The 88,027-nt window shown below is 33.4% G+C and carries 78 protein-coding genes and 1 tRNA gene (1 of these 79 running past the window's edge); 37 read left to right on the top strand and 42 right to left on the bottom strand.

Annotated features, from left to right (window positions below):
* The 5 genes from AC1RRN_RS15360 to AC1RRN_RS15340 form a co-directional block, all read left to right on the top strand.
* Nucleotides 1-284: hypothetical protein (locus AC1RRN_RS15360; RefSeq protein ID WP_492968134.1), on the top strand; the 284-nt coding region annotated here is incomplete at its 5' end.
* Nucleotides 285-311: 27 nt separating this feature from the next.
* Nucleotides 312-602 (top strand): hypothetical protein, encoded by a 291-nt coding sequence (locus AC1RRN_RS15355; protein WP_492968133.1) that lies wholly within the window; start codon nucleotides 312-314, stop codon nucleotides 600-602.
* A gap of 18 nt (nucleotides 603-620) precedes the next feature.
* Nucleotides 621-914 (top strand): hypothetical protein, encoded by a 294-nt coding sequence (locus AC1RRN_RS15350; protein ID WP_492968132.1) that lies wholly within the window; start codon nucleotides 621-623, stop codon nucleotides 912-914.
* Between the two features lie 14 nt (nucleotides 915-928).
* Entirely contained in the window at nucleotides 929-1,222 is a 294-nt protein-coding gene (locus AC1RRN_RS15345) for a PepSY-like domain-containing protein (RefSeq protein ID WP_492968131.1), read from the top strand.
* A 127-nt stretch (nucleotides 1,223-1,349) separates the two neighbouring features.
* On the top strand, nucleotides 1,350-2,705 hold the full coding sequence (locus AC1RRN_RS15340; RefSeq protein WP_492968130.1) for a sigma-54-dependent transcriptional regulator: 1,356 nt from the start codon (nucleotides 1,350-1,352) through the stop codon (nucleotides 2,703-2,705).
* A 28-nt stretch (nucleotides 2,706-2,733) separates the two neighbouring features.
* Here AC1RRN_RS15340 and AC1RRN_RS15335 read toward each other — a convergent pair whose 3' ends face one another.
* Nucleotides 2,734-5,169: an ATP-binding response regulator gene (locus AC1RRN_RS15335; RefSeq protein ID WP_492968129.1), complete on the bottom strand. Its 2,436-nt coding sequence runs from the start codon at nucleotides 5,167-5,169 to the stop codon at nucleotides 2,734-2,736.
* 174 nt (nucleotides 5,170-5,343) lie between these two features.
* Nucleotides 5,344-7,245, bottom strand: coding sequence for a S9 family peptidase (locus AC1RRN_RS15330; RefSeq protein ID WP_492968128.1), 1,902 nt, complete (start codon nucleotides 7,243-7,245; stop codon nucleotides 5,344-5,346).
* Nucleotides 7,246-7,514: 269 nt separating this feature from the next.
* Between AC1RRN_RS15330 and AC1RRN_RS15325 the strand changes: the two genes are divergently transcribed.
* The 7 genes from AC1RRN_RS15325 to AC1RRN_RS15295 all read left to right on the top strand — a co-directional run bounded on the left by AC1RRN_RS15325 (nucleotide 7,515) and on the right by AC1RRN_RS15295 (nucleotide 15,281).
* The gene (locus tag AC1RRN_RS15325; RefSeq protein WP_492968262.1) at nucleotides 7,515-8,627 is read left to right on the top strand and encodes an NAD(P)/FAD-dependent oxidoreductase; all 1,113 of its coding nucleotides are present in this window, start codon (nucleotides 7,515-7,517) and stop codon (nucleotides 8,625-8,627) included.
* Nucleotides 8,627-9,400 (top strand): monofunctional biosynthetic peptidoglycan transglycosylase, encoded by a 774-nt coding sequence (mtgA, locus tag AC1RRN_RS15320; protein WP_492968127.1) that lies wholly within the window; start codon nucleotides 8,627-8,629, stop codon nucleotides 9,398-9,400. Before AC1RRN_RS15325 ends, mtgA begins: the two co-directional genes overlap by 1 nt.
* Nucleotides 9,390-10,346, top strand: coding sequence for a lipid A deacylase LpxR family protein (locus tag AC1RRN_RS15315; RefSeq protein WP_492968126.1), 957 nt, complete (start codon nucleotides 9,390-9,392; stop codon nucleotides 10,344-10,346). The genes mtgA and AC1RRN_RS15315 overlap by 11 nt, the downstream gene beginning before the upstream one ends.
* Nucleotides 10,347-10,624: 278 nt before the next feature.
* Nucleotides 10,625-10,969 (top strand): superinfection immunity protein, encoded by a 345-nt coding sequence (locus tag AC1RRN_RS15310; protein ID WP_492968125.1) that lies wholly within the window; start codon nucleotides 10,625-10,627, stop codon nucleotides 10,967-10,969.
* Between the two features lie 171 nt (nucleotides 10,970-11,140).
* A complete protein-coding gene (locus tag AC1RRN_RS15305) occupies nucleotides 11,141-12,583 on the top strand; it encodes a DUF2971 domain-containing protein (RefSeq protein WP_492968124.1) in 1,443 nt (480 codons plus the stop codon).
* Nucleotides 12,584-12,763: 180 nt separating this feature from the next.
* Nucleotides 12,764-13,567 carry a DUF2971 domain-containing protein gene (locus AC1RRN_RS15300; RefSeq protein ID WP_492968123.1) on the top strand — a complete coding sequence of 268 codons (804 nt, stop codon included), beginning with the start codon at nucleotides 12,764-12,766 and terminating at the stop codon, nucleotides 13,565-13,567.
* A gap of 895 nt (nucleotides 13,568-14,462) precedes the next feature.
* Complete coding sequence (locus AC1RRN_RS15295; RefSeq protein ID WP_492968122.1) at nucleotides 14,463-15,281, top strand: DUF5694 domain-containing protein; 819 nt, start codon at nucleotides 14,463-14,465, stop codon at nucleotides 15,279-15,281.
* Nucleotides 15,282-15,319: 38 nt separating this feature from the next.
* Here AC1RRN_RS15295 and AC1RRN_RS15290 read toward each other — a convergent pair whose 3' ends face one another.
* Both AC1RRN_RS15290 and AC1RRN_RS15285 read right to left on the bottom strand, forming a co-directional pair.
* On the bottom strand, nucleotides 15,320-15,775 hold the full coding sequence (locus AC1RRN_RS15290) for a hypothetical protein (RefSeq protein WP_492968121.1): 456 nt from the start codon (nucleotides 15,773-15,775) through the stop codon (nucleotides 15,320-15,322).
* Between the two features lie 75 nt (nucleotides 15,776-15,850).
* Nucleotides 15,851-15,924: transfer RNA gene (locus AC1RRN_RS15285), tRNA-Ala, on the bottom strand.
* Between the two features lie 105 nt (nucleotides 15,925-16,029).
* On the opposite strand from AC1RRN_RS15285, the gene AC1RRN_RS15280 reads away from it, so the two are divergent.
* From AC1RRN_RS15280 to AC1RRN_RS15270, 3 genes are all read left to right on the top strand, one after another.
* Entirely contained in the window at nucleotides 16,030-16,794 is a 765-nt protein-coding gene (locus AC1RRN_RS15280) for an enoyl-CoA hydratase/isomerase family protein (protein ID WP_492968120.1), read from the top strand.
* 374 nt (nucleotides 16,795-17,168) lie between these two features.
* Entirely contained in the window at nucleotides 17,169-17,618 is a 450-nt protein-coding gene (locus AC1RRN_RS15275) for a 6-pyruvoyl trahydropterin synthase family protein (protein ID WP_492968119.1), read from the top strand.
* A gap of 60 nt (nucleotides 17,619-17,678) precedes the next feature.
* On the top strand, nucleotides 17,679-18,422 hold the full coding sequence (locus AC1RRN_RS15270; protein ID WP_192186869.1) for a UDP-2,3-diacylglucosamine diphosphatase: 744 nt from the start codon (nucleotides 17,679-17,681) through the stop codon (nucleotides 18,420-18,422).
* A 6-nt stretch (nucleotides 18,423-18,428) separates the two neighbouring features.
* Here the strand turns inward: AC1RRN_RS15270 and AC1RRN_RS15265 are convergent, their stop codons facing one another.
* The 9 genes from AC1RRN_RS15265 to AC1RRN_RS15225 all read right to left on the bottom strand — a co-directional run bounded on the left by AC1RRN_RS15265 (nucleotide 18,429) and on the right by AC1RRN_RS15225 (nucleotide 26,766).
* The gene (locus AC1RRN_RS15265) at nucleotides 18,429-19,637 is read right to left on the bottom strand and encodes a cytochrome c3 family protein (RefSeq protein WP_492968118.1); all 1,209 of its coding nucleotides are present in this window, start codon (nucleotides 19,635-19,637) and stop codon (nucleotides 18,429-18,431) included.
* An 83-nt stretch (nucleotides 19,638-19,720) separates the two neighbouring features.
* The gene (locus AC1RRN_RS15260; RefSeq protein ID WP_492968117.1) at nucleotides 19,721-20,077 is read right to left on the bottom strand and encodes a hypothetical protein; all 357 of its coding nucleotides are present in this window, start codon (nucleotides 20,075-20,077) and stop codon (nucleotides 19,721-19,723) included.
* Nucleotides 20,078-20,234: 157 nt separating this feature from the next.
* A complete protein-coding gene (locus AC1RRN_RS15255; protein WP_492968116.1) occupies nucleotides 20,235-21,155 on the bottom strand; it encodes an alpha/beta fold hydrolase in 921 nt (306 codons plus the stop codon).
* Nucleotides 21,155-22,435: an MFS transporter gene (locus tag AC1RRN_RS15250; RefSeq protein ID WP_492968115.1), complete on the bottom strand. Its 1,281-nt coding sequence runs from the start codon at nucleotides 22,433-22,435 to the stop codon at nucleotides 21,155-21,157. The genes AC1RRN_RS15255 and AC1RRN_RS15250 overlap by 1 nt, the downstream gene beginning before the upstream one ends.
* Nucleotides 22,425-24,125, bottom strand: a complete 1,701-nt coding sequence (recJ, locus tag AC1RRN_RS15245; protein WP_492968114.1) for a single-stranded-DNA-specific exonuclease RecJ — start codon at nucleotides 24,123-24,125, stop codon at nucleotides 22,425-22,427. The genes AC1RRN_RS15250 and recJ overlap by 11 nt, the downstream gene beginning before the upstream one ends.
* Before the next feature lie 142 nt (nucleotides 24,126-24,267).
* Nucleotides 24,268-24,612 carry a HopJ type III effector protein gene (locus tag AC1RRN_RS15240; protein ID WP_492968113.1) on the bottom strand — a complete coding sequence of 115 codons (345 nt, stop codon included), beginning with the start codon at nucleotides 24,610-24,612 and terminating at the stop codon, nucleotides 24,268-24,270.
* A 19-nt stretch (nucleotides 24,613-24,631) separates the two neighbouring features.
* A complete protein-coding gene (locus AC1RRN_RS15235; RefSeq protein WP_492968112.1) occupies nucleotides 24,632-24,940 on the bottom strand; it encodes a hypothetical protein in 309 nt (102 codons plus the stop codon).
* A 32-nt stretch (nucleotides 24,941-24,972) separates the two neighbouring features.
* Nucleotides 24,973-25,692 (bottom strand): 16S rRNA (cytidine(1402)-2'-O)-methyltransferase, encoded by a 720-nt coding sequence (gene rsmI, locus AC1RRN_RS15230; RefSeq protein ID WP_492968111.1) that lies wholly within the window; start codon nucleotides 25,690-25,692, stop codon nucleotides 24,973-24,975.
* A 36-nt stretch (nucleotides 25,693-25,728) separates the two neighbouring features.
* Entirely contained in the window at nucleotides 25,729-26,766 is a 1,038-nt protein-coding gene (locus AC1RRN_RS15225; RefSeq protein ID WP_492968110.1) for a DUF8457 domain-containing protein, read from the bottom strand.
* 236 nt (nucleotides 26,767-27,002) lie between these two features.
* On the opposite strand from AC1RRN_RS15225, the gene AC1RRN_RS15220 reads away from it, so the two are divergent.
* Both AC1RRN_RS15220 and AC1RRN_RS15215 read left to right on the top strand, forming a co-directional pair.
* Complete coding sequence (locus AC1RRN_RS15220; RefSeq protein WP_492968261.1) at nucleotides 27,003-27,593, top strand: thymidine kinase; 591 nt, start codon at nucleotides 27,003-27,005, stop codon at nucleotides 27,591-27,593.
* Nucleotides 27,594-27,621: 28 nt separating this feature from the next.
* Nucleotides 27,622-28,068: a DUF8479 domain-containing protein gene (locus AC1RRN_RS15215; protein WP_492968109.1), complete on the top strand. Its 447-nt coding sequence runs from the start codon at nucleotides 27,622-27,624 to the stop codon at nucleotides 28,066-28,068.
* Between the two features lie 363 nt (nucleotides 28,069-28,431).
* Here AC1RRN_RS15215 and rpoN read toward each other — a convergent pair whose 3' ends face one another.
* The 4 genes from rpoN to AC1RRN_RS15195 form a co-directional block, all read right to left on the bottom strand.
* A complete protein-coding gene (gene rpoN, locus AC1RRN_RS15210; RefSeq protein ID WP_492968108.1) occupies nucleotides 28,432-29,892 on the bottom strand; it encodes an RNA polymerase factor sigma-54 in 1,461 nt (486 codons plus the stop codon).
* Between the two features lie 90 nt (nucleotides 29,893-29,982).
* Complete coding sequence (locus AC1RRN_RS15205; protein WP_492968107.1) at nucleotides 29,983-30,378, bottom strand: GxxExxY protein; 396 nt, start codon at nucleotides 30,376-30,378, stop codon at nucleotides 29,983-29,985.
* A gap of 191 nt (nucleotides 30,379-30,569) precedes the next feature.
* On the bottom strand, nucleotides 30,570-32,015 hold the full coding sequence (gene asnS, locus AC1RRN_RS15200) for an asparagine--tRNA ligase (RefSeq protein ID WP_492968106.1): 1,446 nt from the start codon (nucleotides 32,013-32,015) through the stop codon (nucleotides 30,570-30,572).
* A gap of 305 nt (nucleotides 32,016-32,320) precedes the next feature.
* A complete protein-coding gene (locus AC1RRN_RS15195) occupies nucleotides 32,321-34,705 on the bottom strand; it encodes an efflux RND transporter permease subunit (RefSeq protein WP_492968105.1) in 2,385 nt (794 codons plus the stop codon).
* Nucleotides 34,706-34,884: 179 nt separating this feature from the next.
* Here AC1RRN_RS15195 and AC1RRN_RS15190 point away from each other — a divergent pair, with 179 nt between their 5' ends.
* From AC1RRN_RS15190 to AC1RRN_RS15170, 5 genes are all read left to right on the top strand, one after another.
* Complete coding sequence (locus AC1RRN_RS15190; protein ID WP_492968104.1) at nucleotides 34,885-35,214, top strand: DMT family transporter; 330 nt, start codon at nucleotides 34,885-34,887, stop codon at nucleotides 35,212-35,214.
* 9 nt (nucleotides 35,215-35,223) lie between these two features.
* Nucleotides 35,224-35,922 (top strand): hypothetical protein, encoded by a 699-nt coding sequence (locus tag AC1RRN_RS15185; protein ID WP_492968103.1) that lies wholly within the window; start codon nucleotides 35,224-35,226, stop codon nucleotides 35,920-35,922.
* 26 nt (nucleotides 35,923-35,948) lie between these two features.
* Nucleotides 35,949-36,710, top strand: a complete 762-nt coding sequence (locus AC1RRN_RS15180; protein WP_492968102.1) for a sensor histidine kinase — start codon at nucleotides 35,949-35,951, stop codon at nucleotides 36,708-36,710.
* Nucleotides 36,673-37,392 (top strand): LytR/AlgR family response regulator transcription factor, encoded by a 720-nt coding sequence (locus AC1RRN_RS15175; RefSeq protein WP_492968101.1) that lies wholly within the window; start codon nucleotides 36,673-36,675, stop codon nucleotides 37,390-37,392. Before AC1RRN_RS15180 ends, AC1RRN_RS15175 begins: the two co-directional genes overlap by 38 nt.
* 114 nt (nucleotides 37,393-37,506) lie before the next feature.
* A complete protein-coding gene (locus AC1RRN_RS15170) occupies nucleotides 37,507-39,777 on the top strand; it encodes a cation:proton antiporter (RefSeq protein ID WP_492968100.1) in 2,271 nt (756 codons plus the stop codon).
* A 257-nt stretch (nucleotides 39,778-40,034) separates the two neighbouring features.
* Here AC1RRN_RS15170 and AC1RRN_RS15165 read toward each other — a convergent pair whose 3' ends face one another.
* The 3 genes from AC1RRN_RS15165 to pyrH all read right to left on the bottom strand — a co-directional run bounded on the left by AC1RRN_RS15165 (nucleotide 40,035) and on the right by pyrH (nucleotide 44,057).
* The gene (locus AC1RRN_RS15165; protein WP_492968099.1) at nucleotides 40,035-42,527 is read right to left on the bottom strand and encodes a DUF5686 family protein; all 2,493 of its coding nucleotides are present in this window, start codon (nucleotides 42,525-42,527) and stop codon (nucleotides 40,035-40,037) included.
* 118 nt (nucleotides 42,528-42,645) lie between these two features.
* Entirely contained in the window at nucleotides 42,646-43,209 is a 564-nt protein-coding gene (gene frr / locus AC1RRN_RS15160; RefSeq protein WP_492968098.1) for a ribosome recycling factor, read from the bottom strand.
* A 140-nt stretch (nucleotides 43,210-43,349) separates the two neighbouring features.
* Complete coding sequence (pyrH, locus tag AC1RRN_RS15155; protein ID WP_026983543.1) at nucleotides 43,350-44,057, bottom strand: UMP kinase; 708 nt, start codon at nucleotides 44,055-44,057, stop codon at nucleotides 43,350-43,352.
* 190 nt (nucleotides 44,058-44,247) lie between these two features.
* On the opposite strand from pyrH, the gene AC1RRN_RS15150 reads away from it, so the two are divergent.
* Nucleotides 44,248-44,865: a thioredoxin family protein gene (locus AC1RRN_RS15150; RefSeq protein WP_492968097.1), complete on the top strand. Its 618-nt coding sequence runs from the start codon at nucleotides 44,248-44,250 to the stop codon at nucleotides 44,863-44,865.
* Nucleotides 44,866-45,236: 371 nt separating this feature from the next.
* On the opposite strand, the gene truB is transcribed toward AC1RRN_RS15150, so the two are convergent.
* From truB to AC1RRN_RS15115, 7 genes are all read right to left on the bottom strand, one after another.
* Entirely contained in the window at nucleotides 45,237-45,932 is a 696-nt protein-coding gene (gene truB, locus AC1RRN_RS15145; RefSeq protein ID WP_492968096.1) for a tRNA pseudouridine(55) synthase TruB, read from the bottom strand.
* Nucleotides 45,932-46,729 (bottom strand): undecaprenyl-diphosphate phosphatase, encoded by a 798-nt coding sequence (locus AC1RRN_RS15140; RefSeq protein WP_492968095.1) that lies wholly within the window; start codon nucleotides 46,727-46,729, stop codon nucleotides 45,932-45,934. The genes truB and AC1RRN_RS15140 overlap by 1 nt, the downstream gene beginning before the upstream one ends.
* A 79-nt stretch (nucleotides 46,730-46,808) precedes the next feature.
* Complete coding sequence (locus AC1RRN_RS15135; RefSeq protein ID WP_492968094.1) at nucleotides 46,809-47,066, bottom strand: DUF3098 domain-containing protein; 258 nt, start codon at nucleotides 47,064-47,066, stop codon at nucleotides 46,809-46,811.
* Nucleotides 47,067-47,138: 72 nt separating this feature from the next.
* Nucleotides 47,139-48,014, bottom strand: a complete 876-nt coding sequence (locus AC1RRN_RS15130; protein WP_492968093.1) for a cell division protein FtsX — start codon at nucleotides 48,012-48,014, stop codon at nucleotides 47,139-47,141.
* A 290-nt stretch (nucleotides 48,015-48,304) separates the two neighbouring features.
* Entirely contained in the window at nucleotides 48,305-48,898 is a 594-nt protein-coding gene (locus tag AC1RRN_RS15125) for a molybdopterin-binding protein (protein ID WP_492968092.1), read from the bottom strand.
* 12 nt (nucleotides 48,899-48,910) lie between these two features.
* Nucleotides 48,911-51,466, bottom strand: coding sequence for a TonB-dependent receptor (locus AC1RRN_RS15120; RefSeq protein ID WP_492968091.1), 2,556 nt, complete (start codon nucleotides 51,464-51,466; stop codon nucleotides 48,911-48,913).
* A 97-nt stretch (nucleotides 51,467-51,563) separates the two neighbouring features.
* On the bottom strand, nucleotides 51,564-51,911 hold the full coding sequence (locus AC1RRN_RS15115; RefSeq protein ID WP_492968090.1) for a winged helix-turn-helix domain-containing protein: 348 nt from the start codon (nucleotides 51,909-51,911) through the stop codon (nucleotides 51,564-51,566).
* Nucleotides 51,912-52,232: 321 nt separating this feature from the next.
* On the opposite strand from AC1RRN_RS15115, the gene AC1RRN_RS15110 reads away from it, so the two are divergent.
* A complete protein-coding gene (locus tag AC1RRN_RS15110; RefSeq protein WP_492968089.1) occupies nucleotides 52,233-55,319 on the top strand; it encodes a leucine--tRNA ligase in 3,087 nt (1,028 codons plus the stop codon).
* A 246-nt stretch (nucleotides 55,320-55,565) separates the two neighbouring features.
* Nucleotides 55,566-56,252: a zinc metallopeptidase gene (locus AC1RRN_RS15105; RefSeq protein WP_089353218.1), complete on the top strand. Its 687-nt coding sequence runs from the start codon at nucleotides 55,566-55,568 to the stop codon at nucleotides 56,250-56,252.
* 402 nt (nucleotides 56,253-56,654) lie between these two features.
* Here the strand turns inward: AC1RRN_RS15105 and AC1RRN_RS15100 are convergent, their stop codons facing one another.
* The 3 genes from AC1RRN_RS15100 to AC1RRN_RS15090 all read right to left on the bottom strand — a co-directional run bounded on the left by AC1RRN_RS15100 (nucleotide 56,655) and on the right by AC1RRN_RS15090 (nucleotide 58,840).
* The gene (locus AC1RRN_RS15100; protein ID WP_041518480.1) at nucleotides 56,655-57,125 is read right to left on the bottom strand and encodes an Lrp/AsnC family transcriptional regulator; all 471 of its coding nucleotides are present in this window, start codon (nucleotides 57,123-57,125) and stop codon (nucleotides 56,655-56,657) included.
* A 282-nt stretch (nucleotides 57,126-57,407) separates the two neighbouring features.
* The gene (locus AC1RRN_RS15095; protein ID WP_492968088.1) at nucleotides 57,408-58,157 is read right to left on the bottom strand and encodes a uroporphyrinogen-III synthase; all 750 of its coding nucleotides are present in this window, start codon (nucleotides 58,155-58,157) and stop codon (nucleotides 57,408-57,410) included.
* 14 nt (nucleotides 58,158-58,171) lie between these two features.
* The gene (locus AC1RRN_RS15090) at nucleotides 58,172-58,840 is read right to left on the bottom strand and encodes a DUF4271 domain-containing protein (protein WP_492968087.1); all 669 of its coding nucleotides are present in this window, start codon (nucleotides 58,838-58,840) and stop codon (nucleotides 58,172-58,174) included.
* Between the two features lie 105 nt (nucleotides 58,841-58,945).
* Here AC1RRN_RS15090 and AC1RRN_RS15085 point away from each other — a divergent pair, with 105 nt between their 5' ends.
* From AC1RRN_RS15085 to AC1RRN_RS15075, 3 genes are read left to right on the top strand one after another with little or no spacing between them, the layout of a single operon-like run.
* Nucleotides 58,946-59,671, top strand: coding sequence for a polyprenol monophosphomannose synthase (locus tag AC1RRN_RS15085; RefSeq protein ID WP_492968086.1), 726 nt, complete (start codon nucleotides 58,946-58,948; stop codon nucleotides 59,669-59,671).
* A 10-nt stretch (nucleotides 59,672-59,681) separates the two neighbouring features.
* The gene (locus tag AC1RRN_RS15080; RefSeq protein WP_492968085.1) at nucleotides 59,682-61,022 is read left to right on the top strand and encodes a dihydroorotase; all 1,341 of its coding nucleotides are present in this window, start codon (nucleotides 59,682-59,684) and stop codon (nucleotides 61,020-61,022) included.
* Nucleotides 61,023-61,031: 9 nt separating this feature from the next.
* A complete protein-coding gene (locus AC1RRN_RS15075; protein ID WP_492968084.1) occupies nucleotides 61,032-61,514 on the top strand; it encodes a DUF4296 domain-containing protein in 483 nt (160 codons plus the stop codon).
* 4 nt (nucleotides 61,515-61,518) lie between these two features.
* Here AC1RRN_RS15075 and AC1RRN_RS15070 read toward each other — a convergent pair whose 3' ends face one another.
* Nucleotides 61,519-62,520, bottom strand: coding sequence for an NAD-dependent epimerase/dehydratase family protein (locus tag AC1RRN_RS15070; RefSeq protein WP_492968083.1), 1,002 nt, complete (start codon nucleotides 62,518-62,520; stop codon nucleotides 61,519-61,521).
* 157 nt (nucleotides 62,521-62,677) lie between these two features.
* Nucleotides 62,678-63,913 carry a hypothetical protein gene (locus AC1RRN_RS15065; RefSeq protein WP_492968082.1) on the bottom strand — a complete coding sequence of 412 codons (1,236 nt, stop codon included), beginning with the start codon at nucleotides 63,911-63,913 and terminating at the stop codon, nucleotides 62,678-62,680.
* Nucleotides 63,914-64,150: 237 nt separating this feature from the next.
* On the opposite strand from AC1RRN_RS15065, the gene tyrS reads away from it, so the two are divergent.
* Both tyrS and AC1RRN_RS15055 read left to right on the top strand, forming a co-directional pair.
* Nucleotides 64,151-65,446, top strand: a complete 1,296-nt coding sequence (gene tyrS / locus AC1RRN_RS15060; protein ID WP_492968081.1) for a tyrosine--tRNA ligase — start codon at nucleotides 64,151-64,153, stop codon at nucleotides 65,444-65,446.
* Between the two features lie 123 nt (nucleotides 65,447-65,569).
* Nucleotides 65,570-66,142, top strand: a complete 573-nt coding sequence (locus AC1RRN_RS15055; RefSeq protein ID WP_492968080.1) for a uracil-DNA glycosylase family protein — start codon at nucleotides 65,570-65,572, stop codon at nucleotides 66,140-66,142.
* A 27-nt stretch (nucleotides 66,143-66,169) separates the two neighbouring features.
* Here AC1RRN_RS15055 and AC1RRN_RS15050 read toward each other — a convergent pair whose 3' ends face one another.
* The 4 genes from AC1RRN_RS15050 to AC1RRN_RS15035 all read right to left on the bottom strand — a co-directional run bounded on the left by AC1RRN_RS15050 (nucleotide 66,170) and on the right by AC1RRN_RS15035 (nucleotide 71,970).
* Nucleotides 66,170-67,150 (bottom strand): LuxE/PaaK family acyltransferase, encoded by a 981-nt coding sequence (locus AC1RRN_RS15050; protein ID WP_492968079.1) that lies wholly within the window; start codon nucleotides 67,148-67,150, stop codon nucleotides 66,170-66,172.
* Nucleotides 67,151-67,312: 162 nt separating this feature from the next.
* Entirely contained in the window at nucleotides 67,313-67,651 is a 339-nt protein-coding gene (locus AC1RRN_RS15045) for a T9SS type A sorting domain-containing protein (protein ID WP_492968078.1), read from the bottom strand.
* A 107-nt stretch (nucleotides 67,652-67,758) separates the two neighbouring features.
* The gene (locus tag AC1RRN_RS15040; protein ID WP_492968077.1) at nucleotides 67,759-68,955 is read right to left on the bottom strand and encodes a beta-helix domain-containing protein; all 1,197 of its coding nucleotides are present in this window, start codon (nucleotides 68,953-68,955) and stop codon (nucleotides 67,759-67,761) included.
* Between the two features lie 198 nt (nucleotides 68,956-69,153).
* Nucleotides 69,154-71,970, bottom strand: coding sequence for a TonB-dependent receptor (locus AC1RRN_RS15035; RefSeq protein ID WP_492968076.1), 2,817 nt, complete (start codon nucleotides 71,968-71,970; stop codon nucleotides 69,154-69,156).
* A gap of 232 nt (nucleotides 71,971-72,202) precedes the next feature.
* On the opposite strand from AC1RRN_RS15035, the gene AC1RRN_RS15030 reads away from it, so the two are divergent.
* The 3 genes from AC1RRN_RS15030 (at nucleotide 72,203) to AC1RRN_RS15020 (ending at nucleotide 75,700) form a co-directional block, all read left to right on the top strand.
* Nucleotides 72,203-72,886: a response regulator transcription factor gene (locus AC1RRN_RS15030; RefSeq protein WP_026983516.1), complete on the top strand. Its 684-nt coding sequence runs from the start codon at nucleotides 72,203-72,205 to the stop codon at nucleotides 72,884-72,886.
* Nucleotides 72,887-73,153: 267 nt separating this feature from the next.
* Complete coding sequence (locus tag AC1RRN_RS15025) at nucleotides 73,154-74,233, top strand: sensor histidine kinase (RefSeq protein WP_492968075.1); 1,080 nt, start codon at nucleotides 73,154-73,156, stop codon at nucleotides 74,231-74,233.
* Between the two features lie 174 nt (nucleotides 74,234-74,407).
* Nucleotides 74,408-75,700: a porin gene (locus AC1RRN_RS15020; protein WP_492968074.1), complete on the top strand. Its 1,293-nt coding sequence runs from the start codon at nucleotides 74,408-74,410 to the stop codon at nucleotides 75,698-75,700.
* 2 nt (nucleotides 75,701-75,702) lie between these two features.
* On the opposite strand, the gene AC1RRN_RS15015 is transcribed toward AC1RRN_RS15020, so the two are convergent.
* The 4 genes from AC1RRN_RS15015 to AC1RRN_RS15000 all read right to left on the bottom strand — a co-directional run bounded on the left by AC1RRN_RS15015 (nucleotide 75,703) and on the right by AC1RRN_RS15000 (nucleotide 81,635).
* Entirely contained in the window at nucleotides 75,703-76,773 is a 1,071-nt protein-coding gene (locus tag AC1RRN_RS15015; RefSeq protein WP_492968073.1) for a glycosyltransferase, read from the bottom strand.
* A gap of 223 nt (nucleotides 76,774-76,996) precedes the next feature.
* The gene (locus AC1RRN_RS15010; RefSeq protein ID WP_492968072.1) at nucleotides 76,997-77,599 is read right to left on the bottom strand and encodes a hypothetical protein; all 603 of its coding nucleotides are present in this window, start codon (nucleotides 77,597-77,599) and stop codon (nucleotides 76,997-76,999) included.
* Nucleotides 77,600-77,663: 64 nt separating this feature from the next.
* Nucleotides 77,664-81,095, bottom strand: a complete 3,432-nt coding sequence (locus tag AC1RRN_RS15005; RefSeq protein ID WP_492968071.1) for a DUF8818 domain-containing protein — start codon at nucleotides 81,093-81,095, stop codon at nucleotides 77,664-77,666.
* A gap of 312 nt (nucleotides 81,096-81,407) precedes the next feature.
* Nucleotides 81,408-81,635 (bottom strand): DUF5808 domain-containing protein, encoded by a 228-nt coding sequence (locus AC1RRN_RS15000; protein ID WP_492968070.1) that lies wholly within the window; start codon nucleotides 81,633-81,635, stop codon nucleotides 81,408-81,410.
* Between the two features lie 367 nt (nucleotides 81,636-82,002).
* Here AC1RRN_RS15000 and AC1RRN_RS14995 point away from each other — a divergent pair, with 367 nt between their 5' ends.
* The 3 genes from AC1RRN_RS14995 (at nucleotide 82,003) to AC1RRN_RS14985 (ending at nucleotide 85,729) form a co-directional block, all read left to right on the top strand.
* On the top strand, nucleotides 82,003-82,332 hold the full coding sequence (locus AC1RRN_RS14995; protein WP_492968069.1) for a helix-turn-helix domain-containing protein: 330 nt from the start codon (nucleotides 82,003-82,005) through the stop codon (nucleotides 82,330-82,332).
* 43 nt (nucleotides 82,333-82,375) lie between these two features.
* Nucleotides 82,376-83,431, top strand: coding sequence for a helix-turn-helix domain-containing protein (locus AC1RRN_RS14990; protein ID WP_492968068.1), 1,056 nt, complete (start codon nucleotides 82,376-82,378; stop codon nucleotides 83,429-83,431).
* A 309-nt stretch (nucleotides 83,432-83,740) separates the two neighbouring features.
* A complete protein-coding gene (locus AC1RRN_RS14985; protein ID WP_492968067.1) occupies nucleotides 83,741-85,729 on the top strand; it encodes a TonB-dependent receptor domain-containing protein in 1,989 nt (662 codons plus the stop codon).
* 82 nt (nucleotides 85,730-85,811) lie between these two features.
* Here AC1RRN_RS14985 and AC1RRN_RS14980 read toward each other — a convergent pair whose 3' ends face one another.
* Both AC1RRN_RS14980 and AC1RRN_RS14975 read right to left on the bottom strand, forming a co-directional pair.
* Nucleotides 85,812-87,071, bottom strand: coding sequence for an aspartate kinase (locus AC1RRN_RS14980; protein ID WP_492968066.1), 1,260 nt, complete (start codon nucleotides 87,069-87,071; stop codon nucleotides 85,812-85,814).
* Between the two features lie 56 nt (nucleotides 87,072-87,127).
* Nucleotides 87,128-87,601, bottom strand: a complete 474-nt coding sequence (locus tag AC1RRN_RS14975) for a GNAT family N-acetyltransferase (protein ID WP_492968065.1) — start codon at nucleotides 87,599-87,601, stop codon at nucleotides 87,128-87,130.
* A 261-nt stretch (nucleotides 87,602-87,862) separates the two neighbouring features.
* Between AC1RRN_RS14975 and fbp the strand changes: the two genes are divergently transcribed.
* A protein-coding gene (fbp, locus tag AC1RRN_RS14970) for a class 1 fructose-bisphosphatase (protein ID WP_492968064.1) crosses the window boundary here: on the top strand, nucleotides 87,863-88,027 show its beginning. Its footprint extends 840 nt past the window's final position; the window shows 165 of its 1,005 coding nt (coding positions 1-165); the start codon lies at nucleotides 87,863-87,865; the stop codon falls past the right edge of the window.

Genomic DNA, 88,027 nt, shown 5'->3' with positions numbered 1-88,027 from the left:
GTTTATCAGCCGCAATCGTTTTGGGAGGTTTAACATCATTTGCTTCAACTTCTCCAATTTCAAATACAATCGTAAAAACTATTTCAATTCAGGACGAATATACTGAAATCAAAGTAGAAGAAGTACCAGCTGCAGTAACAGGTGCGCTTAAAAAAGCTTACCCGGATGCAATTCTTTCTAAAGCATATAAAAATGCTGCTTCTCAATATAAATTAGAAGTTACAGTAGGAGACAAAGTAGGTTCTCTTTATGCAAATGCAGACGGATCTTGGGTTAAAAAATAATCAAATAACTACTAAAAAACTATCATTATGAAAAAGTTAATCTTATCGGCAGCAATCCTGTTAGGAGGGCTGTCAATGCAGGCAGGAGTTATTGATATGAAAAATACAATAACAGAATCAGTAAAAATTCAGGACGAGTATAAAGAAGTTGATGCTGTTCCGGCAGCTATTAAAACAGCTTTAGATAATGCCTATCCGGGTGTTAAACTTGATAAAGCATATGTAAACGACAAAAAAGAGTATAAAATCGAGATTACTGTAAGAGGTGAAAAATCGACTGTTTACACTGACGAAAAAGGAAACGTCCTTAAAAAGTAACCATAAAATCCCCATAATATGAAAAAGTTAATCTTATCGGCAGCTATCCTTTTAGGAGGTCTGTCAATGAATGCAGCAACTTCGGTTGTAACAAATTCAATGATTTCAATAAACATTCAGGATGAATATACTGAAGTTGCGGCAGATGCCGTACCGGCAGCTGTCAAATCTACAATTGAAAAATCGTTTGTAGGTTCGAAACTGGAAAAAGCATGGAAAAATGCTAAGGATGAATACAAACTTGAAATTTCTAAAGAAGGTAAGAAATATACTTTTTTTACAGATGCTTCAGGAAACATCATTAAAAAATAATTAAAAAGAACATTATGAAAAAGTTAATCTTATCAGCAGCACTAATTTTGGGAGGTTTATCAATACATGCAACAACTACAGAAGCTGAAGCTGTAAAGATTGCTGTCAATGTTCAGGATGAATACAAGGAAGTTGCTTCAGATGCAGTTCCGGCTGCTGTGAAAACAGCTTTAGAAAAAGCGTATCCTGGCGCAAAGCTAGTGAAAGCTTATACAAATGAAAAAAAAGAGTATAAACTCGAAATATCAGTTGGTGACCAAAAGGCTACTGTTTTCTCAGATGTCAATGGCAATTGGTTAAAAATATAATTAGGTGAATTAGATTTATGTTTTTGGTAAAAAAGAGATTGCGACGTGCAATCTCTTTTTTTTTGCATAATTTTATGAAAATACAACTTTAATAGTATTATTTTAGCAAAAAAGACCCTAAAAACAGATGTCAAAGATATTACTGATAGAAGATGATATTTCGTTTTGCAAATTATTAGAGAAATTTCTAATAAAAAAAGCATACGATGTAACCGTTGCTTTCTCGGCAGAAGAAGCCCGATTGGCAATGAAAAAAGAATCTTTTGATTTGATTCTGACAGATCTGCGTTTGCCAGATTCTGACGGCATTGGACTTATGTCTGAATTTAAAACTTCAAATCCAGAAATCCCTGTGGTTCTTATGACAGGATATTCAGATGTCAATACAGCGGTGAAAGCCATTAAAAATGGTGCAGCCGATTATATTTCTAAACCTTTTAATCCTGATGAGGTTTTACTGGTTATTACAAATGCTTTAAAAAATTCTGAAGCAGAAGAAATTCCATCAAAAGAAAAAAAAGCACCAAAAAAGAAAGAAAATATTTCTGCTGAAAATGAATTTGTCAGAGGTATTTCTGTTGCTTCCAAAAAATTATTAGATCATATTCAATTGGTTAGTCCAACGGATATGTCCGTATTAATTATTGGTGAAAGCGGAACAGGAAAAGAAATCATTGCTAAAAGTATTCATCAGCAAAGTACTCGTAAAAACAATAATTTTATTGCGGTAGATTGTGGAGCTATTCCAAAAGAATTGGCAGCAAGTGAATTTTTTGGACATTTAAAAGGATCTTTCACAGGAGCCATCAGTGATAAAATGGGTTATTTTGAAGCCGCTAACGGTGGAACTTTGTTTTTAGATGAAATAGGAAATCTTTCATATGAAAATCAAATTCAGCTATTGAGAGCACTTCAGGAACGAAAAATTAAACCTGTTGGTAGCAATAAGGAAATTAACGTCGATATCCGAATCATAACCGCTACAAATGAAGATTTACGTGAGGCAGTAAAAAACGGCGATTTTAGAGAAGATTTATACCATAGAATTAATGAGTTCTCTATTCTTTCTCCTTCGTTAAAAGAAAGAGAAGAAGATTTAATGGTTTTTGCTGATTACTTTCTTGAAAAAGCCAATCAACAATTGAATAAAGAGATTATTGGTTTTTCTCCAGAAGTCGTGACTATTTTTCAAAAATACAATTGGCCGGGAAATTTACGTGAATTACAAAATTGTGTAAAACGCGCTACACTTCTTACCAGAGGAAGCTATATTGAAAGCGATGTTTTGCCAGCCGAGTTTTTTCAGGTTCAGAAGTCGAATCTGCAAAACCCAAATGAGACTTTTTCATTGTCTGAAAATGAAAAAGAAACTATTATTCATGCGCTTTCAAGAACTCAAAATAACAAATCGGAAGCGGCAAAATTGTTGAAAATCACCAGAAAAACACTTTATAATAAATTAAAGCAATATAATATCGATTAAGCTTTGTTGCTTATGAGTTTGCCACAAATTAAACAATTTCTTTTTCCAGCGCATTGAAAAGTGAATCGGTTTTGGATTCTAAAACTTTATAAATGTCTTTCAAATCAGAGATTTCAAAATCATTTTTATCTAAAACTTTTAAAATTCCACCAATTTCATAAGCTTCAATTTGATTGAACATTGGTGAGATTCGATGCGCAATAGCATTTATTTCTGAGATATTTTCTTCTGCAATGGCAGTTTCTAAGAAAGTCAAATTTTCATTAGTGCTTTCTATAAATGATTTTAAAACTTCTTTCAAAGCATCATCGTCATTCCCTAAAAATTCTTTTAACGTTTCTAACGAATATGATTTAACCGCTATTTTTTGTTCGTTATCCTTAATCTCAACTGCGGGCAAATCATCATTTTCTAAAATAAGATGTATGGTCTCCAGTAATATTTTAGGTGAATATGGTTTTTTAACCACAGTTGTAAAACCAGCTTTAGCATAAACAGAAGCATCTAAATCAGTTCTTCCGGTTAAGGCAATTACAGGTTGATTTTTGTAAACAGCAGTATTTTTCAGTTTTTGAAGGAACATAAAACCATCCATTTCCGGCATTTGAATATCGGTAATGATAAAATCAAAATTGGTTTTCTGAATTGCTTCCAAAGCTTTCATTGCACTGTTGAAAGACAAAACCTGATGGTTTTCCTGCCTTAAAACACCGCTCGTTAAATTAAGAAGATTGATATCGTCATCAATCACAATAAAAGTCTGTGCTTTAGTATTGCGAACGATTGGCTTTTTAATCTCAGCCACTGAATTTGTACTCGTGTCAAATAATAATGGCAGCTGAATTTCAAAGGTACTTCCTTTTCCAAACGTACTTTCAAGCTGTAAAGTTCCGCCTAAAATCGAAATTATTTTCTGGCAGATTGATAATCCCAAACCAGTTCCGCCGTATTTTTTTTCGATGCCTTCATTGGCTTGTGCAAATTCTTCAAAAACCAATTTTTGATTTCCCTTTTCAATTCCAATTCCACTATCTTCAATTGCAATTGTGAAAAATTGATCATTTTCACTCAGGAAAGCGCTAATTCGAATGAAACCTTCTTCCGTAAACTTATAGGCATTTCCGATAATATTACTTAGAATCTGTTTCAATCGAAACGGGTCTCCAACAATTTTTGTGTGCAGTTTTTCATCGACATTAATAATAAGTTCAATGTTTTTTTGCTCGTAAACGGTCTGGATACTTTTAGCAACCTCGTCAATAATTTCGGGTAATGAAAACGGAACTTTTTCAATGGTAATCTTCCCGGCTTCAATCTTCGAAAAATCGAGTAAATCCTGAACTAATTGCGTAATATATTCAGATGAATTTTTAATATTTTTAATGAAATACGATTGTTTCGTGTTAACATCAGAATTGCCCAAAAGTTCAGAATATCCCACAATCGTACTCAAAGGAGTTTTCAAATCGTGACTTACCGTCGAAATCAATTGCTCGCGGCTTTTTAATAAATTCTTGGTTTTGAAATTCGCAATCTCAAGCTGTTTTTTATAGACTTGCGATTTCGAATAATCGCTCACAATTAAAATGGAGAAAAACAAAGTCAAAACCAAGCCAATAATGGCAGATGCTGTAACAATCTCATTGACTTTTTTAAGGGATTTTTCTTTTAAGGAATTGTTTTTTATGGAGTTGATGATAATCTCACGCTCAATAATTCGAAGCACTTTTCGGAGTTGTTCTGAAATTGCAATTTCATTTTTGAGTAGTTTGTTTTCCTGAAAATTTAAAGATTCTTTTTTCTTTTCGGCTCTTTGTTTTACAGAACTCAAGAGTTTTTTTGAGTTGGCCAAAATAGAATCAGAAGCTTTTTTGCTCAAAGTATTCGTACTGTCATCCGGAATATTCTGATTCAGATAATCAACATATTTTTGAAGAACATTCTTTTGATAACTGCCTAATTGATTGGGGTTTTTTGTAAAATCCTGAAGTTCTAATTTTCGGAGTTTAAACTCCATTTTAGTAATTTCATCAATAGCAGAATTTACCGAAACTTCATCATCAGCTTTGTTTTTTATGGTTTTTAGCTGCTGAATGTTTTTGGTTTTTTCAGACAAATAATAATTGACACTGTCTAGTAATGTTTTTTGATATTGTGTAGTAACAATTTGTTTTAAAGTGTCGATTCTGGAACGCAAAGAATCGGTTTCAATAAGATAACTTTTAAAGTCACTTTCAGAGTTGGTCTGAATCGTTTTTCGTGCTAAACTCTCTGTTTTATAGACATTCGAAAATAATTTGCTGACTCTTAAAATCTTGGTTTTTTCGAAGGCAATTTTATCTTCCAGTTTGTTATAAACTACGTTTTCAGAATATAAAAACCATCCAACTGTCACAACCAAAGCGAGTAGTGCGACATAGCTAAAAAGCACTTTGATCGCTGTGTAACTTTTTTTACTCTCCATAGATTTTATTGTTGGATTTGGAAGTTTTAAATTCGAATTCCCTGCAATTTATTCAAAAAAAACTGTTTTAAAAAGAGAAATTAAGTAGAATCTGTTACATAATTCAAAGGTCTAGAATAAAATAGCCGCAGATTATGTAATAATCTGCGGCTATTAAATATTTTTAAGAGTAACTTATAGTGTTTCGTTCAGCCATTTAAAAAATTCACCTTGCCAAACCTGAGCATTTTGCGGATGCAATACCCAGTGGTTTTCATCAGGAAAATAAACAAATCGGCTTTTGATTCCTCTTAACTGAGCAGCTTGGAAAGCTTCTTGTCCTTGTCCAATCGGTACACGGAAATCCTTTCCTCCCTGAAAAATCAAAATTGGTCGATTCCAGTTTTGAACTAAAGTTGCCGGGTTAAAAGTAGTATATGATTTTTGCGCAACAGCATTGTCTTTTTCCCAATAAGCGCCACCAAAATCCCAGTTGTTAAAGAAAACTTCTTCAGTTGTTCCCAACATACTTACGGTGTTGAAAACGCCATCGTGTGCGATAAAAGTTTTGAAACGGTTGTTGTGAATTCCAGCCAAATAAAATACTGAATATCCTCCGTAACTTGCTCCAACGCAACCTAAACGGCTTTTGTCAACGTAGCTTTCTTTGGCAACATCATCAATTGCAGAAAGGTAATCGTCCATAACTTGTCCGCCCCAGTCTTTACTAATTTTCTCATTCCATTCCACACCATGTCCTGGCATACCACGACGGTTTGGCGCTACAACAACATAACCTTTCGCAGCCATTAAAGAAAAATTCCAACGGAAAGAATAGGATTGTGTCAACGCACTTTGTGGTCCGCCCTGGCAAAACAATAAAGTTGGGTATTTTTTTGAAGCATCAAAATTTGGAGGTAAAATTACCCAAACCAACATTTTTTTACCATCAGTGGTCGTAACATAACGTTTCTCCGTTTTGCTTAACGCTAATGTTTTGTACGTATCTGTATTTACATTTGAAAGTTGTTTCCAGCTGTTTTTCTTCAAATTAAAAGAATAAATTTCTGGTGCGTGATTCATATCATTTCTGGTTACGATGATGTCATCTCCAGCAAAACCTACTAAATCATTTACGTCAAAATCTCCATTTGTAATCTGGCGAACCTGAATTGCAATTCTGGTCAATCCCGGAAAGTTTACTACAAAAAGTTGTTTTGTACCGTCAACTGGCGCTACAAAATAAACGTTTTTACCATCTTTACTCCAGATAAAATTATCTACAGTTCCGTCCCAATTGGCTGTTAGGTTTGTTTTGATTCCCTTAAACTCGACAATAATATCATTTTTGTCTGCTTCGTAACCATCACGTTTCATTTGTAACCAAGTCAAATTTCCTGTTGGAGAAAATTGCGGAGCCGTATCGTAACCTAAATTATCTTCGGTTCTGTTGCTTGTTTTTTGAGTCTCTAAATTGTACTCATAAATATTGGTGTTTGTAGAAATTGCATAATCAGTTCCTGCTTTTTTCTTGCAAACATATAAAATGCTTTTTCCGTCAGGTGACCAGATATAATCTTCGTCGCCACCAAAAGGTTTTTGCGGAGAATCAAAATTTTCACCTTTTAAAATGTCAATTCCGGCAGCTCCTTCCTTGTTTTCTTTATAAAAAACGTGGTTGAATTTCCCTTCGTTCCAAGTGTCCCAATGACGGTAATCCAAACCATCATAAATTTGAGCATCTGATTTGGTAAGGCTTGGGTAAAAATCTTTTCCTAAAACTTTTTCCAGTTTAACTTCTTCATTGTACACTAAAAATTTTCCGTCAGGCGAAACATTTTTGTCGGCCAAAACCGCTTTAGTGTCTTTAATTTCAGTTGCAATTCCGCCATTTACTGGCAGGATGTAAAATTTTGAAGATGATTTGTTTTCTTCTACTGAAGGAGTAGAAACTTTAAAAACAACATTTTTTTCATCTTTTGAAAGTCCAAGTGCAGTCACTCTTCCTAATTTCCATAACAATTCTGGTGACATCACATTCTGTCCGATAGCGTTTAAACTCATCATTATTAAGGTTGTAAATAATACTTTTTTCATAATAAAATTCTAATATTCGTGGGGCTAAAAGTACAAATATATTTTAGCAACTAAATGTTAAAAGAATCACACCATATAAGTAATATTAGATAATTCAAATTCATTTTTGAACATTAAATTTTTTGAAATTAACCATTAAGAGATTAAGAAAAATTAAGCACTACTTCTTAATATAACTTAATCTCTTAATGGTAAAAAAATATATTCAAATGATCTTATATTACTTATATGGTGAAACAAAAATCATTATTTTTATAAAAAAATGGCAAATGGAATTAAGTTATTGGGAACTTAAAAACTGGTTCACGAATGTTGATTATACCATTGTTGGAAGCGGTATTGTAGGCCTACACGCCGCATTGCGCTTACGCGAAAGATTTCCGGCGGCTAAAATTTTGGTTTTAGAAAAAGGAATGCTGCCACAAGGCGCGAGTACCAAAAATGCCGGTTTTGCCTGTTTTGGAAGTCTTTCTGAAATTTTGGAAGATCTCAAAACACATTCGGAAGAAGATGTAATTGCATTAATTGAAAAACGCTGGCAAGGTTTGCAATTGCTCCGAAAAAGATTAGGAGATGCAGCAATAGATTTTAAACCTCATGGCGGATATGAATTATTTTTGAAAGAAGATGAAAGAGGTTTTAATGAATGTGTCGCGCGATTGCCTTTTATCAATGAAATATTAAAACCACTTTTTAAAGCTGATGTTTTTACCAAAGAAGTAGACCGATTTGGTTTTGAAAATATTCAGGAATATTTAATTTTTAATCCGTTTGAAGCGCAGATTGATACCGGAAATATGATGCAGGAATTGTTGAAACAAGCCGTTGCTGCTGATATTTTGATTTTGAATCAGCAAACGGTAACAGGATATGCTGATTTAGGAAATCAGGTTGAAATTGCGCTAAACGATTTCAGTTTTACCTCAAAAAAAATATTATTTGCAACAAATGGCTTTGCTAATACGTTAACAAAAGGAGCGGTGCAGCCGGCGAGAGCACAGGTTTTAATTACAGAGCCAATTTCGAATTTAGACATTCGTGGCACTTTTCATTTAGATCGTGGCTATTATTATTTCAGAAATATTGGTGACCGAATCTTACTTGGCGGAGGCCGAAACTTAGATTTTGAAACAGAAAATACAACCGAATTTGGCCAAACGAAAATTGTGCAAAATAAATTGGAAGAGTTGCTGAAAAATGTAATTTTACCAAATCAGGATTTCCAGATTGCCCATCGTTGGAGTGGGATTATGGGAGTAGGAAACAGTAAAAAACCTGTAGTGTCGCAATTGTCTGAAAACGTGTTTTGTGGAGTGCGTTTAGGCGGAATGGGCGTCGCAATAGGAAGTTTAATAGGAACAGAATTAGCAGATTTAATATAATGGCAGCAACCAAGAAACCAGCACCAAAAAAAACAACCGCAAGCAAACCAAAACCAGCTGCGAAAAAGAAAACCAATCGTTCTTTTGGCGAAAAAGTAAAATGGTTTTTTATTAAACTGTTTTTATGGTTTTTCGGACTTTCGATCGGATCGGTTATAATTTTTAAATATGTGCCGGTACCTTTTACGCCTTTAATGGTGATTCGTGCGATCGAAAATAAATTAGGAGGAAAAGAAGTTTACTTTGATCACGATTGGGAGCCAATTGAGAAAATTTCGATGAATCTTCAAAAAGCGGTTATCGCGAGTGAAGACGGTACTTTTTTATATCACAATGGTTTCGATTTCAAGGCGCTTCAAAAAGCATATAAAAGCAACGAACGCGGACGCCGAATTCGTGGTGGAAGCACCATTTCGCAACAAACGGCCAAAAACGTTTTTTTATGGCAGGGAAAAAGTTATTTCCGTAAAGGTTTAGAAGCTTATTTTACCGTTTTAATCGAAATAATCTGGGGGAAACAACGCATCATGGAAGTTTACCTGAATAGTATTGAAATGGGCGATGGCGTTTATGGCGCTTATGCTGCTACAGAACATTGGTACCGTCGTGATGCTTCGAGTTTAACTGCCATGCAGGCAGCTGGAATTGCAGCAATTTTGCCAAACCCACGAAAATTTAAAGCTACAGGATCTTCAAGTTATATCAATCGTCGCAAAGAGCGAATTGTTCGCGAAATGCGTGCTGTTGGAAAAATAAATTATAATGCGAAATAAAAAGATTGTTTTTGTATTCCTGGTTCTTACCACAGCGCTATCTTTTGGGCAGGGAAAAACAAAAGAATTTGGTTTTATTTCCGATAATGATTTATATACGTCGTCTAAAAACGATATGTATTATACAAACGGTTTAGAACTGTTTTTCCGATACCTGTCGAAGAACGAAAACGAAAAAATCAATAAAAAAATTACTGAATTCCGTTTAGGACAATATATTTATAATCCGAGATATATTAATGAAACGGCTGTCGATATTAACGATCGCCCATTTACCGGTTATCTTTTTGCCGAAGCCGGACGCAGTTTTTTCTACCAAAGCGAATCGGTTTTAAAGACCGATTTTCAGTTGGGTTTTATGGGGCCAAATGCTTTTGGTCGTGAAACACAGGAAAGTTTTCATCACGTAATTGGATATAAAAAAGTATACGGCTGGGAAAATCAGCTTGATAATGCATTTGCCGTACAGGCGCATGTGATGTATTCTAAGAAATTATTTCCCAGCAAACACAACGATTTTGTAGATCTTCATTTTCAGTCAGAAGCGAATTTGGGGACTATTTTTGATGGCGTTTCCACTGGTTTTTTGGCCCGAATTGGGTTTAAGAAATTACTTCCTGTTTATGATTCTAATTTGCATGACGCTTCGGTAAGTTCTCAACCGCAATTTGATGTTAGGGAATTTTACTTTTATGCGATGCCAAGCGTCAATTACCAATTTTATGACGCGACTATCGAAGGCAGTATGTTTAGCGATACAAGTCCGGTTACTTTTGAGTTGGAACCGCTTCGTTTCAACGCCGAGGCTGGTTTAAAATACCGCCACAACAATTTCAATATTTCTTATTCTTTTCTTTATCGTGGACGCGAATTGAAAGATCCTGAAACGAATACCAATGCGGGTTATTTTTATGGGTCGATTCGATTGGGGTTTTTGATTAAGTAGGGGGTGTTTGCCACGAAGGCGCTAAGGCACTAAGTTTTTTTTAACCGCAAAGTTCGCAAAGGTTTTACGCAAAGAGCGCAAAGTTTGTTTGCCGGTGAGGTCGCAAAGCTGTATAGTTCTGCCGCAATTTTGTCATTCCGACGAAGGAGAACCCGAGCGATAGCAAATTGTCGAAGCAATCCCCGCAAAAAGCTCCATAAAGTTGCCACAATATTGTCATCCTGACGAAGGAAGGATCACACTAGAAACTCGACAAAGTTTTACAATTTAATCAAATTATGAAAAAGAATTATTCTTTTACTCTCATCGCCTTAATCGCTTCAAGTTTCATCCACGCACAAACAGAAAGTAATCTTCCATTTGAAAATCGAGAACTGACGATTGAAAAAGTAATGGCAGGAATAGTCATGTTATTTGTTTATTTTATACCAACGATTATTTCATGGAATAAAAAAAACAGCAAATATTTATTAGTATTTAACCTTCTTACCGCATGGACAGTGCTTTGCTGGTTTATTTCTTTTGTTTGGGCGTTACAAATAAATACAAAACATGCAAGAATTTTGGCTGAAGAGAAGAAAGCCAGGAAGAAAGATGAAAAACTTAAATCTTCTACAACTTAAGTTAAACTTCAGATTGTTTTCAGGTAAAAGTACGCAGTCAAGTGGATTGATAAAAGGTTACTTTTGTTTTAGCAATGATTTTTTAAAACCTAAAAAAGACTACAAAAAACATATCAAGAATGAATAATCTTTACTGACTATGGGTAATGCAAAAAAAACATCAACATCAAAATGATTTTATATAAATATCGAACAGACTCCAGCTTTACTGAACAAATTATAACGAAAGGTCAAGTTTATCTAGCCACTGCAACTGAATTGAATGATCCTTTTGAATGTTCATTGCAAGAGATTGGTAAAGAATGGATTGAAAAGAAAGTTGCAGAATTGCAAGGAGCGGGAGTAATGGGTTTCATAATGGAAGCCAATCGATCAATTAAAGAACGTCGTGAATATTTTGGTTTGACCATTTCAGAAACAAAAAAAATGCTGCAATCGATAAAAAAGATGGACAATGTTAGAGATATTTATTTATTGCGTTCGAAAGTAATGAAGAAATATACTGGACATAAACCTGCAGATGTCGAAGGTCTCTTCGCCGGAATTGACTCACAACTTCTTTCAGTAGGAATTTTTAGCATGTCAACTAATTCAAAACACCCTTTAATGTGGTCTCACTATGCTGGAGATCACAATGGGATTTGCCTTGGATTCTTGAAAACGCCTGAATCAAGACTTTCTAATCCAGAAAACTTATTGCCAGTAATCTACTCTGATAAAATGCCGACACTGGAAGGTGACGGTTTTCAAACAATTATGAGCTTTAGCGTTGATAATAATGGAAGAATGTATACTTCGAGTTACAAGTTAGCATTTAATGACAAAACTCTTCAAAATGCAATTTCTACAAAATCGATGGACTGGAAATATGAGGAAGAATGGAGATACGTTGAGCCTTTCGGAGGTGTGTTTGACTTGCCTGCACCTCTTCATGAAATTATATTTGGGTTAAATTGTCGCGATTCAAGAATATACCATTACATCAAATTAGCTGAAGAGAATATACCCTATCCTATACAGATATTTAAAATGAGAAGGAAACCAAACTCTACCGAAATAACAAGAGAGCTGTTTGAAAAACCGGTAACAATTCCTAAAGTATTAAAATCACCAATCGAAAAGTTGAATCGAGATAAAGATGGCATAACATTGGATGAGTTCAAAAGCAAAATGGATCGCCTAATTAAACAAGAAAAATATGGAGAGGTTTTGTATTTTGTTAATGAAAATTTAATGCTTACCCCTAATTCACCCGATTTATTACATTTAAAAGGAGTCGCTCACGGCTTTGCTCAAGAACATGATTTAGCTCTAGAATGTTTTTCAAAACTCAATCAAGATTTTCCAGAAGATGCGCAGTGTTGGTATCAAACTGCTTGCGCTTTGACTGCTTTGGATCGACATGAAGATGCTGTGGGAGCTCTTAGAACTGCTTTTAAACTTGATAAAGAAAACGCCAGTATATGTTTTAATTTGGCCATTGAGTTAATTAGAACTGACAGTGATGAGACTGAAGTACTAAGATTTTTACATCTGGCACATGATTTAGGACATAGACGGGCAAATTCGATTATCAGGCAGCTCAAGAATGAAGGAATTGACAGTTTACTATAAGTGAAGATTGTAATACCCATAGCACACTCTACAAGCAATTTGGGTTTTAGGCTTAATTTGAAATTGGTTTTGTTTTTGGGATAATTTGGCAAATCCTAAGAATGGGCTTAATTTAGCCTCAAGCCTGTTGAAGCCCCAGAACGATGTGTGAAATTACCCTAAACGAAATCTAAAGAATTTATGAAGCCAGAAAATTATCCCGATATTATTTACAAATATAGATCTTGGTCAAATGAGTTTCATAAAAATATTCTAACCAAAGGCGAATTATATTTATCAGCACCGAAAAATTTTAATGATCCTTTTGATTTTGGAATTAGTAAAAATTTTTTGTTGCTAGATACGCCTGAAAAAATTGCGCGTTATGTTGACGAAGGAATTGAAAAACATAAATCTTGGCTTTTAAAAAACGGACGAAATTTAGAGAGCGAAAGAGCTTTTCAATTGAAAAGACTGCAAAATCTCGAACAATATCAGCAAGAATATGAAACTATTGAGTTTGATGCAAATAATAATCACTATGGAGTTTTGTCCCTATCTTCAAGATGGGATTCAATTTTAATGTGGTCTCATTATGGAGATTTTCATAAAGGTTTTAATGTTGGTTACAAAGAAGATATGATGAGAGAGTCGGGTTTATTTGGAAAGGGCGGTCCAGTGATTTATTCAGATACTTACCCTCAAATTGAAGCTTTAAGCGAACACACAAAAGAGATTTCTGTTTTACAAACTCACTATAAATCTAAAGAATGGGAATATGAAAAAGAATACCGATTAACAAAACTATTCTATCCTAAACCTGCTAGTGAAACAGATCGAATCATTAATATTCCTTTTGAATTTATAGAAGAGATAAATTTAGGTATGAACATTCCAGATAATGATAAAAAAGAAATCGTTGAAATCGCTAAAGAGAAAAATATAAAAATCTTTCAAACAAAAAAAATTTCATTCAAGTTTGAATTGAACAAGTTTCAAATATAACTACAAACAACAGTTACCAAAACAGATTTGGATATTTGGTTCAATCGAAATGTGGGATTTATTTTGAATATTTAGTTAATCTGAAACAATCTTAACTTAGAATTGCATGTTTCAATTAAGTCAGTATTATATTCGGTACTAGATTATCCGATAGCGCACATTTACAATCCATACCCACAAAGAAAATCCACAATCTAAAGAAATCCCGAAATTTTAAGTTTCGGGATTTCTTATTTTAGGACTTAAGTCAGGTCGTTTAGGTTCAATCATGAAGTGTTTAGGTTCTTTCATGAAATTTTTACGTTATGAACCTAAAATTTTAGGTACAATAGGGTAAAACTTTAGGTTCTAAACCTAAACGTTTACGTTCGTGACGTCAAATTTTAGGTTGCGAACGTATAAAATGAGGCCTGGTAGGGTAAAAATATCATGATAGAACCTAAACGATGGGGTTGCGAGCCTCAAAGTAAATCTACAACCCAACTCAAACCTCTTATAAAAACAAAACTTCTAATCTAGCCCCGATGGGAGCGGTATCCTTTTTCTTCCGCCCATAGCGGAAGAAAAAGATTTAGCGGACAGCGGGACGGGTCGTCTGTTGAAAGAAAATCTTCTGCTCCTGAATAAAAAAATTGTCAACGGAAACCTCTTTCTGGAATAAAAATGAATTCCGGAATAGAATATCTGTTTTGTTGGAGTAAACTTTTTCAGAAAATAATTGAAAACCAAAATGATTTCGTCGGAATATTTATTTGACATCATTACGGGAAGCCGTAAGTAAAGTTTGGTTTTTACTAATATATTTACCCACTAAGCATAAACAACGCAATTTTTGGGTTAGCCCTAATTTACTGGTAATTCGGGAGAACGACAACGATAAAAAATAAACTAAAAAATGACTTTCATTAAAACAATTTCTACATTTTTACTTTCGCTTTTATTAGTAACTACAAGTTTTGGACAAGCTGCTAAGCAAAAAACTAAAATCTTATTAATTGGCACAATTCACTTTGAAACACCTCATTTAGATGCGCATGAATTAAAGACAGACGATTTTTTAGCTCCAAAAAGACAGCAGGAACTGGAAGAACTGACTGAAACTTTAAAACGAACAAATGCTGATAAAGTGATGATTGAAAAACCATTTAATAAACAACAGCAAATTGATAGTTTGTATAGTGCATATTCACAAAATAAGTATAAGTTAACAGTTTCTGAACGAGAGCAAATTGGCTTTAGATTAGCTAAAAAATTAAATTTAAAACAGATCAATTGTGTTGATGTTTTGTATCTAATGAAACATGATAGTTTAGTTTCTGTAACGGCTAAAGAAAAAAATCAGTTGTATATATTAAAGGATTTAGGTATTACTGCGAATAACTTTATGGCTGAAATAGATGGTGTGGTAAAACGAAATTCAATAACCGAAATACTAAAATATCTAAATACAAAAGAACTTTTGCAGAAAAATTTATCCTTGTACTTAAAATATTATGCAAAAATTGGAGCAGGAGAAAATTATATTGGTGCAGAATCAGTTTCTGATTGGTATTTGAGGAATTTAGCGATTTACGCTAATGTAATTACTCAAGTAAATGCAAATGACAAATACGTTATATTACTATTTGGACAAGGACATATTCCGATATTAAAACACTTATTACAAAATAATGACGATTTTGAAGTCGTTGAAGTAAATAGTGTGCTAAAATAAACTGCGAATACTATTTATAGAAAATTCGATATTAAATTTTAATCCTCTGAAGAATCTAATTCTTTGGTGAAATACCAATTTTTTAGAATCACTATAAAATTTGAAATTATAGCAATAAACATAATTTTGATTATAAAAATGGTAATAGATTCAGAGACACCATCCATGATATCAGGGATTTTGTTGTCGTATTTTCTCCCGCCGGAATTTTGCAAGATGAAAATTAATGCCCAAAAACTAAAGAAGAAAAGAACGAAATATAGTAACATCGATGTATTCTTGTAGAGATAATGAAAAATCGCGGAGAATATAAAACTCGCAACTGCGAAATAAAATAAACTCATAATCACAAGACTATTGAAGAAAAAAACACTAGTTATGGCGTAATTTTCTAAAGTTACAATTAAAAAATAGGCTGTAGCAATTAGAACAGTGAGAGTAGTTGCCTGAAGTATAGTAAGAAAGCTTTTAATATTTTCTTTGTCGTCTTCCATTTTAATAACGAGTCTTTGTAAACATTGTATTGAAATAAAAAAACCGTATCACAATAAAGTAATACGGTTTTTTTGTGGAGAATACCGGATTCGAACCGGTCACCCCTTGCCTGCCAGGCAAGTACTCTAGCCAAATGAGCTAATCCCCCAAAGCGTTAGCAAATAAAGTCAATTAATTGGCAAAAAACAAATTTCAAAAGGCTTCCCGTGAAATTATTTTTCAAAACCGTAACTTTACGTTCAAAACTATTTTTATGAGTGCAGAAAATCAAAACGGTTCTTTATATACAACTTTTCAAAATGCCGTTGCGACGGTACAATTTGGGCATCCGGCGAGCAATTCTTTTCCACGTGAATTGTTGAATCGGTTAACATTGGAAATTAATGATTTAAGCCGAAATGAAGCGGTTTCGGTTATTGTTTTACAAAGCGAAGGCTCGAAAGCATTTTGTTCAGGCGCTTCGTTTGATGAACTTTTGCAAGTGAAAAATGAAGAACAGGGAACGGAGTTTTTCTCTGGTTTTGCGCATTTGCTAAACGCCATGCGAAACTGCTCTAAAATAATCGTCGGCCGTGTTCAGGGAAAAGCGGTTGGCGGTGGTGTCGGCATTATTGCAACTTGCGATTATGTTTTGGCTACGACTGAAAGCGCCATTAAATTATCAGAATTGGCGATTGGAATTGGCCCTTTTGTGATCGAACCGGCTGTTTCGCGTAAAATTGGTAAAACGGCTATGACGGAAATGACTTTGGCAGCAACAGATTGGAAATCGGCAAACTGGGCTTTGGAAAAAGGACTTTATGCGTCGCTTCACAACACTGATGAATTGGATGCTGCGGTGGAAAATTTTGCTCAAAAACTAAGTTCTTATAATCCGGAAGCTTTATTCGAAATGAAGAAAATCATTTGGGAAGGCACAGAACAATGGGAATCGATATTAATTGAACGTGCTGCCATTACGGGGAAATTGGTTTTATCTGATTTCGCGAAAGAGGCTTTGAGGCAATTTAAGAAGTAAAACATTGAGGATAATTTTTAAACACATAGAAACATAGTTTTGATTGTGTTCAAAAAGGCATTTCACTTCTAATACACATAGCTATGTGTGAAAGCGAGCTTTTTAATTGTCTTTCAAAGCATAAAAATCTATGTTTCTATGTGTTTAAATAAACTCACCAATCAATAATATTATTATTCCTTTAGTTGTTCAGGTTGATGTAGCAGAGAAAATTAAGAACGCTCCGGATGGCGGTTATCAGATTGGAGTAATCATTGGATCGTTTATTCCTTTCGTGATTTTAATCGGAATTGCATATTGGATGTATAACCGTGCCAAAAAAAGAGATGAAAACGGTTATTAATTTGTAAATTTGCAACCTAAAATTCAAATCGATGAGTAATATCAGAATTACAAAACAATTTAACTTCGAAACCGGGCACGCTTTATACGGTTACGACGGAAAATGTAAAAACGTTCACGGGCACAGTTATAAATTATCGGTAACGGTTATTGGTTCACCAATCACGGATCGATCGAATGTGAAATTCGGAATGGTAATTGATTTTTCGGATCTAAAGAAAATTGTAAAAGAAGAAATCGTCGATCAGTTTGATCATGCCACTGTTTTTAACGAAACTACGCCGCATATCGAATTGGCAAATGAATTGAAAAACCGCGGACATCACGTCATTTTAGTAGATTATCAGCCAACCAGCGAAAATATGGTAGTTGATTTTGCAGAGAGAATTGTCGCGAGACTTCCAAAAGGAATTGCTCTTTTTTCGCTAAAACTTCAGGAAACAGAATCGTCGTTTGCAGAATGGTATGCTTCTGACAATTAGTCGAAAGTTTAAAGTCAAAAGTCTCCACAATCCGGAAATCTAAGAAATCTAAAAATCTAAATGAAAAAAATATATTTTGCTTCTGATCAGCATTTTGGTGCTCCAACTCCAGAATTGAGTTTGCCTCGTGAAAAGAAATTTGTCGCCTGGCTGGATGAGGTAAAGGAAGATGCAGAAGCTATTTTTTTATTGGGAGATTTATTTGATTTTTGGTTCGAATACAAAACGGTCGTGCCGAAAGGCTTTGTGCGTATTTTAGGCAAACTGGCTGAAATTCGCGATAGCGGTATTCCGATTTATTTCTTCGTTGGAAACCATGATTTATGGATGAATGATTATTTTGAAACCGAATTGAATATTCCGGTTTATCATGATAATAAGGAATTTACTTTTAACGGAAAAACCTTTTTAATTGGCCACGGCGACGGAAAAGGTCCTGGTGATAAAGGGTATAAACGAATGAAAAAGGTATTTACAAATCCGTTTTCAAAATGGCTTTTTCGTTGGTTACATCCAGATGTTGGCGTGAGTTTAGCGCAATATTTATCGGTTAAAAACAAACTGATTTCAGGCGACGAAGATGTAAAATTTTTAGGAGAAGAAAACGAATGGCTGGTTTTGTACGCCAAACGTAAACTCGAAACCAAACACTACAATTACTTTATTTTCGGACACCGTCATTTACCCATGATTATTCCGGTTGGAGAAGATTCCAAATACGTAAATCTTGGCGACTGGATTGGTTATTTTACTTACGGTGTTTTTGATGGCGAAACTTTCGAACTTAAAAAATTCGAAAAATAAATATTTTTATTTGGCCGGATAAATAGCAATTTTGTGCGTTCTCAAAATATAATTCGACAATTGTTTACTATCAGAAAGCTGAAATTTAATCGCACCTGATGATTTTTTCGGCATATGACATTCTACGCAATTGCTTGCCAGTAAACTTCCTGACATTGTTTTAAGCGTTTTGTCAGAATGTTTTATACCTGTTTGATGACAACTCATGCAAATTTTAGAATAAGAAGCTAAATTTTTAGAAGCATTTTCGTGTGGATTATGACACGTAATACAATCCATTTTTTCACTGTTGATGAAACATTTGCTTTGCGCCATCAAACGAAATTGATTTCCGTGAACGTCAAACGTAGCAGTGTCAGTTATACTTTTTGTACTTCTATAAAATTCTGAAAGATTATCTCCGGGTTTAAAATCAAAACGCGATTTTATTTTCATTCCGTCATTTCCACCATGGCAAAGGGCGCAGGCATCTAATTTTTGTTGTCTGCTTAAACTTTTAATACTGGTGATGCTGTTCGCTACTTTTACGTTTGGATTTTTAAGATGGAATTCGGCGTGCTTTTTTGCCGGGCCGTGACAACGTTCGCAATCAATTCCGTAAACTATAGTTTTAGGATCAATTATATCTTCAACATCCATTGACATTAAATTTCTTTCGGCAGAATTTTGCTGAACACTTCGACTGCTGGCGTTTGAAGCATGACAAGAATAACAATCTTTAAGAACCATTCGGTCAAAATAAGGTTTGTCAGCAGGAAATCCCGGACTTGTGGCCCAGCCTTTTATGGAATGGTAATATGAAATTGGTAATTCGTAAGTATTGCCATCTCGCCAATAAACGGAAGTTTGGGCGTGTTTGGTTCCAAATACAATATCAAAAGGATGCGCTTCGACTTCTTTTCCGTTTTTATACAAAACCTGATAGAGACTATCGTTGCGTTTTTCTATAGCTAATTTGGTGTTTTTATCGTAGATGAAAGTATGATTTCCTTTGTCGAATTCACCCAAAACATTTTCTAAGAGGGCAGGAGCAGTTGCTTTAAAGTGAGAGCTTTTTAAAGCCATATCGTATTGGGTCTGATGGCATTGAATACAACTTTCGGATCCTGCATAATCAGTTCCGCGGGGATCAATATATTCATCAGATTTGTTCGTGCAGTTTGATAATAAAACCGCTAAAACCGTAATGGCAAAAAGAATTTGTAATTTTTTCATTGCCGTAAATATACTTTTTTTTGAAGAAAATCAAAATATATTTCAATTATGAAAAAATGTTGTTAAAATATTTAGAATGCTTCTTAATTCATTCCAACTCCATAAACATATTCATCTAATTCAATTCGGAATAAGGAACCTTCAACTAAATCTTTAATCGATTTTAATTCTTTTATTGAAACGGCTAAATCAATTTGTGCGCAAGGCGTTTTGAGTAAAAATTTATGACAGGAGTTTTTTAGTTCGCAAGCTTCACAACAAGCATTTTCGATAATGCTGTCTTCGATCAAATCACAAAAGTAATTCAGTTCCTGAACCGTAAAATAAAAACCGGTTTCTTTAAAAACCAATTGTACTTTGTCTGTAATGGTTTCGTTTTCCTTTTTCCAGTAAAAGGCAATTCCAAAATTGTTGTGGTATAATTGTTCTATTTCTCTCATTGCAATCCTTTATTTCAACAAATATAAATATTATTTATATTAATTCTAAATAGAAAACTCATAAAATTGCAAAAAAATGTTCAGCCTGAGGAATATAAGGCGATTTAAAAATTTGATATTGGATTTTGTTATATCAAAGAATCTATATAATGAAATTTTACTTATACCAATTTTGAATTTTAGAGAGAAATTGAGCCTGTTGATCTACGAATAAGTAGTGTGAGCAATTTTCCAATAAAGCAAAATGATTTTCGCCAGCGATACCTTTAATAGATTTGATTTGGGCCGATGAAAATACACCATCTTCTTTTCCGTAAATTGCATAAATCGGAATTCCGTTCTTTTTTATTTTATTTAAAGACGGTCTGCTGTCAATATTGTTTTGCTTTTCATTTTTGTAGAAAAGCAATGGTGCATTTTGATTTCTGATATTTGTTTTGAAGAAATCACTCGCTTCATAATCACTGTATAGTTTTTTTGAAGCTTCAGTTGGATTTGGCATTTTGAAATAATTATTTTCACTTGCCAAATTAAAACAAGCTTTTCGATATTCGGCAGAATTTTTATTTAGCTTTTCAATTGCATTTATTTTCTCCAATTGAGTTGCATCTTTTTGTGCTGTTGCAATTTTTGTAACCGAATTTAAAATATGATTGTAAGTTTCCTGTTGTGAAAATAAAGCTCCGGCCAAGATGAGGTTACTCACGTTTTGAGGATATTTGTCTGCATAAAGTGTGGCAACCAAACCACCAAAACTGTGTGCCAGAAGCGTGGCTTTTTTTAGATTGTATTTTGCATAAATACCATTCAAATCCTGAAAAGCTTCTTCATAAGTAAATTTCGCATCAGGATCTGCAGATCTTCCTTCGCCTCTTCGGTCATAAATGATCACATAAAATCCTAAATCAGCTAATTTTTGAGCGGTTGTGCTTTCAAATAAGGTTGAATTGCCACTTGGGCCTCCATGAATAAAAATTAGGGCTTTCTCTTTTTTGTTTCCATACGTTTTGATGTAAAGATTTTGTCCGTTTGCGAAAAGGGATAATGTAAAAAAGAAAGCCAATAATAATTTTTTCATTATTCCATATTTTGATGATCTTCCATATCTTTTCGAAGATCTAAATTTCTAAAAGTAGGTGAAGATGCTCCAAATCCTAAAACGGTTAAAAGCGTCATACTTCCTCCAAAAACTACTGAAGTTACAGTTCCCATTAATTTGGCTGTTAAACCGCTCTCAAAAGCGCCTAATTCGTTTGATGATCCCACAAACATGGAATTTACCGCAGCAACACGCCCGCGCATATGATCCGGAGTTTTTAATTGTAAAATCGTTTGACGAATTACTACTGAAATTCCGTCAGCAACTCCGCTTAAAAACAGCGCCACAACAGATAACCAGAAAATGGTCGAAACTCCAAAAACAATAATACAAAGTCCGAAAATGAAAATCGCAATCAAAAGTTTCATTCCGGCTTTTTTATACAGGGGAACGTAAGCAGAAATCAACATCGTAATAAAAGCACCAATTGCCGGAGCCGCTCTTAAAACACCAAAACCTTCAGGTCCGACTTTTAAAATATCCTGTGCAAAAACCGGTAATAAAGCCACGGCGCCACCAAAAAGAACGGCAACCATGTCAAGAGAAAGAACTCCTAAAATAGTTTTATTATTGAAAACAAATTTGATTCCTTCTTTCAAACTTTCCATAACCGGTTCACCAATCTTCGGATTCAAAATTGGTTTTTTCTCGATTTGAGTTAAAGCAATTAAGGCAGAAACAGAAAAACCAACCACAAGACACATAGACCAGTGAACTCCTATCCAATTAATTGAAAACCCGGCAACTGCTGGTCCTAAAACGGCACCAATTTGCCAAACCGAACTACTCCAGGTCGCAGCATTTGGATATGCTTTTTTAGGTACAATTAAAGATAATAGCGAGAAAATAGTTGGTCCTAAAAAGGCACGAACCAATCCGCCCAGAAATACTAAAAAGTAAATCGAATATAAAATAAGATGAGGTGATGCATCGCCTACAACTTTTGGCCATGTCAGTAAAAATAATCCAAAACTAATGATTGTAAAGCCTAAAATACACCATACCAACATTCCTTTTTTCTCTCTTTGGTCGACAATATGTCCGGCAAATAAAGCCATTGAAACAGCCGGAATTACTTCCATCAAACCAATTATTCCAAGTGAAAGCGGATTCTTGGTCAAGCTGTAAACTTCCCATTCAATAACAATAAACTGCATCGACCAGGCAAAAACCATGGCAAAACGCAATAATAAAAACATATTAAATTCTCTAAAACGCAATGCCTGATACGGGTCGTTTTTCTTTTCTTTATTTTTCATTTGTTCTGATATCTTTTAGCATAAGTTGAGTAGACACATTGCCGTTCCACTCATTTTCAGCAATAGTGTAAGCTAGCTGAAAAGTATTTTGATTTTTTGTAATGTCTAATTTTTTTCCGAGTCCGAAGCCAATGGCAGCAATTCCTTCCGAGTTATGTTGTTTCGCGAAAAGTCTCAAATGTTCGTCTTCAGAACCCAGCGTTTTGGCATAACCAGTATCTTTTATATCCGAAGTCATAAAAACAGGTGTCATATTCTGTGGACCAAAAGGTTCGAATTGTTTTAAAATCCGGATGAGTTTTGGCGTAATGTCTGAAAAATTAATTTCGGCATCAATTTCGATTTCCGGAGTTCGCATTTCTGGTAAAATGGTCTGTTCTACTTGTCTTTCAAAAGCATCTTTAAATGTCTTGTAATTCTCTGCTTTCAAAGTCATTCCGGCAGCGTACATGTGACCCCCAAATTGTTCCAAATGTTGAGCGCAGGCATCCAATGCATTATAAACATCAAAGCCTTTTACAGATCGGGCAGAAGCCGCATATTTGTCACCGCTTTTAGTAAAAACTAAAGTCGGACGATAATAGGTTTCGATCAATCTTGAGGCGACAATTCCGATAACACCTTTGTGCCAGTCTTCCTGAAAGACAACGGTTGAAAATCGTTCTTGTTCCTGATTTTCTATAATTTGCTGAAAAGCTTCTTTGGTGATTTTTTTATCTAAATCTTTTCGGTCAGCGTTGTATTGTTCGATTTCTGAAGCAAATTGTTGTGCCTGATCAAAATCAAATTCAGTTAATAATTCAACCGCATGATTGCCGTGTTTGATTCTTCCTGCCGCATTAATTCGTGGTGAAATAATAAAAACAACATCAGTAATGTCTAAAACTTTCTTTTTTACCTGATGCACTAAAGCTTTAATTCCGGGTCTCGGATCGCTGTTGATTACCTGCAATCCAAAATACGCCAAAACTCTGTTTTCACCTGTAATCGGAACAATATCTGCCGCAATCGCCGTAGCAACTAAATCCAAATACGGAACCAAATCTTCTATCGTTTCATTTCGATTTTGACCCAAAGCCTGAATCAATTTAAAACCAACACCACAACCACACAATTCATCGTAAGGATAGGAGCAGTCTTCTCTTTTCGGATCTAAAATCGCGACCGCATCCGGTAACGTATTTCCGGGTCTGTGGTGATCACAAATGATAAAGTCAATGTTTTTTTCTTTCGCGTAGGCGATATGATCGATGGATTTTATTCCACAGTCGAGTGCAATAATTAAAGAGAATCCGTTGTCATCGGCGAAGTCAATTCCTTTAAAGGAAATTCCGTAACCTTCGTCATAACGATCCGGAATATAAGTGGCAATATTGGGATAATGAGATTTTAAATAAGAAGAAACCAAAGAAACTGCCGTTGTTCCGTCAACATCGTAATCGCCAAAAATCAGAATATTTTCCTGATTTTCAATCGCCGATTCGATTCGGGAAACCGCTTTATCCATGTCTTTCATCAGATAAGGATCGTGAAGATGTTCTAATGAAGGACGAAAGAAATTTTTGGCATCTTCAAAAGTTTCAATGCCACGCTGAATCAAAAGTGTTGCTACAAAATCTTCTACATTTAAGGCCTGCGCCAAATGTTTGATTTTATCTTCAGAAGGTTTTGGTTTTAATGTCCAACGCATGGGTTGATTTTAGATTTTAGATTATTGATTTTAGATTGTTGATTTCTGAAATCGTTTAATCAGTAATGTGATTTTTTTAATCTGTGAAAGAAATATTCGGTTTTAACTTTGTCAAAGTTTTTAAGAATTCTGAAATCTAAAATTATTTCGCTTCCAAAGCATTTCCTTCAAACTGAATTCCATCCCAGCCTAAGTTGATGAAATTTCTAATATTTTGATGGTTTGTTCCGTTTGGATCTTTTAAAACTTCTTCAAAATAAAAAGCTCCAAAACACGCTAAAGTTTCTTCTTTGCTTAAGTTTTGCAATTTGGCGAAAGAAAATAATTTACAAGAACCTGAATTTTCTCCGGCAGCATTATGCTGTGTTCCGTTTTGAAAAGCTGTTGGGGTAAAATTGTAGTTTTCCTCGATTACAGCGATAGTTTCCGGGAATGTTACTTCGTTTGGAGTTTGTTTTACTTTTTCTAAAAAGGCTTGAATTGTCATTGTTTTTAATCTTTATATTTTATACTTGAAGTTTAAGTTCAATTTTGTTCTCTAAATTTTTCCACATTTTTAAAAGTGTTTTTGTTTCACTTTGAGTTTCAAAAAACATCTCTTTTCCTGATTCAGTTAGAAAGTATTTCTTTCCTGTTTTTAAAATTAGTTTTTTGTTTTTTAACCAAGTTAAAGAGTTTTGCATTTCTTTTTCCAGTGGAATGGAATGATTTATTCCATCTGCAGTTTGAGAAATTGAATTGAAATCAGCTGGAGAATCTTGGGATGAAATGGCTAAAGCTAAAAAAATCCATGAAATAGTTTCTGCGTTTTTCATATTCAGTTGAGCAACTATAATTGCAGTATTGTTTATTCTTCTTCGTCCTTAGAATACTTACTTTTCTTAGCTTCTTTTTCTATTGTTTTCCCCGCAACCACCACTACAATTTCGCCGCGTGGCGCTGTTTTTTCAAAATGGGTTAAAACTTCTCTTGCAGTTCCGCGTACATTTTCTTCATGCATTTTTGATAATTCTCTCGAAACACAAACTTGTCTGTCTTCTCCAAAATATTGAATAAACTCAGCTAATGTTTTAACGAGTTTATGTGGAGAAACGTATAAAATCATCGTTCGGGTTTCTTCGGCTAAAACCAAAAATCGGGTCTGACGTCCTTTTTTATCAGGCAGAAAACCTTCAAAAACAAATTTATCATTTGGTAATCCGCTGTTTACTAAAGCGGGAACAAAAGCCGTTGCGCCAGGTAAACATTCTACTTCAATTTTATTTTCGACACAGGCACGCGTCAATAAAAATCCTGGGTCAGAAATTGCAGGAGTTCCAGCATCTGAAATTAAAGCGATAGTTTCACCGGCTTTCAAACGCGCAATTAAATTTTCGGTTGTTTTGTGTTCGTTGTGCATGTGATGGCTGTGCATGTGCGTACCAATTTCAAAATGCTTCAACAGTTTTCCACTCGTTCTGGTGTCTTCGGCCAAAATCAAATCGACTTCTTTAAGAATCCGAATGGCACGAAAAGTCATGTCTTCAAGATTGCCGATTGGCGTTGGAACGATATATAATTTTGACATAATTTTTTATTAGTGAAATGTAAAAAGTGAAAAGAATTAAGCGAATTTCTTCTCTATAATTCCCAGAAAACGCTCTGCGTAATCGTCTTTTCCTTCCCAATTATTATAATCTGGTTTTACCATGTTTTCGATAAATTCCTGCGCTTCTCCGTAAGTATCAAAAGTAAGTAACTGATTTAAAACACGGCTGTAGTCTTCAGCGCTGTTTCCGAAAAGGTTTTTTGTAAAAGCAATTCGGTCATTCAAATCAATATGGAAACCTTTTGCCAGTTTTTCATTTAACGTAACTGCTTTTGGTTCAGCCGGAGTTTCCAGAACCTCTGTTTCAATTTTTGTTTCCTGAAATTCATTAAGTGACGGAAAAGGAGTTGAAGGAACAGCTTCAAAACTATCTACTTTTACAAATTGAGCATCGGCATAATTTATTCCGAAATCTTCAAATGCAAGCGGAATTGGGTTTGATTTTGATGAAGTTTCAGCTTTTGGCTCTTCTTTTCTCTCTTCAATTATTTCTTCTGGTTTTTCTAATTCAAAAGCGGGTTTAAAATCTGGGATTGGGTTTAAATCGTTGGTGGTCTTAAACGAATGATCTCTACTATTGGCTTCGATTGTTTTTTTAGCTTCAGAAACAGCTTCTTCAATTTGTGCAATAATTGGATCTTTAACACTTTTAGCAGGTTCCGGAATAGTTTCAATAATTGGATCCGGAATTACTTCTTCAGGAACTTCAGCAACGATTTCTTCAACTACTTCCTCTGTTTTAATTTCCTCAACAATTTCTGGTTTAGAAACTATTTCAACTGGAGTTTCTTCTGCTTCAATTGGTGCTTCAACTTTAACTTCATTCGGAATTATTTCTTCTTTTTCGAAAATAGTTTCGATTTCAGAAGTGATTTCGCTGTGGCTGATGGTTGGTTTTGCACCATCGAAGTTTTCATCTATAAACTTTAAAACCGCCAGTTTCTCGTATAATTTCTGCGTTTCAAGATACAATTGATTGATATCGGATTTGTTTTTAAGTTTTAAAATTCGATGTGCAATGCTGATTAAATCGGCTTCCAATTTTTTTTTCATAGCTGTAGAAATTATAGTGAATAGGGGTATTTTATATGTTTTGTAATTGAATGTCTTTATTACGGAAAGAAATCAACAAGATATTTTTTTATTTCTGTTAATAAGCGATTGTGAATCTCCGATTTGATAAAAATTTTCTACTTTTGAAAAAGTGTAAAACAGCAATTTTTCACGTCGATTTATTACCAGTACAAAGTAATAAAAACTATTCATTTTTAAAGGTAGAAAAATACAAAATGTTTCTCGAAAATACAGTAAATCACAAAGAACAATTTGGTTGGATTGAAGTTATTTGTGGATCAATGTTTTCGGGTAAAACCGAGGAGTTAATCCGCAGATTAAAACGTGCCCAATTTGCCAAACAAAGAGTCGAAATCTTTAAACCTTCTATTGATACCCGCTATCATGACGAAATGGTGGTATCGCACGATGCCAACGAAATTCGCTCAACTCCGGTTCCGGCCGCTGCCAATATCGCTATTTTAGCGCAAGGATGCGACGTTATCGGAATTGATGAAGCACAGTTTTTTGATGATGAAATCGTTACTGTTTGTAATGATCTTGCCAATCAGGGAATTCGTGTGATAGTTGCGGGACTTGATATGGATTTTAAAGGAAATCCTTTCGGACCCATGCCGGCACTTATGGCGACAGCCGAATATGTAACGAAAGTTCACGCTGTTTGTACCCGAACAGGAAATCTTGCCAATTATAGTTTCCGTAAAACAGATAATGATAAACTGGTTATGTTGGGAGAAACAGAAGAATACGAACCGTTGAGCCGCGCTGCTTATTATAATGCAATGAAAAAAAGTCAGGAGAAATAGAATTTAATGCTTTAAGTCACAATTAACAATGCAGGACAAGAAAAATAGAAGAAAACAAAATATCTTAGTAATAAGTGTAATTGGAATTGCAGTGGCTTTAGCTGTTTATTTTCAGTTTTTTCTTTCTGAAAGCAGAGGAGAAGTAAAGACTGAAATAACAGAACTTGTTGCAAAATATAATAAAAGTTGCCCACTGAAAATTCAGGAAGGGATTCGATTAGATAGTGTCAGTTTACCTAATTTGCCGGAAGAAAAAGCGGTTCAATACAATTTAACATTGCTTAATGTAGAAAAAGAAACGGCAGAAATTGATGTAATACAGACGGAAATCGAAAAAAGTTTGATAAGTACTGCTAAAGCAAATCCGGGACTTCAGGTTTTTAGAGATAATGATTATGCTTTGATTTATAGTTACAAAGACAAAAAGAATGTTTTTTTGTTTGATGTAAAAATATTACCGGATCAATATAAATAATAAAGAATTCGTTTATAATAGTTAAACCCGACAGATTTTAAAATCTATCGGGTTTTTGTTTTAAAAAGGCATTGTTCATTCCGTAGGAATGTTTGATCGGTAGATATTTAAATTGGTTTGTGAATATACGTTCCGTAGGAACGTTTGATTATGTTCAAAACATTCATACCCCAAAACAGATGTCCCTACAGGACACATTCGAAAATCGTAATATTTTTTTCTACCGATCAAATATTCCTACGGAATAATAAATTATATCATTTGGGAATAATAAAAAACCCGACAAATTTTTAAAATTTGTCGGGTTTTTCTATGCTTAATTTTTCTTAATCTCTTAATGGTGAAAAAAATAAATTTAAATGCTTAAATCTTCTTCCTCATTCTTGCAACCGGAATGTCAAGCTGTTCGCGGTACTTTGCAATAGTTCTTCTTGCGATCGGATACCCTTTTTCTTTTAAAATGTCCGCCAATTGATCGTCTGGCAAAGGTTTCTTTTTGTCTTCTTCTTCAATTGTATTTTTAAGGATCTTTTTGATTTCTAAAGTCGAAACATCTTCTCCCTGATCATTTTTCATGGCTTCAGAGAAAAATTCTTTAATAAGTTTTGTTCCGTATGGTGTTTCTACATATTTACTGTTGGCAACACGCGAAATTGTCGAAATATCCAAACCAACCATATCGGCAATGTCTTTTAAGATCATTGGTTTTAGTTTGGTTTCGTCGCCATCTAAAAAGTATTCTTCCTGATAATGCATAATCGCATTCATCGTAACAAAAAGTGTTTCCTGACGTTGTCTGATCGCATCGATAAACCATTTAGCCGAATCCAGTTTTTGTTTGATAAACTGAACTGCATCTTTTTGTGCCGATGATTTATCACGAGAATCTTTATACGTCTGCATCATTTCCTGATAATCTTTAGAAACGTGCAACGACGGGGCATTTCTTCCGTTTAAAGTCAATTCCAGTTCGCCGTCAACAATTCTGATCGCGAAATCAGGAACTACATTCTCCGTTACTTTATTGTTTCCAGTGTAAGATCCACCTGGTTTTGGATTTAATCTTTCGATTTCGTGAATGGCTTTTTTAAGCTGTTCGTTCGAAACGGCATACTTTTGCAATAATTTATCGTAATGTTTTTTAGTAAAAGCATCAAACTGATTTTCGATAATATCGATAGCTAAATCAACATATTCTGTTGGCGTTTTGTGCTTTAACTGCAACAACAAACATTCTTGTAAATCACGTGCACCAACTCCCGAAGGTTCAAGTTCGTGAATGACATGAAGCATTTTTTCGACCATTGCTTCGTCGGTATAAATACCTTGCGTAAAAGCCATGTCGTCAACCATATCAGCAACGCTTCTGCGGATGTAACCCATATCATCAATACTTCCAACAAGGAATTCAGCGATTTCGCGTTCTTCATCATTCAGAATAAAAGTATTCAGCTGATTGATTAAATCCTGATGAAAACTAATTGGCGAAGCAAAAGGCGTTTCGCGTTCTTCGTCTTCACTATAATTGTTAACCTGAGTTTTGTAATCCGGAGTATCGTCGTCGCTTAGATATTCGTCAATGTTAATGTCGTCTGCTTCGATTCTGTCTGATTCTGCATCATCATAATCGTCGTAGTCTTCATTGGCGAATTCATCGGCTTCGTATTCGTCTTCTTTACCAGCTTCCAAAGCTGGATTTTCGTTCATTTCTTCTAATAAACGTTGCTCAAAAGCTTGCGTAGGCAATTGAATTAACTTCATCAGCTGTATTTGCTGTGGAGATAATTTTTGTGATAATTTTAAATTTAAAAATTGCTTTAGCATAATAAGGCACTAATTTTTTTAGCCACTAAGACGCGAAGGCGCAAAGTTTTTTATTTTTTAATTGCCTCTAAGGCTTATATTTGAAATCTTTTAAAATACTCTTTTCGTATTTATAAATCTTCTAATACCACTTTTGATTAATGGTACATTGAAATTAATTAAAAAACCTAAATCTTTATTTAGCAATTTTAATTGACTTATAATTTGTGCTTCCCAAACCGGATTTATTTGTTCAACTGCTTTTATTTCTATAATTATAGAATCTTCAATCAGCAAATCTAATCTTAATCCTTCTTCAAATTCAATTCCATCATAAAAAATCGGAATATCAACTTGCCGTTTCACATCAAGACCGGCTTTTGTAATTTCATGAGCCAAACAAACTTCATAAACTCTTTCTAATAATCCCGGTCCAAGTTGTTTATGAACTTTAAACGCCGAGTTTACAATTATTTTTCCAATTTCTTCTGTTCTTTCAGAGAGCATAATATTTTGTATTTGCCACGAAGACGCTAAGGCGCAAAGATTATTTTTTTAAGGCTGAAGTCCTCAAAAAAAATAAAATAATACTTTTTGAATTTGTGTCTTCGTGGTATTATTTTAATTTTTTTGAGTCTTTAAGCAGTGCTTAAAAATAAAACTTAGTGTCTTTGTGCCTTCGTGGCAAATTCCGTTTCCTAGAATTCTGCGTTTCCTGGAGTTCTTGGGAAAGGAATTACGTCTCTAATGTTTGTCATTCCAGTTACAAACAATACCAAACGCTCAAATCCTAAACCGAAACCTGCGTGCGTTGCAGAACCAAATCTTCTGGTGTCTAAATACCAGTATAATTCTTCTTCGTCGATATCTAAGGCTTTCATTTTTTCTACCAAAACATCGTAACGCTCTTCTCTTTCAGAACCACCAACGATTTCTCCAATTCCAGGGAAAAGGATATCCATGGCACGAACCGTTTCTCTTCCAGGTTCTGTGTTATCGTTCAAACGCATATAAAACGCTTTGATGTTTGCTGGGTAATCGTATAAAATTACCGGACATTTAAAGTGTTTTTCCACTAAATAACGCTCGTGTTCAGATTGTAAATCAGCTCCCCATTCTTCGATGATGTAACTGAATTTTTTCTTTTTATTTGGAGTTGAATCTCTTAAAATGTCAATTGCTTCCGTATAAGAAACACGTTTGAAGTTGTTCTCCAGAACGAAATTTAATTTCTCTAACAAAGCCATTTCGCTTCTTTCTGCCTGAGGTTTTGATTTTTCTTCTTCTAAAAGTCTTCCTTCTAAAAACTTCAAATCATCTTTACAGTTGTCTAAAGCATATTTAATAACGTACTGAATAAAATCTTCAGCCAAATCCATATTGTCATCAAGGTCGTTGAACGCAACTTCCGGCTCGATCATCCAAAACTCTGCAAGGTGACGAGAAGTGTTTGAATTCTCTGCTCTAAAAGTTGGTCCAAAAGTATAAATCTGACCCAAAGCCATGGCGAAAGTTTCTCCTTCTAATTGTCCGGAAACCGTTAAGTTTGTTTCTTTTCCGAAGAAATCTTCTTTATAATTTACTTTTCCGTCTTCTGTTCTTGGTGTATTGTCGAAAGGTAAAGCCGTAACTTTAAACATTTCTCCGGCACCTTCAGCATCAGAACCAGTAATGATTGGCGTATTTACATACACAAACCCTTTTTGTTGAAAATAGTTGTGAACCGCAAATGACAATACTGAACGTACACGCATAATTGCTCCAAAAGCATTAGTACGAACACGTAAATGTGCATTTTCTCTTAAGAATTCTAAAGAGTGTTTTTTAGGCTGCATTGGGAATTTCTCCGCATCAGAATCTCCAAGAATCTCAAGCGTTTTAACCTGAATTTCATATTTCTGACCAGCTCCTTTACTTTCAACTAAAGTTCCGGTTACAGAAACCGCAGCTCCGGTTGTGATTCTTTTTAAAGTTTCTTCCGCTGTATTTTCAAAATCAACAACACATTGTATATTATTAATGGTAGAACCGTCATTAAGCGCGATGAACTGATTATTTCTAAAAGTTCTCACCCATCCTTTTGCATTTACTTCCTGTAGCGTCGTCGTACTGTTTAATAAGTCTTTAACTTTTGTGTGTTTCATTTTAATTTTAGATTTTAGATTGCTGATTTTAGATTAAATAAAATCAGTATTTTTTATATCGAATTGCAAATATAAACGATAATAATTAATTTTTGAAGCTATTTCCCGCTCTCCGCTGTATCTTTTTCTTGCTAAAGAAGCAAGAAAAAGGATGCCGCTTCGATCGGGGCTAGGGGTTCAGTTTTCAAAAGTCCTGTTTTGTCATTTCGACGAAGGAGAAATCACATCCCGAGAGCAGCGATCGTACTGGATCGGCTAGTGTGATTTCTCCTTCGTCGAAATGACAAGATTGTATTTAATCAGTTCTAATTAGTGAAATTAGTGTTCCCTTCCAATCCTTCCAAATCCTCTTTCTTAGCTTTCTTCTTCTCAAAAGTCAAAACCAAAGCCGGTAAAACCAATAAATTAGCAAACATCGCAAATGCCAATGTACATGAAATTAATCCACCAAGCGCAATTGTTCCGCTAAAACTAGAAAGTGTGAAAGTAGCGAATCCTAAAATTAAAACTACTGACGTATAAAAAGTACTGATTCCGGTTTCTCTCAAGGCACTGAAAACAGATTTTTTTACTTTGCCGTTACTTTGAATTAAATCATGTTTGTATTTCGCCATAAACTGAATTGCATTATCTACCGAGATTCCGAAAGCAATACTGAATACTAAAATCGTTGAAGGCTTTAATGGAATTCCAAAATAACCCATTAATCCGGATGTAATGCAAAGCGGTAAAACATTCGTAATTACCGATGCAAAAACCATTTTGAACGATCGGAACAAATACAGCATCAAAATTGCAATTACTAAAATCGCAAAAATCAAGGATTCAATTAAATTGTCAACCAGGTAAGATGTTCCTTTCTGGAAAACCAATGCTTTTCCGGTAACGGTAACTTCATAACGATCTTTAGGGAAAATTTCATCAATTTTTGAATGTAATTTTTTCTCGACTTTCGCCATTTCATCGGTACCAATATCTTTCATGAAAGTCGTGATTCGGGCATATTGTCCTGTCGAATCAACATAAGCTTTCATTAAATTTTCTTTGCTGTTTTTCGTTGCGTTTTTAGCATATCCCAAAATAAACGTCTGTTCCTGCGAAGTTGGCAATTGGTAATATTCCGGATTTCCGTTATAGAAAGCCTGTTTCGAATATTTAACTAAATTCACAATAGAAACTGGTTTTGCCAATTCCGGCATTTCTGCAATTGTATTTTGCAATTCGTCCATTTTACGAATGGTCGACGCCTTCATAACACCTTTTTTGTGTTTGGTGTCAATCATGATTTCAAGCGGCATCACACCGTTGAATTCTTTTTCGTAGAATAAAATATCTTTAAAGAAAGAAGCACTTTTTGGCATTTCACCAATCAAACTTCCTGACACTTTCATTTGTGCAACTCCAATGACACTGAAAACTAAAAGCAAACCGTAAATGGTGTAAATTATTTTTCGTTTGTTTTTTACCACATTTTCTACAAAATCTAACAATGTAGAAATGTAAGTTTTAGTTAAGTGATATAAATGTTTTTCTTTTGGAAGTGACATGAAACTGTATACAATTGGCACAATTAAAAGTGTCAGTAAATAAACAGAAATTACGTTGATAGAAGTCACCAAACCAAATTCAAAAAGCAAATCGTTTCCGGTAATCATAAAAGTTGCAAAACCTATCGCAGTCGTTAAATTCGTCATTAAAGTCGAAACTCCAATTTTCGAAATAATACGCTGTAAAGCCTTTGCCTGATTGTTATGAAGTTTAATTTCCTGCTGGTATTTGTTGATCAGGAAAATACAATTCGTAATTCCGATTACGATAATTAATGGCGGAATAATAGCCGTTAAAATCGTGATTTTATAATGAAATAATCCAAGCGTTCCAAACGACCAGATTACGCCGACAATCAAAATACAAATTGAAATAAATGTTGCTCTGAACGAACGGAAAAAGAAAAAGAAAATTAGGGAAACCGTAAATAAAGCGGCTCCAATAAACAATCCAATTTCGCCTTTCATATCCGCCGCATTAATTGTTCTGATGTAAGGCATTCCCGAAACTTTCAAATCAATTCCGGTTGTTTTTTCGAATTTATCGATTTTCGGAACCAGGTTTTCAAGAATAAAAGTCTTTCTCTCAGCTGTATTTACAAGTGCTTTATTGATATAAATTGCAGAACGAATACTGCCGCTTTCTTTATTAAACAGCAATCCTTCGTAAAAAGGAAGATTGTGAAACAAATCGTATTGTACCTTTTTTAAATATTCCGGATCTACCGTTTTGCTTTGGTCGATAAAAGGCGAAAGAACAAATTTTTCATTCACCGTATCTTTTTCTAATTTTTTTAAATCATTTAAAGAAACAACCAAATCAACTTCTTTAGAATTTTTCAATCCCGTCATCAATTCATTCCAGGCAGCGTAATTTTTTGGTGTAAAAAACTTTGGATCCTGAAAACCAATAACAACAAGGTTTCCTTCTTCTCCAAATTTGTCTAAGAATTTTTGATAATCTTTGTTTGCAATGTGATTTTTAGGAAGCAAGTTGGCTTCAGTATACGTCATAGCAAGGTTTTTCCATTGAAAACCAAGGAAAATTGTCAGGGCCGCAACCAAAATTAATATTATTATTCTGTTTTTAAGAATAATTCGGGCTACTTTTTCCCAAAAACCAACGTGAATAGCGTTTTTCATAAAATCTTTAAAATGGATGCAAATGTAGTGAAAAGTGCTCGAAATCATAAACAATCGATTGTATTTTACTTAATGTTAACACAAATTTGCAAGTTGTTGCTTTATGATAAATTGCTCCATTTTGCTGTTTAATCATTAGCTTTTCTCATATTTGTATTAAATTTAAAAATGAAAAGAAAATGAATTGGATTTTATTAATTATTGCAGGACTTTTTGAAGTTGGATTTGCGTCATGTTTAGGCAAAGCCAAAGAAACAACTGGAATAATGTCAACGTATTGGATGGCAGGATTTTTTGTATGTCTTTCGATCAGTATGATTTTACTTTATAAAGCCACACAAGAATTACCAATTGGAACTGCCTACGCCGTTTGGACCGGAATTGGAGCTGTCGGAACTGTTTTAGTTGGAATATTTATTTTTAAAGAACCAGCAACTTTCTGGAGAATATTTTTTCTTTCAACATTAATTGCTTCAATTATTGGATTGAAGTTTGTTTCTAGTCATTAAAAAATAATATTGAAATTGGTAGAAAAATTTATTTTGATTTTAAATGCAACTAGAAGATTTGGAAGTCTTTCTTCGGGTATAGAGTTTGGTAATATTTATAATTATTTGCTTAACGATAATACAAAAGTAACTCTTGTTGAAGACGATTTTAGTTCAAGTTTAATCATTGGTTTTAAGGAAGCTTTTAAAGTTGATATAATCGAATACACAGTTAATCTTAAAAAGATTGATAACGAATTATTGATGCGTTTTTTAAAGATGAATTTTAGAGGAGATTATATAAGCGAAAAAACGGATAATTTTGATTTGTTACATGAAATTCTGGATTACTTGAATGTTGAATTTCGTGAAGCTGCGATTTCAGAAACAATTGAAGATAAGATTATATTTCATTTTAAGAAATCTTTATCTGAACTGGATAAGTTCTTTGAGGATGAAAGAAAATCGTTATCATTTTTTAAAAGTAATGAATTCTCAGTAGAAAATCTGTGTAATAATCCGATTAAGCTGAAATGGATTAATTTAGATTTTATTCAAAATTATGGATTCAATAATTCTTTTAGATTACTTGAATTTTTGTCATCAACACAGATTTTTCAAGAATACAAGAAGAAATTTTATCAAAAGAATAAAGATTATGAACTAGTTTTGTTCGTGTCTGAAGGCGAATTTTGTTGTAGTTTAAAAAAAATCGTGTTTTCTAGTTAGTTATTTTTATTTAAAGATTAAATCGTATGCAAGAAAACAACACCATCACTTTTATTTTTTTAGCCATAATTTTATTGTTGGTTGTCATCATTTGCTTTATGGTGTACCAATTAATGCAAGCCAAAAAATCGAAAGATGATGCCGAAGAAAGTTTTTATGCGCTTGAAAGAAAGGTCAATGATTTACAGTTAGAGACTTTAGAGTCAAAACTGAATCCGCATTTGTTTAAGAATATTTTGAATTCGATTCAGTCGCACGCCTATCAAACGTATTTTGCTTTAGATAAATTGGCGAATGTTCTGGATTATATTTTATATGAAAGCAAAAAGAAATTCGTCACTGCCAAAGAAGAAATTGATTTTGCACTGAATTTAATCGAAATCAATAAAATTAAAATCAGTCCGCTTTTCGAATTAAAGATCAAAACCAACATTAACAAAGAAGACAAACTGTACGAACAACCCTTACTGGCGCCGTTAATTTCGATTGACTTAATTGAAAATGCCTTTAAACATGCTGATTTGCAAAGTGCAGATGCTTTTATTTCGGTTGTTTTTGAGTTCAAAGACAATGCTTTTTTTATGACGGTTTCGAATAAAATCTCCAATAAAAAAGTATTGAAAAAGGAGCGAAGCGGTTTCGGTCACGCAACTTTAGAACATCGTCTCAAAATTATTTATAAGAATAATTTTAAACTGGATCGGTTCGTAGAAAATGATATTTATATTGCTCATCTAAAAATAGATTTACTTGAATACAAAACTGAAATGCTTGCTGCTGGACGATGAGTTACCTGGATTGACGTATTTAAAAATGCTTTGCGAACAAATTCCCGAAGTTGAAATTGTAAAAACGTTTAATAATCCGGAAAAACTTCTGGCCGAAATTCCGAATCTCGATTTTGATTTATTAATATCAGATATCGAAATGCCTGGAATGGATGGTTTGCATTTGGCCGAAATGCTAGATAATAAATTAGTGATTTTCTGCACAGCCTATAAAGAATATGCAGCCGATGCTTTTAATATCGATGCGGTAGATTATATTACAAAACCGGTAAAATTAGAACGTTTGCAAAAAGCAATCTCAAAAGCTTTGGAACGTTTTCATAAACCAGATACAGCAAAACAATTTATTCAACTGAATACCGACAAAGGAAAAACGTTGCTTTATTTTAATCAGATTCAGTACATCAAAACGGCAGTTAGTGATAGTCGTGATAAAACGGTTTTACTTTCTGATGGTAGTTTTCTGAATTTAAAAAATGTAAAATTTGATACACTTTTAAAGGAATTACCGGAATCGGATTTTTGCAGAATAAATAAAAAAGAAATCGTGGCAGTAAAGGCGATAAAATTCTTTAATCATAACGAAATCGTACTGCATCATTTAGAAGAAAATCATAAAAATACAACCCTGATTTTGAGTGAAACCTATCGTTCTGACTTTTTGAAAAAGGTAAAAATCTAACTTATTACAAAGTTTTTCGGACTTGTTACATAGATTGAAAATTAGCTGTAAATTTACTTTTTCACTACGCTTTCAGTGTTGATATTTGCGGCATTAAATCAAAAAAAACGAGTTATGAATAACATTAAAAACTCTTTATTTTATGTAACCATTATCGGGGGCTTTGGCGCTCTGATCTATTGGGTAATTTCAAAAGGTGCTGCATTAGAAGTTGGACGAGAAATTGTTCACAAAAAAATAGAAAGCAATCATTGGAATGATTTTCTGCATTCTATGGTTGAAAACTTACAACATCCATTGGCCATTTTATTAGCGCAAATTGTGACTATTATTTTAGTAGCGCGTTTGTTTGGATGGATTTTCAGAAAAATTGGACAACCTTCTGTAATTGGAGAAATGATTGCCGGAATTGTTTTAGGACCTTCTTTAGTCGGAATGTATTTTCCTGAATTTTCAGCAGCTTTATTCCCAAAAGAATCTTTAGGAAACTTACAATTTTTAAGTCAGATTGGTTTGATACTTTTCATGTTTGTTATCGGAATGGAACTCGATTTGAAAGTTCTTAAAAATAAAGCGCATGAATCGGTTGTAATTAGTCACGCCAGTATTGTAATTCCGTTTGCTTTAGGATTAACATTTGCTTATTTTATATATGGAACATTTGCTCCCGTTGGAGTTGAATTTTCTTCCTTCGGATTGTTTATGGGAATCGCCATGAGTATTACTGCTTTTCCGGTTTTGGCCAGAATTGTTCAGGAAAGAGGCATGCAAAAAACGAAACTCGGAACTATTGCCATAACCTGCGCCGCTGCCGATGATATTACGGCCTGGTGTATTTTAGCTGTTGTAATTGCGATTGTAAAGGCAGGTTCGTTCACGAGTGCTTTATATGTTATTGGTTTAGCTATTTTGTATGTAATTGTTATGTTGAAAATCGTTCGCCCGTTCCTGAAACGTGTAGGAGATCTAAATTCAACACGTGAAAGTCTGAACAAACCCGTTGTGGCTATTTTCTTTTTGACACTTTTATTTTCTGCTTATGCTTCTGAATTAATCGGAATTCATGCTTTATTTGGCGCTTTCTTAGCCGGAGCAATTATGCCGGAAAACAATAAATTCAGAAATATTTTTATTGAAAAAGTAGAAGATGTTTCGATCATCGTTTTATTACCATTGTTCTTTGTATTTACAGGTTTACGTACACAAATTGGCTTATTAAATGATCCTTATTTATGGAAAGTGACTGCTGTAATTATTGCGGTGGCTGTAACCGGAAAATTCTTTGGAAGTGCTTTGGCTGCAAAATTTGTGGGGCAAAACTGGAAAGACAGTTTAGCCATTGGAGCATTAATGAATACACGTGGTTTAATGGAATTAGTAGTTCTAAATATCGGTTACGATTTAGGAGTACTTTCTACTGAAATCTTTACTATGATGGTCATTATGGCTTTAGTAACCACTTTTATGACAGGTCCGGCATTAGATTTTATTGGTTTTATTTTTAAAGATAAAATTACCGCTATTCCTCAGGAAATTGGTAACAAAAGTAAGTACAAGATTTTGCTTTCGTTTGCAACTCCTGAAAAAGGGAAAAAACTATTGCAGATTGCTAACAGTTTAGTGAAAAAACAAGGTGACAATTCTATTGTAACAGCGATGCATTTGTCTTTAAGTACTGAAATACATTCATTTGATGTTAAAGATCATGAACGTAAAATGTTAGTTCCGGTGATTGAAGAATCGCAGCGTTTGAACCAAAACATGGTAAGTGTTTTTAAAGTAACCAATGATATTGATACTGATATTATTGATACAGCAAATCAAGGCGAATACGATCTATTATTAGTTGGTTTGGGACAATCTATTTTTGATGGAACTTTGCTTGGAAAGATTCTTGGTTTTACGACGCGAATTGTAAATCCGGATCGTTTGATTGATAAATTTACAGGGAAAGAAGGTTTGTTCGAAAATTCTCCTTTTGATGAAAGAACACGCCATATTATTGCCAAAAGTAAAATGCCGGTCGGAATTTTTATTGATAAAGATTTAGAAGAAGTCAATCAGATTTTCATGCCAATTTTTGCTCAGGAAGATGCTTTTTTAATTGAATATGCTAAAAAATTAATCAATAATAATGGCTCTCAAATTACAGTTTTAGACGCCAGCGGAGAAGTAAAAAGCACACGTGATATTCAGGAAAGCATTCGTTCGATCGAACAGATTGCGCCCAATCATATTATGATCATGCATGACAGAACGATTAAAAAAGAATTTTTAGAAACTCAAGACTTAATGATTATTAGTTTGGATAGCTGGAAAAAACTGATCGAATCTCAAAGTATCTGGTTAAATAATACGCCTTCTGTTTTGATTTTGAAACCATAAGGTTTTAAAATTCCAAAATAAAAAATCCCAAATTCCAATTTACAACAATTGGAATTTGGGATTTTTTTATTTGATCTAGTCGCATTTTTGTCATCCTGACGAAGGAAGGATCACACTAGAAACTCCGCAAAGAACGGACACAATACTTTGACGATTACCGAGTGTGATCCTTCCTTCGTCAGGATGACAAACTAGACTTGTGATGTGGACCCGAGCGCTAGGGAATAGGTGAAGCAATTTAAATATTGGAATTTAATTTACAATCCCAAATCAAGTACATAAGAAATCTTAACTGCAATATTATCTTCAAATTTCAGTAACTGATTTGGTCCATAACGGTAAAATCCTCCTAAACCAAAACCTTTAAAGATTCGGTTTAATTCAATTCCTGATTCAAAAAAGCCTTTGTCTAAGGTTTTGTATTCCGGACCAACATGTTGTTCTGGTTTTTCCATATTTCCCCAAGCCATTCTTGTTACTAATACCAAAGAAGGACGTACTTTTTTCATGATTTTAATTCGGTCAAAACCGTGCTTAACTTGAAAAAACACATATTGACTGGAGAAAAATTCATTAAAATACATGGTTTCAAAACTGTTTCTTCCGGCAAAAGTAATACGTTGCATAACAGTTTCTTTAGTCAGGTTATTTGGCATTGTGTTGTACAAATGTGTAATAGGTACATCTCCCATCGCAACACCACCTTGCAAAAGCAAACTTGTTTTTTGTCCGTTCAGGTATTTTTTTTCATACTCTGTTTTGAAATCTATTTTGCTGAAAGTAAAATCATTTTCTAAAACATTTGGAAGCGATTGCGTGTATTGAAAAGTAAATCTCGGAAATCTTTTGTCAGATTCTGTTCTTCCGGTTGGTGTTTGCATGAAATCGCTAAATGGTGCCCAAACGATAGACGCCATTGCTGTTGTCATGATATAACTTGAGTATAATTGTCCATTTAAATTATACAAATAGTCAAATTTTGGCTCGACATAGGTTCTTGATAATTCAAAAACAGCTTCCGTTTTTGGGATAATTTTTGTCTGTACATTCGCTTTCCAACTAATGTATTTGTAAAAAGTACTAATATTGATGGGGCGTGGATCGTAAATTTTGAAAACACGTTTGTCAACAGCGAAAACCGTACTTGCAATCTCCCGCACATCGTCAGTATAAGAACCGTTTAACCAGGTATTGGTAGATTTATCCAATAAAACTCCGGAACCTAAACTGTATTTAAAAATACCATCTTTTGTTCCGTATGCGGTGTAACCTTCAATTCTGAAATTTTTAGAAAATCGATCATTTGTAATTCCGCCAACACCTAAACGGAATCCTTCGTAATTATTGTAACTGATGATTTTTTTTAAATCCAAATCAATCGGACCAATCGGCAAATAACCGTTTATGATTTTTCGTCCAAGACCTAAACGTTTTTCAATTCTTTTACTTATTGAAATACTATCTAATAATTGATACGTTTTTTGGCTTTTTAGGTCTAAACTTTCTTTTCTGTACGTGTTCCAGAATTCTTCTGGTTTTTTGCTGGCATCGTCTTTAATTTCCATATAAAGCGATGGTGTCTTTATTAATGGATTTGTATTGTAATGAATGTCGAAATTATTACTTTCAGAAAGCAAGTACGTAAAATCTGAAGCCGATTTTTTTCTTGGTTCAAAATTATCTTCTACATCTCCGTCAAACTGAATTGTTCCGCCTAAGATTTTGATGTCATCGTCATTTTTTCCTTTTACAATTTTAAAAGTGGTGTTGCTCTGAAACCAAATTTTTTCATTTGGAACATATTCAAATTCGTGAATGCCACTAATGTCTAAAACACCTTTTATTCGCATAACGGCTTTTGCAACAGCATAATTTTCCTGATCTATGTACAAAACCCCTTCAAGGCCATTTGATTTCCTTTTTTTCTTGTTTTTAAAGTAAATCATGTAGGTGTTTCTTCCTTTTATCGGAACTGTATCAAGCAGTTTGTAGTTGTAATCTGCAAATGCATTTTCTGCAATCGGGCTCTGATGTTTAGTTTCGAACAATTCATATTTAGAATCGTAAACTGAGATAGACTGTAAATTAAATGCAATAATTTCGTAAACAGGTTGTTTAAAACCTGCCATTTTGGTGCCGAGAATAGTTTCTTTGAGCTTGTTATTTCCAAACTGATATTGTGAAACTTTTTCAGTCTGAAATAAATGTTGCTTGCTGATAATTTCTTTAAACTTATAATCAGAAGAATCAATATTGATTTCTTTCTTATTAAAGTCTTTATAAGCTGCAGAAGAATCAATTCTTCCGTCAATAGAATCAGGATTAGCAGTAACTATAAGTTTGTTATACGTTTTGTATTCAAAACTACTGAGTTTCTTTTGAGGATTATTCAGATTTTTATTCGCAATAACTTTCTTAATTATAGTTAAAGCCGGATTTTCATTAGAAACAACAACTTCTTTTAAATCATCTGTTTTTTGTGAAAGCGAAATCGAATAAAATTTTTTATTGCCTGTTAAAGCAATTATTTTAGTTTGAAACCCAATGTAAGAAACCACAAAAGTGTTGGTTTTTGAACTGGTTCTTAGATCAAATTTTCCGTCAACATCTGTAATCGTATTGTTGTTGTCTGAAGTGATTGTGGCAAACGGAAGAGGTTTTCTGTTGGAGTCAGTTACAATTCCGTTTATTTGAAATTGCGCCTGAATGGTAAGCGTAAAAAACAAAGTCAATAAACAAAATAGCTTCATACAGAGGATTATAGTTTCAAAAACGAAAACATTGTAGTTTTGGTATGCAAAAATAAGAATAAAAAAATCCGTCTGGTATAATTTAACCAAACGGATTTTTAATTTATGTCAAATAAAATTACACCTTCATGATTTCAGCTTCTTTCGCAGCCAATAATTCATCGATTTTTTTGATGTAAGTATTCGTTAAATTTTGAACTTCTTCTTCAGCAGATTTGCAAACGTCTTCTGAAGTTCCTTCTTTTTCTAATTTTTTAATGTCAGTATTAGCATCTTTACGTACGTTACGAACACCAATTTTTGCATCTTCGGCTTCTCCTTTAGCTTGTTTCGCCAATTCTCTACGACGATCTTCTGTCAAAGGTGGAACACTAATAATGATCATGTCTCCGTTATTCATTGGGTTAAAACCAATATTGGCAATCATAATCGCTTTTTCAATAACATGAAGCATATTTTTTTCGAACGGTTGCAAAGTAATTGTTCTTGCATCCGGAACGCTAATTTTAGATACTTGCGAAAGTGGTGTTGCAGATCCGTAATAATCTACAAAAACACTTCCTAACATCGCAGGAGAAGCTTTTCCTGCACGAATGTTTAGGAATTCTTTTTCTAAATGCGCAATCGAACCATTCATTGATTCTTCAGTACTTTCTAATATAAAATCTATTTCTTCGCTCATTTTTTTCTCGATTTTTAGATGATTGGATTTTTAGATCAATAAAAATGAAATCGCCTAAATTTACTTACTAATATAATTTTATTTTTTTAATTGCTTTAAAGATTATCAGGATTTTATAAAAATCTAAAAATCTAAGAAGCCTAAATATTAACTACAGTTCCGATGTTTTCACCTTCACAGATTTTCAATAAGTTTCCAATTTTGTTCATATCAAAAACAACGATTGGTAATTTATTTTCCTGGCTTAATGTGAAAGCTGTGGTATCCATAACATTTAATCCTTTTTTAAGAACATCGTCAAACGAAATGAAATCAAATTTCACTGCCGAAGCATTTTTCTCAGGATCGCAATCGTAAACACCATCAACACGAGTTCCTTTCAGGATAACATCAGCATTGATTTCGATTCCTCTTAAAACAGCAGCAGTATCAGTTGTGAAATATGGATTTCCGGTTCCGGCTCCAAAAATTACGATTCTTCCTTTTTCAAGGTGACGGTCAGCTCTTCTTTTAATGTATGGTTCTGCAATAGATTCCATTTTCAAAGCTGTTTGCAAGCGCGTTTTCATTCCTTTGTCTTCAAGTGCACCTTGTAAAGCCATTCCGTTAATTACGGTTGCAAGCATTCCCATATAATCGCCTTGTACTCTGTCCATACCGGCACTTGCACCAGCAACGCCTCTAAAAATATTTCCTCCTCCAATAACAATAGCAATTTCTACTCCTTTACTGTGAATCTGCTTAATTTCTTCAGCATATTCGGCTAATCTTTTAGGGTCAATTCCGTATTGTAAATCACCCATTAAGGCTTCGCCGCTAAGTTTTAGAAGAATTCTTTTATATTTCATGTTTGTGTTGCGTTAATTTGTGCAAATATAGACATATTCTGATTTTTAAAAATAATGTTTACAAAAAATTAATTGCTCTTTTATATTTAAATTCCGAAAGACTTTTATGTTTTATTTTGATTGATCTGACAAAAGTCATTTGGTTGTCTTTTTAAATTGCTTAAATTTATAAAACCAAAACGAAAGAACCATGAAAAGTATTGTAGCTAAAGCATTATTCAACAGTCATTCCTATCCCGAATATCGAAAATTAGTAACAGATTTATTATCAGAAGGAAAATCAACAGGCGATGAGCAATCTGAAAGTTTGACGCATTATACGAGTTTAAACGAAGCCCGTATGAATCGATTGGAAAAAACAATTAAAATTTCTGAAGAAACAATTGAGAAACTGCAAAACTTAGACAATCATTTTATCTGGCTAGTAATCTCTGAAGGATGGTGTGGCGATGCGGCACAGATACTTCCAATATTAAATAAGATGGCTTTAGCATCTGATAAAAAAGTGGACCTTAAAATTGTGTTACGAGATCAAAATGATGAGTTAATGAGTAATTATCTAACAAATGGCGGAAGAGCAATTCCAAAGGTTATTGTAATTTGTAAAGAAGCCGGTATTGTTCGTGCAGATTGGGGACCAAGACCCAAAGGCGCTACAGAATTAATGGCCAATTATAAAAGAGACTTTGGTGTAATTGATGAAAAAATCAAAACCGATTTACAATTATGGTATTTGGCTGATAAAGGAATTTCTGTTCAGGAAGAATTAGTTCAAATTATGGAAAATATAAAATACAACAGATTGTAAGTTCTTATATTAAATAATCGTTGAAACTCCTTGTTTTTAGGGTAATTTGTTGAAAACAAGAATTTTAGTAATAAATAATTCGTTAAAATATTTTTTGAGATTAAAATATTTTGTACCTTGTTGTCATAATCCCACTTCTATTATTATCTTTTGATTTACTCTTTTTATTGGTGTCTATTTAATGTTTAACAATTAAAAAACACTATCATGAGAAAGTTATTCGACAGGTTTTACGATTTTATTTCGGGTTTATTGTTTGGCGGGAAAAATATACCTCACTATTAATCCTAAAAAAACAAGTACGGAAAACAAAATTATTTTAGAAGCTGGCACATTACTATTGCCTCATTTTGTAATGTGCTATTTTGTTATTATTCCAATTTAAGACTTTCCTCAAACAAAGTAATATCAATCGCATTTTTTACATCGTAATCACCAATTTTGGTTCGGCGTAAAACAGTTAAATGCGAACCGGAATTCATGGCTTTTCCAAAATCAAAAGCTAATGAACGAATGTATGTTCCTTTGCTGCAAACTACTCTGAAATCAATTTCCGGCAATGCAATTCTGGTAATTTCAAATTCGTGAATCGTTGTTTTTCTGCTGGCAATTTCTACCGTTTCTCCAGCGCGCGCGTGTTCGTATAAGCGAACGCCATCTTTTTTAATAGCCGAAAAAATTGGCGGCTTCTGGTCGATTTCACCTAAAAACTGTTTTACAGTTTCATGAATTAAAGATTCATCAATATGAGAAGTTGGAAAAGTCTGATCAATTTCAGTCTCTAAATCATATGATGGAGTAGTAGCTCCAATGTAAAAAGTTCCCGTATATTCTTTGGCCTGACCCTGAAGTTCAGAAATTCTTTTGGTAAATTTTCCTGTACAAATCAATAATAATCCAGACGCTAAAGGATCTAAAGTTCCTGCATGTCCAATTTTAAACTTTTTCGGAAGCCCAACTTTATTGATTAAAAGGTATTTTAATTTATTGACAGCTTGAAACGAACTCCATTTTAAAGGTTTGTCTATCAGTAAAACTTGTCCGTCTAAATATTCTTCAGTTGTCATTATAGTATGGTAAGCGGGTGAATGAAAAAGTGGATAATCAATAAAATGATTCCGGCAATGATTCGGTAATAACCAAAAACTTTAAAACCGTTTTTAGTCAAAAATCCAATGAAGGTTTTAATAGCTAAAAGCGCTACAATAAAAGCTACAACGTTTCCTATAACTAATAGGTTAATCTGGTCATGAGATAATTCAAATCCTGCTTTATAATAATCGTAACATTTTTTTACGGTTGCACCCAACATCGTTGGAACAGCTAAAAAGAAGGAGAATTCAGCGGCAGTTGTTCTTGATAATTTTTGAGACATTCCACCCACGATACTTGCTCCACTTCTTGAAACTCCCGGAATCATAGCAATACACTGAAATAATCCGATTTTGAAAGCTTGTAAATACGTAATTTCCTGAGAAGTTTCTGCCGTATTCGGATTGTTGAACCATTCGTCAACTTTCAATAAAATCAAACCTCCTATTAAAAGTGAAATAGCAACTGTAACCGGATTTTCTAATAAACCATCGATAAAATCACTCAATAATAATCCTAAAACTACGGCCGGAATAAAAGCAACCAAAAGTTTAAAGTAAAAATCAAGTGTTTGAAAGAAACGTTTGAAATATAAAACAACAACTGAAAGTATAGCGCCGAGCTGAATAACAATCGTAAAAAGTTTTGTAAAATCTTCGTGTGCAATCCCGAAAAAAGAAGAGGCAATAATCATATGACCCGTTGAAGAAACAGGTAAAAATTCTGTAATTCCTTCAATAATGGCAAGAACGATAGCTTGTAATGTATTCATGGAGAATTTTAGATTTTAGACTTTAGATTTTAGATTGTTGTCCTACGTTCAGAATGACAATCAAAATCCAGAAAATCTATTATTTTGATTTTTTGAAGATAGAATAAATCGTGATTCCAAAACCGATTAAAACAGTTGTTGGAGCTAAACGAATACGTCTGAAGCTAAAAACATCTTCATTAAAAACATTCGGATTATCACTTCCTCCACCAGACATTAAGATGAATCCAAGCGCGATAACGCCAATTCCAATCAATAAGATTTTGTAATTGATACCGTCAAAAAGGAATTCTTGTTTTTGAGGGTGTTGTTCTTCTTTATTGCTAATATTTTTCATTGTTATTTTTTGTCAGCCTGAGCGAAGTCGAAGGCATTTTTAAATCTAATATCTAAAGTCTACAATCTAAAATTAATAAAGATCGTCTGTTCTTAAATTCAGGAAACGTTGTGTTGCAAAATGCGTACTTACCCAGGTAATTAAAACTCCTAACCCGAAAACGGCTAATAATACCAATGCGATTAAGACTTTGTCTTCTAAAATGCCTAATCCCGGGAAATTGGTTTCGACATAAAGCAATAATGCAATTAGAGCTATAATTGCCAATCCAGCGCCTAACATTCCTAATTTTACGCTGCGCATTACAAAAGGTTTACGAATAAACGACTTTGTTGCGCCAACCATTTGCATGGTTTTAATGATAAAACGGTTAGAGTGAATCGATAAACGTAATGAGCTGTTAATTAATAAAACGGCGATTATTGCGAGAAAAGCACTGATAATCAAAATCCACATACTTACCTTTTTGATGTTATCGTTTACCAGATTTACCAATTGTTTATCGTAAACAATATCTTCAATCATCGTATTTTGACGCAAGCTGCTTTCAATTTTAGAAATACTGTCTCTCTCAACATAATCAGCTTTTAGGTGAATGTCGTAGGAATTCAATAATGGGTTTTCGCCCAAAAAGGTTAAGAAATCTTCTCCGATAATATCAGTATGCTCTTTTGCTGCTTTTTCTTTAGAAACGTAAGCATAAGATTTTGCGAAAGGCGCTCTTTTCAATTCGGTATTGAATGCTTTGATAACACTATCATTAGCTTCGTTTTTAAAGAAAACTGTCATGGCGATTTTTTCTTTAAAATCATTAGCCAGTTTTTTAGAATTGATAATGAATAATCCCAGTACTCCTAAAAGGAATAAAACCAAGAAAACACTTAATACAACCGAAAAATAAGAGGAAATTAACCTGCGCTTTTGAAATTTATCAAAGTTGGAACTCATAGTATGCTTAAATTATGTGGTAAAAATAATAAAGTATTTCTTTATTTAAAGTTAATAACGATCAAAGTTTTAACTTTTGTACCATAAATATACGATTAGATATTGAATAAAAAGTTGATTTAACTGCAAAGTGCGCGAAGTTTTACGCAAAGTTTTCAAGGCTGCATCTATTTAATCACGCAAAGTCGCGAAGTCGCAAAGAATATAAAAACTTTGCGACTTCACGACTTTGCGTGAGATAAGTTAGCTTCATTAGTGTGATTATTAGAAACTTAAAATCTTAAAGAAATCTATTTTACTCTGTAAACTTCAATGCTTTTAAGCCAATAAACATGTCGTGGTCCGGTTTTGATATCATTTTTGCAAATCAGAACCATTTCGCCATTTTTAACCGATTTTCCATTTTCTTCAAAAAGTATAAAAGTGTTTTCTCCTGTTGGATTATTGAAAATTTCTGCCCATGAAAAAGTAGCTTTATAATCGTCAGAGGCTCTGGCAACGATATAAAAATTGCGGTCTTTATGATCTTTTTGTTTGATTCTGGCCTTCTCTAAAATATCTTTTAATAAAATACCTTTTGAAATTTTATCGTCTTTTTTGACATCGCCATTTTGACCAATTATTTTGAAATTAGAGATTGTTGCAATCTTCATCTTTCTTAAAGAATCAACATTTAACCGAAGCGGAAATTCAACTTCGCCTTTTATTTCAATTTCATGATTGACTAATTTTAAACTATCAGCGGGACTTAATTTTTTGTGTTCACTTTCTTTTTCTGTTGTCACAACTTTTTCAATCGCAGTTTTGTCTTCTTTTTTAGAAGAATTACACATTGTGCAGGAAAATGTAATTAAGAGAATGAGAATATAATTTTGTGTTTTCATTTTATGATAATTTTAGATTTTTGTTTCCCAAACTAAAGATAAATAATATAGGCCGCCAATTGACGGGCCTCCAAGAATTGAATTATAGGTTTTATTTAAAACATTAGTTGCTCCTAATTTAGCTGAAATTCCTTTTTTGAAATTGTAATTTGCCTGCGCATCCATTGACCAATAAGCCGGAACTGTTCCGCTCACTAAAAAAGAAACATAATCAAAATTGTTTTGATAACGCGCCGTTACGCTTGCGCCAAGATTTTTCCAGATATTATTGGCTATTAAAGTTCCGTTAATATTAAATTCTGGTGTATTGAAACCATCTTCCAAACCATCTTTATCGTCTGTTCGGTCAAGTTTGGTGTATGTTAGATTTGTCAAAGCTGAAAAAGTTTGATTAAATCGATATTTTAAACCTAAACTTCCTCCGTAATTGTAAATTTTACTTTTGGAATTTGTCCATAAACGGTAACGATTTTGTGTGTTTTTAGAATATAAAGCAGTCGGAATTAAATTAGGATCGTTTGTATTCGGAATACTGGCTTCAACTTGTGCAATGAAATTTTTATATGAGTTGTAGTAAAAATCGGCATCAATAAAAAGATTGTTGTTTAAAGCCATTCCTCTAAAACCAAACTCAAAAGACTTTACAAATTCAGGTTCTAAATAAGTATACGGATTTTTCTGAATGATATTTTTATTCTTTTCAATGGCCTGCGCCTGTGTTAAACCATTTGTATTAACATCAGTATTTACCTGCGCCTGAAATTTATCTATTGAAGCTTTGGTAAATGAATTTTCGAAAATCCCGTCTGACATGATTCGCAAACCGCCAACACGTTTTACGCCACCTGAATTAACATTCGAAAACCCTTCAAAAATACTCGGAAAACGATATCCGGTTTGATACGAAGTTCTAAAACTGATCGTTTCCTTTGGAGAATAAACTGCTGTAAATTGAGGTGTGAATTTAGCATCAAAATAATCGGCTTTATCAACTCTTAAAGTCGCGCCTAAAGTTAATTTCTCCTGAAATAAATTTTTAGTTAATTGTGTAAAACCACCTGTTTTTTGATAGGTTAAATTTTTAGAATCACTTTTTGGATTAATAAAATAGTTTCCGTCAGGAACAATTATGTAATTTCTATAATCGAATCCGCTTAATAATTTGGCTTCTATTTTTTCGAAGAAAGAAGCAAAAGCTTTGTCCCAATTAATCAAACCTTCACCATGAACTAAAGTCAATTTTACGCGAAGTGCCGCACCAATATCCCAATTATTGATGTCGATTAATTCGTTTTTCTTGTTTTCATAAGCTTCGGTTCCAGGTTGAAAACGACCTTGATCAGATGAAGTTCTTGCTATTCTGTGCGCATCAGCAACCGACGCGCCACCAGTAATAGCATTTTTATAAGCTGTTGAATAGTCTGCAAACCATTTATCGTCAGATTTAAAAGCGCGATCCATGTTTTCGGCCAATGAACGCATGTTGTAAGAATCTCCGGTGTTTTCAGTTGTCGCATACGCTTTTACCTGAAAAATAGGCGTGTGGTAATCAACGGCAAATTGATTTAAAGTATAATTGTCTAATCGAAATCTATTCGAACGCTGATAAATTGTGTTGATTAATGCAGTTTTATAAGTTGCTGATAATTCATGTCCTTGTTTCGGGCGGAAATAAAAACCAACATCAGCTTTATAATTTTTGATTTCATAATCAGAAATATCAGTTTCACGATATCCTGTTCTGGCAACAACGTAATTTTTTCCATTCAAATTCAATGTCTTTCGGTTCGCCGATTCATTTCCGTAACCGTTAACTTCATCATAAGCCGGATTATCCGCACCAAATAAATTGGTAGAAGCATTGGCAAGTGGTGCCAAATCCGTTCGGTCATCAGCAACCCAATCTGTTCCGCCAGTTGATGAAGCATTTATTTTGAAAGCAAATTTTTCACTGAATGCTTTGGCAAATCTCAGATTAAATTGTGAATATACTTTCGGTGAAAACCGATCAATATTACCAACATGATTTACGCCGGTTAATTGCTGAATGCTGATGCCTTGATATTCAAATGGATTTTTAGTTTGAATATTTGCCAACCCATTTATAGCGTTCATTCCATATAAAGCCGCTGCAGTTCCCGGAATAATTTCGATTTTATCAATGTCAAGATCATTTGCGCCGAGTGCATTTGCAATTGGTGCGCCCAAATGTGGTGCCTGATTATCAATTCCGTCCACTAATTGCGCAAATCTAACGTTGGTTGAATTGGCAAAACCTCGGGTATTAATCACTTTAAAACCTAAACTTGGCGTAATAATCTGAACACCTTTTACATTTTCAAGCGCTTCATAAATAGTTGGCGATCCCATTTTTTTGGCTTCCGCCGATTTTAATTGCTCCATACTTATAGGAGAACGCATGATGTTTTCAGAGCGTCTGGAAGCCGTAATAACAACTTCACTTAGCTCTTCTTTTTTAATGCTGTCTTGAACTGTTTTTGATTTTTCTGTTTGAGAAAAGCTTTTCAAACTTATAAAAAGGAAAATCAGATATAATTTTTGGTTCATATTCTTGGTTTAGTTTTCAGTATGTTTTAAAATGAATACTGATGGTTAAAAAAAATGGTTTTGGTTATTCTGTTTTTTTAAAATGAAAAAATGTGTTTTAAAATTTTAGATTTTGAGTTTCTTTTAAAGCAAATTCTTTAATACGTTTTTCGATTTCGTAAAAAACGCTAATCGCTTTTTCTCCCGCTTCGGTTAGTTTTGCACCGCCGCCGCCTTTTCCTCCAAGCAGTTTTTCTACTAAAGGACTTTCCGCACGCTGATTCATTTCTTCTACCAATTGCCAGGCTTGACGATAAGCCATTTTCATTTCTTTGGCAGCATTGGTTATAGAGCCTGTTTTTTGAATATTTTCAAGCAGCCAAATTTTTCCAATTCCAAGAAAGGCTCCTTCAGTTTCTTCAATCCAAACCCGAACTTCAATTTTGTATTTTTTGCTGTCAGCCATTTTGATTTTTTTAACGCTATTCAAAAATAGGCATTATTATTCTTTATTTTAAGCTGGACTGAAGTCCAGCCCTACAATATGGGTCGTTCTTCCGGAACTTTATTGCTTTGCAATTGTTTTAGCAAAAAATGATATTATCCTAAATATATCAAAATACAAAATTACGTATTTTTACTTAATTAAAAATACGTATTTTGTTATTTTATTTGTTTGTCAACGAAATAGCTTTGGTACAAACGACAATAAATGTAAATTTGCGCCAATAATTAATTTAGTGAAAAGCCTTAGAACCTTAGTAACTTAGAATCTTAGTAACTTAGAATGAAATACAATCCAAACGAAATCGAAGAAAAATGGCAAAAATATTGGGCTGAAAACCAAACTTTTGCTGCAAGTAATAATTCTGAAAAACCAAAGCATTATGTGTTAGACATGTTTCCTTATCCATCAGGAGCAGGATTACACGTTGGGCATCCGCTGGGGTATATTGCTTCAGATGTTTATTCTCGTTTCAAAAGACATCAGGGTTTCAATGTTTTGCACCCAATGGGATATGACAGTTTTGGATTGCCTGCAGAGCAATATGCGATTCAGACAGGACAGCGTCCTGAAGATACAACGCGCGTAAATATTGACGGTGGGGTTGATAAAGAAGGAAAACAAATTGCCGGATACAGAAAACAATTAGATAAAATCGGGTTTTCATTTGATTGGAGCCGTGAAGTTCGTACTTCAAATCCGGATTATTACAAACATACACAATGGATTTTTATCCAATTATTCAATTCCTGGTATTGCAGAAAAGAAGGAAAAGCTTTTGATATTACTGAACTTGTAAAAGTTTTTGAAGCAGAAGGAAATAAATTGGTAGAAGCCGTTTGCGACGATAATGTTGTGATTTTTAACGCAGCAGAATGGAATTCTTATTCTGATGATCAAAAAGAAAAAATCCTTTTACAATACAGAATGACGTATTTGGCAGAAACAGAAGTAAACTGGTGTCCTGGTTTAGGAACTGTTTTGGCAAATGATGAAATCGTAAACGGAGTTTCGGAACGTGGAGGCTTTCCTGTTATAAGAAAAAAAATGACACAATGGAGTATGCGAATTTCTGCTTATGCCGAACGCTTACTTCAAGGTCTAAATGATATTGATTGGAGTGAGTCAATCAAAGAATCTCAAAGAAACTGGATTGGAAAATCTGTTGGTGCAATGGTTTCTTTCAACGTTAAAAATCATAATGAAGTAATTGATGTATTTACAACCCGTCCTGACACTATTTTTGGGGTAACTTTTATGACTTTGGCACCGGAACATGATTTGGTGGCTAAAATTGTAACGGCAGATCAAAAAAATGCTGTTGAAGCCTATATCGAAAAAACGGCAAAACGTTCTGAGCGTGAGCGTATGGCCGATGTAAAAACCATTTCGGGAGTATTTACCGGAGCTTATGCGGAACATCCTTTTACGAAAGAACCAATTCCGGTTTGGATTGGCGATTATGTTTTGGCAGGTTACGGAACGGGCGCGGTAATGGCGGTTCCTTGCGGCGACGAAAGAGATTACGCTTTTACTAATTTCTTTAAAGGAACTGAAGGAATGCCGGAAATCAAAAATATTTTCGCAAATGTTGATATTTCTGAAGCCGCGTATGGATCAAAAGATAACGTTGAAATCGCAAATTCTGATTTCTTAAACGGATTAAATTATAAAGAAGCAACTCAGGTAGCCATTACGGCTTTAGAGAAAATAGGACAAGGAAGCGGAAAAACAAATTACCGTTTGCGTGATGCTGTTTTTTCTCGTCAGCGCTATTGGGGAGAACCTTTCCCGGTATATTATGTGAATGGTTTGCCAAAGATGATTGACGCACAACATTTGCCAATCATTTTGCCTGAAGTAGAAAAATATTTACCAACTGAAGATGGTTTGCCTCCATTAGGGAACGCAACAATCTGGGCGTGGGATACTAAAAATAATGAAGTTGTCAATACTGATTTAGTTGATAATTTCGAAATATTTCCTCTTGAATTGAACACTATGCCAGGTTGGGCAGGAAGTTCTTGGTATTGGATGCGTTATATGGATGCACACAATGAAAATGAATTTGCAAGCAAAGAAGCTTTGGCTTATTGGGAAAGCGTTGATTTGTACATTGGAGGAAGCGAACACGCAACCGGACACTTATTGTATTCTCGTTTCTGGAATAAATTCTTAAAAGACAAAGGTTTTGCTCCAACAGAAGAACCATTCAAAAAACTGATTAATCAGGGAATGATTTTGGGGACTAGTGCTTTTGTTTATAGAATTAAATTATCAAATTTTGTAGAGAGCGTTGCGAATCAAATTTTAGGAAGAGAATTTAGTTCGGCCGAAATTGATAAAATTGAGAATTTCATTAAAAAGTATGATAATAAAATATACGTTTCTAAGCCATATTTAGAAAATCCTATGTGGCCAAATGCTAATTTTGGACAAGGTGAATTAATGATAACTTCCCATTTCCCAAAGTTGGAGATAGCATTAAATAAAAAATTCCCAGAAATGCATGGTTTGTTTGATGGAATTTCTGATCTAATAATAAAAACTCATGTTGATGTTAATTTTGTAAATTCTTCTGATGAATTAGATGTTGAAAAGTTCAAAGCCTGGAGAGAAGATTATGCTGATGCAGAATTCATCACAGATGATAACGGAAAATATATTGTAGGCCGTGAAGTAGAAAAAATGTCGAAATCGAAATATAACGTAGTAACTCCAGATGATATTTGTGCGGAATATGGTGCTGATACATTGCGTTTGTACGAAATGTTTTTAGGTCCGCTAGAGCAAGCAAAACCTTGGAATACGGCTGGAATTTCTGGAGTTTTTGGCTTCTTGAAGAAACTTTGGCGTTTGTATATGGATGAGAATAATGGCTTAATCGTAAACAACGACGAACCAACAAAAGACAATCTAAAATCATTACATAAAACCATCAAAAAAGTAGCAGAAGATATCGAGAGTTTTTCTTTCAATACTTCGGTTTCTCAGTTTATGATTTGTGTAAATGAATTGTCATCTCAAAATTGTCATTCAAGAGCAATCTTAGAACCATTAGCAATTTTGGTTTCTCCTTATGCACCACATATTGCAGAAGAATTATGGGCACAATTAGGTCATACAACTTCAATTGCAACTGTTGATTTTCCTGTTTTTGATGCGAAACATTTGGTTGAAAGCAGTAAAGAATATCCAGTTTCCTTCAACGGAAAAATGCGTTTCACAATCGAATTGCCTTTGGATTTAACCGCAGCGCAAATCGAAGAAATCATTATGAAAGACGAAAGAACATTACGTCAATTAGATGGAAGAACGCCAAATAAAGTGATTATTGTTCCTGGAAAAATAATTAACCTTGTGGGGTAATTATTTTAAATTTCAATATAAAAATTCCAAATTCCAGTTTTACGATTGGGGTTTAGGATTTTTTTTGCGCTTATTTTTCCGCCACGAATTCACGAATTTTTTCTGATTAATTCGTGAATTCGTGGCGGAAAAAACTTTGCTGTCTTTGGGGATAAAAAAAATGCCAAAATGTCATTTTGTTAAAATGGTTCATAAATTGCGATTGGTTTTGTAACTTTAAATTTCAATCAAAAAATAAATGTAATTATGGGAAGTGGATATTTAATCATTGCTGGAGCCATTATGCTTTTCAGTTGGCTGGTAAGTTCTAAGTTGAAAAGTAAGTTCGAATTATATTCGAAACTACAATTAAGAAACGGAATGAGTGGTGCCGAAATCGCAGAGAAAATGCTAGCTGATAATGGAATCACAGACGTTCGTGTAATCTCAACTCCAGGTCAATTAACAGATCACTATAATCCGTCAGATAAAACAGTTAACTTAAGTGAAGCAGTTTATAATCATCGTAATGCAGCCGCGGCAGCAGTTGCAGCGCACGAATGTGGTCACGCTGTACAACATTCGATCGGTTACGAATGGCTGACAATGCGTTCTAAGTTAGTGCCGATTGTTAGTGTAGCATCTAATTACGTACAATGGATTTTGTTGGCTGGAATCTTAATGATCAGAACTTTTCCGCAATTATTGTTAATCGGAATAATCATTTTTGCAGCAACAACATTATTTACAATCATTACTTTGCCAGTAGAATACGATGCGAGTAACAGAGCGTTGGCGTGGTTGGAGAATAAACACATGCTGACACAAGAAGAACAAGCGGGAGCAAAAGACGCCTTAAAATGGGCTGCAAGAACTTATGTGGTTGCGGCGATAGGTTCTATTGCAACGTTACTGTATTATATTTCGATTTATTCAGGAAACAGGAGGAATTAATGTGGCAATTAGATAATTAGTCAATTAGATAATTTATAGCAAACCCGACAGGTTTTTAAAACCTTTCGGGTTTTTTATTTTAGCTTAATTGTTGAAGTTTAATATAATAAATAATAAAATCCATATTCCGGATATGATGTAAATTGAATTTAGATATTCTTTGTCTTTAGATCTGTAATATTTAAAGAAAAGTATCAAGGTGTAAATTATACTTACTGGAATTGAAAGTATAAATAAAAGAAAACCTGGGCCAGGAGTGCATACACCACTCGGACTTGTTTTTTCAAGTATAAAAGCAGTTGTAAAGTATAGTATAAAAAAAAGTAATGTCTTAAGTTCAGGTCTAATACTTATCATGAAGTTTTTAAAATTTTCTAATTGACTAATTTTCTAATTGGCACATTATAATTGAATCTGTCTGTCAATCTGCTGATCCAGTGAAATAAAAGTTTCCGTTCTCGAAACACCTTCAATAGCCTGAATTTTAGTATTCAATAGCTGCATTAAATGTTCGTTGTCGCGACAAATAATTTTAATTAAAACTGACCAGTTTCCTGTTGTATAATGACATTCTAAAACTTCTGGAATTTTTTTTAAGTCTTTTACGGCTTCAGAATTTCTTGAAGCTTTGTCTAAGTAAACTCCAATAAACGCCATAGTATTATAGCCTAAAACTTTTGGATTTACAGTGAATTTCGATCCGGAAATTACACCCGATTGCTCTAGTTTTTTCAAACGCTGATGAATAGCAGCTCCGGAAATGCCTATTTTATTAGCAATTTGTAAAATAGGTTTTCGGGCATCGTCCATTAAATAACGAAGAATTTCTTTATCGATACCGTCAATTTCAATTATAAGGGAGTTGATTTTCATGAGTTGTAATTTGAAACTAATTTAGTTGTTTAGGTTTTAGTTAGAAATCAAATTTACTAATAAAACATTAAAATATTCTAAAAAATGAAGATTTGAATTGTTGTTCTTTGTGTTGATTTTTTTTACCATTAAGACATTAAGAAATTTAAGCTATGTCTTAATTAATCTTTAAAGAAAACATTAATCTACTCTCTTCATTTTCATAATGTCTTAATGGTAAAATTTAGGCACAAAAAAAGCTGCAAATTTTGCAGCTTTTTTTTATGTTTAATTTTAGGGAAATTATTTTCCTTTATTTGCTTCACTAATGTATTTCTCTAAAGCCATTGTCATAGAAGGTGTTTCAGGTGTTGGAGCAAGAATGTCAATTCTTAAACCATGATCCAAAGCTTCTTTTTGAGTTGTGCTTCCAAAAACAGCGATTCTGGTGTTATTTTGTTGAAAATCCGGGAAATTTTTAAACAATGATTTAATTCCGGTTGGACTAAAAAATGCTAAAACGTCATAATAAACATCAGCCAAATCAGATAAGTCACTCATTACCGTTTTGTAAAAAATAGCTTGTGCCCAATCTACTTTTAAATTGTTTAAAGTAACAGGTGCATCTGCATTCAATTGATCAGAAGCGGGTAACAAGAATTTTTCATCCTTGTATTTTTTAATAAGAGGGGATAAGTCCGCAAAATCTTTTGCTCCTACGTAAATTTTACGCTTTCTGTATACTACATACTTTTGCAGATAAAATGCAACAGCTTCAGATTGACAAAAATATTTCAATCCTTCAGGAACTTTGTAACGCATTTCATCAGCCACTCTAAAAAAATGATCTACAGCATTTCGACTTGTTAAAATGATCGCAGTGTAATGATTAAGATCGATTTTTTGCAATCGAATCTCTTTTGCGCTAACCCCTTCCACATGAATAAATGGTCTGAAATCAATTTTTATTTTGTGTTTTTGTTGGAGCTCAAAGTAAGGAGAATTCTCCACTTTAGGTTCAGGCTGTGACACCAAAATTGTTTTCACTTTCATATTATAAACATTTTCTAAGCACTCCCTTTTGTAATCCAATAATAAAGAAAATAATAAGGGGCTATTTCAAGTGCGCAAAGATATAAAATAAAATAAAATAACTTACTGAAAATTGCGTTTTGATACGTTTTAATCGAAATAAAATACGAGTAGAGGCTTAGACACAGCGAAACGCCTATTATTGCTAGTGGAATAATCTTGGGAATATTATCATAATAGAACAAAACCGCATTAATTGGGAGAATCAAAACGCCAATATAGGTTCTATATGTTACTTTTTGTAAGTTAAAAAGGTCTGCAAAATCATCAATATTGAAGGAAGTCCCTACAATTTTCTCGATTAAATACTTCGCAAGAATAAAATAAAGTAAACAGGTCGCGATCTGAATGAATAAAATCCAGTCGGTTTTTGATGCGTATCCAAAAATATGCATCGTAAGCTGAATGAAAAAAGCAAATGAAATAACCTGAACGAAAAACAAACCTATTGTAAAACTGCTTTTCAAATGGTTATTATCACGATAAATTTTTGCATATTTATCTGAGAAAATAAGCTTACTAAATTCACTAAATCTGGTTTCATAAGCTGATTTTGTCATTGCAACAACGGCAAAGGTCACCACAAATAAAAGTGTTGCCCAATCTTTGTTTTCTAGAATTCTGGGAGTAAGTTGTTCAATCATAACGACACAAAATTAGTAATTTTTTGTCTCAATACTTTTATTATATATTTATTATGAATCAAATGCTATAAAAAGTTTACTTTTGCGGTGAAATTACCGAGAAAAATGAATGATTGTATTGTCATAATTCCCACTTACAACGAAATCGAAAATATTGAAAGTATAGTTAGAGCTGTTCTTTCGCAACATAAACCTTTTCATCTTCTAATTATTGATGATAATTCACCAGATTTCACTGCAAATAAAGTGATTGCATTACAGGAAGAATATCCTGGAAGATTGTTTTTAGAAAAAAGGGCTAAAAAATCAGGTTTAGGAACAGCTTATGTTCATGGTTTCAAATGGGCTTTGGAACGCAATTATGATTTCATTTTTGAAATGGATGCCGATTTTTCCCACAACCCCAATGACCTTGAAAAATTGTATGACGCCTGTCATTTTGGAGGCGCATCACTAGCTGTTGGATCTCGTTATGTAACGGGTGTAAATGTGGTTAACTGGCCATTAAGCCGTGTTTTGATGTCTTATTTTGCTTCGGTTTATGTAAAATTCATTACCGGAATGAAAATTCATGATGCAACTGCAGGTTTTGTTTGTTATAAAAGAGAAGTTTTAGAGAAGATAAATCTGAACAAAATTAAATTTGTTGGATATGCTTTTCAAATTGAAATGAAATATCGAACATATTGTGGTAAATTTGAAATAACAGAAGTTCCGATTATTTTTACGGATCGAACTAAAGGAGTTTCAAAAATGAGCAATGCGATTATAAAAGAAGCTATACTTGGAGTAATCTCTCTTCGATTAAAAAAATTATTCAATACATTATAAAGCCAGGGCGATGAACAGGATTTTAATCAAGAATGCCAAAATTGTAAACGAAGGATCAATTTTTGAAGGTGATGTTTTGATCGAAAACGACTTAATCGTTGAAATTTCAGACAGCATCAGCCTAAAAACATCCGATTGTAAAGTAATAGATGCCGAAGGAAGTTATTTAATTCCGGGAGCAATTGATGATCAGGTACACTTTAGAGAACCAGGATTAACACACAAAGGAGATATAGAATCAGAATCAAGAGCGGCAGTTGCAGGAGGAATCACTTCTTTCATAGAACAACCCAATACGGTTCCGAATGCTGTAACTCAGGAAATTCTTGAAGATAAATATGTGATTGCTGCTGAAAAATCATTTGCGAATTATTCGTTTATGATGGGCGCAACCAATGATAATTTGGAAGAAGTTTTAAAAACGAATCCAAAAAATGTGGCTGGAATTAAAATCTTTTTAGGTTCTTCAACCGGAAATATGTTGGTTGATAAAGAAGAGACTTTAGAAAAAATCTTTTCAAGTACGCCAATGTTAATTGCAGTTCATTGTGAAGATGAAACTACAATCCAAAATAATCTTGCTGAATACAAAGAACAATATGGTGATGATATTCCGGTAACGGCACATCATTTAATTCGTAGCGCGGAAGCGTGTTATATTTCATCTTCAAAAGCTGTTGCTTTGGCGAAAAAAACAGGAGCAAGACTTCATATTTTTCACCTTTCAACTGCGAAAGAAATGGAATTGTTTACGAATAAAATTCCATTAGAAGATAAAAAAATTACGGCTGAGGTTTGTGTGCATCATCTTTGGTTTACCGATGAAGATTACAAAACAAAAGGGAATTTTATAAAATGGAATCCTGCAGTAAAAACAGCTGAAGATCGTGCTGAACTTTGGAAAGCTTTGAATGATGGTCGTATTGATGTTATTGCAACAGATCACGCACCTCATACAAAAGAAGAAAAAATGCAGTCGTATTTAAAAGCGCCTTCAGGAGGACCGTTAGTTCAACATGCTGTTGTGGCTATGTTTGAAGCGCATCATCAGGGGAAAATTACTGTAGAAAAAATCGTGGAGAAAATGTGCCATAATCCGGCTAAGATTTTCAAAATCGAAAAAAGAGGTTTTATTAAAGAAGGTTATTATGCCGATTTGGTAATTGTAAATCCAAGTTTACCATGGAGTGTTAAACCAGAAAATATTTTATATAAATGTGGTTGGTCGCCATTTGAAAATTTTACTTTTAAATCCAGAATCACGCATACTTTTGTAAACGGTGAAATGGTTTACAATAATTTTAAAGTAAAAGACATTCGTGCCGGAAAAAGATTATTGTTTGACAGATAAAAAGTTTAAATGAAGAATTTTGTATTTATAATATTGGTTTTATTTCTTTCTGTAAGTTGTAAAAAAGAATTGGTCAAAGAGCCAAAAAAACTTATTGAGAAAGGAAAGATGATTGATATTATGTATGATTTGTCTCTTTTGGAGGCAATCAAATATCAAAATCCATTGTCTTTGGATTCTGTTAATTCTGATCCAAAGAATTTTATTCTTAAAAAATATAAAGTAGATAGTCTTCAGTTTGCTCAAAGCAATATTTATTATGCCGCCGATTACAATACATACAAAGAAATGTATGATGAAATTGGTAAGCGATTAGCTGTGAACCAACGTGCAGTCGATTCAATTGTTAAAATTGAAGACAAGAAAGCTGCAAAAGCTGCAAAGGCTGCTGCTAAAAAGAATAAGGTGAAAGTGAATCTAAAAGATTCTATAAAGAAACCTTCAAAACCTATAAATATTGATTCAATAAGAAGAACAAGACAATTAAGATAGTTTTTTATAACCTCGAACTGTCTTTTATATATTGATGAACATCTAAAAAAACCGTTCCCAGAACGGTTTTTATTTTTTCATTTGAATACAGATTTTTTGAATAAGAAGCTTTTGCAGTTGCTTTTGTGATGCGTCTTTTTTGAAAAAACAGAGTTGAAAATATTCCATCCGCAATCCAAAGGAAATTCATAAATAATGGATTAGCATGAATGTTGGTTTTTTTTACTTTTAAAGTTTCTGCAATTGTATTTAAAATGTCTTTGAAAACAATATTATCAGCGATTAAAGTAAAGCGTTCATTTTTGATTTCGCTTTTCATTAATTCATGAGCTATTTTCACAACATCATTTACGGTAATAAATCCTGTGTTTCCAAGGGTATAAAAAGGAAGTCCATTGGCGACTTTTCGATACAACTCGTTGCTGCCTTCCGTAAAAATTTTTGTTGTTGCAATTGGCCCTAAAATTACACCGGGATTTATAATTATAATGTCTAAACCTTCCTGAACAGCACGCCAAACTTCCATTTCAGCACCATATTTAGAAATAGCATAATCGCTGTGTGGTTTTTCCGGATTCCAGTCGGTTTCTTCTGTGATATAGGTTTCATGAGGAGCCAGATCTCCTAAAGCCGCTATCGAACTTACGAAACAGAATTTCTTTATTCCTTTGGCTAAAGAAAAATTAACCATATTGGCGGTTCCTTCAATATTTGTCTTTCGAAGTCCGTCTTCATCCTTTGGATCAAACGAAATTAAAGCCGCACAATGGTAAACGTAGTCGATATCAATAAAAGCAATTTCAAGCGAGGGAACATCTAAAATATCGGCTTCAAGCCAATTAATTTTTTCGAATAAATCAGCCTTTTCATAAAGCTCAAAAACCGATTTTGTTTTCTGAATGTTATTTGGGTTTCGGTAAATTGCCCGAACATTTTCTCCATTTTCAATTAAATGAAGCAATAAATGTGCGCCAACTAAACCTGTTCCTCCAGTTACTAATACCATTTTGTAAAGATAAGTTTTTGGTTGGAAGGTGCAAAGGTGCAGACGCTCAAAGTTGCAAAGGTTTTTTGATTTTGTTTGAAACCAGAACAGAATTAAAAAAGCTGTCAGAATTATGTTTTTAAATTTTCTGACAGCTTTTTAGGTATAATAAAATTGTTTAGAAAACAGTGTAAGACACTAATAAATCTACACTGCTGAAATTAGTAGAGAAAGGCATATAGTTGTTTAATAAGTTTTTGCCTGCGTTGTATCTAATTTCGGTACTAATTTTGTTTTTAAAATTGTAACCAATGCCACAAGCAAAATTACCTTGAGCTTTTCCATCTAAATTTATAAATTTAGATTCATAAGTAAATTTCCCGCCCAGAGTAACGACATAGGCACCGTTTATAAATATTTTTGAATTTTGATTCAAAAAGAAATAATGGCGCACACCTACAGGAAGACTAAAACCTGAATATTTTACGGTAGATGAATGTTCGACATGTTGACTGTTAGTCACGCTGTATATTACACCGTAATCTTGACTGTCTTCATATTTTTGATAAAACAATCCCATGAATGCACTCCATTTATTTTTGTTGAAAGGAAACACATATTCTCCTTCAAGTCCGAATGTTGGCTGAACTTTATTCTCATATTTAGCATTTTGGTATCCAGAACTTCCTGCTCCGTCTACAGTTAGAGAGGTGAAACTTGGGCCAGCAGATACTTTTAAGTAAAAGATACCTTTGTTTTTAGTGTTTATAGTTTTTTCAATCGTGGCTGCATCAGCGTCGTTATAGTTTAAAAAATATTTAACTAATGGTTCTGTTTTGTACGTCAGCCTTTTGATTTCATTTTCGCTGTTATTTTCATTTTTTACGTTATTAAATAACTGTTGCTTGAAATAATTGTTTTCTTCTGTTGTTCTGGCTCCAGTTTGACCATCTACTAAAACATATTCTTTAAAAACAAGCTGTTCTGTCGGAATATTGGTTGTCTCATAAAAAAATCTTATCATATCCTTGTTAAGATAAGAGTACAATGTTGCTTTTCCTTGGACTAATATTTTTAAAAAGATCGTATCCTCTTTCCAGACTGGGTTTTTTGTTGTTGAAAGATTTTCTAATCGATTATCTGACATGTCAACTTTTACAGTTGCTCTTTTAAACGACGCGCCGTTTTCGACACCAAATTCTTTTACAGTTGCAATTGTTTCTGTTTTTATATCAGTATAGTCGATTGAAATTTTATATTTGAAGTCGAGAGGGTTGTTGTACCAATCAATATTTTTTATGAAACATTCTGTTCTTTTTCCGTTATTAGAAATAAAATATCCTTTTTCAAAAGATATTTGAGCATTAATAATTGAAAAGTGGAGTAAAAGAAAAAGGAGTAAAGTTTTTTTCATAATAGTAATTTAATTTGGGCGTGAAACTAGAAAAAAATAGAATCAGATTTTTACGGTTTCACGTAATTTTTTTTGATATTTTAATAATATGTTATAATGTTTTGAAAAGCAGTTGTTTGTGTAGAAGATTAAAATAATTATTCATTAATTAGAAAGGAGAAATTTTTTTTCCCTGATACAATTTATACCAACACTACTGTTTGAATTAATTATATTTGCACCAAATTATTTTAAAAAATGAAGAATCTAGTTGAAGAATTAAAGTGGCGCGGGTTATATCATGATAGCATGCCAGGAACGGAAGAACAATTGCTAAAGGAAGTAACGACGGCGTATATCGGTTTTGATCCAACGGCAGATTCACTACATATTGGTAGTATGGTTCAGATTATTTTATTGGTTCATTTAAAGAATTTTGGTCATCAACCTATTGCTTTGGTTGGTGGTGCAACGGGAATGATTGGTGATCCATCTGGAAAATCTGACGAAAGAAATTTATTGAACGAAGAAACTTTGGCCAAAAATGTTGCCGGAATCAAAAGTGTTTTGTCTCGTTTCTTAGATTTTAATTCTTCTGATAAAAATGCTCCTGTTATGGTGAACAACTATGACTGGATGAAAGAATTCTCGTTTATTGATTTTGCCCGTGAAGTTGGAAAACGTATCACGGTAAATTATATGATGGCGAAAGATTCTGTTAAAAAGAGATTGAGTGGAGAAGGTGAAGGAATGTCTTTTACAGAATTTACTTACCAATTAATTCAGGGTTACGATTTTTACCATTTATATAAAAATAATGGTTGCCTTTTGCAAATGGGAGGTTCTGATCAATGGGGAAATATTACCACAGGAACAGAATTAGTTCGCAGAATGGGAGGAGAAAGTGCTAAAGCATTTGCCTTAACAACACCATTAATTACAAAAGCAGACGGATCTAAATTCGGAAAATCTGAAGGAGGAAATGTTTGGTTGGATGCTGATAAAACTTCAGTTTATAAATTCTACCAATTTTGGGTAAATGCAACAGATGTTGATGCTGAAAAATATATCAAAATCTTTACTTTCTTAGATAAAGAAGAAATTGATTCTTTAATTGAAGAACACAAAACAGCTCCGCATTTAAGAGTGTTACAAAAGAAACTGGCTGAGGAAATCACGATTTTTGTTCACAGTAAAGAAGAATTAGAAAAAGCAATTCAGGCTTCGAATATTTTATTTGGAAATTCTACTGCAGAAGATTTGAAACAATTAGACGAAGCGACTTTTTTAGAAGTTTTCGACGGAGTTCCACAAGCGGAAATTGCAAAAACTGATTTAGAAAGCGGATTGGATATTGTTACGGTTCTAAACGAAAAAACAGGTTTCTTTAAATCAAATGGAGAAGCGAGACGTGCTTTAACTGCAAATTCAATCTCGGTAAACAGAGAAAAAATAAAAGAAGATTTCGTTTTAACAGCAAATGATTTAATTAACAATCAGTTTGTGTTATTGCAAAGCGGAAAGAAGAATTATTTTGTGATTAGAGCAAAGTAATTCCTGAGTTTCCATAAGCTCTTCAAGTTTTAAATCCGATTAAGTTTTAATCGGATTTTTTTTAGCACTTTTTTTGTGGTGAAGAATACAAAATTCAGTACTTTAATTGAAATGTATAAATTTATGGAGGAGCTTTTCGAACAAATTAAAAACTGTCGTGTTTGTGAAGATTGCTTAAAAGACGGAGTGAATCCCGTTGTTGCAGCTAGCGAAAATAGTAAAATTATCATCATAGGTCAGGCACCTGGGCGCATAGTTCATAACACAGGTATTCCCTGGAATGATAAAAGCGGGGATAATTTGAGAAGTTGGTTGCAAATTGATAAAACAACATTTTATGACGCTAATAAAATAGCTTTAATACCTATGGGGTTTTGTTTTCCGGGTACAGGAAAAACAGGAGATTTACCACCACGACCAGAATGTGCTCCATTATGGCATGAAAAATTACTAAAATTAATGCCAAACGTTGAACTTGTTTTGCTTATTGGACAATATGCACAAAGATATTATTTAGGGGACACTGCTAAAAGTACTTTAACTGAAACGGTTCGTAATTTTACGACTTATTTACCGCAATACTTTCCGTTGCCACATCCTTCACCAAGAAATAATATCTGGCAAGCTAAAAATGAATGGTTTCGGGAAATTGTTTTATCTGAATTAAGAGAAAAAATTAAAGTTATATTGAGGTAAAAGCGGAAATATGTAAATGCCAGACTTTTACAATACCATCAAATTACAACCACGAATATCAGAATTATCAAAACGTCCCAATACCTCAAAAGAGTTGTTGGGATATTTTTTGCCTAAATCTTGTGTGGCAATAAAAGAGCATGAATTGATGTTGGCCAAATCGATAACGTTAATTCCGCCAGTTTTTCCATCTTTCACGTATGTGAGTGCATCTTCGGGATCACGTACTAAAATATGCATCCAGGATGGACATTCAAAAACACCTTCGCCTAAAGAGTAGGCTTGAGCCAAAAGTTCCGTCATTCCATATTCTGAATGAATAGAAGAAACACCAAAACCTTTGCAAAGCTGTTCGTGTAATTCTTCGCGAATCATTTCTTTACGTTTGCCTTTCATTCCTCCCGTTTCCATAATAATGGTGTTTTGAAGATTGAATTGATGTTTTTCAATTAAATCTAACAAAGCGTACGTAACACCAATTAAAATCACATTTTGCCCGGATTCATCTAAAGCAGTTAATTTTTTAATTAAGTCATCGTGATTGTGTAAATAAAACCCACTTTCAGGCTGATTGGATAGTTTTATTAAATCTTCAACCATATAAATAAGCGAAGATCCATCGCGCTCAAGATAAGACGGCAAAAGAGCTAAAACAACGTAATCTTCGATATTGCCGTAGAATTGAGAAAATCCTTTGCGGTAACTTTCTTCATAAAGTGAAACATCAGTAACTAAATGGCGGCTGGTGATCATTCCGGTTGTACCACTGCTGGTAAAAGTAACCTGAGGAAAATCGGTATTAGAAATCACCTCGTGGCTTTTGAAAAATTGTATGGGTAAAAACGGAATTTGTTCCAGAGATTTTACCTGTTGTGGATTTGTTTTTAAAAAATCACAGAAATCACGATATACTTTATTGTTTTCGTGCTGAAAACGAAACACTTTTAGTGCTATTTTTTCAAATTGTTTCTGACTCGAAATGGTAAAGATATCGTTGGCTGTGATCAAAACTTTTTTTTACAAAGATATTTATTTTTTAATGTTCAGTGTTCAGTTTTTTAGTATTCAGTCTAATTTCACATTTATAAATTTTTACACAAACTGAACACTAAAAAACGGAACACTGCAAACTAAAAAAAAGCTCCGATAAGGAGCTTTTTTTATTATGTTTTACCGAATAATGAGCTTTCGGGTTGCAGAGGCATCTTGTTCGTATATTTTGATAATATAAACACCGGGAACCAAATCAGAAACATTTAATTCTTTTGAAGACAAATGGGTTTGAATTACTTTTTTCCCAAGGACATCAAAAACGATTACCTCTTTCTCTAAATCATTTTTAGAGGAGATGTAAACCTTTCCGTTTGTCACTGGATTAGGGTACAAGCTTAGTCCCTCAATAGTTGTAGGCTCTTGAGGTTTTGGTAATTGCTTACTGTCTTGTGCCGAGACACTTACAGTAAAGAAAAAAGCCAATAAGAATGTAATATAAAAGTAGTTTTTTACCATCGCGTTATTTTGATTAGAGTAAATATACAAAAAAAATTACAAAAACTACACCAAAAAAAAACATCCTAAATATTTAGGATGTTTTTTAACATTTATTTTTTTAAATATTATTTAGTCAAGTCTACACCATCAACTGTTGCCCATGCACCACCAGTTAATGAAGCTCCAGTAGCTGTAGTGCTTGTAACGAAAGTTCCTGCTGGGAAAGCAACAACGATAGCGTCAGTAGCTCCGATTGGGTTGATATTAGTTGTGTTAGAGATTTTAACATTTATAAGTTTAATTTTAGATGTTTTCACTTGGTGATCGTTTGTTGCTGCATCTAATATACTAACTGCACTACCTTTGTAAGTAGTAATAGTTCCAGTTGTAGTTGTAAAGTTACCGTAACCATCAATGATGATGTTGCTGTATTCTCCGTTACCTTCTCTTTTGAATTGGAAAGCATCAACTTGGTTATCTCCAACTTCAGGAACGTTACCAGCTGCTCTTCTCAAAGTAATGTTAGAAACTTTTGGTCCGAAAGCATTATCATTCAATGAAGCTTCGATTTCCATTCCGTAGTTACCTTTACCAGTTTGGTAAGCATACCAGTTTGTATTTGTTTGACCTTGCCATCCATCTTGCCAGTCAAATGAATCATCATAGTTTCCGTAAGAAATAGCATTTGTTAAACTTACAGTTCCTCCGAAGAATTCGTATCCGTCATCAGCACCTTTGTAAGATACTAAGTGATCTAATACTGTTCCTGAACCTACTGAATAGAAAGTAAAACCATTGTTTTCTTTATCACCGTCAGCTAATTTAGATCCAGCATATTCTACTCTTGTGTAAACTAATGAACCACTGTTGTCAGTTGCGTTAGTTCCTCCGTAAGAAATTTTGTTACCATCTTCAGATGTACCAGTAGTTCCACCACCAGCTACTTTTGCAGGTGCATTTCCGTATATAATAATTCCTCCCCAAGAACCTGGAAGTTTAGATTTTTCAGTAAATACGATTGGTCTGTCAGCAGTTCCGTTAGTGATTAATTTTCCACCTTTTAAAACAACTAATGCGTTGTCTCCAGTAGCTTTATCAATAGTAATTGTTGATCCTGCATCAAAAGTTACAGTTACACCATCGTTAATTTTTACAATTCCTTTTAATGTATAATTACCGTAAGCAAAAGTTTTGTTTGCAGTAATTGTACCTGTAATTTCGCCTGTTACTGGTGTAGGTGCAGGAGTTGGATCATCGCTACTAGAGCAAGAATTTAAGAATAAACCTGTAGCAAGAGCTAAAGCAAAAAGTTTAGTTTTCATAATTTGTGTGTTGTATTATTCGTTTTTTATTTTTGTCAAAATTAGAATCTAAATCCCTTTAAGGTGTTATCTCAATATTACATTACGGTTATGAAAAACCAACTACAATGTCAAGAGAATGTTAAGAGATTTTTTGAGTTGCCTTTAAATAAAAAAGCCCCAGATTATCTGGAGCTTTTAATTTGTATGTTATTGGTATTAAAAAGTATACCCTAATTTTACAGAGAAACCAACTCCTTTTTTATAGCTTTGAGCTAATAAAGATTCTTCGGCTACTTTTATTGTTCCTTCGTTTCCGAATTCTAATTTCCTTGCAGGATTTAATAAGTTGTCAGCAGTAAATTTTACATCAAAGTGTTCTGAAATTTTGCTTGACCAAACAAAATCTAATTGTGAAACCGGCAATTCATAAGTATGATCCTGACCGTTTGTTCCTACTGCATAAATTCTTTTTCCAAATACACCATAAACAAGAGACATAGTGTTTGTCCAGTCTTTTCCTAAATTGAATTCATATTTCAAATCTGAGTTTACTAACCAGTTTGATGCACCTTGCAAATCTCTTGATCCTTTGTGTGTTTCAATTGATGGATTAATTGTGACAACTCCATCCTCATCTGCTGAAGCATATGTAGGACTTACGTTTACTTTAGTAGACATTATAGTTGTGTTTAATCCAAATGAGAATGCTGCAAGATCTTCGCTAATTCTGTTTAATCCAAAAAGGAATTCAGCTTCAACTCCAAATAAAGTTGCATTGTCAGAATTTAAGAATGTTGTAACAGTTCCTGTCGTGGCATTCGAAACAAAAGTTCTTTCAATTGGGTTATCTAAATATTTTGCAAATGCGCCTACAGCAAACATTTCTTTTGCAGAAGGGAATAATTCATATTTTAAATCGGCGTTATAATTGTCGCTGTTTTTTAATAATGAATTTCCTTGTACTGAAGTTCCATCAGCATTTTGGTAAGAGATTGGAAAAGATTCCATAATAACCGGTTTTGTATAAGTTTTACTTGCAGCAAAACGCAGGTTTGATTTTTCGTTCATCAAATATTTTACGTTCAATGAAGGTAAAACATAGAAGTTGTCGTATGTACTTACTTTAAAAGGAGAGTCAAAACTTCCTAATCCTCTGTATTTAGTTTCTTTAGTTGTGCTTTCAACTCTAACACCTGCATTAAGTTCGTATTTTTCTCCAAATTTCAAAAGTAAATTGGTGTAACCTGCATTGGCAGTTTCTGTAAGTTTTACGTTCCAGGTTGAATTAGAATTCTCTTCGAAAGAAGTACCGTTATTAGCCTGAAGGTCGCTTATGATGTGATCATTAATGTTGTTTATGCTTGATGTGAATAAACCACCACGGCTTGAAACAAATCGGTAAGAAGATTCCATACCTGAAGTATTACCGTTATAACCAACTGTTAATTTGTTTTGTTTTCCGTCTTTTCCAAACTTAAGGTTGTATTCAGCCATTGCTGATAGAAATGAATTTCCATCTACAGTTAAGTATTGACGTAAGAAGTTATTACCTCCATATGAAGTGTTAATCTCATCTTCTCCTGTTTTTTGTCCGGTAAAGAACTTTCTGTCAGGTTGCTCAAACTTAGTATCTGCGTAAGAAACACCGGCTTTTATCGTTTGATTTTTATCTTCTGTCAAATTATATTCACCCAATAATTGAAAATTCAAATAATCACTTTTGTCTAATTGGTTTGTACGGATCAATGTGTTTTGAATAGCTGTTCCACCGGCTTGACCAAATTGATCTCTTATCGAGTTCAAAGTAGTTTTAATATATAATGTGTTAAAAGCTAATTTAAATCTGTTTGCATTGTAGTTTAATCCCAATAATGCAGACGTAGTAGTTTTAAAACGGTAATCAGTTACTACAAAATTATTAACGTATTTTGAACCTGTTGTTTGTAAATCTAAAGTTCTGTCTACACCTTCTCTTATTGCATAGTTATTATCATAATTGATCGATAACAAATAAGCGAAAGAACGTTCGTTGCTTAAATCAAATTTTTCTGAGTGCAATAAGTTTAAACTAGAGTTCAAAGGACTTTTGTTTTTGCTTACACTAAAACCTTTATCTCCACTTACAGAGCTTAAAGCCTGATCATTTGTAAAAGGTGTTTTTGAGGCGTTTGGCCCTAAGAAACTTGGTATTTCTCTATCTTTTCCGTTAAATCCGAAAAATCCGGCAGCAGTATCAGCATCGCTTGACATCAGGAAATCTTTAAAACTGTTTCCTGTTGTATATCCAAAACCAAGGTTGATTTTGGTAACGCTTTTTGAAGCTTTTGAAGTTTGAATATTAAATGTTCCACCTGCAAAATCTCCGTAGATATTTGGGTTGAATGTTTTGTAAACATCAATTACACCCACAATGTTTGTTGGAAACAAATCTAAAGGAACGATTTTAGAAAATGGATTGTTTGATGGAGCAGCAAGATCATTAATCAATAAGTTGTTGTAACGATCTTCAAGACCACGAACAAATAAACCTCTTGATCCAACTTTACTAATTCCCGTGATTTTAGTCAAACCTTCTTCAACATCGCTAACCCCTTTTCTTGACATTTCCTGAGCACCAATACTTTGTTTGATAACTACAGCATTCTTTTGGTCTAATAATAAGGCGGTTTCTTTTTCTCTGTTGGCAGTAGATTTTACTACAACATCTTTAAGTGTGTATCCTCCTGAGGAAAGTACCTGATTTACAGTAACAGTTTCGTTTGCTTTAACCGTTACAGGTTTCTCTACAGATTCATATCCTACGAAGCTAAAAATAATAGTATAAGTTCCAGGATTTACATTTATGGAATATTTTCCGTCAATGTCAGTGTTAGCGCTAATGTTAGTTCCTTTTATAAGGACATTTGCAAAAGGTAAAGCTTGATTATTACTTTCTTTGTCAGTTAATAAGCCAGAAATTGTACCTTTGTTTTGTGCGATCGAAATCGTGCAGATAAATAATGTGAATAATAGAAATTTTAAATTGAATTTCATTTCAGTGTTGTGTTTAATTTATTTTTGTGCAAAGAAATAACCGTACTGTAAAGTTCATGTTAGCTACTTGTTATGTTTTTGTTCCGTGTAGATTATCAAATTGTTACCAAATTAAATTACCGTTAACACGAATTTTTAACCGTTGATTTATTGTTATATTTACCATCGCAATTAAAAATCATCGGATTTAGAAGAATAGAATTTGATGAAAAAACTCAATTTTTGCTATTTTATGAAAAAAACACAAACCAAGATTTTATTAGTTGACGATGAACCGGATATCCTGGAAATTGTAGGCTATAACCTTGCTCAGGAAGGCTATCAGATTGTAACAGCTTCAAATGGAAAAGACGCCATAGCAAAAGCTCAGAAAGAATTGCCGGACTTAATTATTATGGATGTGATGATGGCCGAAATGGATGGAATGGAAGCCTGCGAACACATCAGAAAAATTCCTGAATTAAATAATGTTATCATAACATTTTTAACAGCCAGAAGTGAAGATTATTCTCAAGTTGCTGGTTTTGATGCAGGTGCAGATGATTATATTACCAAGCCAATAAAACCAAAATTATTGGTAAGCAAAGTAAAGGCTTTGTTAAGAAGGTTAAAAGAACAAGAAGTGGTTAGCGATACCTTAAATGTTGGTGGTATAGAGATTAATCGTGAAGAATATAAGATCATCAAAGGCAATGTTGAAATTGCGCTGCCAAGAAAAGAATTCGAATTGTTTTACTTATTAGCTTCAAAACCCGGAAAGGTTTTTAAAAGAGATGAAATCCTTGATAAAGTTTGGGGTAATGAAGTAGTTGTAGGAGGAAGAACGATAGATGTTCACATCAGAAAACTACGTGAAAAGATTGGAGAAGATCTTTTTAAAACAATAAAAGGAGTAGGATACAAATTTGAAGTTTAATCTTTTAAGATACTAAGTTGCGAAGGGACTAAGGTTTTAAGTGATTTTTTAGATTTAACACTGATTCAAATTTTTTAAAGCATTAAATAAAAACCAAACCATATAAGAGTTAAAGATCGTATGAACTTTAATTTCTTATATGGTTTTTGAGTTAACTTTGTTTTGAGTTCAAATGTTAATTGTAAAGAAAATGTATAACTCAAAAGAGAGCCTTAATTTTTCTTAATATCTTAATGGTTCATTATTTTAAAAGACTAACTGTTTCAAATGAAAATTAATTTTAAAAAAACATACAAATTTGCTGTAAAGTCGGCATTATATATAAGTCTTTTTGGGACAGGTTTTGTACTTATGCTAATGTCTTTGTTTTATAAAGGACAGCTGAAACATCAAGTTGCTTTTGGAATAATTTTTATTATCTCTATTTATGTTTTCTCTTTTTTGGTTTTGCAATATCGTGTAGAACGTTTTATTTATCGAAGAGTGAAAAAAATCTACGATGAGGTTTCTTTATTAGAATCTACAACATTGATCAATCAGCCAATCACTACAGATATGGAAACGCTTTCGCGCGAAGTGAAAAAGTTTGCTACCGATAAAAAACTGGAAATCGAAATGCTCGAAATTCGGGAACAATACCGAAGAGAATTTTTAGGAAATGTTTCGCACGAACTTAAAACGCCTTTGTTTACCGTTCAGGGTTACGTTTCGACTTTATTGGATGGTGCGATGGATGATAAAAACATCCGAAAAAAATATTTAAAACGTGCCGAAAAAGGAGTCGAACGTCTTATCTATATTGTTGAAGATTTAGACATGATTACCAAACTTGAATCTGGTGATCTGGATTTGAATATGACCGATTTTGATATTGTGGAACTGATTCAGAATGTTTTCGATTTATTAGAAATGAAAGCGGATAAAAAGAAAATCAAATTGGCTTTTGAAAGCCGAAATGTAAAATCAGTTATTGTTCGTGGAGATCAGGACAGAATTCAGCAAGTTCTCGAAAATCTGATTGTAAACTCAATTAAATACGGAAAAGATGGCGGTTTGACCGAAGTTGGTGTAGTAAATTTAACCAAGAAAAAAGTCCTAATCCGTATTAGCGATAATGGTGAAGGAGTTGAAAAACAAAATATTCCAAGACTTTTTGAACGTTTTTACAGAGTGGATAAAAGCGGAACCCGATCTGAAGGTGGTTCTGGTTTAGGTTTGGCTATCGTAAAACATATTATTGAAGCACACAAAGAAAAAGTGTATGTAGAAAGCGAGTTCGGAATAGGTTCTGAATTTTCTTTTACACTTGAAAAAGCAAATAAAACAATAAAATCTGAGGTTAAATAATTGTAAGTTCATCAGTAATACATCAACGTGAAACAAGTTGTGTTGACCTCAATAATAATTGCCTAACTATTTCGAAACAAATCTTCTTATAATGGTAACATCCTGTTAATGATTTCTTAACATAGGTAGTTACATCTTTGCACCCAAAATTGAGTGTCAAAGAAAAAAGAAATAATGAAAATAAGACTTTTAGCAATTTTGTTGTTATTTACGGGTGTTTCAAACGCACAAGAACTAAGTAAAGAAGATGTGAAAAAAGAAGTAGTTCGACTTCTCGATTCCATCAATAAAGCAAAACTTCCGGAAACTAAATCTGGAGGTGGCGTCGAAGAACATTGGTACGATAAAATTTCTTTAAGAGGTTATGCACAAATCAGATACAATGGTTTGTTTTCTACAAACGATAAAATTACCTGCGATCAATGTGACAGATCCTGGGGGACAACTTCTACAGCTCCGGATGCAAAAGCAAACAACGGACTTTTTATAAGACGTGCACGTTTAGTATTTTCAGGACAGGTTCATCCAAATGTTTTCTTTTATTTTCAACCCGATTTTGCCAGTTCACCGGTTACCGGAATCCAAAATTTTGTACAAATTCGCGATTTATATTTTGATCTTTCTTTTGATAAAAAAAGAGAATATCGTGTTCGTATAGGACAAAGTAAAATTCCGTATGGCTTCGCAAACATGCAGTCAAGTTCACAACGTTTAACTTTAGACCGTGCAGATGCAATAAACAGTTCAATAGCAAATGAACGCGATTTAGGAATGATTTTTTATTGGGCACCCGCCGAAATAAGAGAGCGTTTTGCTATGCTGGTAAAAGACGGATACAAAGGTTCAGGTGATTTTGGTGTATTTGCATTTGGAGTTTATAATGGACAGATCGCTAATAAAATAGATGCAAACAGAGATTTGAATGTGGTAGCCAGAGTATCTTATCCTTTTGTAATTGGTAGCCAGATTATTGAACCCGGAATTCAGGCTTATGATGGAAAATGGGCTTTTACAGATGAAATTTCAACTGGAGTAATTGTTAATGATCCAAAATATGTGAAAGATGAAAGAATAGGGGCAACTTTTGTTTTGTATCCAAAGCCTTTCGGAATTCAAACGGAATATAATATTGGTAAAGGACCTCGTTATAATCCTGCAACAAACACTGTTGATGAATCCAGCTTGAATGGAGGTTATGTTTTACTTAATTATAAATGGGACATCAAAAAACAACATATTTATCCTTTTGCCCAATTTCAATATTATGATGGAGGGAAAAAATATGAAAAAGACGCCAGAAGCTATGTTGTGAGAGATTACCAATTCGGTATTGAATGGCAACCAATCAAAGCATTCGAATTGACGGCAGAATATGTTATCGCCGATAGAAGCTATGTAGATAGTGCTCGTCCAATTAATAGACAAGAAGGAAATTTATTGCGATTACAAGCACAGTTTAATTTCTAATGTTATTCTTCAAAAACAGAGAATAATTTGTCCCAGTCAATTTCATTTTTAAATTGAGACAACCCTTTAAACGACTTTACTTTTGAAAGATCTTCAATGGTAAAGTCGTCTTGCATTGCGTACGGTACCAAATTCTCTTCCTGAAGTTTTATCGCCAGATATTCCTGCTCATATTGCCCGGGAGTTGGAATAAAAAAAGCTTTCTTACCTAATTTCGCCAAATCCATTACCGTTGTATAACCGGAACGACATAGAACAAATTCACTTTCATTAAAAGTTTGTTCCAGTTGTTTTGAGTTCATGAAATTATAATACGTTACATTTCCGGCTTGCCATTTGGTTTGCGCTTTTTCTACAATTCCCTGTACAAAAACAACTTTACCATTAAAGTTCACGATTTCCTTTTGCAATTTCTCATCCAGATAAGTACGTTGAGGTTCTGGTCCGGACAAAATAACCATCAAATCATATACTTTTGGCGTTTCCTTTTTACGCATTCTGCTTAGCGGACCAATATATTTTAAGTTTAGGTCATTGGTTTTTAAATGTCCCAATTCGCCCGTAAGATTGATTGCTTCATTAGTGTCAGGAATCCAGCATTCTGTGTATTTTTTAATAATATGCTGATGACATTTACTAGTAAACCAAGTCGTATTTCCTGTCATTACATTTAATTGATGGGTCATGAAAACAGATGGAATTTTTCGACTAAAAACTCCTAAGCGATTGTCTGAGATGATACCATCAATTCCGTGTTTCTTGATCCAGGAATTCACTATTTTTTTCTCGTCCAAAATGGCTGTAATCATTTTTGGAAGGTTCTTGATCAGTTTCCATTTAAAATTTTTACCATTTTTAGCATATTCAATATGATAAGATGGTAATTCTAAAGTTTGTATATAAGGAAATTCTTTTCGAAGTAAAGCAAGCGCAACTCCATCAGAAGCAATAATTGGAATAAAATTATTCTCTTGAAGCGCTTTAATAATTGGGATACATCTTGTGGCATGGCCTAATCCCCAGTTTAATGGAGCAACTAAAATTGTTTTGTTCGCAGAGTAGTCAATGCTCATAGTTTAACGCTTTTTAAAAACGAAGATAGAGAAATATGTTTTTTATGGTATTTCTGACACATTACTAAATCATTAACTCTATATTTTATTTAAGGTACTAAGATGCTGAGACACTCAGGTTCTAAGGTTTTGGATTGAATAAAAAAAGCCGAACTTACGTTCGGCTTCAAAGTTTAGTATTGAATCTTAGCACCTCAGAACCTTAGTCCCTCAGCAGCTTTACTTAATCCTGAATATATGTTTTATTTCCGTTTTTGTTAATGTAGTATTTTCCACCACGTGGTCCAGTGTATACTTTTTTACCATTATATTCTCCTGTAACCTTATCTGGTACTGAAGGTGCTTTTTCGTTAGTTTCTTTTAAAGTTTTAGTGCTGCTTTTTTTAGCTACAGTTGCATCTTTTTTAGCTTTTGCTGCTGCTGCATCAGCACTGGTAGCAGATTTTTTAGCTTTATCAGCACTACCTGCTGCTTTTGCTGCTTCTTTGTCTGCTGATTTTTTAGTTGCGCTTGCTGCTTCTTTTTTCGCTTTCGATGCCGCTGTAGTAGCATCATCTGCTGATTTTTTTGCTTTGGCTGCTTCTTTATCTGCTGTTTTTTTAGTTGCGCTTGCAGATTCTTTTTTAGCTTTTGATGCTGCTGCAGTAGCGTCGTCTGCTGATTTTTTTGCTTTTGCTGACTCTTTTTTTGCATCAGCTGCCGCTTTATCAGCTTTTTTCTTTTTAGCCGTTGCTTCGCTTTTGGCTTTAGTTGTTGTTGCAGTTTCCTGAGCGTAAAAATTACCAGACAAAACAACTAGAAAACAAAGTAAAAATAATTTTTTCATGAGGTTACGGGTTTAAATTTCAAATTAAAATTAATCAATTTTTTTATAGCTTTTTCGTAAAGTGTTAAAAATAAGCACGAAGCTGAACGTTTCCTGTATGAACCGTTGCACCAGTTTCACTTTTTCTTCCTTGATAATTTAAATTCACATCTAAAAATTGCGTGATATTTTTCTGCAAAAGCAATTTCCAGACTAAATTTTGCCCAGCCTGAAGCCCTTCCAACATCTGAAAACCTACAGATGAAAATTCATTTCCGTTAAATTTATTTTCATACAAAGAGAATTCTCCGTTTACAGTAACCTTTTTATCTCCCGCATAAGAAAATGAAGTTCCAAGTCGGCTTTGACGTAAAGTTTCTAAATTTCCAATTTGATTTTCTTTGTTCTGAAATTCATAAAAGAAATCTAAGCTGGTGTTTTTTGAAAATAAATAACTGATTTTTGGTGCCACCTGATAACCCTTTAAGTCATAATTTTTTTCGACAAAATCTTCTGAAACTAAATCGGTTTTAATGGTTTTGGTGAAGAAGTTAAACAACCAGCTTTTTTGATACAAATGCGTGTATTGTAATTGATGTGAATTATTTTTGACTGTTTGTGAACCTACTGAAAGCAGATTTTTTCCTTTATTAATAAGATAAGAATAGGTAACGGAATGTTTCTGTTTTCCCCGATTGTAAAATAAACTGTTTCTGAAACTTGAATTTAATCCCAAAATGTTTTCTTCAGAAGAGGCAAACGGATTCAATTCTAATCGTTCGCCATTACTTTTTACTTTTCGATCCATTATAAAGGAAGTCTGGTTGTAAAAATAGGAAGCAAACTTTTTAAAACCTTTTTCATTTTGCCATTGCAAAGGATTTAAAGCAACAGATTGTGAAAACTTATTTTGATTGGTTTTAATATAAATCTGATTCGGTAAAAAGATCCTGATAAATCTGGCCTGATCTGAATATTGGGCAATTTCAAATTCTTCTAATTCCTGAATTCCGTTGCCGTTATAATCGTTCCAGGTATAAACGCCCTGACCGGTAGGAACTTCAATATAGGTAAATTCCTGTTGCGCGATAGTTCCTGAACTCGTTTCATAAGTTGTTCCGAGTTGCATTAATTGATTGAAAAAACGGTCAGTATACAGAATTCTGGAATTTAATGAGGGTTCATTTTTTTTGGAAGCATCAGTAAAATCTAAAGTTCTGTAACTTGCATAAACGGCTAAATCTGTTTTTTTGTTCTGAATCAATTTTGATCGGAAAAAATAAGTTTGCGAATTATTTACATGCTGTAATAATCCGTTTTGTAAACTGTCATTGCGGCGTTGTAAAAAGCCGAGTTCAACAAAAACTTTTGTACTGTCCCCGCGACCAATAAAAGCGCCATATTCTGAAAATCTCTGGCTCAGGGCCGAAAACTGATTAGTAATTTTATCTTTTTCCTGATTGTCTTCAATCTGAAAACTTGCACCAATCCAATTTTTTCCAAAATGATATTTGGTTCTGGCTTGATTTCGAATAAATTTTGATGTTGAAGCTGTAGCGTCGCTATTCAAGAAACTACCTTGATTTTCAATAGTCCATTTTTTTAGCTTAAAAAAAGCAGTTGTGGTATGTCGCGCTCCCGAATAACTTTCAGTATAATCTAACTTTTCAAATTGATAACTGAATAAACCAACGTTTGTCGTTTTCTTTTTGGCGAACATATTAAAGTTTAAACCTGTAACCAAAAGGCTTTGGTTGCCAAAAAGGGTAGTGTTTAAATTCCAGTCACGATTAAATTCAATATTATACAAACGCTCCACAGGCTTGAAATCTTCCTGTACAAATTGATAATTGGCAAATCCGTCCAAAGTCCAGCTTCTTGTAAAAAGACGCTTTTTGATATTGGTTTTAAAGGCAATTCCATCATTATTGGCATCATCAATATTTGAAAATAAATTTTTATCGTTGCTGCTCATGGCAATTTCAAAATCAACAGCCGTTTTTTCGTCTAGATTGTATTTCCCTAAAAAAGTAGCAACCTGAATTTTTATGGGTGCAATCAATTGCACAATAGGTTCATAATTTCCTTGTGGAATACCATTTACCGGAGTAATATATTCGAAAATCCGTTCAACGGTATTACTATTTTGAATGATATAATTTCCGATATTATTCCCAACAAGACTAAATTTTACATTATATAAAACCTCATTCGGATCGTTTGAATATTCATAAATTTCAACCGAATTAAGAATTGTTTTTTTATAGAGAATTTTATTGTCGGCATATTTGTCAACGTAAGCAGATGGCGCAGTCATAAGGGCGGGATCATCTCCGGCCTGACTTAAAATTTGTACCTGATCTGGAGAAAGATTCTGTTGTAAAGGTTGATTTTTTAAATCATTTTCAGAATATAAATAACCACCAAAGCTCCAGTTTTTGTTTTCATGCGTAACGCCGGCGTAGGTTACCAATCGATTGTAATTTCGTTCAGAATATTGATATTCAACATTAATCCTCATTTCTGATGTAATCGTAAAAAGCGAGGTAAACACAATTTCGCCAGCATTGTAATCAATCACATAATCGTTGTTTTCACCACGTTTCAGTAAAACACCATTAACGTAAACCCGTTCAGAACCGGAAATAACCAAAACATACAATTCACCATTTTGCCCTTTTAGTTTATAAGGTCCCTGATTGCCTTCCTGACCTGTAAAAGTACTTTTGGCATATTGTCCTTTGACAAAAGCGACCGATGCAAAAACATTGGTTTTACTTTCGTCAGATCCGAAATTAAAACTCGTTGAAAGACCCTGAACCTTTTTGTTAAAACTCAGGAATTGGGTTTTTCTGTTTTCTAAAAAGACATCACCTGCGCGAATGTTCCAGTCATCGCTAAAAAGTTCCATGAAAATATTATCAAACTGATCCAGTTTTTGAGAATATCCGCCATCCTGCAGCGGAATATTATTGTCCTGAAGTGAAGCTCTCAAACTAACTTTGTCTGATATTTTTCCGGTAATCTGAAGATCAAGATTTGAGTTTAAAACAGTATTTTGATTATTACCAACTGTAACACCACGTGTAATACTTCCCGAAGTATTTAAACCATCAAACGGTGTGACTTTTTTAGTGTTTTGATTTTCTATCTTGTATAATTTCTCCGTTCCAACATCATTACTTACAACCTGACTTTCTTTATAAAGACCATATTCTTTGGTTAAAAAATCAGGATATTTTAAGTAATTGACAATTAAAGTGTCTGAAGTTGATGGGAATTTTTCGTTTAAAAGTAAAGTTCCTTTTTGAAAGTCTATTTTATAAAAAGTCGAATCAATAGGTTCATTTTTGGTATTTAAAAGCTGAAAAAAAGCTGAATTGATACTGAATTCTTCGAGTTGAATAGTATCGCGGGTTGCAATTACTTTTTTGGTTTTGTACGCTGATTCTGTTTCCTGAGCGTGAAGTCCAGAAAACCAGATGAAAACCGTTAAAAACAGTAATTTTTTCAACATAAATACTTTAACTCTAAAAAGCCAAAAGTAGTATTTATAATTGGGAAATTTTGGGTATATAGTTTAGGTCGTTTTAACGATTACTTCTTTGTAAAATTTAAAATGTTCGATCAGAATTTATCTTCTATTCCTTATTTGATTGACCATTAAAACAGAAAATGAAATTGCCAAAACAATCGAAATTATCATTTTTATAATATTACTAGCATGATTGGACTGGTAAAAAAAGTAAGCGAGGTAGAGGCAAAAAAGTATTGCAATACTATATTTTAAAAGATATAATTTCATGTTTTCAGGAATGACAACAGATTATCATTTTGACATTTCTGAGATAATAAAAGCGATAGCAATTATCACGATGACTAAAAAGACAGAATTTGGATTGGCAAAATTAATCGTCCATCCTAATTGTTTGATTCTTTTTGGAGGAAATAGTCGGCTATCTTCAGGATTATAATAAAAAATTCCCCAAACCCAGTTGTCTGGATCATTGCTCCATTCATTTTGTTTTTCTTCGCTCGGATCATTATTAGAATTCATAAATTATAAAGTTATGAGATTGTCTTTTATAATATTGCGTTCAGATTGTTTAGGATTTTCTTTTGCTAAATCTGTATCCTAGTGCAATTATGATGATAAGAAGACATATAAACAATGAAGAATTTGTCATAATGAAGTGGTATTTGTAAATCTCTAAATTTTAGATGTAAAATTTTAATCTTTAAAAAAACATATGTTTTTGTAAGGCTAAATTACAATTTTGTAAGTGGCTGTGTTATGCGATTATCGGGTATTTTTAAGATAAAATTGAAAGATATTATTATCAGAGAAAAAAATAATATAGTTTTTGATGAGTATATATTGATAAAGTTGTCCTCTGTTATTTTGAAGAAAAAATTTACAAATTATGAATATTCTTGTGGGGAATAAACTCAAAATACTGCGTAAAAGCAAAAATATGTCGCAAGAGGAAGTGGCAGATTATCTTCATTTATCACAATCTGCCTACGCGAGAATGGAAAGCGGACAAAGTGGCTCCTGGGCAAATCATATTTTTAAAATTTGTAACTTTTTTGATATAAGTCCGGAAGAATTACTAAAGACAGAAACTTTGCAAAAACATACATATGATTTTGAAAATCAATTGTCAGATCGTGTAATTGAGCAATACGAAGAGCAAATAAAAGAGTTGAAAAATGTTATTAAAGATTTGAAAGCAAATAAAAAATATCATTAGCCATAATTTTTTTAGCTTTGTTCTAATAAGATAAACTTAAATCATGGATACAGGTAAAGAACTTTTATTCTTTTTTAGTGCTTTGGGAGTTTTCAACGGAATTATCTTGGGATTCTATTTTTTCTTTTTTACAAAGAAAAAATACCTGACCAATTATTTCCTTGGAGCACTTTTATTTGCACTAAGCATACGAATTGGGAAATCTGTATTTGTATATTTTGATTCGGCTTTGCCAAAAATGTATCTGCAGTTTGGGCTTACGGCTTGTTTTTTTATTGGGCCATGTTTGTATTATTTTCTTAGATCGGCAATTGAAGAAATCAATATAATGCCAAAATCATGGAAACTCACACTTTTATTTTGGGCGATCCTTATTATTACTATTGGTGTTATATTTCCTTATGAATATTACCCAAAACTTTGGGGCGGTTATTTTATAAGAATTATTTATTTTCAATGGTTTGTTTACATTGTTTTTTCAGGTTTTGCAATCAAAGATATTTTGGCAAAAATCATAAACAGAAAAAATAAAGCAACTCCGGCAGAAACGTGGTTTGGAATGCTTTTTCTTGGGAATTGTTTATTATTTCTTTTTTATTTTTTGTCAATAATGGGCGCTCCGGGAGCAACTTATATAAGTGGAGCTGTAGTTTTTTCTTTTATTCTGTATTTAATTATTTCGATTCTTTTATACCGAAAAAAAACAGACGATTTGTTTCTTTTGAATGCTCAAAAGTATTCTGGTAAGAAAATAGATTTGACTGAAGTAGCAATTTTATCTGAAAAACTGGAAAATGTAATAATTGAAAAAGAATTGTTTAAAAACTCTAATTTAACTTTACAGGATTTGGCTAAGGAAGTGAATATTTCAAGTCATCAGCTCTCGCAGTTTTTAAATAATAATCTGGGGAAGAATTTCACGAGTTTTATTAACGAGTTCAGAATAAAGGAAGCTTGTGAAATTATAAAATCAAATGATAAATTTACTTTAGAATCTATAGGTTATGACGTAGGCTTTAATTCTAAATCGACCTTCTTTGCTGCTTTTAAAAAGCATACCGGAAAAACACCTTCAAACTATCAATTACTGTTTTTATAAGTATTAAACAGAGTATTGATTTATAAATTCGTACTCCTGATTTCTCTTTCGGGGACTTCATTTAGCGATTATAGTTTGACTTTTGTTTCATAAAAGTCAAACTATAATCGCTAAAATTTATGAAATTCCGAGTTTCAGTTCTCTTCTCTATTTACGGTCTGTTTTTGTATTCGACAGAAACAAATGCACAAACAAAGCTAGTCTATTTCAGATAAGGTTGCCAACAAGAATAATGAGTTAAATGAGGTTGTCATTAAAAAACAGGCACAATTAGTAAAATATTCTTCAAACGGAACAATCGAAGTAAATGTGGCCAATACATTGCTGTCGACAAGTAGTTCTGTCAATGAATTATTAGGGAGAGTGCCGAATGTTGTCGTCTCTGAGGGTCAAATTAGTGTTTTGGGAAAAGGAGAAGCAATAATTTACCTTAACGGAATATTGATTAATTATGAAAGGTTTGCTGCAATCCCAGTTTCGCAAATCTCGAAAATTGAAGTAATTTCAAATCCTTCAGCAAAGTATGATGCCGAGGGAAAAGCAGTAATTAATATCATTACCAAAAAAAACATTGAAAATGGAATTATGGGAACGGCAACTCAGCAAGTAACTGTTTCTAAATTTGCAGGAACAAGTACCAACACACTGCTTGACTTTAATTACGCAAAAGGGAACTTTTCTTTTATTACAAATTACGGATTGCAATTAGGAAAAGGGAGAGAGCTCTTGTACACAACCAGAACACGGCCAAATCCTGTGGAATTTATGACGTCAGAATTAACGACAGACTGGAGACGCCAGTTTAATAATTATTCTAATTTTGGATTTGGATTGCAATATACTTTTTCAGAAAAGAATTACATCTCACTTGCCTATAGTGGTAATATTGAAGATTTGGGTGGTGTTGTTGAAAGTCGAAATTCGATAACGAATAATTTAGAAAAGAGTTTTTATGCCACTGATATTAATAAAAATGACGTTTTATTGAATCAGTTTGTGAATTTAAATTATAATGCGATAACTGACAAAAAAGGTTCGTCATTATTTATTGGATCACAATATTCTAATTATAACGGAACCATCAAAGATTTTATTGATGAAAATGGTTTGGTAAATGACGTTATTACGCAAAAGTATCTTAAGAACAATGTTGGCAATACCATAAATATATTTACTACTCAGGCTGATTATTCTAAAAAAATTAAAGAAGACTCCAGGCTGGAAACGGGAGCTAAATATAGTTATGCAACCATTAAATCAGCTACAGATTTTTTGATTGCAGATGCAGATGATATGAATTTTGAGTTTGATGATGAACTTTCGAGCAATTTTAAATACCAGGAGCGTATTGGTGCAGCGTATTTTAATTACGGAAGTTCAATTGGCGAGAAGTTTGATTTTTCTGTAGGTGCAAGAGGCGAATGGACAAAATATAATTTGTATACGAATGCAAACGGGATTCAAAAATTCGAAAAAAGCTATGGCAATCTTTTTCCTAACTTACTTTTAAATATCGACTTTTCTGAAGATTGGAAAGCTCATTTTTCGTATGTGTCGAGAATTACAAGACCAAGATATCAGGCATTAAATCCGTATGTTATTTATCAGGATCCATTTACGACTATCGAAGGAAATCCTAATTTGCTTCCGGAAAAAGTTCATGCTTTTGAAATTGGAACAATGTATAAAAAGTTTGATTTTAAAATTGGATATACTTATAAAATTGACCCTATTTCTGGAGCTGCTTTGCGAGGGGATACTCCAAATAGTTATATTTTACGATCATTAAATCTTGACAAAGGATATACATTTTTTACCTCGCTATCACGATCTTTTAATATAAAATGGTGGAATTCTACGAATACAGTAAGTATGAATTTAACCAAGTCCATAGACAATTTTTATTCATTTGAATTAGGTCCGGTTAAGCCACAGATTTATTTGTACTCGAATAATACCTTTACGATTCCAAATCTTTTTAAGCTGCAACTGCTTGCCTGGTATTTAGGAGACAGAAGTTATGGATTAGGGAGTGATAACAGCCGTTCGACAGTAACATTAGGAATCGAAAGAAATTTTTTTAAAGACGCTTTAAAGATAAATTTTACAGCAAACGATATTTTTCACGATTTCATGGTTTCCGGCAATTACGAAGTTGGACAAACCGAAATTTATTATCACAGAACATACACAACAAATTATTTTAGATTTATGGCAATCTATAGTTTTGGGAATTCAAAAAAGATAAACTATAAGAAATCTGAAATTGAGCAGACAGAAAATAATAGGGCTCGATAGGATTCAAAAAAGGCTTCACTGATTAGTGAAGCCCTTTTATAAATATATTTGAATTGAAATAATTACCTTTTATAAAGCAATATTAATTGAGTTCTTTAGTAACAATTTGCATGGTTTCGCGGCTTACTTGTTTTAGCAAAACTTCTTTGTTCTCTTCAACTGTATGGGCAGCTTGTTCAGTAAAATGTCGAATCGTGTATAAAGTTACATTTTCGTTATAATCAACTTTGAATTTTTTCGAAAGAATGGCATTCAACTCATTAAAATTTTCAAATTTATCTTCTACACAAACAGAAAAACTAATCGCCGAATTCTGAATTAAATTCACTTTGATTTTAAATTCATGGAACAAGGCAAAAATTTCACTAATGTTTTCTTCCATAATGAAAGAGAAATCGATAGACGAAAGTGAAATTAAAAGCTGATTTCTTTTTACAATAAAACAAGGATATTGTGGCTCAAGATCAACACCTTTAGAAACGCAGGTTCCTTTTAATAATGGGTTGATAAAAGATTTTACGTATAATGGAATTTCTTTTTTCTGTAATGGTTGTAATGTTTTGGGGTGAATTACTGTTGCTCCGTAAAAAGCCAATTCAATTGCTTCGCGATAAGAAATTTGATTTAACAAACTTGCATTTTCAAAATAACGCGGATCAGCATTCATAACTCCCGGAACATCTTTCCAGATCGTTACACTTTCAGCATTTAAGCAATAAGCAAAAATTCCGGCCGTATAATCAGAACCTTCACGGCCTAAAGTTGTCGTGAAATTGTTTTCATCGGCACCTAAAAATCCCTGTGTGATATTTAATGTTTTTCTTGGAACATTTTTACTGATGTTTTGTTGCGTAGTTTCCCAGTCAACTTCAGCATCTCTGTAATTTGCATTTGTTTTGATGAAATTACGAACGTCAAGCCATTGCGTTTTAATTCCCATGAAATTCATGAAATGACTTAAGATTGTAGTCGAAATTAATTCTCCAAAACTCACAATCTGATCATAAACAAAATTGTAATTTGGAGATTTATTATGCGCTAAAAAATATTCTAATTCTGAAAATTGCTCTTTTACAGCCGCAAAGACAGCATGTTTTTCATCTTCAAATAAATCTAATAATATTTGATTGTGATATTTTTTGATTTCCTGTACAGATGAGTTCAATTCTGCCGATTTATCAAAGTAATTCTTGATCACAACCTCAAGAGCATTTGTGGTTTTTCCCATTGCCGAAACCACTAAAATCACATCTTCATACCCCACTTTTTGTAAAACGTCATAAACGTTTTTAATTCCATCTGCATCTTTTACTGATGCTCCTCCAAATTTAAATACTCTCATTTTTAATTTTGTATATGCTGTTCTTTTATAATTTTATAATCTGTGGTTATATTTTTTTATAGTTTTTCGAGAAACGAATTAATTCCGGCTTCATCCATTTGAACCACTTGCCAGTCTTCAAGAATTCTTGCGCCCGAATTCTTATAGAAGTTAACTGCCGGTGTATTCCAGTCTAAAACATTCCATTCAACTCTTCTCACATTATCTCTTTTTCCTTGTTTCATAATTTCAGCATAAAGTGCAGATCCTAAACCGGTACCACGCATTTTATCTTTAACAATTAAGTCTTCAAGATGTATTGTTTTTCCTTTCCAGGTTGAGTAACGATAATAATAAAGTGCAATTCCAACAATTTCGTTTTCAACTTCTGCTACGAAAACCTGAAATAATGGTTTTTCACCAAAGCCGTCACGTACTAAATCATCAACAGTTATTACAACAGCGTCGGGTTCTTTTTCGAATATTGCCAACTCCTGTATCAATCCCAAAACTGATTCCATGTCTTCAGGATTTCCTTTTCTAATATTCATATTTGTAAAATTTATTTTTGTACTATTTATAGTATTACCTTTCATTTTACTGCGTTTGTTTGTACGAGCTTTTTCTGAGGAGCAATTTCTATATTCTTATTATTAAGCGTTTATTAGCTAAAAAAGTGTGTTTTTACTACGTGCTTTCCACCTTTAATTAGCAAATATACAATAGTAGCAAACTAACAAAATAATTTTTAAATCATTCTCACAAAATAAGCGATATTTGTGACTTAAAATTAAAACTATAACGATATAGCAATGGAAGAACGCAATAAAACACTGGGAGAGTTTATTATTGAGAACCAAAAAGCATTTCAGTATTCGTCGGGGGAGCTTTCCCGAATTATCAACTCTATACGTCTGGCAGCAAAGGTTGTCAACTATAAAGTAAACAAGGCTGGATTAGTCGATATTATAGGCGCT

This window comes from Flavobacterium sp. GW821-FHT11G01 (assembly GCF_058808175.1).
Note: the sequence above shows the minus strand (reverse complement) of the source record. Positions and strands in the feature narration are given on the sequence as shown.

Coding starts and splice junctions, on each gene's coding strand:
- AC1RRN_RS15355 (WP_492968133.1), top strand. CDS start 312: ATGAAAAAGTTAATCTTATCGGCAGCAATCCTGTTAGGAGGGCTGTCA.
- AC1RRN_RS15350 (WP_492968132.1), top strand. CDS start 621: ATGAAAAAGTTAATCTTATCGGCAGCTATCCTTTTAGGAGGTCTGTCA.
- AC1RRN_RS15345 (WP_492968131.1), top strand. CDS start 929: ATGAAAAAGTTAATCTTATCAGCAGCACTAATTTTGGGAGGTTTATCA.
- AC1RRN_RS15340 (WP_492968130.1), top strand. CDS start 1,350: ATGTCAAAGATATTACTGATAGAAGATGATATTTCGTTTTGCAAATTA.
- AC1RRN_RS15335 (WP_492968129.1), bottom strand. CDS start 5,169: ATGGAGAGTAAAAAAAGTTACACAGCGATCAAAGTGCTTTTTAGCTAT.
- AC1RRN_RS15330 (WP_492968128.1), bottom strand. CDS start 7,245: ATGAAAAAAGTATTATTTACAACCTTAATAATGATGAGTTTAAACGCT.
- AC1RRN_RS15325 (WP_492968262.1), top strand. CDS start 7,515: ATGGAATTAAGTTATTGGGAACTTAAAAACTGGTTCACGAATGTTGAT.
- mtgA (WP_492968127.1), top strand. CDS start 8,627: ATGGCAGCAACCAAGAAACCAGCACCAAAAAAAACAACCGCAAGCAAA.
- AC1RRN_RS15315 (WP_492968126.1), top strand. CDS start 9,390: ATGCGAAATAAAAAGATTGTTTTTGTATTCCTGGTTCTTACCACAGCG.
- AC1RRN_RS15310 (WP_492968125.1), top strand. CDS start 10,625: ATGAAAAAGAATTATTCTTTTACTCTCATCGCCTTAATCGCTTCAAGT.
- AC1RRN_RS15305 (WP_492968124.1), top strand. CDS start 11,141: ATGATTTTATATAAATATCGAACAGACTCCAGCTTTACTGAACAAATT.
- AC1RRN_RS15300 (WP_492968123.1), top strand. CDS start 12,764: ATGAAGCCAGAAAATTATCCCGATATTATTTACAAATATAGATCTTGG.
- AC1RRN_RS15295 (WP_492968122.1), top strand. CDS start 14,463: ATGACTTTCATTAAAACAATTTCTACATTTTTACTTTCGCTTTTATTA.
- AC1RRN_RS15290 (WP_492968121.1), bottom strand. CDS start 15,775: ATGGAAGACGACAAAGAAAATATTAAAAGCTTTCTTACTATACTTCAG.
- AC1RRN_RS15280 (WP_492968120.1), top strand. CDS start 16,030: ATGAGTGCAGAAAATCAAAACGGTTCTTTATATACAACTTTTCAAAAT.
- AC1RRN_RS15275 (WP_492968119.1), top strand. CDS start 17,169: ATGAGTAATATCAGAATTACAAAACAATTTAACTTCGAAACCGGGCAC.
- AC1RRN_RS15270 (WP_192186869.1), top strand. CDS start 17,679: ATGAAAAAAATATATTTTGCTTCTGATCAGCATTTTGGTGCTCCAACT.
- AC1RRN_RS15265 (WP_492968118.1), bottom strand. CDS start 19,637: ATGAAAAAATTACAAATTCTTTTTGCCATTACGGTTTTAGCGGTTTTA.
- AC1RRN_RS15260 (WP_492968117.1), bottom strand. CDS start 20,077: ATGAGAGAAATAGAACAATTATACCACAACAATTTTGGAATTGCCTTT.
- AC1RRN_RS15255 (WP_492968116.1), bottom strand. CDS start 21,155: ATGAAAAAATTATTATTGGCTTTCTTTTTTACATTATCCCTTTTCGCA.
- AC1RRN_RS15250 (WP_492968115.1), bottom strand. CDS start 22,435: ATGAAAAATAAAGAAAAGAAAAACGACCCGTATCAGGCATTGCGTTTT.
- recJ (WP_492968114.1), bottom strand. CDS start 24,125: ATGCGTTGGACATTAAAACCAAAACCTTCTGAAGATAAAATCAAACAT.
- AC1RRN_RS15240 (WP_492968113.1), bottom strand. CDS start 24,612: ATGACAATTCAAGCCTTTTTAGAAAAAGTAAAACAAACTCCAAACGAA.
- AC1RRN_RS15235 (WP_492968112.1), bottom strand. CDS start 24,940: ATGAAAAACGCAGAAACTATTTCATGGATTTTTTTAGCTTTAGCCATT.
- rsmI (WP_492968111.1), bottom strand. CDS start 25,692: ATGTCAAAATTATATATCGTTCCAACGCCAATCGGCAATCTTGAAGAC.
- AC1RRN_RS15225 (WP_492968110.1), bottom strand. CDS start 26,766: ATGAAAAAAAAATTGGAAGCCGATTTAATCAGCATTGCACATCGAATT.
- AC1RRN_RS15220 (WP_492968261.1), top strand. CDS start 27,003: ATGTTTCTCGAAAATACAGTAAATCACAAAGAACAATTTGGTTGGATT.
- AC1RRN_RS15215 (WP_492968109.1), top strand. CDS start 27,622: ATGCAGGACAAGAAAAATAGAAGAAAACAAAATATCTTAGTAATAAGT.
- rpoN (WP_492968108.1), bottom strand. CDS start 29,892: ATGCTAAAGCAATTTTTAAATTTAAAATTATCACAAAAATTATCTCCA.
- AC1RRN_RS15205 (WP_492968107.1), bottom strand. CDS start 30,378: ATGCTCTCTGAAAGAACAGAAGAAATTGGAAAAATAATTGTAAACTCG.
- asnS (WP_492968106.1), bottom strand. CDS start 32,015: ATGAAACACACAAAAGTTAAAGACTTATTAAACAGTACGACGACGCTA.
- AC1RRN_RS15195 (WP_492968105.1), bottom strand. CDS start 34,705: ATGAAAAACGCTATTCACGTTGGTTTTTGGGAAAAAGTAGCCCGAATT.
- AC1RRN_RS15190 (WP_492968104.1), top strand. CDS start 34,885: ATGAATTGGATTTTATTAATTATTGCAGGACTTTTTGAAGTTGGATTT.
- AC1RRN_RS15180 (WP_492968102.1), top strand. CDS start 35,949: ATGCAAGAAAACAACACCATCACTTTTATTTTTTTAGCCATAATTTTA.
- AC1RRN_RS15170 (WP_492968100.1), top strand. CDS start 37,507: ATGAATAACATTAAAAACTCTTTATTTTATGTAACCATTATCGGGGGC.
- AC1RRN_RS15165 (WP_492968099.1), bottom strand. CDS start 42,527: ATGAAGCTATTTTGTTTATTGACTTTGTTTTTTACGCTTACCATTCAG.
- frr (WP_492968098.1), bottom strand. CDS start 43,209: ATGAGCGAAGAAATAGATTTTATATTAGAAAGTACTGAAGAATCAATG.
- pyrH (WP_026983543.1), bottom strand. CDS start 44,057: ATGAAATATAAAAGAATTCTTCTAAAACTTAGCGGCGAAGCCTTAATG.
- AC1RRN_RS15150 (WP_492968097.1), top strand. CDS start 44,248: ATGAAAAGTATTGTAGCTAAAGCATTATTCAACAGTCATTCCTATCCC.
- truB (WP_492968096.1), bottom strand. CDS start 45,932: ATGACAACTGAAGAATATTTAGACGGACAAGTTTTACTGATAGACAAA.
- AC1RRN_RS15140 (WP_492968095.1), bottom strand. CDS start 46,729: ATGAATACATTACAAGCTATCGTTCTTGCCATTATTGAAGGAATTACA.
- AC1RRN_RS15135 (WP_492968094.1), bottom strand. CDS start 47,066: ATGAAAAATATTAGCAATAAAGAAGAACAACACCCTCAAAAACAAGAA.
- AC1RRN_RS15130 (WP_492968093.1), bottom strand. CDS start 48,014: ATGAGTTCCAACTTTGATAAATTTCAAAAGCGCAGGTTAATTTCCTCT.
- AC1RRN_RS15125 (WP_492968092.1), bottom strand. CDS start 48,898: ATGAAAACACAAAATTATATTCTCATTCTCTTAATTACATTTTCCTGC.
- AC1RRN_RS15120 (WP_492968091.1), bottom strand. CDS start 51,466: ATGAACCAAAAATTATATCTGATTTTCCTTTTTATAAGTTTGAAAAGC.
- AC1RRN_RS15115 (WP_492968090.1), bottom strand. CDS start 51,911: ATGGCTGACAGCAAAAAATACAAAATTGAAGTTCGGGTTTGGATTGAA.
- AC1RRN_RS15110 (WP_492968089.1), top strand. CDS start 52,233: ATGAAATACAATCCAAACGAAATCGAAGAAAAATGGCAAAAATATTGG.
- AC1RRN_RS15105 (WP_089353218.1), top strand. CDS start 55,566: ATGGGAAGTGGATATTTAATCATTGCTGGAGCCATTATGCTTTTCAGT.
- AC1RRN_RS15100 (WP_041518480.1), bottom strand. CDS start 57,125: ATGAAAATCAACTCCCTTATAATTGAAATTGACGGTATCGATAAAGAA.
- AC1RRN_RS15095 (WP_492968088.1), bottom strand. CDS start 58,157: ATGAAAGTGAAAACAATTTTGGTGTCACAGCCTGAACCTAAAGTGGAG.
- AC1RRN_RS15090 (WP_492968087.1), bottom strand. CDS start 58,840: ATGATTGAACAACTTACTCCCAGAATTCTAGAAAACAAAGATTGGGCA.
- AC1RRN_RS15085 (WP_492968086.1), top strand. CDS start 58,946: ATGAATGATTGTATTGTCATAATTCCCACTTACAACGAAATCGAAAAT.
- AC1RRN_RS15080 (WP_492968085.1), top strand. CDS start 59,682: ATGAACAGGATTTTAATCAAGAATGCCAAAATTGTAAACGAAGGATCA.
- AC1RRN_RS15075 (WP_492968084.1), top strand. CDS start 61,032: ATGAAGAATTTTGTATTTATAATATTGGTTTTATTTCTTTCTGTAAGT.
- AC1RRN_RS15070 (WP_492968083.1), bottom strand. CDS start 62,520: ATGGTATTAGTAACTGGAGGAACAGGTTTAGTTGGCGCACATTTATTG.
- AC1RRN_RS15065 (WP_492968082.1), bottom strand. CDS start 63,913: ATGAAAAAAACTTTACTCCTTTTTCTTTTACTCCACTTTTCAATTATT.
- tyrS (WP_492968081.1), top strand. CDS start 64,151: ATGAAGAATCTAGTTGAAGAATTAAAGTGGCGCGGGTTATATCATGAT.
- AC1RRN_RS15055 (WP_492968080.1), top strand. CDS start 65,570: ATGGAGGAGCTTTTCGAACAAATTAAAAACTGTCGTGTTTGTGAAGAT.
- AC1RRN_RS15045 (WP_492968078.1), bottom strand. CDS start 67,651: ATGGTAAAAAACTACTTTTATATTACATTCTTATTGGCTTTTTTCTTT.
- AC1RRN_RS15040 (WP_492968077.1), bottom strand. CDS start 68,955: ATGAAAACTAAACTTTTTGCTTTAGCTCTTGCTACAGGTTTATTCTTA.
- AC1RRN_RS15035 (WP_492968076.1), bottom strand. CDS start 71,970: ATGAAATTCAATTTAAAATTTCTATTATTCACATTATTTATCTGCACG.
- AC1RRN_RS15030 (WP_026983516.1), top strand. CDS start 72,203: ATGAAAAAAACACAAACCAAGATTTTATTAGTTGACGATGAACCGGAT.
- AC1RRN_RS15025 (WP_492968075.1), top strand. CDS start 73,154: ATGAAAATTAATTTTAAAAAAACATACAAATTTGCTGTAAAGTCGGCA.
- AC1RRN_RS15020 (WP_492968074.1), top strand. CDS start 74,408: ATGAAAATAAGACTTTTAGCAATTTTGTTGTTATTTACGGGTGTTTCA.
- AC1RRN_RS15015 (WP_492968073.1), bottom strand. CDS start 76,773: ATGAGCATTGACTACTCTGCGAACAAAACAATTTTAGTTGCTCCATTA.
- AC1RRN_RS15010 (WP_492968072.1), bottom strand. CDS start 77,599: ATGAAAAAATTATTTTTACTTTGTTTTCTAGTTGTTTTGTCTGGTAAT.
- AC1RRN_RS15005 (WP_492968071.1), bottom strand. CDS start 81,095: ATGTTGAAAAAATTACTGTTTTTAACGGTTTTCATCTGGTTTTCTGGA.
- AC1RRN_RS15000 (WP_492968070.1), bottom strand. CDS start 81,635: ATGAATTCTAATAATGATCCGAGCGAAGAAAAACAAAATGAATGGAGC.
- AC1RRN_RS14995 (WP_492968069.1), top strand. CDS start 82,003: ATGAATATTCTTGTGGGGAATAAACTCAAAATACTGCGTAAAAGCAAA.
- AC1RRN_RS14990 (WP_492968068.1), top strand. CDS start 82,376: ATGGATACAGGTAAAGAACTTTTATTCTTTTTTAGTGCTTTGGGAGTT.
- AC1RRN_RS14980 (WP_492968066.1), bottom strand. CDS start 87,071: ATGAGAGTATTTAAATTTGGAGGAGCATCAGTAAAAGATGCAGATGGA.
- AC1RRN_RS14975 (WP_492968065.1), bottom strand. CDS start 87,601: ATGAATATTAGAAAAGGAAATCCTGAAGACATGGAATCAGTTTTGGGA.